Source organism: Streptococcus oralis SK304 (assembly GCF_000287715.1).
In the GTDB taxonomy this organism is placed as follows: Bacteria; Bacillota; Bacilli; order Lactobacillales; family Streptococcaceae; genus Streptococcus; species Streptococcus oralis_Y.
The window spans coordinates 632,318-743,329 of sequence record NZ_ALJN01000016.1 but is presented as its reverse complement, the minus strand read 5'-3'; the positions used below and the strand labels follow the sequence as shown (position 1 = coordinate 743,329).

The 111,012-nt window shown below is 39.8% G+C and carries 126 protein-coding genes, 1 tRNA gene, 3 pseudogenes and 2 other annotated features (2 of these 132 only partly in view); of the genes and pseudogenes, 97 read left to right on the top strand and 33 right to left on the bottom strand.

All coding sequences use genetic code 11. The features are described 5' to 3' along the window. From HMPREF1125_RS10545 to HMPREF1125_RS10470, 17 genes are all read left to right on the top strand, one after another. A protein-coding gene (locus HMPREF1125_RS10545) for a helix-turn-helix domain-containing protein (protein WP_000941148.1) crosses the window boundary here: on the top strand, window positions 1-495 show its 3' portion. Its footprint begins 42 nt before the window's first position; only the last 495 of its 537 coding nucleotides appear in the window; its start codon lies beyond the left edge, outside the window; its stop codon occupies window positions 493-495. A 190-nt stretch (window positions 496-685) separates the two neighbouring features. Further along, on the top strand, window positions 686-1,762 hold the full coding sequence (locus tag HMPREF1125_RS10540) for a replication initiator protein A (protein ID WP_000323286.1): 1,077 nt from the start codon (window positions 686-688) through the stop codon (window positions 1,760-1,762). Between the two features lie 338 nt (window positions 1,763-2,100). Then, window positions 2,101-2,418 carry a hypothetical protein gene (locus HMPREF1125_RS10535; RefSeq protein ID WP_001071833.1) on the top strand — a complete coding sequence of 106 codons (318 nt, stop codon included), beginning with the start codon at window positions 2,101-2,103 and terminating at the stop codon, window positions 2,416-2,418. 253 nt (window positions 2,419-2,671) lie between these two features. Beyond that, entirely contained in the window at window positions 2,672-5,269 is a 2,598-nt protein-coding gene (locus tag HMPREF1125_RS10530) for an SEC10/PgrA surface exclusion domain-containing protein (protein ID WP_000425692.1), read from the top strand. 143 nt (window positions 5,270-5,412) lie between these two features. After that, window positions 5,413-9,267, top strand: coding sequence for an SspB-related isopeptide-forming adhesin (locus HMPREF1125_RS10525; protein WP_000671323.1), 3,855 nt, complete (start codon window positions 5,413-5,415; stop codon window positions 9,265-9,267). Window positions 9,268-9,338: 71 nt separating this feature from the next. After that, the gene (locus HMPREF1125_RS10520) at window positions 9,339-9,761 is read left to right on the top strand and encodes a hypothetical protein (RefSeq protein ID WP_000668392.1); all 423 of its coding nucleotides are present in this window, start codon (window positions 9,339-9,341) and stop codon (window positions 9,759-9,761) included. 81 nt (window positions 9,762-9,842) lie between these two features. After that, the gene (locus tag HMPREF1125_RS10515; RefSeq protein WP_000402889.1) at window positions 9,843-10,070 is read left to right on the top strand and encodes a hypothetical protein; all 228 of its coding nucleotides are present in this window, start codon (window positions 9,843-9,845) and stop codon (window positions 10,068-10,070) included. Window positions 10,071-10,079: 9 nt separating this feature from the next. Beyond that, entirely contained in the window at window positions 10,080-10,829 is a 750-nt protein-coding gene (locus HMPREF1125_RS10510; protein WP_001046960.1) for a hypothetical protein, read from the top strand. 56 nt (window positions 10,830-10,885) lie between these two features. Then, window positions 10,886-11,260: a hypothetical protein gene (locus HMPREF1125_RS0102480; RefSeq protein WP_000719645.1), complete on the top strand. Its 375-nt coding sequence runs from the start codon at window positions 10,886-10,888 to the stop codon at window positions 11,258-11,260. Then, window positions 11,202-13,565, top strand: coding sequence for a VirB4-like conjugal transfer ATPase, CD1110 family (locus HMPREF1125_RS10505; protein WP_000051763.1), 2,364 nt, complete (start codon window positions 11,202-11,204; stop codon window positions 13,563-13,565). Before HMPREF1125_RS0102480 ends, HMPREF1125_RS10505 begins: the two co-directional genes overlap by 59 nt. 10 nt (window positions 13,566-13,575) lie before the next feature. Further along, a complete protein-coding gene (locus HMPREF1125_RS10500; protein ID WP_001070817.1) occupies window positions 13,576-16,281 on the top strand; it encodes a phage tail tip lysozyme in 2,706 nt (901 codons plus the stop codon). A gap of 12 nt (window positions 16,282-16,293) precedes the next feature. Further along, complete coding sequence (locus HMPREF1125_RS10495) at window positions 16,294-16,950, top strand: hypothetical protein (RefSeq protein ID WP_000282667.1); 657 nt, start codon at window positions 16,294-16,296, stop codon at window positions 16,948-16,950. Window positions 16,951-16,960: 10 nt separating this feature from the next. Next, entirely contained in the window at window positions 16,961-17,200 is a 240-nt protein-coding gene (locus HMPREF1125_RS10490; protein ID WP_001042322.1) for a hypothetical protein, read from the top strand. Continuing rightward, complete coding sequence (locus HMPREF1125_RS10485) at window positions 17,193-18,056, top strand: hypothetical protein (protein ID WP_000276614.1); 864 nt, start codon at window positions 17,193-17,195, stop codon at window positions 18,054-18,056. Before HMPREF1125_RS10490 ends, HMPREF1125_RS10485 begins: the two co-directional genes overlap by 8 nt. Window position 18,057: 1 nt before the next feature. Next, window positions 18,058-18,606 carry a DUF3801 domain-containing protein gene (locus tag HMPREF1125_RS10480; RefSeq protein ID WP_000434506.1) on the top strand — a complete coding sequence of 183 codons (549 nt, stop codon included), beginning with the start codon at window positions 18,058-18,060 and terminating at the stop codon, window positions 18,604-18,606. Then, window positions 18,603-20,438 (top strand): VirD4-like conjugal transfer protein, CD1115 family, encoded by a 1,836-nt coding sequence (locus HMPREF1125_RS10475; protein ID WP_000627253.1) that lies wholly within the window; start codon window positions 18,603-18,605, stop codon window positions 20,436-20,438. Before HMPREF1125_RS10480 ends, HMPREF1125_RS10475 begins: the two co-directional genes overlap by 4 nt. A gap of 17 nt (window positions 20,439-20,455) precedes the next feature. Further along, window positions 20,456-20,701: a hypothetical protein gene (locus HMPREF1125_RS10470; RefSeq protein WP_000397908.1), complete on the top strand. Its 246-nt coding sequence runs from the start codon at window positions 20,456-20,458 to the stop codon at window positions 20,699-20,701. On the opposite strand, the gene HMPREF1125_RS10465 is transcribed toward HMPREF1125_RS10470, so the two are convergent. Then, window positions 20,691-21,611 carry a hypothetical protein gene (locus HMPREF1125_RS10465; RefSeq protein ID WP_000122749.1) on the bottom strand — a complete coding sequence of 307 codons (921 nt, stop codon included), beginning with the start codon at window positions 21,609-21,611 and terminating at the stop codon, window positions 20,691-20,693. The genes HMPREF1125_RS10470 and HMPREF1125_RS10465 overlap by 11 nt on opposite strands. Window positions 21,612-21,713: 102 nt before the next feature. Between HMPREF1125_RS10465 and HMPREF1125_RS10460 the strand changes: the two genes are divergently transcribed. The 11 genes from HMPREF1125_RS10460 to HMPREF1125_RS10410 all read left to right on the top strand — a co-directional run bounded on the left by HMPREF1125_RS10460 (window position 21,714) and on the right by HMPREF1125_RS10410 (window position 34,044). Next, the gene (locus HMPREF1125_RS10460) at window positions 21,714-23,060 is read left to right on the top strand and encodes a hypothetical protein (RefSeq protein ID WP_001094628.1); all 1,347 of its coding nucleotides are present in this window, start codon (window positions 21,714-21,716) and stop codon (window positions 23,058-23,060) included. 12 nt (window positions 23,061-23,072) lie between these two features. Further along, entirely contained in the window at window positions 23,073-27,743 is a 4,671-nt protein-coding gene (locus HMPREF1125_RS10455) for a PBECR4 domain-containing protein (RefSeq protein ID WP_000244581.1), read from the top strand. A 48-nt stretch (window positions 27,744-27,791) separates the two neighbouring features. Beyond that, on the top strand, window positions 27,792-28,100 hold the full coding sequence (locus tag HMPREF1125_RS10450; protein WP_000572069.1) for a hypothetical protein: 309 nt from the start codon (window positions 27,792-27,794) through the stop codon (window positions 28,098-28,100). A 221-nt stretch (window positions 28,101-28,321) separates the two neighbouring features. Next, window positions 28,322-28,690 carry a plasmid mobilization protein gene (locus HMPREF1125_RS10445; RefSeq protein ID WP_002883238.1) on the top strand — a complete coding sequence of 123 codons (369 nt, stop codon included), beginning with the start codon at window positions 28,322-28,324 and terminating at the stop codon, window positions 28,688-28,690. Then, window positions 28,681-30,357 carry a helical hairpin domain-containing protein gene (locus HMPREF1125_RS10440; RefSeq protein WP_000261842.1) on the top strand — a complete coding sequence of 559 codons (1,677 nt, stop codon included), beginning with the start codon at window positions 28,681-28,683 and terminating at the stop codon, window positions 30,355-30,357. Before HMPREF1125_RS10445 ends, HMPREF1125_RS10440 begins: the two co-directional genes overlap by 10 nt. A gap of 90 nt (window positions 30,358-30,447) precedes the next feature. Further along, complete coding sequence (locus tag HMPREF1125_RS10435) at window positions 30,448-30,594, top strand: hypothetical protein (protein ID WP_033630738.1); 147 nt, start codon at window positions 30,448-30,450, stop codon at window positions 30,592-30,594. After that, on the top strand, window positions 30,591-31,397 hold the full coding sequence (locus HMPREF1125_RS10430) for a ParA family protein (protein ID WP_000692240.1): 807 nt from the start codon (window positions 30,591-30,593) through the stop codon (window positions 31,395-31,397). The genes HMPREF1125_RS10435 and HMPREF1125_RS10430 overlap by 4 nt, the downstream gene beginning before the upstream one ends. A 52-nt stretch (window positions 31,398-31,449) precedes the next feature. After that, window positions 31,450-31,683, top strand: coding sequence for a hypothetical protein (locus HMPREF1125_RS10425; RefSeq protein ID WP_000886109.1), 234 nt, complete (start codon window positions 31,450-31,452; stop codon window positions 31,681-31,683). Between the two features lie 153 nt (window positions 31,684-31,836). Next, window positions 31,837-33,204 carry an ISLre2 family transposase gene (locus HMPREF1125_RS10420; protein ID WP_000379874.1) on the top strand — a complete coding sequence of 456 codons (1,368 nt, stop codon included), beginning with the start codon at window positions 31,837-31,839 and terminating at the stop codon, window positions 33,202-33,204. Between the two features lie 378 nt (window positions 33,205-33,582). Then, window positions 33,583-33,930, top strand: coding sequence for a 50S ribosomal protein L19 (gene rplS / locus HMPREF1125_RS10415; RefSeq protein WP_001068669.1), 348 nt, complete (start codon window positions 33,583-33,585; stop codon window positions 33,928-33,930). A 42-nt stretch (window positions 33,931-33,972) separates the two neighbouring features. Beyond that, a tRNA-Arg gene (locus HMPREF1125_RS10410) sits at window positions 33,973-34,044 on the top strand. A gap of 15 nt (window positions 34,045-34,059) precedes the next feature. Here HMPREF1125_RS10410 and HMPREF1125_RS10405 read toward each other — a convergent pair. The 6 genes from HMPREF1125_RS10405 to HMPREF1125_RS10385 all read right to left on the bottom strand — a co-directional run bounded on the left by HMPREF1125_RS10405 (window position 34,060) and on the right by HMPREF1125_RS10385 (window position 38,434). Then, window positions 34,060-35,166 carry a site-specific integrase gene (locus tag HMPREF1125_RS10405; RefSeq protein WP_000179396.1) on the bottom strand — a complete coding sequence of 369 codons (1,107 nt, stop codon included), beginning with the start codon at window positions 35,164-35,166 and terminating at the stop codon, window positions 34,060-34,062. A gap of 120 nt (window positions 35,167-35,286) precedes the next feature. Continuing rightward, window positions 35,287-35,562, bottom strand: coding sequence for a DUF4177 domain-containing protein (locus HMPREF1125_RS10400; RefSeq protein WP_000505372.1), 276 nt, complete (start codon window positions 35,560-35,562; stop codon window positions 35,287-35,289). Window positions 35,563-35,590: 28 nt separating this feature from the next. Then, complete coding sequence (locus HMPREF1125_RS0102470) at window positions 35,591-35,968, bottom strand: ImmA/IrrE family metallo-endopeptidase (protein WP_000136517.1); 378 nt, start codon at window positions 35,966-35,968, stop codon at window positions 35,591-35,593. A 201-nt stretch (window positions 35,969-36,169) separates the two neighbouring features. Beyond that, window positions 36,170-37,285 carry a hypothetical protein gene (locus tag HMPREF1125_RS10395; RefSeq protein ID WP_000018520.1) on the bottom strand — a complete coding sequence of 372 codons (1,116 nt, stop codon included), beginning with the start codon at window positions 37,283-37,285 and terminating at the stop codon, window positions 36,170-36,172. Then, window positions 37,286-37,639 (bottom strand): helix-turn-helix domain-containing protein, encoded by a 354-nt coding sequence (locus HMPREF1125_RS10390; RefSeq protein ID WP_000484458.1) that lies wholly within the window; start codon window positions 37,637-37,639, stop codon window positions 37,286-37,288. 555 nt (window positions 37,640-38,194) lie between these two features. Then, complete coding sequence (locus HMPREF1125_RS10385) at window positions 38,195-38,434, bottom strand: hypothetical protein (RefSeq protein WP_000142895.1); 240 nt, start codon at window positions 38,432-38,434, stop codon at window positions 38,195-38,197. Between the two features lie 64 nt (window positions 38,435-38,498). Here HMPREF1125_RS10385 and HMPREF1125_RS10380 point away from each other — a divergent pair, with 64 nt between their 5' ends. Together HMPREF1125_RS10380 and HMPREF1125_RS10375 are read left to right on the top strand one after the other, a co-directional pair. Beyond that, window positions 38,499-38,690 (top strand): DNA-binding protein, encoded by a 192-nt coding sequence (locus HMPREF1125_RS10380; protein WP_001112860.1) that lies wholly within the window; start codon window positions 38,499-38,501, stop codon window positions 38,688-38,690. A gap of 22 nt (window positions 38,691-38,712) precedes the next feature. Further along, window positions 38,713-38,892: a hypothetical protein gene (locus HMPREF1125_RS10375; RefSeq protein ID WP_000390655.1), complete on the top strand. Its 180-nt coding sequence runs from the start codon at window positions 38,713-38,715 to the stop codon at window positions 38,890-38,892. Here HMPREF1125_RS10375 and HMPREF1125_RS10370 read toward each other — a convergent pair. Then, window positions 38,868-39,419 carry a hypothetical protein gene (locus HMPREF1125_RS10370; protein WP_000005510.1) on the bottom strand — a complete coding sequence of 184 codons (552 nt, stop codon included), beginning with the start codon at window positions 39,417-39,419 and terminating at the stop codon, window positions 38,868-38,870. The genes HMPREF1125_RS10375 and HMPREF1125_RS10370 overlap by 25 nt on opposite strands. Before the next feature lie 92 nt (window positions 39,420-39,511). Here HMPREF1125_RS10370 and HMPREF1125_RS12835 point away from each other — a divergent pair, with 92 nt between their 5' ends. Next, entirely contained in the window at window positions 39,512-39,658 is a 147-nt protein-coding gene (locus HMPREF1125_RS12835; RefSeq protein WP_000389582.1) for a hypothetical protein, read from the top strand. Between the two features lies 1 nt (window position 39,659). After that, window positions 39,660-39,842 carry a hypothetical protein gene (locus HMPREF1125_RS10365; protein ID WP_001247798.1) on the top strand — a complete coding sequence of 61 codons (183 nt, stop codon included), beginning with the start codon at window positions 39,660-39,662 and terminating at the stop codon, window positions 39,840-39,842. Here HMPREF1125_RS10365 and HMPREF1125_RS10360 read toward each other — a convergent pair. Further along, window positions 39,839-40,063, bottom strand: coding sequence for a DUF2188 domain-containing protein (locus tag HMPREF1125_RS10360; RefSeq protein ID WP_000517706.1), 225 nt, complete (start codon window positions 40,061-40,063; stop codon window positions 39,839-39,841). The two genes, HMPREF1125_RS10365 and HMPREF1125_RS10360, sit on opposite strands and share 4 nt — an antisense overlap. A 194-nt stretch (window positions 40,064-40,257) precedes the next feature. Here HMPREF1125_RS10360 and HMPREF1125_RS10355 point away from each other — a divergent pair, with 194 nt between their 5' ends. Then, window positions 40,258-40,446 (top strand): helix-turn-helix domain-containing protein, encoded by a 189-nt coding sequence (locus HMPREF1125_RS10355; RefSeq protein WP_000964270.1) that lies wholly within the window; start codon window positions 40,258-40,260, stop codon window positions 40,444-40,446. Between the two features lie 73 nt (window positions 40,447-40,519). Further along, the gene (locus tag HMPREF1125_RS0102465; protein ID WP_000391820.1) at window positions 40,520-40,798 is read left to right on the top strand and encodes a hypothetical protein; all 279 of its coding nucleotides are present in this window, start codon (window positions 40,520-40,522) and stop codon (window positions 40,796-40,798) included. Between the two features lie 95 nt (window positions 40,799-40,893). Here the strand turns inward: HMPREF1125_RS0102465 and yidA are convergent, their stop codons facing one another. Both yidA and HMPREF1125_RS10345 read right to left on the bottom strand, forming a co-directional pair. After that, a complete protein-coding gene (yidA, locus tag HMPREF1125_RS10350; RefSeq protein WP_000023490.1) occupies window positions 40,894-41,700 on the bottom strand; it encodes a sugar-phosphatase in 807 nt (268 codons plus the stop codon). Between the two features lie 12 nt (window positions 41,701-41,712). Continuing rightward, complete coding sequence (locus HMPREF1125_RS10345; protein ID WP_001003517.1) at window positions 41,713-43,017, bottom strand: HD domain-containing protein; 1,305 nt, start codon at window positions 43,015-43,017, stop codon at window positions 41,713-41,715. 71 nt (window positions 43,018-43,088) lie between these two features. Here HMPREF1125_RS10345 and HMPREF1125_RS10340 point away from each other — a divergent pair, with 71 nt between their 5' ends. Then, window positions 43,089-43,466 carry a DUF1934 domain-containing protein gene (locus HMPREF1125_RS10340; RefSeq protein WP_080585616.1) on the top strand — a complete coding sequence of 126 codons (378 nt, stop codon included), beginning with the start codon at window positions 43,089-43,091 and terminating at the stop codon, window positions 43,464-43,466. Window positions 43,467-43,490: 24 nt separating this feature from the next. On the opposite strand, the gene HMPREF1125_RS10335 is transcribed toward HMPREF1125_RS10340, so the two are convergent. After that, window positions 43,491-44,573, bottom strand: coding sequence for a DEAD/DEAH box helicase (locus HMPREF1125_RS10335; RefSeq protein WP_000850595.1), 1,083 nt, complete (start codon window positions 44,571-44,573; stop codon window positions 43,491-43,493). Further along, entirely contained in the window at window positions 44,570-45,547 is a 978-nt protein-coding gene (locus HMPREF1125_RS10330; RefSeq protein WP_000915913.1) for a Gfo/Idh/MocA family protein, read from the bottom strand. Before HMPREF1125_RS10330 ends, HMPREF1125_RS10335 begins: the two co-directional genes overlap by 4 nt. A 155-nt stretch (window positions 45,548-45,702) precedes the next feature. On the opposite strand from HMPREF1125_RS10330, the gene HMPREF1125_RS10325 reads away from it, so the two are divergent. The 4 genes from HMPREF1125_RS10325 to rpmA all read left to right on the top strand — a co-directional run bounded on the left by HMPREF1125_RS10325 (window position 45,703) and on the right by rpmA (window position 47,652). After that, window positions 45,703-46,389: a YoaK family protein gene (locus HMPREF1125_RS10325; RefSeq protein WP_001238354.1), complete on the top strand. Its 687-nt coding sequence runs from the start codon at window positions 45,703-45,705 to the stop codon at window positions 46,387-46,389. Window positions 46,390-46,453: 64 nt separating this feature from the next. Beyond that, window positions 46,454-46,633, top strand: a sequence feature (ribosomal protein L21 leader region). Between the two features lie 34 nt (window positions 46,634-46,667). Beyond that, the gene (gene rplU / locus HMPREF1125_RS10320; RefSeq protein ID WP_000109133.1) at window positions 46,668-46,982 is read left to right on the top strand and encodes a 50S ribosomal protein L21; all 315 of its coding nucleotides are present in this window, start codon (window positions 46,668-46,670) and stop codon (window positions 46,980-46,982) included. Between the two features lie 15 nt (window positions 46,983-46,997). Continuing rightward, on the top strand, window positions 46,998-47,342 hold the full coding sequence (locus tag HMPREF1125_RS10315) for a ribosomal-processing cysteine protease Prp (RefSeq protein ID WP_000613697.1): 345 nt from the start codon (window positions 46,998-47,000) through the stop codon (window positions 47,340-47,342). A 16-nt stretch (window positions 47,343-47,358) separates the two neighbouring features. Continuing rightward, the gene (rpmA, locus tag HMPREF1125_RS10310) at window positions 47,359-47,652 is read left to right on the top strand and encodes a 50S ribosomal protein L27 (protein ID WP_000916509.1); all 294 of its coding nucleotides are present in this window, start codon (window positions 47,359-47,361) and stop codon (window positions 47,650-47,652) included. A 128-nt stretch (window positions 47,653-47,780) separates the two neighbouring features. On the opposite strand, the pseudogene HMPREF1125_RS12830 reads toward rpmA, so the two are convergent. Continuing rightward, window positions 47,781-47,843: pseudogene (locus tag HMPREF1125_RS12830) on the bottom strand (AraC family transcriptional regulator); the annotation flags it as partial. Here HMPREF1125_RS12830 and HMPREF1125_RS10305 point away from each other — a divergent pair. The 16 genes from HMPREF1125_RS10305 to HMPREF1125_RS10230 all read left to right on the top strand — a co-directional run bounded on the left by HMPREF1125_RS10305 (window position 47,836) and on the right by HMPREF1125_RS10230 (window position 61,515). Further along, window positions 47,836-48,744, top strand: coding sequence for a LysR family transcriptional regulator (locus HMPREF1125_RS10305; protein WP_001025717.1), 909 nt, complete (start codon window positions 47,836-47,838; stop codon window positions 48,742-48,744). The pseudogene HMPREF1125_RS12830 and the gene HMPREF1125_RS10305 sit on opposite strands and share 8 nt — an antisense overlap. Further along, complete coding sequence (gene lspA, locus HMPREF1125_RS10300) at window positions 48,741-49,208, top strand: signal peptidase II (protein WP_000745670.1); 468 nt, start codon at window positions 48,741-48,743, stop codon at window positions 49,206-49,208. Before HMPREF1125_RS10305 ends, lspA begins: the two co-directional genes overlap by 4 nt. Further along, complete coding sequence (locus tag HMPREF1125_RS10295) at window positions 49,192-50,091, top strand: RluA family pseudouridine synthase (protein ID WP_000403222.1); 900 nt, start codon at window positions 49,192-49,194, stop codon at window positions 50,089-50,091. Before lspA ends, HMPREF1125_RS10295 begins: the two co-directional genes overlap by 17 nt. Window positions 50,092-50,191: 100 nt before the next feature. Beyond that, entirely contained in the window at window positions 50,192-51,301 is a 1,110-nt protein-coding gene (gene proB, locus HMPREF1125_RS10290) for a glutamate 5-kinase (protein WP_001108134.1), read from the top strand. Between the two features lie 9 nt (window positions 51,302-51,310). Next, complete coding sequence (locus HMPREF1125_RS10285) at window positions 51,311-52,573, top strand: glutamate-5-semialdehyde dehydrogenase (protein WP_000255269.1); 1,263 nt, start codon at window positions 51,311-51,313, stop codon at window positions 52,571-52,573. Between the two features lie 3 nt (window positions 52,574-52,576). Next, the gene (proC, locus tag HMPREF1125_RS10280; protein WP_000689673.1) at window positions 52,577-53,374 is read left to right on the top strand and encodes a pyrroline-5-carboxylate reductase; all 798 of its coding nucleotides are present in this window, start codon (window positions 52,577-52,579) and stop codon (window positions 53,372-53,374) included. Between the two features lie 120 nt (window positions 53,375-53,494). Beyond that, window positions 53,495-54,133, top strand: a complete 639-nt coding sequence (tmk, locus tag HMPREF1125_RS10275) for a dTMP kinase (RefSeq protein WP_000033381.1) — start codon at window positions 53,495-53,497, stop codon at window positions 54,131-54,133. Then, complete coding sequence (locus HMPREF1125_RS10270; RefSeq protein WP_000806734.1) at window positions 54,130-55,020, top strand: DNA polymerase III subunit delta'; 891 nt, start codon at window positions 54,130-54,132, stop codon at window positions 55,018-55,020. Before tmk ends, HMPREF1125_RS10270 begins: the two co-directional genes overlap by 4 nt. 145 nt (window positions 55,021-55,165) lie before the next feature. Further along, on the top strand, window positions 55,166-55,483 hold the full coding sequence (yabA, locus tag HMPREF1125_RS10265) for a DNA replication initiation control protein YabA (RefSeq protein WP_000358226.1): 318 nt from the start codon (window positions 55,166-55,168) through the stop codon (window positions 55,481-55,483). A 2-nt stretch (window positions 55,484-55,485) separates the two neighbouring features. Further along, the gene (gene rsmI / locus HMPREF1125_RS10260; RefSeq protein WP_001166891.1) at window positions 55,486-56,355 is read left to right on the top strand and encodes a 16S rRNA (cytidine(1402)-2'-O)-methyltransferase; all 870 of its coding nucleotides are present in this window, start codon (window positions 55,486-55,488) and stop codon (window positions 56,353-56,355) included. Between the two features lie 234 nt (window positions 56,356-56,589). After that, complete coding sequence (gene trmFO, locus HMPREF1125_RS10255) at window positions 56,590-57,915, top strand: methylenetetrahydrofolate--tRNA-(uracil(54)-C(5))-methyltransferase (FADH(2)-oxidizing) TrmFO (RefSeq protein WP_000083703.1); 1,326 nt, start codon at window positions 56,590-56,592, stop codon at window positions 57,913-57,915. Between the two features lie 91 nt (window positions 57,916-58,006). Further along, entirely contained in the window at window positions 58,007-58,744 is a 738-nt protein-coding gene (gene pyrH, locus HMPREF1125_RS10250; protein WP_000013002.1) for a UMP kinase, read from the top strand. A gap of 7 nt (window positions 58,745-58,751) precedes the next feature. Then, entirely contained in the window at window positions 58,752-59,309 is a 558-nt protein-coding gene (gene frr / locus HMPREF1125_RS10245) for a ribosome recycling factor (protein ID WP_001262233.1), read from the top strand. Window positions 59,310-59,369: 60 nt separating this feature from the next. After that, window positions 59,370-60,224 carry an RNA-binding virulence regulatory protein CvfB gene (cvfB, locus tag HMPREF1125_RS10240; RefSeq protein ID WP_001095474.1) on the top strand — a complete coding sequence of 285 codons (855 nt, stop codon included), beginning with the start codon at window positions 59,370-59,372 and terminating at the stop codon, window positions 60,222-60,224. A gap of 8 nt (window positions 60,225-60,232) precedes the next feature. Next, window positions 60,233-60,448 carry a YozE family protein gene (locus tag HMPREF1125_RS10235; protein ID WP_001232084.1) on the top strand — a complete coding sequence of 72 codons (216 nt, stop codon included), beginning with the start codon at window positions 60,233-60,235 and terminating at the stop codon, window positions 60,446-60,448. A gap of 80 nt (window positions 60,449-60,528) precedes the next feature. Further along, window positions 60,529-61,515, top strand: a complete 987-nt coding sequence (locus tag HMPREF1125_RS10230) for a PhoH family protein (RefSeq protein ID WP_000658175.1) — start codon at window positions 60,529-60,531, stop codon at window positions 61,513-61,515. Between the two features lie 57 nt (window positions 61,516-61,572). On the opposite strand, the gene ald is transcribed toward HMPREF1125_RS10230, so the two are convergent. Continuing rightward, complete coding sequence (gene ald / locus HMPREF1125_RS10225) at window positions 61,573-62,685, bottom strand: alanine dehydrogenase (RefSeq protein ID WP_000904718.1); 1,113 nt, start codon at window positions 62,683-62,685, stop codon at window positions 61,573-61,575. Between the two features lie 175 nt (window positions 62,686-62,860). On the opposite strand from ald, the gene HMPREF1125_RS10220 reads away from it, so the two are divergent. The 14 genes and pseudogenes from HMPREF1125_RS10220 to HMPREF1125_RS12975 all read left to right on the top strand — a co-directional run bounded on the left by HMPREF1125_RS10220 (window position 62,861) and on the right by HMPREF1125_RS12975 (window position 76,040). Next, on the top strand, window positions 62,861-63,430 hold the full coding sequence (locus tag HMPREF1125_RS10220) for a GNAT family N-acetyltransferase (RefSeq protein ID WP_000443741.1): 570 nt from the start codon (window positions 62,861-62,863) through the stop codon (window positions 63,428-63,430). Between the two features lie 66 nt (window positions 63,431-63,496). Further along, entirely contained in the window at window positions 63,497-64,147 is a 651-nt protein-coding gene (locus HMPREF1125_RS10215) for a helix-hairpin-helix domain-containing protein (RefSeq protein ID WP_000387315.1), read from the top strand. Next, window positions 64,131-66,371 (top strand): DNA internalization-related competence protein ComEC/Rec2, encoded by a 2,241-nt coding sequence (locus HMPREF1125_RS10210; RefSeq protein WP_000084752.1) that lies wholly within the window; start codon window positions 64,131-64,133, stop codon window positions 66,369-66,371. The genes HMPREF1125_RS10215 and HMPREF1125_RS10210 overlap by 17 nt, the downstream gene beginning before the upstream one ends. A 186-nt stretch (window positions 66,372-66,557) precedes the next feature. After that, entirely contained in the window at window positions 66,558-66,746 is a 189-nt protein-coding gene (locus HMPREF1125_RS10205) for a hypothetical protein (RefSeq protein ID WP_050547205.1), read from the top strand. A 32-nt stretch (window positions 66,747-66,778) separates the two neighbouring features. Beyond that, window positions 66,779-67,372: an ABC transporter ATP-binding protein gene (locus tag HMPREF1125_RS10200; protein ID WP_000956989.1), complete on the top strand. Its 594-nt coding sequence runs from the start codon at window positions 66,779-66,781 to the stop codon at window positions 67,370-67,372. Continuing rightward, on the top strand, window positions 67,369-68,553 hold the full coding sequence (locus HMPREF1125_RS10195) for a hypothetical protein (protein WP_000652068.1): 1,185 nt from the start codon (window positions 67,369-67,371) through the stop codon (window positions 68,551-68,553). The genes HMPREF1125_RS10200 and HMPREF1125_RS10195 overlap by 4 nt, the downstream gene beginning before the upstream one ends. 157 nt (window positions 68,554-68,710) lie before the next feature. Further along, window positions 68,711-68,842 (top strand) — a sequence feature (ribosomal protein L20 leader region). Between the two features lie 15 nt (window positions 68,843-68,857). Further along, the gene (infC, locus tag HMPREF1125_RS10190) at window positions 68,858-69,388 is read left to right on the top strand and encodes a translation initiation factor IF-3 (protein ID WP_000848184.1); all 531 of its coding nucleotides are present in this window, start codon (window positions 68,858-68,860) and stop codon (window positions 69,386-69,388) included. A gap of 32 nt (window positions 69,389-69,420) precedes the next feature. After that, on the top strand, window positions 69,421-69,621 hold the full coding sequence (gene rpmI / locus HMPREF1125_RS10185; protein ID WP_001125942.1) for a 50S ribosomal protein L35: 201 nt from the start codon (window positions 69,421-69,423) through the stop codon (window positions 69,619-69,621). 51 nt (window positions 69,622-69,672) lie between these two features. Then, complete coding sequence (gene rplT, locus HMPREF1125_RS10180; RefSeq protein WP_000124834.1) at window positions 69,673-70,032, top strand: 50S ribosomal protein L20; 360 nt, start codon at window positions 69,673-69,675, stop codon at window positions 70,030-70,032. Between the two features lie 57 nt (window positions 70,033-70,089). Continuing rightward, window positions 70,090-70,470 carry a VOC family protein gene (locus HMPREF1125_RS10175; protein ID WP_000157148.1) on the top strand — a complete coding sequence of 127 codons (381 nt, stop codon included), beginning with the start codon at window positions 70,090-70,092 and terminating at the stop codon, window positions 70,468-70,470. A 247-nt stretch (window positions 70,471-70,717) separates the two neighbouring features. After that, on the top strand, window positions 70,718-71,518 hold the full coding sequence (locus HMPREF1125_RS10170; protein ID WP_002883221.1) for a dihydroorotate dehydrogenase electron transfer subunit: 801 nt from the start codon (window positions 70,718-70,720) through the stop codon (window positions 71,516-71,518). Window positions 71,519-71,528: 10 nt separating this feature from the next. Next, window positions 71,529-72,467 (top strand): dihydroorotate dehydrogenase, encoded by a 939-nt coding sequence (locus HMPREF1125_RS10165; RefSeq protein ID WP_000210708.1) that lies wholly within the window; start codon window positions 71,529-71,531, stop codon window positions 72,465-72,467. A 110-nt stretch (window positions 72,468-72,577) separates the two neighbouring features. Further along, complete coding sequence (locus HMPREF1125_RS10160) at window positions 72,578-74,830, top strand: glucosaminidase domain-containing protein (protein ID WP_000832909.1); 2,253 nt, start codon at window positions 72,578-72,580, stop codon at window positions 74,828-74,830. Between the two features lie 167 nt (window positions 74,831-74,997). Next, window positions 74,998-76,040: pseudogene (locus tag HMPREF1125_RS12975) on the top strand (DNA/RNA non-specific endonuclease). 564 nt (window positions 76,041-76,604) lie between these two features. On the opposite strand, the gene HMPREF1125_RS10150 reads toward HMPREF1125_RS12975, so the two are convergent. The 15 genes from HMPREF1125_RS10150 to HMPREF1125_RS10095 form a co-directional block, all read right to left on the bottom strand. Then, entirely contained in the window at window positions 76,605-76,814 is a 210-nt protein-coding gene (locus tag HMPREF1125_RS10150) for a BOW99_gp33 family protein (protein WP_001151314.1), read from the bottom strand. A gap of 116 nt (window positions 76,815-76,930) precedes the next feature. Then, window positions 76,931-77,383: a type II toxin-antitoxin system HicB family antitoxin gene (locus HMPREF1125_RS10145; RefSeq protein WP_000961807.1), complete on the bottom strand. Its 453-nt coding sequence runs from the start codon at window positions 77,381-77,383 to the stop codon at window positions 76,931-76,933. Between the two features lie 42 nt (window positions 77,384-77,425). Then, window positions 77,426-77,605, bottom strand: coding sequence for a type II toxin-antitoxin system HicA family toxin (locus HMPREF1125_RS10140; RefSeq protein WP_001132280.1), 180 nt, complete (start codon window positions 77,603-77,605; stop codon window positions 77,426-77,428). 209 nt (window positions 77,606-77,814) lie between these two features. Next, window positions 77,815-77,943, bottom strand: a complete 129-nt coding sequence (locus tag HMPREF1125_RS12940; protein WP_000568696.1) for a hypothetical protein — start codon at window positions 77,941-77,943, stop codon at window positions 77,815-77,817. Between the two features lie 109 nt (window positions 77,944-78,052). Beyond that, window positions 78,053-78,472: a DUF1492 domain-containing protein gene (locus HMPREF1125_RS10135; RefSeq protein ID WP_000186912.1), complete on the bottom strand. Its 420-nt coding sequence runs from the start codon at window positions 78,470-78,472 to the stop codon at window positions 78,053-78,055. 470 nt (window positions 78,473-78,942) lie between these two features. Then, entirely contained in the window at window positions 78,943-79,452 is a 510-nt protein-coding gene (locus HMPREF1125_RS10130) for a hypothetical protein (RefSeq protein WP_025172361.1), read from the bottom strand. Between the two features lie 103 nt (window positions 79,453-79,555). Beyond that, window positions 79,556-80,089 carry a hypothetical protein gene (locus HMPREF1125_RS10125; RefSeq protein ID WP_000173106.1) on the bottom strand — a complete coding sequence of 178 codons (534 nt, stop codon included), beginning with the start codon at window positions 80,087-80,089 and terminating at the stop codon, window positions 79,556-79,558. 363 nt (window positions 80,090-80,452) lie between these two features. Then, the gene (locus HMPREF1125_RS10120) at window positions 80,453-81,952 is read right to left on the bottom strand and encodes a DNA primase family protein (protein WP_000792743.1); all 1,500 of its coding nucleotides are present in this window, start codon (window positions 81,950-81,952) and stop codon (window positions 80,453-80,455) included. A gap of 19 nt (window positions 81,953-81,971) precedes the next feature. Continuing rightward, window positions 81,972-82,832: a primase alpha helix C-terminal domain-containing protein gene (locus HMPREF1125_RS10115; RefSeq protein WP_000158195.1), complete on the bottom strand. Its 861-nt coding sequence runs from the start codon at window positions 82,830-82,832 to the stop codon at window positions 81,972-81,974. Next, a complete protein-coding gene (locus HMPREF1125_RS0102450; RefSeq protein WP_000492118.1) occupies window positions 82,829-83,101 on the bottom strand; it encodes a MerR family transcriptional regulator in 273 nt (90 codons plus the stop codon). Before HMPREF1125_RS0102450 ends, HMPREF1125_RS10115 begins: the two co-directional genes overlap by 4 nt. Next, complete coding sequence (locus tag HMPREF1125_RS10110) at window positions 83,089-83,436, bottom strand: hypothetical protein (RefSeq protein WP_000059975.1); 348 nt, start codon at window positions 83,434-83,436, stop codon at window positions 83,089-83,091. The genes HMPREF1125_RS0102450 and HMPREF1125_RS10110 overlap by 13 nt, the downstream gene beginning before the upstream one ends. After that, window positions 83,433-83,648, bottom strand: coding sequence for a hypothetical protein (locus HMPREF1125_RS0102445; protein WP_001003771.1), 216 nt, complete (start codon window positions 83,646-83,648; stop codon window positions 83,433-83,435). The genes HMPREF1125_RS10110 and HMPREF1125_RS0102445 overlap by 4 nt, the downstream gene beginning before the upstream one ends. Beyond that, a complete protein-coding gene (locus tag HMPREF1125_RS10105) occupies window positions 83,645-84,076 on the bottom strand; it encodes a hypothetical protein (RefSeq protein WP_002883262.1) in 432 nt (143 codons plus the stop codon). Before HMPREF1125_RS10105 ends, HMPREF1125_RS0102445 begins: the two co-directional genes overlap by 4 nt. 312 nt (window positions 84,077-84,388) lie before the next feature. Next, the gene (locus tag HMPREF1125_RS10100; protein WP_000424680.1) at window positions 84,389-85,018 is read right to left on the bottom strand and encodes a Rha family transcriptional regulator; all 630 of its coding nucleotides are present in this window, start codon (window positions 85,016-85,018) and stop codon (window positions 84,389-84,391) included. Window positions 85,019-85,080: 62 nt separating this feature from the next. After that, window positions 85,081-85,287: a helix-turn-helix transcriptional regulator gene (locus HMPREF1125_RS10095; protein WP_000277811.1), complete on the bottom strand. Its 207-nt coding sequence runs from the start codon at window positions 85,285-85,287 to the stop codon at window positions 85,081-85,083. 151 nt (window positions 85,288-85,438) lie between these two features. Here HMPREF1125_RS10095 and HMPREF1125_RS10090 point away from each other — a divergent pair, with 151 nt between their 5' ends. The 3 genes from HMPREF1125_RS10090 to HMPREF1125_RS10080 are packed head-to-tail and all read left to right on the top strand — an operon-like array spanning window position 85,439 to window position 87,126. Beyond that, on the top strand, window positions 85,439-86,068 hold the full coding sequence (locus HMPREF1125_RS10090) for a helix-turn-helix domain-containing protein (protein ID WP_000997837.1): 630 nt from the start codon (window positions 85,439-85,441) through the stop codon (window positions 86,066-86,068). 33 nt (window positions 86,069-86,101) lie between these two features. After that, window positions 86,102-86,536: a DUF4231 domain-containing protein gene (locus HMPREF1125_RS10085; protein WP_000433043.1), complete on the top strand. Its 435-nt coding sequence runs from the start codon at window positions 86,102-86,104 to the stop codon at window positions 86,534-86,536. Then, on the top strand, window positions 86,533-87,126 hold the full coding sequence (locus tag HMPREF1125_RS10080; protein WP_001272713.1) for a TIR domain-containing protein: 594 nt from the start codon (window positions 86,533-86,535) through the stop codon (window positions 87,124-87,126). The genes HMPREF1125_RS10085 and HMPREF1125_RS10080 overlap by 4 nt, the downstream gene beginning before the upstream one ends. Window positions 87,127-87,130: 4 nt before the next feature. Here HMPREF1125_RS10080 and HMPREF1125_RS10075 read toward each other — a convergent pair whose 3' ends face one another. Continuing rightward, window positions 87,131-87,319, bottom strand: a complete 189-nt coding sequence (locus tag HMPREF1125_RS10075; RefSeq protein WP_000241531.1) for a hypothetical protein — start codon at window positions 87,317-87,319, stop codon at window positions 87,131-87,133. A gap of 306 nt (window positions 87,320-87,625) precedes the next feature. On the opposite strand from HMPREF1125_RS10075, the gene HMPREF1125_RS10070 reads away from it, so the two are divergent. From HMPREF1125_RS10070 to HMPREF1125_RS10015, 13 genes and pseudogenes are all read left to right on the top strand, one after another. Continuing rightward, window positions 87,626-88,771, top strand: coding sequence for a tyrosine-type recombinase/integrase (locus tag HMPREF1125_RS10070; protein WP_001167457.1), 1,146 nt, complete (start codon window positions 87,626-87,628; stop codon window positions 88,769-88,771). 95 nt (window positions 88,772-88,866) lie between these two features. Further along, window positions 88,867-89,103: a DUF2829 domain-containing protein gene (locus tag HMPREF1125_RS10065; protein WP_000141915.1), complete on the top strand. Its 237-nt coding sequence runs from the start codon at window positions 88,867-88,869 to the stop codon at window positions 89,101-89,103. Then, window positions 89,096-89,794, top strand: a complete 699-nt coding sequence (locus HMPREF1125_RS10060; protein WP_000198463.1) for a 3-oxoacyl-ACP reductase — start codon at window positions 89,096-89,098, stop codon at window positions 89,792-89,794. Before HMPREF1125_RS10065 ends, HMPREF1125_RS10060 begins: the two co-directional genes overlap by 8 nt. Before the next feature lie 36 nt (window positions 89,795-89,830). After that, window positions 89,831-90,166, top strand: a complete 336-nt coding sequence (locus HMPREF1125_RS10055; RefSeq protein WP_000817380.1) for a hypothetical protein — start codon at window positions 89,831-89,833, stop codon at window positions 90,164-90,166. Between the two features lie 17 nt (window positions 90,167-90,183). Next, entirely contained in the window at window positions 90,184-90,606 is a 423-nt protein-coding gene (locus HMPREF1125_RS10050) for an SMI1/KNR4 family protein (RefSeq protein ID WP_000942651.1), read from the top strand. A 17-nt stretch (window positions 90,607-90,623) separates the two neighbouring features. After that, complete coding sequence (locus HMPREF1125_RS12895) at window positions 90,624-90,779, top strand: hypothetical protein (RefSeq protein WP_002883126.1); 156 nt, start codon at window positions 90,624-90,626, stop codon at window positions 90,777-90,779. Window positions 90,780-91,020: 241 nt separating this feature from the next. Beyond that, on the top strand, window positions 91,021-91,392 hold the full coding sequence (locus tag HMPREF1125_RS10045) for an Imm51 family immunity protein (RefSeq protein ID WP_000568347.1): 372 nt from the start codon (window positions 91,021-91,023) through the stop codon (window positions 91,390-91,392). A 61-nt stretch (window positions 91,393-91,453) separates the two neighbouring features. Then, entirely contained in the window at window positions 91,454-92,059 is a 606-nt protein-coding gene (locus HMPREF1125_RS10040) for a DUF6707 family protein (protein ID WP_000766555.1), read from the top strand. Window positions 92,060-92,100: 41 nt separating this feature from the next. Beyond that, window positions 92,101-93,004 (top strand): annotated as a pseudogene (locus tag HMPREF1125_RS10035) (putative PEP-binding protein). Further along, entirely contained in the window at window positions 92,946-93,386 is a 441-nt protein-coding gene (locus HMPREF1125_RS10030) for an ASCH domain-containing protein (RefSeq protein WP_000188820.1), read from the top strand. Before HMPREF1125_RS10035 ends, HMPREF1125_RS10030 begins: the two are co-directional and overlap by 59 nt. A 120-nt stretch (window positions 93,387-93,506) precedes the next feature. Further along, a complete protein-coding gene (locus HMPREF1125_RS10025) occupies window positions 93,507-96,053 on the top strand; it encodes a M1 family metallopeptidase (protein ID WP_001149144.1) in 2,547 nt (848 codons plus the stop codon). A gap of 109 nt (window positions 96,054-96,162) precedes the next feature. Beyond that, entirely contained in the window at window positions 96,163-96,837 is a 675-nt protein-coding gene (ciaR, locus tag HMPREF1125_RS10020) for a two-component system response regulator CiaR (protein ID WP_000590630.1), read from the top strand. Beyond that, on the top strand, window positions 96,827-98,164 hold the full coding sequence (locus tag HMPREF1125_RS10015) for a sensor histidine kinase (protein ID WP_000482351.1): 1,338 nt from the start codon (window positions 96,827-96,829) through the stop codon (window positions 98,162-98,164). Before ciaR ends, HMPREF1125_RS10015 begins: the two co-directional genes overlap by 11 nt. Window positions 98,165-98,227: 63 nt before the next feature. Here HMPREF1125_RS10015 and HMPREF1125_RS10010 read toward each other — a convergent pair whose 3' ends face one another. Next, window positions 98,228-98,512 (bottom strand): DUF3270 domain-containing protein, encoded by a 285-nt coding sequence (locus HMPREF1125_RS10010; RefSeq protein WP_001111512.1) that lies wholly within the window; start codon window positions 98,510-98,512, stop codon window positions 98,228-98,230. A gap of 385 nt (window positions 98,513-98,897) precedes the next feature. On the opposite strand from HMPREF1125_RS10010, the gene HMPREF1125_RS10005 reads away from it, so the two are divergent. The 11 genes from HMPREF1125_RS10005 (at window position 98,898) to HMPREF1125_RS09955 (ending at window position 108,995) form a co-directional block, all read left to right on the top strand. Then, window positions 98,898-99,953 carry an ABC transporter permease gene (locus tag HMPREF1125_RS10005; protein WP_000280285.1) on the top strand — a complete coding sequence of 352 codons (1,056 nt, stop codon included), beginning with the start codon at window positions 98,898-98,900 and terminating at the stop codon, window positions 99,951-99,953. 13 nt (window positions 99,954-99,966) lie between these two features. Then, window positions 99,967-100,647 (top strand): ABC transporter ATP-binding protein, encoded by a 681-nt coding sequence (locus HMPREF1125_RS10000; RefSeq protein ID WP_000202385.1) that lies wholly within the window; start codon window positions 99,967-99,969, stop codon window positions 100,645-100,647. Window positions 100,648-100,777: 130 nt separating this feature from the next. Continuing rightward, window positions 100,778-101,707, top strand: a complete 930-nt coding sequence (locus HMPREF1125_RS09995; protein WP_000411167.1) for a peptidase U32 family protein — start codon at window positions 100,778-100,780, stop codon at window positions 101,705-101,707. Between the two features lie 105 nt (window positions 101,708-101,812). After that, window positions 101,813-102,496: a ribose-5-phosphate isomerase RpiA gene (gene rpiA / locus HMPREF1125_RS09990; RefSeq protein WP_000429271.1), complete on the top strand. Its 684-nt coding sequence runs from the start codon at window positions 101,813-101,815 to the stop codon at window positions 102,494-102,496. Window positions 102,497-102,516: 20 nt separating this feature from the next. Continuing rightward, a complete protein-coding gene (locus HMPREF1125_RS09985; RefSeq protein WP_000033120.1) occupies window positions 102,517-103,728 on the top strand; it encodes a phosphopentomutase in 1,212 nt (403 codons plus the stop codon). A gap of 1 nt (window position 103,729) precedes the next feature. Next, complete coding sequence (locus HMPREF1125_RS09980; protein ID WP_025172360.1) at window positions 103,730-104,290, top strand: DUF1697 domain-containing protein; 561 nt, start codon at window positions 103,730-103,732, stop codon at window positions 104,288-104,290. Continuing rightward, a complete protein-coding gene (locus HMPREF1125_RS09975; protein WP_000143364.1) occupies window positions 104,287-105,096 on the top strand; it encodes a purine-nucleoside phosphorylase in 810 nt (269 codons plus the stop codon). The genes HMPREF1125_RS09980 and HMPREF1125_RS09975 overlap by 4 nt, the downstream gene beginning before the upstream one ends. Window positions 105,097-105,100: 4 nt before the next feature. Further along, window positions 105,101-106,336, top strand: a complete 1,236-nt coding sequence (locus HMPREF1125_RS09970; RefSeq protein WP_025172359.1) for a chloride channel protein — start codon at window positions 105,101-105,103, stop codon at window positions 106,334-106,336. After that, window positions 106,333-107,043 (top strand): type 1 glutamine amidotransferase, encoded by a 711-nt coding sequence (locus tag HMPREF1125_RS09965; protein ID WP_000862852.1) that lies wholly within the window; start codon window positions 106,333-106,335, stop codon window positions 107,041-107,043. Before HMPREF1125_RS09970 ends, HMPREF1125_RS09965 begins: the two co-directional genes overlap by 4 nt. A 365-nt stretch (window positions 107,044-107,408) precedes the next feature. Beyond that, window positions 107,409-108,119 carry a purine-nucleoside phosphorylase gene (deoD, locus tag HMPREF1125_RS09960; protein WP_000022089.1) on the top strand — a complete coding sequence of 237 codons (711 nt, stop codon included), beginning with the start codon at window positions 107,409-107,411 and terminating at the stop codon, window positions 108,117-108,119. Window positions 108,120-108,263: 144 nt separating this feature from the next. Further along, window positions 108,264-108,995 carry an NAD-dependent protein deacylase gene (locus tag HMPREF1125_RS09955; protein ID WP_000357675.1) on the top strand — a complete coding sequence of 244 codons (732 nt, stop codon included), beginning with the start codon at window positions 108,264-108,266 and terminating at the stop codon, window positions 108,993-108,995. Between the two features lie 200 nt (window positions 108,996-109,195). Here the strand turns inward: HMPREF1125_RS09955 and pavA are convergent, their stop codons facing one another. Next, on the bottom strand, window positions 109,196-110,851 hold the full coding sequence (gene pavA, locus HMPREF1125_RS09950; RefSeq protein ID WP_000006761.1) for an Rqc2 family fibronectin-binding protein PavA: 1,656 nt from the start codon (window positions 110,849-110,851) through the stop codon (window positions 109,196-109,198). A gap of 104 nt (window positions 110,852-110,955) precedes the next feature. On the opposite strand from pavA, the gene ybeY reads away from it, so the two are divergent. Then, window positions 110,956-111,012 carry the start of an rRNA maturation RNase YbeY gene (gene ybeY, locus HMPREF1125_RS09945; protein WP_000275174.1) on the top strand. It continues 441 nt past the right edge of the window, so the window shows 57 of its 498 coding nt (coding positions 1-57); the start codon lies at window positions 110,956-110,958; its stop codon lies off the right edge, out of view.

The following is a 111,012-nucleotide window of genomic DNA, read 5'->3' as shown; positions in this document are numbered from 1 at the left end:
AAAACAATAAAACAAGTCAGTCAAGAAACAGGAATTAAAAAAGGGTCTCTAGAAATGTACGTTTTAGGTAGAGATATTATGGGTGATGATCTTACTATTCTCGCTCGCTATTTTAAAACCAACACCTCCTATCTGTGTGGAATTTGGGATCTTATGGCCGATGAAAAACATTTTAGTCATTTCAGGAAGTTATTTAGAGATAAGAGTTATTACTATATACCAGATACTAGTGATATTTTCGAGGATTTGGATAATTGTTTCTATAATTTTTGGATACAGGCTATAGAATTTACGGTTTTAGAAAATAATTTCAAAGCTGAAAAATTTTTCAAAGCATTAATATTTAAGGAAAAGGATGATTGTGTTTTTATTACCATTTCAGATAAAGATGTTATCAAGTCTTTAGAATGTTACAACAGTATTATTCGATATCATTATCCTGAGGGTGGGGAATACACTCCGATATTATCTTTTAAAGGTAATACCATAGAATAAACCAGTATGTAGAAAGGACGTACATATGACAAGACAGGAGTTAATTCAAGAAATAATGTCTTTGAGACAGTTGACAAGCCATGAAGCAGATGTAGTTATTTCACTGTTAGAAAGACAAAAGATGATTACTTTTACGCCACAAAATCAGCTTGCGTGTAATCTGAACTCATTCCAGGTGAGGTATTGATTTATGGCATATGGAAGAAAAAGTTTAATTCAAATTCAAGCTACAGAGATTCATTATCAGCTTCCTAAAGTCTTAGTTGGAACAACTTATTATCAAAAATTATGTGCTGAAGCAAAATTTGTCTACATGTTAATCAATGATCGCTTGAAATTATCACTTCAAACCGCTAAAGATACTGGAAATTTTGTGGATAAAAATGGTGATGTATATGTCATCTATCCGAATAATGAACTATGTCAAGATACTGGTTATGGGAAGGATAAAATTATCAAGTTGAAGAAAGAATTGATTAAATATCACTTGCTTGATGAGGAACGTCAAGGCATGAAACAGCCTAATAGATTGTATCCGAAAAATGTAGTTTCAGATCCAGAATTATTGAAGATGTCTTTTGAAATAGCTCCAAGTCCTTGGGAAATCTATGAACTCGGAAATACCGAAATCAAGAACTCGGAAATACCGAAATCAAGAACTCGCCAAAGCCGAAATCAAGAACTCGGAACTGCCGAACCAAGTAATAATAATCTAATTAAGAATGATAAAAGAGATTACGATACTAATCGATACGAGGGGGAGTCATCTTTATCTGATTTATCAATTTCTGAAGCATTCAAAATGGGGCAACATGGTTTTCTTTCTCCTCAACTAGTTCAGAAACTCAGTTTATTTGGAAAAGATGCAAAAATTCTTGAAAATAAAATCTATCAATCGAAACGTCAAGTTGAGAAGAATTACAACAACCTCTTAGCTGATCAGGAAATTTATGGAGAGGTTTGGCTGCAAGATCTTGAACGTGAGCTTGATAAATTGATTTTCAAAATTAAAACAGGAGAGGCTGAAGGAAAACCAATCCAGAATGTCCCAGCCTACTTCTACAAAATGATGATTCGTTTTTGGAAGATGGCTTTACTCATTGAGAAAGAACATGGTTTTCTGGAGGTATCAGCACAAAGTGAGTACGCTAGAAAATTCCCTGATGAATGTCCTAGTCTAATCGCACACTATTATCCAGATAAACTATCGGAGACGAAGCTGAATCACTATTTAGCTGAGTTGTCTAAAGACACCGCAACATGTTAAGAGAAAGATGGTTGACTTTCTGGAATTAAGATAGTTCCATATTTGTAAAATACTTGACCTGAGCAAGTCATAAAACTACTTTTGACCTTTGAAAATTGAATACCACCACTGTCCCGATTAGCGCAGTCTAGGCATAAAAAGAAGAATAGGGGCGGTGTGTATCTAGAAAGTATATCTAGTGCTGGCTGCATTATGTAAAGTCACGGTTGACTTGTCCCGTAAGACGAAAGAGTTTGCGATTTCTAAACTATAAATCGTGCGTAAAAAACACAGTAGAGATGTACGGCATCAACTCGGCATGGCTGTAAATCAGCCTTTGATTCAAAAAGGAGGATAATATGAATCAAATAAAATCAACTAGTGAGGTTACACTCACTGACTTAAGACGACTAGGTTTGCAAGGTGATGCAACTGCACGGCTTGCAAGTGGTGAAGAAATGAAATTAACTAGTAAGCATGGTCTTATTCCTAAAAAAGGATATGTGGCAGGAAAACTTCAAACTGTTGAAATGATTGCAGAATACTCTAAAATTTATAGAGATATACGCACCATTAAACGTGGAGATATTTTAGTTGCCAGACGAATTAAACAAGGAAATAAATCAATCTTACAGCTAACCGGTAAAGGTTATCATCGACCTAGCGGTAAAATTTAACAGATAGAGTCCTCATCTATCTGTTTTGGGGAGCAAAGAACTGTTTCTTTGTTGCTGAAAGCAGATAGGTGATGTTATGAAAAGGTGAAGAAATGAGTATTATACAGATAATATTTACAGTTATTCTTTTAGCCTCAGGGATTCTAGTATTTATGACTTTTATCCCAAATAAATTGTCTGATAAAATCTCACGAGAACTAAAAGACTATTCAAATAAGCATTATTTTAAGTAATATAAAAAAGGAGAAATCAAATGGAAATGATGAATGAAGTTAAGAAATTTATGTTGGCTAGCGCAATTGCAACCGCAGCGGTTGGAGTAACGACTCAGGCTTCCGCAGAAGAAGTAAAGCCTTCAGAGCCAATTTCAGGGAGCCAACAGAAGACAGCAACTCAAAAAACAGTTACAAAAACTGATGTTGCTATCTCCCAAGCAAATGTGGAACAGGCAAGCTCAGTTGTAAAAACCCAGGAGGAGATTGTAAAAACAGCTCAAAGCGAGGTAAACGATGCAGAGAAAGTAGTAGAAGAAGCTACAGAAGCTGTTACTCAAGCGGAGAAAGCTGTCCAGGAAGCTACTCCTAAAAATATCCAGGATGCAAAAGAAGATGTATCTGCAAAAGAGGCTGCTGAGAAGAAGGCTCAAGAAGAACTGTCCTCTGCTGAAGAGGAACAAAATCTAGCTGAAAAGAATGTTACTGATCAGGAAGCAAATGTCACAGAAGCTACAAGAAAGCTTTCTGACAAAACAAAAGAAGTTACAGATGCAGAACAAATTGTAGCTGAAAAACAGGCTATTTTAGACGGAACTGGAGTTGCAGGCATTGTTGCCAACGCTGAAGCAGCTGAGCGAAACTTAGAAATGAGCGAAAAAGCTGAATCACAAGCTCGAGAGGATTTGAAACTAGCTAAAGAAGCAGATGATCAACGTGCTTCTAAACTGAAACAGGCAGAAGATGAAGTAACGACTACAGAAGCAACTAGATTAGTGAAAGCGGAGGAACTAGATCAAGCAACCACTCACGCCACTAACGTTGAAAATCAGTATCGAGTAGCTAAAGAGAATCTATCTAAGGCTCAAAGTATCCTGGATAGTTTGACAATGACCTCTATCACTTATCCTGCTGGCTATGTAGAAGCTTTAAAGGCTTACTTCAATAACCCCACTGAAGAAAATTCAAATAAGTTACAAGAAATTGCCAAGAAAGGAATGACTGCTGCTGGATTTAGTTCGCCAGATGGTGGTGAGACTTATTACGGCAATCCAACTTCTCCATTTAAGCAGAGTGAAGCAGATAAAAAGACTGTGATTACTGATGTCAATCATTTATCTGCTGAAGTTCAAGATGAACTTGCTGCTTTCAATGCGCATCTGATCAATGATTTTCGTAGATTGATGGGAACAGATGATATTCCAGTTTTAGTGAATCGGGATATGCAGAAAGTGGCACAGAAAGCAACTCAACTATCTACTAATCAGTACGGCCATGACCTAGATGCTTTGAATACTGTTGCGAAAGAAGTTGGTTTGAATCAAGGTAATCAAGGTCTGCTTGCTGAAAACATAGGCTTTCAAAATGCAGATGATGTAGTAACATTAGCTGATCTGAAACAACAGGCATACAACAACATGATTATGATGCTGTTTTATGATAAACATGCTGATTGGGGCCATGCTTTAAACTTTGCAGGACTAGATCGTAAGTCAGTCACGCTACAATATATCGGTGTAGCAACCCGAAAGACAGACCTTGGTTTGATTGCGATGCATTATGTTGGAACAGATTCTAAAACAATTGATTTGCTGAGAAATGGTTTCCATCAAAATGTTAAAATTGATACGAAGAACAATCTAGCTAGTCTTCGGGAAAGAATTCAAGTAGCTAGGAACTCTGTGGAACAGGCTCAGGATACTTATGATACTGCGAAAACGAATCATAAGAATGCACAAGCTAGAAAAGAACAAGCACAGACAGAATATACTCAAGCAGAAGATACTGCACAAAATGCGGTGACTAATCGTAAAGCCATTCAGAATATTGCTTTAAAAACTCCTGAAGCGAAAGCTAAGTTGAAACAGGCAGAAGAAAATCTTGAAAAAGCTGGTTTAGAAAATAAACAAGCGCAAGAGGCTTTGGAACAGTTGAATGCGGACGTACAAAACAAACGTGAAGTACTTGCGTTAGCTAAAGATAAACTAGCTAAAAAACAAACTGAATGGGAATCACTGAATGAAGCTTTGACTGCTGAGAAAGAGGCATTGATTGCTAAACAAGGTGAACTTACTCGAATTAAAGAACTTGTCCTCAATCGTCAAATCTTACTTTCAGAATCAACTAAAGCCTTAAAAGCATCAAAAGAGCGAGTGGAAGTTTTGAAGAATGCCCCTCAGCTCTTAGAAAAGGCTAAAGTTAATCTAGAAGCTGCTCAAGAAGTTTTGAAAGAAAAGAGATCAGTTCTTGAGTTAGCACTAGCAAAACTAGAAACTGCGAAAGCAGACCAAAGAAAGGTATTGGAAGCTCATAAAGAGTTGTTGTCGGCTTATCGTGATTATCTGGAAGCACAACTGGAAATCGAGCGTCAAGAAAAATTGGCTGCTCAGAAAGCTAGTATTGAACTAGCTGGAGGTCATCCGATTCCAGTATTTCAAAATGGTAAGATTGTGAAGTATGTGCAAGATCAAGTTGAAAAACAAGTATCAGAAGTGAAAAATCCAGTCTATCAAGCACCTGCTGCAACATACGAATTACCTAAAACAGGGGAAAAAACTTCTAGTCTTTGGTTCTTGGGGATGGTAACTATTTCACTTTTAAGTTTGTTGAAAATCAAACGAGAATCTAAAGAAAACTAAACATGCTAAAGTCATCAAGATTTCTTGGTGACTTTTTGATTGGAGAAAGAAATGAAAATTATACATTTTAGGGCGAGAGCTCCTTCAAATTATATCGAAAGCGAATAATATTGAATACTATATTAAAAGTTAAAGGAGAAATCATGAAATTCAATAATGAAACAAGAGCATTCGGATCAATCCGAAAAACAAGACGTTGGGGAACGTGTGGAGTGATTCTTGGTTTAGCTGCCTTAGGCTTGATGACTAGTCCGGTTAGAGCAGATGAACGAGTAAATCCAAATCCTGCTACAAATGCAAAACCTTTGCAAGATTCTCCAACTACGGAGTCTAAAAATGATCAAGGTAGTGCAGGGAAATCAACAGGTTCTGTTGAGGTGACTGTGGATCGTGCTAAGGTAGAGTCTGCGGTATCCACTGCAAAGAAAGCTGGTTTGACTGTTAAGGAGACTGAGGTTGATGGTGGTTTAATTGCTAATTCAGAAGAGTTAGCTAAGAAAACTGCTGAGATTGAGTCTAGTTACGGCAAGCAAGCAACTACTATTGTAGACGAGTCTGAGAAGTACAAAAAAGAAGTAGAAACTCGTAAAGAAGAAATTAAAACGATTACTACTGAGAACAAGGAAAAGCAAGACTCTTATGACAAAGCTAAAGCTCAGTATGAGAAAGACTTAGCAGATGCTACTACTAAAAACGCTCAGATTGATAAAAAAAATCAAGAAAAGAATGAGCGCTTAAAAGCTGAGAGAGAGCGTGTAGAAAAAGAGAATGAGCGTATCAAACAAGAAAACGCTCTTGCTAAGTCTACTTATGAAAAAGCAGTAGAAGAAAAAGCTAAGAAAGACGCTGCTATTGATAAGGAAAACGCAGATGCCAAGAAAGCTTACGAAGAAGCTTTAAACCAGTGGACTATTGAAAAAGGTAAGTCTGAGGCTGATTTAACAAAATACAAAGAGCAATTAGCTAAGTATGAAAAAGACTTAGCTGAGTACAATCGTAAGTTAGCTGAGCTAAGAGGTCAGAGAGTTCAAGGTAGTACAAATGGTGTTAAACTATATGGAGAATTCGACCAGTCTAAACGTGGCTCATTAGATTATTATTCTAAGTTGACTGCGGCATTTGATTCAAGTAATTCAAATCTTGAGACTGTAGAAGGTGCTTTAGGTGCGAATAAAAACACAACTCTTACTTTGGATAAAGATTTGCAACATGATCGCTTAGAGAATAAAGACTTTTATGGACATTCTGATTCTAAAGGAACTTATGGTGGTTCTGTAATTACAGGTATCAAACAAGGCTCTACCTTCACTTTACATAATGTTGGTAAAACAAAAACGGGGAAAACAATTTCTGCAAGATTTGTGGCTCGTAATAATCCTATACCAGAGCATAAAATTGCAGGCAATCCTTCAACTTATACTCGTTTGAATGTTTGGTGGAATAAAGCTAAAACTGATACGGATATTTCTTCTGTAAACTTTAATCCTTACAATTACACTAACGTTGAGTGGGATATTCATTATTATGATGAGAAAACAGGTAAACCTATCGACTTAGGTTTAGTCTCTATTTACTCTGACTTAGATTTTGGACAAGCCGTAAGACATACTTATGGAGATAATAGTACAGGTATTGTAGTCAACCCATCAGGTTCGTCAGTTAAAGAAACCACAGTTAATGGGAAAACCTATTGGGTGGGTGTAAAAGCTGATGGTGTGTATAAGCAGGATGATCCAAGTGGGTTGAACCGCTATAAGGCAGGTGATCCATACTATACCGATGTAGATGATTACAACTCTATCCCAGAGGGTTCTATTGTAAGTGTTGGTCACGGTTCTGTTCAACGCTTGACTTACTTACAACACGGAGATAAGCCTTTCAGTACCTATACAGAATCACAGTCGTCTGCGTATAGAGAGTATTGGAATAATTGGAATAAAGATCACGGTAAAGCAGCTGATTCGGATGATGAAATCTTTTCATCAGGGTTTGCGTTCCAACTATGGGGTGGTCGTTCTATCATTAATCAACTAGAGGAACCAAAACCGCCACTTAAACCAAGTGAATCTACAAAACCAAGACCTTTAGAACCTAAATATAAGGAGAAGGATAAGACTCCATTGACACCTCCTACGGAGAGACCTTTATTAGCCTCACCAAAAGATGAACCAGATACACCTCACGTTCCTATTCCGAGTGAACCTCCAAAACCAGGCTTAAAACCTGTGCCAAATGAGGTCGCACCAAGAGAAATTAAGGTTACATACACTCGCTTGAAAACTACGCCTACTGTAGAAAAGTTAGTTAAGAACTCTGCAGGTACAAATTTGAATAATTCGTCAGTACCCAAGTTATCAGAAGTTGTGTGGGAGTTGGAAACTAAACCTCTTGCTGCTAATCGTAAGAAAACTACAATTTATGAGTTAACAGATAACTTACCTCAAGGGTATCAATTTGATTTAGCAAAAACTGTAGCTCAAAACTCAGATTTTACAATAACTTATGATAAAGCTAAACATCAGTTAAAAGGGTTATTGAAGTCTGAAGGTTTAGCTAAAGTTAATTTGGATTTAACTAAAGTATTTACCGCACCTGTTCTTAAAGTGTATGGTACAGTAACGAATGATGGTGCAACCTATAAGAACAACTTCCGCCTGAATTTGAATAATGAATTTGAGTCTTATTCAAATATTGCTAAGGTAACAACCCCAGGTAAACCGAATGATCCTGACAATCCAAATAACAACTTAATCAAACCTCTCAAACACAATCATAACAAGGATGGTGTTATCATTGATGGTAAAACAGTTCTAGCTGGTTCAACGAATTACTACCATATAACCTTGGATTATGATCAGTATAAAGGGATAAAGGCAGCTCCATCTGCTATTCTAAAAGGCTTTGGTGCGATTGATGATTATCCAGAAGAGGCAGTGACTATTAATAAATCAGATATTCGTTATATTGATAGCGAAGGAAAAGAAGTTTCTGGTATTTCAGTGTATCAGTACGATTCTATTGAATCTGTTGATAATGATAAGGTTAAAGCTTTTCTAGAAAGTTCTAAAATTAAGCCTAAGGGAGCTTTCCAAGTATTTTTAGTGGATGATCCAGAAGCCTATTTTAACCAATATATCAAGGCAGGAAAATCTGTTACAATTATTGATCCAATGGTAACTAAGGAAGAATTGCGAAATACAGGAAAATCATTTGCGAATACGGCTTACCAAGTTGATTTCGGTAATGGCTATCAAACTGATACAGTTGTAAATAATGTTCCTACTGTTAAACCAACCAAAAAGAATCTTAACAAGGAAGGTGTTAACATCGATGGGAAACAGGTCTTGGCAGGCTCTGTCAACTACTACAAGGTAACGGCAGATTATAGCCAATACAAGGGCATTGAAGTAGATAAAGATCGTATTGGCAAAGGGTTCTATATCGTTGATGATTACCCAGAAGAAGCTGTTACGATCAATCAAGATGGTGTTCAAGTGACTGATTCTAAAGGTCAAGTAGTTAAGGGGTTGAGAGCTACTATATATGAAAGTCTAGACAAAGCTCCAGTAGGAGTTCAAAAATCTTTGAAAGAACAAGGATTTATCCCCAAAGGAGCGATTCAAGTATTTGAGGCGGAGAATCCAGAAGAATTCTACAAGACCTACGTGCAAACTGGAGAAGTTCTGACGATTACTAATCCAATGACTGTTAAGAAGGAATTGGGTCAAACAGGTGGTCAGTATGAGAATACAGCCTACCAAATTGATTTTGGTATGGCCTATGTGACTGAAACAGTAGTCAATAATGTTCCAAAGCCAGAACCAAAACCTGAACCAAAACCAGAGCCAAAAACTTCTGAAGAACATCCGCAACAACCAGAACGAAGCCTGCCATCTACAGGTGAGCAGGCTTCTGCAGAATTGCTGTTAGCTGGTCTGGCAATGGGGGGTGCTGCTGCAGGATTGCTCTACAGTAAGCGCAAGAAAAAAGAAGCTTAGAATACTCTAGGAATCTTTAAAATAAGCTATTTTTATGGTATAATAATGATAAATCGTGGAGGAGTAGGATTATGAAATTTGGGAGTGATTTTTCCTGGTTATGGGTAGCTATTATTAGAATTTTTACGGCTCCCTTTTATATCATTCTTTGGTGTATTAATTTCGTAAAATCAGTTTTTGGAGTTATTATATTTTGGATTGTATCTAAATGCTGTGTTGGGTTAGCCATGTTTTTGCCATTCTGGCTTTTGATTGATATTTTACATTGGGTTAGTCCTTCAGTAGGGGATGATGTTTTTCGGTGGTATGGAATTCATGTTATGGGCTTTGTTCAACGTGCTTGGATTGATGGCGCAGTTCGTGAATTTCCAATTCCTGCAGGCGGAACTAATTTCATTCCATATCCACATATTGAGGTTCCTATTATGATTGTACTTGCTCTTCTGGTAGCTACTATTCGGACGATTTATCGTGAGGAATTTGATGAACTATAAAAATAGAATCGTGCTAAGCACTGTAGGTAATCTCTACAGTGCTTTTTATTATAAAAAATGAAATTAAAAGAGGTAAAACAAATGGAAATCATTACAAAAATTATTACTGGTCTAGGTGTTGTTGGAACAATTACAGGTCTTATTTGGATTTGGAATGGTGCAATTGACTTTATTCAAGGAAGAAAGAATAAAGACAAGCAGAGACAGGATGATGGTTCTGATTCTATGGTTAATGGTGCGTATCTGGCCGTAGCTTCTGCGGGAATTGCAGCCGCAATCGTTGCAGCATTATCACAGCTAAAATTTTAGGAGTAGCCTATGAATTTAGATATTAGAGAGTTGACTAGCTCTCTTTCCAGTTACAGTTTTGATACTAACCAAGCTGTAACCATGATGGCCAATGCTGTCCGACCTATTGGGTATATCCTTTTAGGTCTTTTTTTCTGGTTTGAAATGGCATCATGGTCACAAATGGTCAAGTCGAGGGGAGGTGCACTAACGCAGAAGATTTGGCTAGAGGCATTGATGAAGTATTTATTTGCTTTCATCTTGATTTCGGCCTCATCCCAAATTTGTGATGCCATTCTGGAATTGCTTAATATTGTCGTGAAGGTAATTGCCCATGTAGTACCCTCACAACTTGATAAATATCAATATGCGCAAGGGGCGGTCAAAGGCTGGTTTGAAAAACTGATTTTTGGTCTGGTTGGCGGTTTAACTGAATTTATTGCTAATATTACGCTGGGAATCATCATCTTTTTACGATATTTAGATTTGTATATGCTCAAAGCCTTGGCTCCATTATTAGTGGCGTTCTTTATGATGGATTCCTTACGCTCTGTTACGATTAACTTCCTGAAATACTTTGCTGCTTCTGCCTTTATTGGAGTTGTTCTAATTGTGGTATCTGTTGTATATAACGGTTTAGTCACTACAGATATGTTAAAAGTTGCGGCAGGATCTAGTGGAAGTTGGGGAACAGCATTTGCTTCAATCGCTAAAGGTGTTATATACATCTTTACACTTGTTGGAACCAGTCGAAAAGCTAAGCAACTTTTAGGAGTGTAATCCATGTCTAGAAAAATTAGAATTGTTCAATGTGATTTTGTATGAAAGGAAAATAATTGAAAAAAATTGGATCAGAATTTTTAAGAGAATTTGAAACCGAGGACAGACCAATTTTATTTGGATTAACAGGTAGAATGATTGTTCTCTACGTATGTTTGATAATAGCTGTCTCAGGGACAATTACGATATATTTCTTTGGTTTACCTGATTGGTACATTTATCTTTGGGATGCTCTATTTGTAGTTCCTGGGGCAATGTACGGTACAGGCATGACCAAGCGAATGCGGATTAAAGAAAAAATCGATTTCTTTTTCCGAATCCAACAAAGAACCTATGAGACAGAATTTGGAAAGGTAGGAATGTATACGAAAGATGAGTTTATTCAAAAGCAAAAGAGAAAAACTAGAAAAAGCAGAAAAGAAAAAAATTGAGCGCTTGCGTCGTCAGATGAAACCTACGACACAAAATACTATCAATTATACACTACTACATGAAGACGGATTGATGCATATTGCACGTGAGAAGTATTCTCGGAGCTTTATGTTGGGAGATGCTTCTTACTCGACAGCTCAACCGGCTGAAAAAGAGAGCATCATCGATACAACGATGGATGCTCTTAATTCACTGGATGAGGGCAGTAACTATCAACTCTTAGTAATCAACCGTCGAGTATCGGATAACTCCTTGCAGAATATCTTGTTTGAAGAAACAAACGATGGCTATGATGACTATCGTGAGGAGTTGAATGAGATGATTAAGGAGCGATTTACAACACATGCTAACAACTTCGAGGTACATAAGTATGTGACCATTTCAACGAACGCTGATGATCGAAAACAGGCTCAGTTGTTACTGCAAGATATAGGAGTTTCCCTGGGAACGCAATTTCAGGAATCTGATATCACATTTAAGGAAATGAATGGTTTGGATCGTCTAAAGGTCTTTTCTGAACTGTTACGAGATAACCCGTATGTTAATTTTGATTACAAAGAAATTGCTTTATCTGGTCTGTCAACGAAATCATTTATTGCTCCAAACCGGATTGAATTCCAGGAAAAACGGATGGTTATAGATGATCGTTGGTGCAAGGTGCTCTATGCACGTCGCTATCCTAACTGGATGTCTGATCGGCTTATTCGTGATTTAACGACACTGGGATTTGAATTGGCTATTACTATTCATGCAGAACCCTATGAGAATGTTGAAATCTTAGAGAAGATTGACGATGCAGAAACAGATGCTGAAATTGGGAAATTACGTTCTAAACGTAAGGCTGCTCAATCTGGTATCTTTGATGATGCGGTCGTTGCTGGTCGTGACCAAGAAATCTCGGAAGCTACCAAGAAGTGGCGAGATGAGATTACTGAGTATGATCAGAAAATCTTCTCTGGCTTTATTGCAGTGTATTTTAAGGCGGATAACCAGGAGGAACTACAACGTAATGAGCAGAAGATTAAGCGTGCTGGTCGGAAGCTAGGGGTAGAATTTGAAGATCTCTATTATTACCAAGAAGAGGCTCTAAATACGGTTTTACCTATCGGTGAGTGTTTCGTAAATGTGAAGAAGAATTTCATGAGAAAGATGACTACAGCTAATATTGCTACGCAAGTCCCTTTTACTAACGTTGATTTGAAGTCTGACAGCCCACTTGCTCGCTACTATGGCAAAAATCAGTTATCAAACAATATCATTACATTGGATCGAAAACGTGATCTGAATACGGGTTCAGGTGTTGTACTTGGTTCTTCTGGTTCTGGTAAATCTACGACAATCAAGGGTGGAGAAGTTATCCCAACTTTACTGAAATATCCAGAAGATCGAGTGCTCATAGTGGATCCCGATGATGAATATTCTGATATTGGTCGAGCTTTCGGTGCTCAGATGGTGGATATTTCGATTGGTTCTAAAACACATATCAATCTTTTGGATTTACCAGACTTGGATCGTTTGGACGATGAGGATGACGATCCGATTGGAGATAAGGCAAACTTGTTAATGGGATTGTTTGAATCAATTCTATCTGAGGTGACAGATGCACAGATTGGGATTATTGACCGAGTGACAGGTTTGACCTATGAACGCTATTTGACAGATGATTTTACTCCAACGTTAAAAGAGTGGCACCAGGTCTTGAAAGAACAACCCGAACCCGAAGCACAAGACCTAGCTTTAGCAGTAGAGACCTATACAACTGGTTCTCAGGATATTTTTGCTCACAATACCAACGTGGATCTCAATCATCGCTTTGTTATCTTTAATCTGAAGAAGTTGTCGCACAAATTGAAGCCGTTCGCTTTGATTGTTGTTCAGGATTATATCTGGAAGCAAATTGTAGAGAACCAAGGGAAATGTACTACATGGGTTTACTATGATGAGATGCAGATTCTATTTAAAAATAAGGCTCAAGCAGACTTCTTTACTACGTTGTATTCACGGATTCGGAAATATGGTGCGATTCCAACAGGAATCACCCAGAACGTAGAAACACTAGCTGCTGTTGAAGAAGGTCGGAAGTTACTTTCAAATAGCGAGTTCATGATTTTGCTCAAACAAAAACCCCAGGATTTGGCTATCTTAAAAGAGATTGTCAATCTGACTGACAAACAGATTCGCTACTTGGCTCGACCAAAAGCTAAAGGTACTGGCTTAATCGTAGCCGGGCCAGTTGTAGTGCCATTTGAGAATCCAATACCTAAGAATACTAAGTTATATAACTTAGTCGCAACAGACGCTTAGGAGTCTCATTATGAATCAGGATCAAGGCAGACCAAACACAATCGGTCATAAGTTAGATCAAAAACTGGAGACGGTTCGGAAGAATTACCGAACTGTTCAACAAGATAGTGCTAAGCAAATGAAGGAGCTAAAAGAACAAACACGTTCTAAGCGCCATATAGTGAAAAAGAGTCGTAAACAATTTAGAGCTTCAAAGGCCAAGGTAAAATCTCTAAAAAAAGCATATAAAAGTTTACAGAAACAAGGAAAATCATTAACTCCAGAAGGTGCTAAAAAGTTAGCGTCACTCAAGAAAGAGCTCGATAAGGCAAAACTAGAGAAGAGAGTTGCTAAAAAAGTCTTCAAAGTTGCTCAAGAGGCTAACGGTGGTTCACGTAAGAAGAAGTTTTATAGTGCTACTAAACAGGCTTTAGAACGTTCTGCGAGTCAACAAGCTAGTTCTGCAGCGCATCAGGATGATACGCTATCAGATTTAGCACGAGCTAAATATCGGTATCAGGATATTCAGATTCAAGGGAAACGTATCAAAACGATTGGGAAATATAGCGGTAAGCTTGGTCAAGGAGTAGTTAAATCAAGTTATGGCCTAGGAAATAGATTCTATAATAAGGCTAAGGGGAGAGGTTTCACCCGAACTCCAAGAGAGTTTTCCTGGGAAGGACAGCTATCACGTCGTATCCAGGACTATAAGAAACGTTTGGCCGCTTCTAAAACTGGGAAAGCTGCCAAGAAGGCTAGGAAGGTCTACCGTGTAGGTTCTAAACCGATTAAAGCTATTATCAAAAATCCGTTTGGCTTTAAGGCTTATCTGATTGCTTTTGGTTTACTTTTATTTTTGGCTATACTTGGTATTGGTAGTTCAGGAATTACCCGTCAAGATGAGTTTGATATGAATGATACCTGGTTGTATCTTTCAAAATTGGATCGTGAAAAATCTAATGATAAGGTAGATTATTGGACAAAAATTGATGATCCGCTTTTGTACTTGAATTATAAGTATGATGATATTTCAGATAAACTTCGTATAGATGGGAACAAGTATTTTTCGCAAAATAATCGTGGGAAACTTTACTTAGATACCTTATGGAAGAATTTGAATGGGGATAAAGATAATCTTAAAACAATGGAAGATCTTTATACTAAAAATGACCTCTATAAGTTGAGTGAGGATGAGTTAGAAGAGTATAAAGAACTCTTAGAAATTGCTCGAGATAGCGGAAAATATATGTTGCTTCAAGAGTTGGATAATCCGTTTTATACGGATGATCAGCCTGAATCGCAAACTCCACTTCAAATTATTGAGCGGTTTGGGTATAAAACTAAGACGGAAATTTTTAATGGTTCTGTTCTGCAGGCCTCAGGTGGTCAGACTCTATTAGCCGTTTTAGATGGGAAAGTCGAAGTAAATGGTAATGATCTAGAAATCAGTGATGAGAATTCCAAGTTTCTGTATAAGAATGTAGATACGATTCGTTACAAAACAGGGGATCATGTCAAATCTGGAGATATCATTGGAAAGGTGGCATCTGAAGGAAATCAAACGGTCTATTATCAAAAACTAGAACCTGATCGGTCAAATAAGAAAGATAAAGATGGTAATGTTGAGAAGAGTTGGACTTATGTCAATGTCGGTTTTTACTTCCAGCGTGTAGAGTACACACAAGCAACGTCTGTTGTTAGCAGTATTGAAACATCTGGAGAGAAAGGGAAACGTGCAAGAGCTTTTGCGGATGCGATTAAAAAGAACATACCAGAAGCGACTAATGAAGGGATTGCAACTGTTTTAGGAGGATTTGATATTGAGAGCTCCATCACTTTTAAACGATATGAAACGGACTACCTAACCAACAATCAGTTTGATAAGGTTGCTAAAGAGCCTACTGCAGAAAATCTAGTTGGCAACTGGGGAGCCTTTCAAGCTATGTATCCTACCTTACCTTTAAACGAAAGAGGTTACCTGGTCAATGGATTGCACTATATCGGAATTGGGATTGGTCAATTTACTGGTCCTCGTGCTCTTGCATTGTGGAATTTTGCAAAAGCTGTGAATGGAGATATTTGGTCTGCAGAAGTTCAAACAAAATTTCTGCTAGAAGAAGATGATCCAACTAGACGGGCAGCCTTTAGAAGAATTGTGACTTCAACTGGATCCGTAGAAGCCCTTTCAGAGGACTTTTTAAATGCTTGGTTGGGAGTTCCGGGGAACAAGCTTTTAGAACGGCAATCTGCGGCTCGTCAATGGTTGAACTTCTTAAAAAATAAGGGAAGTGGTTCGACAGGTATATCTAGCCAGCAAGTTCCAGCAGAATATAAAGATAAGCTCCCTTATGGACTACCTACAGATCAAGCAATTTTAGAAGGTCAAGGTTATTCAGGTAATGCTTATGAACTAGGCAATTGTACCTGGTACGTCTATAATCGCTTTGCTCAAATTGGGATTGGAATTTATCCATATCTGGGTAATGCCAATCAGTGGGTTGACAGTGGTCAAGTTCAAGGATATGAAATTTCAACGACTCCAAAACCAGGTTCTGCAGTTGTATTCATGAATGGTGTAGCTGGAGCATCACCAATCTATGGTCACGTTGCATTCTGTGAGTACGTTAATAGCGATGGTAGTTTCTTGATTTCAGAAATGAACTTTGGTGGTTTATATGTAACGACTTGGCGTACCTTGACACCACAATCAGGCATCTATTTTGTTACCCCTAAATAAGAAAGGAAAAGAATGTATAATCAAAAGTTAATCAAAATGGTAAAGGGACTCCTTATAGGAGCCGTCGCCGTTTTATGTATTGTCCTGGGCTATTCTATTGCTCAAGTACAACAGAATTTGAGACAGAATAGTCAAGTTCAGGAAGAGGCGAAGCAAAAACCAGAAGAGAAACAACAGGAACAACTATCTCTTACTGAACAGCAGGTCGAGGACTTTCTAATTGCTTACTATACCAAAAAGGATTTAGAAGAGAATCGTCCGCGATATAAGCCTTTTATGACTGATTCTATGTATCAGGAAACTGTTCAAGAAGAACAAAAGCCAGTCAATCAGACCTATAAGGGGTATGTGGTTGACCAATCTTATGAATCAGGCTCTATCTACATTGATAAAACACATAAAGTTGCTTTAGCTCAGATTAAATATATTAGTACAACCTTAACAGAAAAAGATAATCGAGATTCTAAGGGGCTTACTGGTACCACTAAGGCTACAATTCGGTTGACCTATGTGGAGCAATCAGGGAAGCTATTGATTAATAAAATTGAGCCGATCGTCTTGACTGAAGCAAAGGGGCAAAGTATAGGAACTTATTCAGATACTAGCAGTTCAAGTTCGACTTCAGTTTCCTCTGCTGAACAAACGACCTCATCCAGTAGTAGCCGATAAGGAGAATTGAATGAACAAGAGAATAAATCAACTTGAAAATAAACTCGAAAAAATCAAGAAGGACAAGGAAAAAGCGCAACGACAAAAAGAAGAAGCGACTGACAGAATCAAGAACTACACAGTCCAGGAAAGGGATGTGGAGGCACAACTTTTCGTTGCCCTTTCGGAAGAAAGTGGGCTATCTTATCAGGAAATGAAGGATCTAATCCTTCCAGCACAATCAAGTAACCAAGGAGTGAACCATGTATAAAATTATCAATCAACTGACTAAACAAGAGGAAAAATTTGAGCATCGAGACGAGCTGTTTTCAAAGCTAGAAATCATAAACGAACGAATGAAGAGTAATAAAATGAACGGAATCTATCTACTCTATTCTCTCAATTCTGAAGGTGAAACCCTACAAGAACTTAGTCTCGAAATGCCTTTTGTTGGAATCATTGATCAGTTACTGGAAAATTTTGGTACGAGTGTTGGGAAGAAAAAAAGAGGTTTTCTTCATTTTTTGGCAAAACATAAAGAAAAGACCTCCTCATCAGCCGAACGAGAACCTCAACCAGATCCTGAATTAGAGGATCTAACGTTAAAGGAAGAGGCTGATATGGCTCGACAAAGAATTGCAGAGCTAGTGTCTCAAAAGCCTCAAGATGAGGCTGGAGAGGAAGTGACTTTGGAAGATAAAATTACCTATTCTTCTAGTGAATGGACTACAGAGAATTTCAGTAGATTGGACGAAAAAGAGGAAGGACGAGTAGAAGCTTCACAAGATATTCCTACAGAAGAAGTAGCACCTGTTGTTGAACAATTTAGTCAGAAAGAAAATACAACGATTCCCGATAAAAAGGTTGAATCTTCTTTTTCTCTTTCTCATGCGACTACAGTAAATTTGTCTTCAGAGGTTATTGATAGCTTTGAGGTTCAGACGATTACTTATAAGCAATCTATTAAAAATAAAATCAAATCTAACGAAGATTTTATCAATGGAGCAAATGAGGAAATTGCCCAGTGCCAAAATAGGATCGATGAGTTGCAACAACAGATTTTGACTAAAGAATCTCAAGCCACTCAATTGAAAGATCTTTATTTCAAAATTGAAGAGGTGAGCTAAAATGGAACAAGAACAAGTGGTAGCCCAGTTAGGACGGGCAACTCTTGTGACAGGAGAAGTAATTTTAAAAGGTCTTTTCCTGGTGTGCTCTAAAGGAATTGAAATTTATCAAGCCAGAGGGGAGAATGTAGTCTTCACTGGTGAGACAGACTGGAATAAATTCATGGCAACAGCAGATGCTAAAGAAGTCCAGCAATTATTACATAATGAAGTCAATCTCGAGGCAGTTCGAAAAGAACTTGGCCAATACGGGATTGGCTTTTCTTTTTATACACACCCTGATGGTAAGACAACTCTTGCTTTCAATGCAAAAGATAAAGGTGTTGTCGAACAAGCCTTTAAGGATGTACTAGAAGGGATCACAAGAGATCCGAAAGGATTCAATGAGCGAAACCTTAAAAATGGGAAAACGACTTCTTTTGAGGAGAAATTGCAACATTTCAAAGCAGTTGAACAAGAGAAAATTGCTTCCCTACAGGTAAATATTCATACCAAGGAATTTGTTCTTCCGGAAAATATCGAACCACAGATTGGAGGGAAAATGAAGTGATTACAGAAAAGAAGAAACGGAGACTTAGGCCGTATTTGTTGTTAGGACTAGGTCTATTCTACCTCTTTCATTGGCTCTTAAAATTGTGGCTGTTAGCACCAGATACCGATTCAGTAACGGATGTATTTGGACTTGGAAAGCTTAACTGGATGAGTGACCATCTAAGCGATAAATCTTGGATTGATTTTCAATTTACTCCTGCTTCTTTATTGGTTGGTATGGGCGGATTTCTGATTGCTTTTTTGCTGTATTTGAGGGTAACGGATACAGGTACGTACAGGTATGGGGAGGAGCATGGGTCGGCACGTTTTGCGACGAAAAACGAACTGATGCGCTTCCGAGATGAAGATCCTGAAAAGAATATAATCTTTACTCAGAATAGCCAGATGGGACTATTTAATAACCGCTTGAGCTTTGAAAATCAAATCAATAAAAATGTCTTGGTATATGGAGGTACGGGGGACTGGAAGACACGGAGTTTTGTAAAGCCAAATTTATTACAAGGGAACTCTAGCTTTGTGACAACGGATACCAAAGGACTTCTCATTCATGAGACTGGGAAATCTCTACTGGGAAAAGACTATAAGATGAAAATTTTTGATCTGATTACCTTTCTGAATTCCGATGGTTTCAACGTTTTTAGATATGTTCATAATGAAATGGATATAGACCGAGTGTCAGAGGCGATCACGGAATCTCTGAATAGAAATGGTCATGAAAGCGATCCTTTCTGGCCGGCGGCCAATAAGCTTCTGATGCGTTCTCTTATTGGCTATCTTTATTTTGATAGCCGGCTTGATCATTATATGCCAAATCTAGGTCAAGTCACGGATATGATTCGGGAATTGAGACGGAATCATCCAGAGGCGGAAAGTCCAGTTGAATTAATGTTTGAAGATTTGGAGCGGAGATTGCCGGGGAATTATGCTTGCAGGCAGTGGAGCTTGTTTAATAAAAACTTTGATGGTCAGACACGAGCTTCTGTTTATGCCATTTTTGCGACTACTTTCTCAGTGTTTGACCATGAACAGCTGAGAAAGATTATTGAAAAAGACACGCTGGAGATTGAGAAATGGAATATAGAAAAGACTGCTGTATTCATTCATATTCCAGAAGTAGACCCAGCTTATCAGTTTTTGTCTGCCCTTCTTTTTAGTACCATTTTTGATGTCTTGATAAAGACTGCAGATGCAATTTTGCTAGGTGAGCATCCAACAAAGTCTAAAAAGGATTTACTGCATGTTCAGATAGAGGCGGATGAGTTTGGACAGATTGGCAAGATTCCTAATCTGCCACCGATTATCTCTGTTATTCGGTCTCGAGAAATCTCTATTAAAATGATGGTTCAATCTCAAAGTCAGATTGAAGTATTATACGGTAAAGAGAACACGAAAACGATTATCAATAACTGTGGGGCTATTCTTTATCTGGGAACAAATGATCCGGATACTTTGAGAGCTTTATCTGAGCGATCTGGTAAGCAAACTTTGAATGATCAGAACTATAGCGAGAGTAGGGGAAGAAATGGCAGTAGTTCCAAGCAGAATTCCAAAATTGGTCGGGAATTGTTGACACCGCATGAGGTTGCTACAATTGGAACAACGGAAGCCCTACTCTTCCTATCCAAACAAAATGTTTTCAGGGATCAAAAATTTAACCTGGATACGCATCCGAGAGCCTACCTCTTAAGTAATGGCCCGAACGATGATAACTGGTATCGTTACAAGCGATATCTAAGCGATATTGATGAGTGGAAAGACCAGGTTGGGGAAGAAAATGTTATTCATATTGGGATTAAGGAAGTCGAGGAAGTTCCTCTCAAAGTGAGTTAGGAAAGAAAGGAAATCTAATGGAATTTTATGACTCTTATTGCGTTTTAATTGCTATAAATTGGGATCAGTATGTGTGGCTGCATCAGGAAGGTGAAAAAATAACCTGGCATGAAAATTTTGCTCATGCAGGTTTTTTTCGTGATTTTAATACAGCTAAAAGGGTAGCAGAAGCTCATTTATTAGAAACTTTTGGAGCCATAGGCTTCTATAAAATTGTTGGTTTTTCTACAGATGAACTTGGGTATATAGAAACTAAGAACTAGAGAGCACAATGTGCCTTAGTATTTTTTCATGCGGGATGGAAGCATTTATATAGCTGTTTTTGCATTTTTTAAATGGCCCAAGATAATAAATAGTGAGTTCTTTTGATTTTTTGGCAGCCTTTTTTAAAGTTTCTAGTCTTTGTTTGACTCCTTGTTGATTAGCTAGGCTCTCATTAATTATGAATGTTGGAGATATTCTTAAGTTATCGATTTGACATTTTTGTTTGATTCTAATTAAAAAATAAGAATCTTTTTCTTGAGCAGCTTTGACGTATCGAACTGTAGCTTTTGCATAGTAAACTTTTGTTTCATGCTCGTTGATGAGTGAGTTATTATCTAAATTTTGAAAGTACAAGTCAAGATTTAATTTGTTTCCTGAAGAATCCAAAAAGGTATATTTTTCTCCAGATTTAAACTCTTTATAAAGTTGAACTAGACGACTTAGAGATTTTACATGACTATTGAAAGTCTTTTTCGCTATGTGACTAGAAGTAGTAGATTTTTTAGACTTTATTTCAGTTGAGACTTGCTCTTCTGTTCTTAATGAATTAGTTATTGCTGTAAATGTAGCTGTAACCAAATTAATATCTACTTTAATTGCATTTTTGTCCCGTTCAAATGTATAACTTTCTTCTATGGTTGTTTCTTGAGCCCGTTTTTCATATCGATTTTGTACTACGGGGCAGTTGATTGAATGTACTTGGTCAAAGTTACTGGTTCGGAAATGTGGCTCCTTTGTATAAGGAGACTTACCAAAGTTTACTAGTGTAAGTCCAAATGGGCAATTTTTGTCACATTGGAAATTATGCTTGCTTTTCAATATTTTAGTTAAAGATAAATTGTAAGCATCCATTGGTTCAATATTGTATCCTAATTCAATACTGTAAGCTTCAGGGTATGTGTATGACATATCTTACCTCTTGTTTCTAATATTAAATTATTTCTTTAAGAGTTTATCTACCAATTATTATAACATTAAAACATATTACTTCAAAAAATGAAAGGAAAAACAATGAATACATTGCCACAAAAACAATTTAAGCGAATGAAGCGTGAAGTTGAGGAAGAGACTGCTCGAGGGATTGGTTATTTTGAGGGGATTTTAGAACATATCCCTTCTTACCCCCTATCTGAAGCAGTAAAAGAGTTGGCTTTATCTGGCTGGATTACTCCTCGTACAGATGTCATCGATGTCCAAAATATGATTGTTACAGAATCTATAAAATGGATGAACTACCAGGACTTCAAAGAAGTTGCTCCCTACTTGTTTTCTTACCCTCGAGAACAACGAGAGAAAGATTTATCGGTTCGACCAGTGAAGATCTCCAGAGAGTATTTTGAGGAATTACAGGCCAATGCAGAAGAATTATTTCATTTGAAGCAAGACTTGCTTCAGATTAATAATCAATTAGATGCTAAAATCCAGGAATTGGAGATGGATCAGCTACCAAATGGTGATCAGGTCATTGGAGTTGATCTGGAAGCTGAGGAGGTATTGTTACTACGAACTTCAGAAAATGCTCAAGTTGAGGAGTGGGAGGTTCGTAAAGATGGCTTGATTACTGATTATCGTTCCAATCTTTCAGAATCAGCTCAAATTGTAGAGGCTTTGCTTGAAATGAAGAATTCAGAGATTGATACTATTCTCTACGAGGAAGTAATCAACTATTCCAAGAGAACTTGGCCAGATTCGGAGCCAATACAACTTCCAGAAAGTATCAAGGAAATGTTGAATCAAGAAGCTAAGCTCGATCCATCATATTATCAAATAGCCCAGTTTGAAACATTAAGACAAGCCTATATCTATGGGATGATTTCACCTAGCTTTCAGGAACATTTCCCTCATTATTCAGATTTCGTTAGGAACTATGTCGAAGATAGGAAACAATATGAATTTTTCGACTATCGTACAGAAGCAGTCTCTCTAGCTCAGGAAATCTTAGTCCCCCGTTTAGACGATATTAATCGGATTTTAAGCACTAACAATCAGGAGCTGATTGTTCAAGAAGTCACTGGGTATTCTCAGGGTGAAAGCTGGGAACTGGCCTATTTGCGACATACAAATACGGAAGATAGAGAATCAGTTCAGTTCTATCTTGAAAGTGAGATTGGAGCTTGGTATAAGGGAAGTTTGACAGAATTGGCTGTCATCCGCTTTGATGATATTGATTTAGAGAAAGGTTTCAATGGCCATCAGGAAGCAGTCTATCATATCGATGAGAGCTTGTTAATTCATGATAAGCTAAAACAAGCCCAACTCCATTTTCCTAGTTTAAACCGTTTTGTAGAAGCAGAAGAGCTTGAAAAAGAGCGAACACAAGATGTATTAGAAAAAGAAGTGCCAGAATTTTCATTGTAGAGGAGACAAGAGATGGTATTAACTAAAGAAGCGGCTAAAAATCTATCTATCCTTTCTGTTGCGGAACAGCTGGGAATGGAGTTAAAGCGCACGGGGAGCTATAGCTATACATGGACAGAACACGATTCATTTGTCATCGATGCAAGGAAGAATGACTTTCATTGGAATTCTCGATCAGAATTTGGAGATGTGATTCAACTAGTTCAAACTATCCAGGGTGTTACTTACAAGGAAGCGATGCACTTCTTGGAAACAGGAGAATTTAAGAAAGTGGATTTGGCGGTTCAGATAGCCCCAAAAGAGCCCTTTCACTATAGCTTGGAAAGATATGAGCATCAGGATTTCAATGCTTCCAGAAGCTATCTGAAGACTCAGAGAGGCCTTTCAGATGACACGATTAATTTCTTTATTAGCCAGGGGAGTATGGCCGAGGCAACCCGAAAAAAAGGAGACTATTTTGAGCCTGTGATTGTCTTTAAGTATAAGGACAACACGGGCTTTTTAGCTGGCGCTAGTCTCCAGGGAATAGTAGAGAATCGAGTGCACTATCCAGAACGTGGGCGTTTAAAACAAATTATGAGAAATTCAGATGGACAACTGGGATTTTCAATCGATATTGGAACCCCTAAACGTTTGGTCTTTGCGGAAGCTCCAATTGATTTAATGAGCTACTATGAGCTCCATAAGGATACACTTCAGGATGTCCGCTTAGTGGCTATGGATGGTGTCAAAGAGGGCATCATTAGCCGACGTTTTATGGAATTGTATGCAGAGATGAACGGTAAATTCTATCAAATAGATCAGAATACTGGAAAAGCTCTAGAAACTGTCGTCAACACAACGGATTATTTCAAAGATGGTCGGCATCAAGATGTGATTACACTGGCTGTAGATAATGATGCTGCAGGACAGAATTTTATCACTCGATTGCAGGAGAAGGGGATTCCAGTTCAGATTGCGATTCCGCCTATCGTTCAGCTTAATCAGGAAAAGGAAGATTGGAATGATTTCCTGAAAAGGGGGAATGAAGTTTCTAAGGATCTGGCGCACGTTTACATAGCAGATGAAAAGTCCTGGCATTACCAGGGCTTTTTTGAGAAGGAAATAGCTCTTGCAAAAACGCAAGAGCTAACTGCAGATGATGTAAAAGCCTTTGTGTCAGACAGGCAATTGACAAAGGAAGAAGTCCATCAGGAATATACAAGAATTATCAATCAAGAGAAAGAAAGGAAACATACCATGTCTGAAGTACATGAAGCAGGGGCTGAATACGAAACTGAAAGGCCAGATAACAGTCGCTTAGCCCAAGCTAAACGAAAGCTAGAGCGCCTAGAAGCCATTCAAGATAAAGTTGATGGACTGGTTATTCAACCAGAAACTCAGGCTTTAATTGATGCTGGAGAGGTCCAGCGGTGGGCTAAGCAGCCAAATATCTACTTCGTAAAAGGGCTACGTCGAGTTGCTTTGGAATTGACCGAGGAAGGGAGATTAGAACTATCTCCTAAATATCGCCCTAATACGGATGAAGAAAAAGAGATAGTAAACAAGTTACTGTTCAATCAGAAGAAACGTGAGGATGATACTCAAAAAGCAGTCTTGACTCCAGATAATAGTAATCTATCTCCAGAAGATGCGGAATGGCTGAAGCAGAACTGGGATAATATCAGCTTTTCAGTAGAGCCTAAAAAACAGATGGTTATTGATTCAGATAAAACAGTAATCTTTGAAAAACCTTCCGATCCTGTTGGAGATACTTATGAAGCGCAGGAACAAATTCAGAGCACAGAAAAAACTCCTGAGAGTACTCAGGAGCAAAATGTGAATTCAGAGTATCAAAAAAATGAGAGGACCAATGGTAGTCAGGGGTCTTTACAGCCCAGGGCTGAAGGCAGTCCCACACCCGTACCAGAAGTTGGTACCTTTGAACGCTCTGTTACCAGTCGCCCTACGTTATCCTCTCATTTATTATATTTTAGCATAAATGAAGAGTTTCAGTCAAGTAATGATGGCCACTATCATTCTATTTCCTCGCATGAATTAGCTAAATTGAATCGTCCAATTCGTAGTCAAACTATTCAGAATGCAGCGCAGTATTATTTGGATGAATTAGCTAACTCTAAGATTTATTATGTCACCCCTGATAAGACTGTACAAGTGAATTTTGAAGAGAAGCACTTCATGCACTTAACAGGGATTAAGCCACTTGCACCAGGGCAGACACCTGAAAAAACTTTACGTGATTTTGCAGAGGGAAACGGGCACTTTGATAATATTCTTTTGGCTAATAATGATGCAGCTTTTGACAAAATCAACGTTCTGTCAGATCTTTCAGTCGCAACAGAAAGTACATCTTTCTATTTTGATGATTTAACTAATCTTAGACGTTATAATGGGCGGTTTGATAGCCTTATAAAGTCTGATGATAAAGATATTATTTTACTGTTTAAAGAGCTGGAAGAAGAAAATTATATTCCAGTATCAGTATTTCAATCCAGAGCAAGACTGGTCAAAGAACTGGAGACGGCAGATAAAACTCCTATTCTTGCAGTATTCCGTGAACGTAATGGCCATATTGAACAGCTATCGATTAACGAGGACTACATTAAGGATGGGGGCAAAGAATTGGAATCCATTATGAAAAATGGCTTGTTTGAGGAACTCCAGACTAATGAGACTGACAAGAATCACTATATGATTCGCCTCCAATGGGCAGAAAAGCATGATGGTGGCCCAATTTTACCTTTTGGCGAAGCCGAGTTGATTAATTATCAGTCTTTTGCAAAAGAGCTATATAAGCAGAATAATATCTATTACGAAAAGTATCATGCGAGTGTAAGTGATCGAATGAACCAGGTAGAAGGTGCTTCCTATAAACCTTTTACAAAGGTTAAGTTCGACTTATATAGCCCTGATGGTGAACTTATTCAGGATGGTATCCGCTACAATATCGGTGAGGAGATTAACCCAATCGCTCACAAAGAAAGACTTGGAACACGAGAAATGAGAGAGTACCCAGAATTGATGAAGATAGATGGGGCGATATTCACTCATTATCATCTGGAGAGATTGGCGAGTGAGTTAGATATTTCTCAGTTCAGTTACGCTTTGGAAGATACTCCTTACACAGATCAACTTCTATCCCAACTCCCTTATGGAGATTTGGAAAATAGTCCAATTGGATTTACAGATAGTAGTCATGATGCTCGTCTTGGATTTATCTCTTTTAATGGAATGGATGGTGTTGAGGTCGAAAATCTATCTGCTTGGTTTGAGAAGTTGGGAGTTAAGGATTCTCCAATGGAACAAGTAGCTCTTGTAGAAAAATGGCAAAAAGAAATTAAAGATCTATCAGAAAAAGTTGAACAAACCATTGAAAATATCCGAGATGAATTTGAAAAAACACAAGTCAAGAATTCGCAAAATACACCAGATAATCCATACGAAAAAATTTATCAGTATAACCAAAAAGATGAAAGGGATCGTGATTTGGATGGTGATGGTATTTCTAATTCTGATGAGATGTTGCAAGGAACAGATCCATACAATGCTGCTTCTAACCTTCATAAAAAGCAGGAAGATCGAGAAAGAAGGACAGATGCCGAAGTAGCTGCAGGTGCTATTATTATCGAAGAAGTTGCTACTAAAAATTCGGAACAAACCATTTCCCAGTTGGTCGCAAATAAAGATACAAAAGCTTTAGCTGAACACTTGAAAGAGGGAATGAAGAACTATTTGGATTCAGAACAGTTTAAATCTTTCTTGGATACGATGAGTAAGTTTCATAACTACTCCCTCAACAATATTCATTTGCTGAAGATGCAAAATCCTAATGTTTCCCGTGTTGCAAGTTTTAATAAATGGAAAACGGATTTTGAAAGAACAGTTAAAAAGGGTTCTAAAGCTCTGAAAATCTGGGTTCCGTATCAAGTGAAAACTAAGATTTCTGCTAATCAAAATGAGTTGAGTTTTTCTCCATCTGAGAATGAAATGGAAGAGAAGGAAGTCACAGTTACTCGATTCAAGTTAGGGAATGTCTTTGATATATCTCAAACAGAAGGAAAAGAATTGCCAAAAGCAATTAATGAATTGACTGATTCTGTTAAAGATTATGAAGATTTATATCGAGCAGCCAAAGCAGTTTCGATGGATAATCAGGTTTCTATCAGTTTTGAAGATATAAAAAGAGAGAGCGCAAATGGTTATTACTCTCCAGATGAAAATCGAATTGTCATTTCAAAAGGATTAAAGGGGCAAGAACATATTCTAAAAACCATTTTTCATGAAATGGCTCACTCAGATTTACACAGAGGAACTAATGCACAATATGGTGATGACCAATACCGTAAGCAAGAATTACAAGCTGAAAGTGTGGCCTATGTCTTAGCTAATCATTTTGGTTTTGATACTAGTAGCTACAGTTTTGGATATTTGGCTATTTGGGCAAAAGATAAAAATGGTTTTGAAGATATGGTAGAGCAACTGCAGGTTGTCCAGAAGGAAGCAAAAAGTTTGATTGATCGAATGGATGCTAAGTTGGAACTGGTGAAAAATAAAAGCGTAACGAAAGATAAATTTGCTGATAAACTCCAACAGGCAAAAGAAAAATCTGAGCAGTTGGGTAATCAAAAGGCGGAGGCTGTAAAGCAGGTGGAAGAAAAAAAGTTCCTGAGCAGCCCTCACTAATGGAGGCACTAACCCGTCGGAAGAAAAACAAAAAAGGAGAAACAGAAGATGATTGAAAATCTAAGACAAGAAACTTTTGATATTTTAATGGAGATATTTTTTGAGAATGAGGCTACAGATTCGCCAAAAGTGAATGAAGTCAACCAGCATATTTCTCGTAAAGAATGCCTCTACATTCTTCGTAGAGATATGCGAATCAAAACAAACTATGAGTTAGAAGAAGTAGAAATGTATCCCATTGCACTTAAAGAAATTGAAGGGATGAGTGATGAAAGATTTGAGCAACTAAAAGACGAAATTCTTAAAATGGAGCAGGTTGATACAATGGAGCTTCTATTGGAAGACTTAAAAGTTTAGTCAAACTTTTCCCCTCGTGATAGAACAACATTCCTGCTTGCAGGGATTAGGGGATTGGGGATTTCCCCAAAAATTTAAAAAGTCAAGAATGGTCAGGTTGTGCACGCTGACCATCTTTGACCTTTTTAAAAACAGCATTTGGGTACCCAAGTGCTAATCTTGCCAGAAGAAAAGGGGCTGAGCCCCTCAATCAAGAAATAGCAGAACAGAGGTGATGATTTTTGAAAAATGGAGAAAAACGAAAACGAATGATTCAGAAAAAAATTCGTTTGACGGAAGAAGAGGCACGGTTTATTTCAACTAAAGTTACGGAATCTGGAATGACAAATTTTAATGCCTTTGCCCGAATTATGTTGATTATGGGCGAGGTTAAAATCTTAAATTTTGAAGAATTTAGAGAGCTACGTAAGGAAATAAATCGGATTGGAGTCAATGTCAATCAGATTGCAAAAAAGGTAAACGAAGATGACCAGGTTAGTCTAACTGAGTTGAGTCAGATTCTTGAACTACAAAAAAATTTGAAAGATACAGTCAATCAATTTATCCAAAAACAAGAAAATCAAACAAAGGAACAAGACAGATGGTTGTAACAAAAGTCCTGCAGATAAAAGGAGTGTCTTCTTTGGACCGCTCTACAAAATACATCGAGGACGAAGCAAAAACAGTCGAGCTGAACGATATAAAAAGTTTGACCAACGCTTTACGCTATATTGAGAATCCCTCAAAAACAAGTTTACTAGAGAAAGATAAACAACTAGAATTTCCAGCAGTGGTCAAAGATGGCCGGGTGGTTAAGCAGCTTGTTTCTACTTATGGTATCACAGATGCCAGTACAGCGACAGAAGAATTTCTTTTGACAAAAAAGAATGCGGCTCAGCGAAGAGGAACAAAAGAATTATCCGATATTCAAAATCCGAATCGAGTTTTGGCTCATCATATCATCCAATCATTTTCTCCGGAAGACGATTTGAGCCCGCAAGAAATTCATGAGATTGGCCGCAAAACGATTTTAGAATTGACTGGTGGTCAACATGAATTTGTCATTGCGACTCACATGGACAAGGGGCATATTCATAATCACATCATTTTCAATTCTACAAACTCGGTTACGCTAAACAAATTTCGCTGGCAGAAAAATACTGCTAGAAGCTTATTCAATATTTCAAACAAGTATGCAGATATTGCTGGAGCTAAAATTTTAAAAGAGCGACTATGGACGAATCGAAAATCCTATCATGCTTATCGAAAGAAAAATTCTTTTCGTTATGAGATTAAATCTCGATTGGATTTTCTTTTGAAACACTCAACCTCTTTAGATGATTTTAAGGTCAAGGCACGAGCTTTAGATCTTGTAGTTGATACTTCAGGAAAGGAAATAAAGTATCGTTTGGCTGATCGAGATCAAACTAGAAATGTCCGTGATCGTACTTTGTCAAAAAAAGGAAATTATTCTTTGGATAAAATCTCTGAGAGAGTTCTTACTAACGAAGTGACCTTCTCTGTCGATGAAATTAAATCTGAATATGAAAAAATGGTAGCAGAGCGAGACGATGATTTTGAAATGAAGATCACAGTTGAAGAGTGGCAAGTGATGGAAGAAACTAAAAGTGGCATTTATCTTGAAATGGAATTTGGGATTAGGAATAAAGGAACCATTCTCATCCCTGCTCATCAAGTTGAAAAAGCTGAAGATGGTTCTTATGAAATTTTTATCCGGAAGAATGATTTCTATTATTTTGTTAATCCGGAACATGCGGATAAGAACAGGTACATGAAAGGAGAAACAGTCGCATCCCAGCTGTCTTACGATAATGGCGAAATGATTGTCCGGAAGAATCCTAAAATTTCAACTCTAGATCAACTCGTACGTGAGTATAACTATTTATCTGCTCATGGCGTGACAGAGGGGCAGCAATTTGATGACTTGCTAAATCGTTTTGAAGAAGAGCTAGAGGAGGTCGATAAGATGCTTGATAAATTAGATCGACGTTTGGGTGATCTAAATAAAATTCAGGCGGCCTTCCTTGGTCTGGAGTCAAGAGATTCCCAGGAAGTAAAATTAGCTGAATCTATCTTGAAAGACTTTAAAGTGGATCCTAGCACACGCAAAGCTGAGATTGATAAACTTGTTAAGGAGGCGACTTTTGAGCGTCAGGCTTTGTATCAACGAGTAGAAGCAATTACAAAAGATTATAAGTTACATCAAGATATTGAGAAAAATGTGGAGCAGCGTAAGGATAGAGAAACTTCATTGTAAAAAATAATTATAAATATAATTATAAACATATTGACAAATATAATTATAATGGTATAATAGAAGTATAGAAAATAACAAGGAGATAGGTAGATGGAAGAAAAATCTCATTGCAAAATTTGCGGTTGCACTTGGAACAATGCTTGCTATACTCCTGACAAAGGAGCTTGTTGGTGGATAGATGAAGAAGAAACAATGTGTAGCCATTGCTATTACGGATGGAATGGAGAAATAGAATGAAAATTATTACTTTTGCTGCTATTAAAGGCGGTGTTGGAAAAACAACTTTAACATTTAATTATGGGGAATGGTTGGCTAAGAAAGGTCATAAGGTTCTCTTTATAGACTTAGACCATCAATGTAATTTGACTCAGTGTTATAATATCTATGAGAGTAAGAATACAATTGCCAATGCTTTTAAAGGTGGCGACGTGGATATTAAACAAGTTAAGGAAAATATCAGTCTAATTCCAGGTTCAGTTCAGCTTGACACGGTGGAACGAGATCTGGAGAACAGCGATAAGAAAAATATGTTACTTTATCTTTGGCTAGAGGATAACTACGAAAAGAAGAAGTTGGATCAGTTTGACTATATCTTGATTGATTGTAGACCAGACTTTGCAACAGCTACTAAAAATGCTGTTGCGGTCAGTCACGCTATTATTAGTCCCTTGACTCCCTCGGAGTTTGGTTATAATGCCAAATTCAATCTCTCAACTCGGTTAGAAGCATTCAGAAAGGATGTGATCGACTATCGTACAAGGGAATCATATATTACTGCTGAGTTATATTTCTTAGCAAATATGATCCGACCAAACTATGGATCATCAAGAGAATTACTGGAAGCACTAGGACTTGAAGCTAAAGAAAAGGGAACAGATAACCTTCTAGGAATTGTACCAGCAAAAGAGTTATTCAATCATTCCACGATTGATAAAATCTCTATTGCAGATATGGAGAAAAATCCAGAACTTTATCAAAAACACAAAAAGTTTTTCATTGAGCTGGAGCAGACTTTTTCAAAAATTTATGATACAATATAATTATATTTATAAACACAAATACAATTATAAATATAATTAGAAGGAGATTATCATGGCATTTACCCCTAAGGAAAAAGAAATATCACAGATCATTGAAGCGAGCAGCCAACTTGATCGGACTCCAAATGAAGTCGCAGTTGAGTTTGAAAGCTTTGAACGTAAGAAACAATTTCAGTTTACTTTGAAACCAAGCAATCGGAAAAAATTGGATGAAATTGCTAAAGCAGCCGGCGCAAAGTCTGCATCAGATTACCTTGATAAACTGATTGAAAATCTATCAATATAAATATCAATATAAATATAATTGTAATTATAATTTTAATCAAAAAACCTTTCCTTATAGGGAAGGTTTTTATCTTTGCTGACAAAAAACATTTGAACTCTTGAACTAAAATCTTTATACTTTTTTATTATGATTTTAGTTGGGAGTGTTTTTAATTTGGATACAAAAATTATTGATGAAAGAGAATTTGTAGAGAAATTTAAAGAGAAAAATCTACAAGGATTTCATAAATTTGTAAGTGACTATGACAACTATATTGCTCCCACAATGAGAGCTAGAGGCTACAAATTTGTAAACTATGCTGAGAGAACCGTTACTTTTACGTTTGGCCAGGTAACTTTTTCAAGAAGGCGCTGGTATAAGAATGGGAAATGCAGGATTCCAGTAGATGAGAAGTTAGGTTTGGAGAAACGTATTGCCTATTCCAAAGAACTGCTGTATCAAATCACTAAACTAGCTACAATGTTACCGTATCGTAAAGTAGTGGAAGTTATTGAACTGATGTACCAGGTTTATATTACTAAAGACACGGTGTTAAAAGCGATTAAACTAGCAAGTCAATTGTTAAATGAAAAAGAAAATTATCGTTTCTATAGCGATGAAGTACCTGTCAAAAAAATTGAGTCTCCTGTTATTTATCTTGAAGGAGACGGTGTCTGGATAAAGGTCAGTGGACGTGAAAAAGAACAACAGAATAAAGAATTATCTCATTTTGTCATCCATACTGGAACGGAGGAGTACGGAAAGAGGAAAATTTTAAAAAATAAGGTGGAAATTGTGTCATCCAATAATCGAATAGCAAGGAAAAAAGTAGTAGATTATATTTATAATCACTTTAAAATTACATCAGATACTCTACTTGTGACAAATTCAGATATGGGTCATGGATATACTCCACATTTATTTAAAGAGATATCAAATGATTTAGGAATTAAGCATCATCAACATTTTTGGGATAGATACCATCTAAACAAAGAAATAAAAAAGTTGGTCAAGCCGTATTCAGAAGAGCTACTAGATCAATTTATGAAAGCTATAGATAGCCATTGCAAGCAGAAATTGAAAACAGCTATTGATACTCTAGAATCATTAGTCCTGCTTAATCGGAACGAAAAAAAGATTGATACCTTTACGGTTTTTAAGAATAGAATTCTTGGAAATTTTAAATATACGCAGCCACCTGAACAGAGGAATCTAGATACAGCAAGTTTAGGAATCATGGAAAGTCAGCATCGCAAAATAAGTTATCGGATGAAAAATAGAGGGATGTATTGGTCATTAAACAATGCCGATGCGATGTCCCATCTTATTTTGCTGTCTTACAATCAAGAACTCCGAGATTTATTTTTTGGTAATTGGAGAAGTGAATATGAAAAATACCACTCAGAAGGAATGAGCAGTGCAAAAGTACGAAAAAAGATTAATCAAGCTCCAAGGAGTTTAGGAACGATTGTAAATGCTTCTTGGAAGGGGCGAAAGCAGAGAGATAAACAACGTTTTGTAGGGAAAAAAATAAATAGATAGTATGCTTCAAAACGGTTTAAACTCTTGACTTACAGGAAGAAATAGTGTATAATATTCTTATAATTAAAAAGAGGCACGCAGCAACGTACCTCTCATAAAGATAAACAATTGGTGCTTGTTTATCAGTAAGATTAATACTATCAGAAATTTTAGTAGATGTCAAGGCTGAGCAAGTGAATTGTTTAGCCTTGTTTTGATATTTCCGTTTTTGATGTATTTTTTTACTACCTCAAAACACTAGACACAAACTTCTGCTATAAATTCCTTTACTTTTAGGTGGAAATTTGGTAAACTGTATCTTGTGTGTAATGGACGCACAAAAATACAGTTTATCCGCTGAGGAAGGTTCCTCAAGATTGACAAAGATAGGAGAATAAAATGAATCCATTAATCCAAAGTTTGACTGAAGGTCAACTTCGTACAGATATCCCATCATTCCGTCCTGGTGACACTGTTCGTGTACACGCGAAAGTTGTCGAAGGTAACCGTGAACGTATCCAAATTTTTGAAGGTGTTGTTATCGCACGTAAAGGTGCTGGCATCTCAGAAAACTACACAGTTCGTAAAATCTCTAACGGTGTAGGTGTTGAGCGTATCTTCCCAATCCACACTCCACGTGTTGAAAAGATCGAAGTTGTTCGTTACGGTAAAGTACGTCGTGCGAAATTGTACTACTTGCGTGCTCTTCAAGGTAAAGCAGCTCGTATCAAAGAAATCCGTCGTTAATTCGACTAAAAAACTCTGCTTATTCAGCAGAGTTTTTATCTAGCTCCCTTAGTTCAATGGATATAACAACTCCCTCCTAAGGAGTAGTTGCAGGTTCGATTCCTGCAGGGGGCATATAAACTACTGATTTTACTGGGTGTTTGAGGTGTTTCGCCCCAAATTCGCCCCTAAATTTGCAAATATCTCTCTTACTTCCGAGTTACTTTCCTCTTCTAGTTCTTTTAATTGATGAGCATAGACTTCGATGGTGATGTTCATATTCTCATGACCAAGAATTTTCGAAATAGAAAGCAATTCGACACGTTGAGAAATTAGAAAAGAAGCATAAGTATGTCTAAGCGAATGAGCATGGACATTTCTGCCAACAATTCTTCTCAATGTCTTATTGACTGCATTATTTGATATGTTGGAGAAAATCCGATTTTCTTTGTTATGGATCCAATGTTCTTTCTGGTAGTTTTTTAACAATTTAAGTGTCTCATCGTCAAGTGGTATCTTTCGGATACTGCTTTTTGTTTTTGTACTTGCAAAATCAAGATTGGTTTTATAGTTCCAGGTCTTATCTACTGAGAGAACTTTGTTATCGTAATCCACGTTATCCCAAGTAAGTCCCAGGCACTCAGCAAAACGCATTCCAGTAACTGCTATAAGATAGATCACTGCATAAGATTGAACGTCCATTTTACGCTTTGAAACAACTATAACTTTTTTGTACTCTTCAACCTCAAGAAACTTGGTTTCTTTTTCGATACCTTTATTTTGGGAAACAGCCTTGGCAAAGGTTGTAAAATCCTTTTGAATGATTTCCTCGTGAACAGCCATAGCGACGCATTGTTTGATATGGATATTTAATCTTTCAACCGTCGCTTGGGAGTGAGTCTCAGCAAACGTATTTAGGGCTTGCTGATAGATTGAACTGGTTATGTTTTTAAGTTTTTCCCCTGGGAATAGCTTTTCAATATTGCGATTGGTAACTTGATAAACTTGCCAAGTCACGGGAGAAATATTAGGTTTCTTATGAATGGTTGCCCATTGTTTAAAGTATTCGTAAAGAGTAATGTCGTCCGAAACATAAGAGGGAAGAAGTAGTTCTTTCTCTCTTTCAGCAGCTGCAATTTGTGCAGCTTTTTTTGTTGGGAATCCACCTTTTTCAGCTTTTTTGTATTTTCCGCCTGGACTTTTATAAGAAATGCGATATTCCCACTTGCCATTTTCTCTTTTTCTGTATGATGCCATTTGATTTTACCTCACTTTTTTGCTAAAATGGGTACAAGAAAACGACCTTTTGAATGGTTGTTTCTTATATTCAAGTTCCTCACACTCAGAGTCGCCAAACTTTGCGAGTGTGGGGATTTTTTATTTTAGATAATTTTTTTCGAAGACCATTGTAGCTTGTATACGATCACCACCACCTAGGCCTTTACTTCCACCGTTAGCAGTAGTAATAGTATGTAGTCGATATCCTTTAGCTACTTGTTTATTAATTACATCTTCCAGTTCTGTCAGGTTCCCTGATCCAGTACCAAAGAATTTTTCTTTTAAAGTAACTTGAAGGACGACATAGTGTAGTCCATTTGAGCCTGAAGCTGTAGAGAATGACGACTCTTGTTTAACATTATCAAAAAATCCCATAAGATTTTACTCCTTTAAAACATTAAAATTATTCAACTTGTTTATAAAATTCGGTGCGGACCATAATTTCATCAGTTACAGTCTTTAATTGATATCGCTCCATAAATCGAACACTATTAAAACTTTCAACTCCATATGTAGCTAATTCTTCGGCTACTAGATTTTGGATCATATAGCGATTAGCCTCATTCTCGCATAGTAGTGGAGCATTTCGGTACAAACTGCGGTAGTGTTCTAGATGTCCGAGTTCGTGAAAAAGAACTTTTCGTCTTTCATCTGGACTTAAATCAGCATTGATATAGACAATTCGGTTAATTTCGTCGTAGAATCCGTTTCTTTGCCATTGTTTAGTGGTAAATTCACGTAAAGTAACTTTATGGAGATCCAATAATTCTTTTTCTGTCATATTTTTCTCGCTAAATTCCTTTACTAATCAGCGTGTTTTTGTTAAAATCAAATTAAAAATAGAGAGGAGGAAGTCATATGAAACTAGTTCAAATCCTTTGGGGATATTTGCTGGCGTATTCTATTTTTTCTCTCACTCTTTTCTTTTTAGACAGAGGTATTATTTTCATTACTTTTTTGATTTTTATTCTAGTAGTAAAAATTATCCCTCATCCTGATTCTCATTTGAATCCATTTGCGTTTGGGGTGCGTTTTCGTAAGAAACACTAGGTGAGTCAACAGTGATTTCAAATGCTCTCACATTTCTTAATGATTCTAGTTCTTTGCGAGCTTTTTCTATTTCAACATCTCGCTGTACATCTTTTAGCTTAGCGTCTTTTTCCATAGTTTCAACTTCTACAGTCAGTTTGCGTTCTTCCAATCTGGCTGTTTTTCTTTGTTGCAAGTATGGGAAGAGTCCTTTCATTTTAACACCTGTGACCTCAACATCACCAAATAAGAGACTGAGACCTATTAAACCCGATTCTATCATCCAATGGTTATCAGATATGAATTGTCCGATGGATTGTAATGTTATTTCTCCAGGGCTTTCTACATTTGATGTGGCGATGATTTCTTCATCAATTTCTGGGTTCTTATATTCGTCGATAATAGAATATAAATTTTTCCACATACTGGAAGTAATAGATCCTTTGGTGTTAACTCTTAACCAGAGGTGTAATTTCCCATCTTTGAAATAAAGTGGTGAAACTAGACCATCGATATATCTAGATAAATCTGTGATATTAAAAATAGTGTGATGAACTGTCAGTGTACTGTATAGAAATTTTGAATTTACTTTTCTACGTGGGACCTCATTAATCCATATGACGTTTCGACGCTTGATATCTTCGGATTGTTCATAACCGTGATTTAAAGTTACTTGCCCATCTGACAAGTCTTTTTCATAAACATCGCTTGTGATCTGTCCAATCAAAAAATAGTTCGACTTAAATGATGGGACTACGACGTAATCTCCTATACTCATATCTTCAACAAAACTATAGAGGCGTTTAGCAGTAAACGTGATTTGGTGTTTTGAGAGTTCTTCTCCTTCATATACTCTTATTATTTGCTGCTTATAGTGTTCTATAGTTTTTTCTGTTGTGAGAAGTAAGTCAGTTGTCTGCAAATCAGCAAGAGTGACTCGGTTGTGGTGAATAGAGATGAAGTGGTTGTATTTAAAATCATCGTAATATTTCCCACCTTCAGCTCGGACCAACCAATATTTCGCACGACTATTAAACTGGTAAATTTCAATTTGATTTTTGTGAGACATTTAATCCTCCTTGCTATTCATATATCCTGAGATAATTCCTCGAATGGCTCTACGATCTTCATCGGTCAGAGGTTTCCCATCAAATAGCATAGCGTGGTCTATGATTTTATCGATGTCATCTGGTTCATTTACGTGCAAATTCCCAGCAATTGCAGGATTATCTGTACGACCAAGCAGGTAGTCGGTGGATACGTTGAAGTAGTCGGCGATTTCTTGTAATCGTTCGGAGCTGACCTTTTGTCGCTTTAAAGAATACAGAGTATTTTTACTGTATCCAAGTTTTTCTTCTACTTGATTTAGAGATAAGCCTTGTTTTTTTGCTAATTCTCTAACTTTTTCAAATGTCGGAAACATTGTTAAATCAACCTTTCTAAGAGATTGACAAAAAATATTTAAATTATTTGTTTAAAAATATTGACAAATTAAATAAATGATCTAAAATAGTTTTTGTAAGTAAGTTACAACTAAAAAAATAAATTATAAAAATGTTTTGGCGAACGGTATTTATAGTTTTATTAGTGCTTTTTATTATGCTTCATTTTAAATTATTTATTTAAAATAGTCAAGCAATAACACAAAAAATAGTTAAAAATTTAGTTGTTTCTTATTTACTTGTTCCTTGACAATTGAATAGAGCATGTGAGATAATAGAGGGGAATTAAGGATTAGTTCCATCATGGGCTATCTCACCTCCTTTCGCAGGCGGTGTAGAAGTGCCGTTCCTATTGTATCACATGCTCTATCAATTTGATAGGGCATTTTTTATTTTTGAAAAAAGGAGGAACACATAGATGGAAAGCGTTCTTGAAAGCTTGAAAAAAGAAAAAGACCACCTTGAAAAAATTATTAAGGTAGTCAGCTCTGGTGGTAAATTTCTGAGATTGCCGTATCAAAAAAAGTCACGCTCGATTAGTGAGAATCTGAAATTGATTTCTCAAAATCTTGATAAATTGAGCGAGCGAGTTCAACAAACCACGAATCGGCATTCATGATTTCAAGATGACGAAAGAAACCTGTTTTGGTTTCCAGTTCGGAATCGTGTGCATAACGTAATATTTCTCTAGCAAAGATGGTTTCAAAATCAAAATCTTTACCATCATCGTAGATGTCGCGTTTGCTTGCTATTGTCAAATATTCTTTAAAAGTCATAAGGTTAACTCCTTTCTGCTTATATTATAGCAGAAAAAGAAGAAAGAAAAAGAAAGGAGAAAATATGCCAGATATCGCAAACGGTCGCGAAAGAGTTAATGCTTTCTTGAAAGAGAAAGGCATTAAAAAAGCAACTCTAGCGGTTGCTTACGGCTTTAAGCGACAGGAAGTGACAAACATTCTAAGTGGAACGACTAAAGGTCCAAGAGCGAATAGTTTCATTCTTCAGGTTATTGAAGATTATGGGATTGAGTAAGAAAGATTTGAGGAGTAGAAAAATGGAAGAAGACATCAGAATTCACATGCCTTACGAGGCATTTAAAAACCTGCTTGTTAGAGCAGGCAGAATAAAGCGTGAAGAAGGCAAGCAGATAACTTGGACAAATAATACCGCTCCGTTTACAAAAGAGCAACGGAGGGAAATAGATGAACTCTACGAACGGTTTGCAGAAGATTGAAGGTGGAGTTTGTTAGTGATGTGTGAGTTAACAATTAGCAAACAGTCATTTAGTCTATCGAAAATATATCTAGGTTCTTCGATTACATCAGGGTCAAAAAATTGCTCTTCCATTTCTATGTCCCAAGTGTAAAATCCTTCAGGGTGTTTATAGCCAGCCTGATAACGAAGTACGTTTCTAAAAGTGATGAATTTTTTGCGTTCGTCATCATTATCTAAAAATAGATAGGTCTTATAAAAGATATCATCGAAGTTTGTGATGATATCTAAATCAATTGGATCAGCACCATCAGGCCTTGAATCTACATATGAAACTGTTTTACCGCTAATAGATGCAAAATTTTGAAAAGTTGAAATATATAAATCTCTATCCTGACTTAGTTGGGCATTTAAGAAATCAACCTTCTTTTCTTCGAGCTTATTTTTACTTTCAACCTTTTTTTGCTGGTAAGCAAAACCATGAATAATCAAATTTGTTAAAACAGTTGCACCAACAGAAATCAATGTTGTTGTAAATACTTCAGACATACAAATACCTCGTATAGTATTATTTTTATAAATTATTATATCAAAATAAGAGGAGATGACATCGGACTTAAGATTGATATTTGGAGACAATCATGGAAGATAAAATCATCGAACTTGCTGATTACTTTATCAGCGAGAATACAACGTACAGAGAAGCTAAAATAGCATGTGAGAAGCTATTGAAACAAGTCAGCCATGAGATAGAACTCAGGGCGCTGGAAAGTAGGACGAGGGTATGAAATGAGACCAAGAAAATATCCGTATAGTTTCAAACCAAATCTGATGAACATTTTAGATAGTCGTTTCTATACACGGCTAATTGTTGAAACAGAGGATGGAGCAAAAAAAATAGCAGAAGTCACACTAGATGATGTAACTTCTGCTACAGGATATGTTGTAAGTCTAAGACCAAATTATGACTAGCCTTTAGGAGGGAATGGGTCTTTACCGTGGCTGTCACGGCTTTGAATTCTCCCATCTTTGCCATGAATGATTAGTTCGGAATCTTGATTTCGTGAAATCTGTCTAGCAATATTTGTAGCTTCACTCTTTGTAGTAGTATGAACAGTTGCTCTTGAATTGCCAGCACCTTTCACGTTCCAACCACCATTTTTGGAAGGGACAACATGCTGATTTTTACCCATGATTGTATCTCCTTTCTGTTGATTTTTTGACTAAAACGGTGAGAGGTCCTAGTCGAAATATATTATATGATAAAAAGCAATACTTGTCAATATATTGTGTAAACAAGGAGGCGAAATCTAAAACAAGCACAATATATAGTGCGGTAGCATATATAAGTGCAAGAAGTATAAAACTAGATAAGGAGAAAAAGGCTATGCTTTGGGAAAAAATATCTGAAAAACTTTCAGAACGAAATTGGACAGTTTATAAACTTTGCTTAAAAGCAGGTATCGGACCTGCTGGAATCTATCGTTTAAGAGACGGAGAGGTGAAAGATTTGTATTTTGATACGGTTAAGAAAATTGCTGATGCGTTGGAAATCAGCGTAGATGAACTAAGGTAACAAAAAAAGCACCTAATGGAAGTTAGGCGCTTACTAAAATAACTAACTGAATTATATCACGAAAGGAGCAAAAATGGAAGAGTTGATCCAAGCGATTGCGAGTCAAATAGAATTCACGGTATTGCAATCAGCAGATATTGAAGAAGCTTTCCCTCTGGAATTGAAGCGAAAAGATGTGGCTAAAATGCTTGGGGTTTCTGTAGATACGTTCGATGACCGTTTTCGCTACCAGAAAGGATTTCCAAATATAAATGACAAGCGCTGGCCACGAGATGCAGTCCGTGAATGGTACAACAGCATGTTGCTGAGCAGTAACCGTATCATTGTTTTTGTACTCTCAAGATTTAAGTAACTGTACGACTGTAATTCAATTTATTATTTACTCTCGTTGTGATATGTTCATACTAAAAACCGCTCAGCTGAGCGGTTTTCATATTTTATCATACTTTACAATACCCACGTACGAATAGCATGGGCGACGCCAGATTCGTCATTTGTTTTGGTGATGTATTTGGCGATTTTTTTGAGTTCTGGATTTCCATTTTCCATAACAACGGGGTTTCCAACGGCTTCTAGCATGGCGCGGTCATTTTCTTCGTCACCGATCGCCATGGTTTCATCTTTGGTCAATCCTAGTTTTTCAGCTAAGTGAGTGATGGCTGAACCCTTGTCTACATTCTTTTTAAGGAGTTCAAGGTAGAAAGGAGCAGATTTGTTGATAGAGTAGCGTTCGTAAAATTCTGCTGGGATTTTTTCAATCGCAGCATCGAGAATTTCTGGTTCATCGATAAACATACATTTGACAATTTCCTTGCCAGCCATTTCTTCAGGAGTGCGGTAGAAGATGGGCATGCTGACGAGGGTTGATTCATGCACCGTGTATTTTCCGATATTGCGATTGGCAGTATAGATACCGTCCTTGGTAATAGCGTGCATGTGGACACCGAGCTTGCGACTGAGAAATTCCATATCTAGATAATCCTCATAGGTCAAGGATTCACTGATAATCTCATGGCCAGTAGCAGTTTCTTGGACAAGGGCACCGTTGAAGGTTACAACATAGTCTCCCTCATCTCTCAACTGCAAGTCGTCCAGAAGTTTGGCAACACCTGCGATAGGGCGGCCAGTTGCAATCACGACTTTGACACCGGCTTGTTTGGCATCTTGGATGGCGGAAAAGACTTCCGGAGTGATCTCCTTTTTACTGTTGACTAGGGTACCATCGATATCGACGGCGATTAGTTTAATACTCATAAATTTCCTTTTCTAGTTCTTATTTGGGGTAAAATGATCGTTCTCAATCAAGTGTAAAAATTGCTGGGTAATGCTTGCGAAGATGCTGTTTTGGTCCAACATTTCTTTTGGAAAATAGAAACGATTGTCCCCATGGCGGCTGCCAGCAAGGGATTGGACGATAGGGGACAAGCTAGAGAGTTCTGCCAGTTCACCATTTTTCTGTAGAATCTCAATCTGTGTCCGTGGATTTTCAGATTCGGGACGATAGATATCATAAGGGAGGTCAAAGTTCTTATGAATGGCTGTATAGTAGTCTGGATCAAAACCGATTTCTTCAACCAGTTGTCTCATGGTTGCGAGTTGGTCTTGGTCTTTTTCTGAAAAAGTAATGGATTTAAAGACCTTGCGGTTGACAAAACGTTGCGACAAGTCGGCTAGTATCTTGTCAGGACTGGTCATCCAGAGTTGGAAGTAGGTATTCATCACGCCATCATCAAGTGCTAGATAGTCAGATAGAGTAACTTTCTTTTCAAAAAAAGGTAGCAAATGAGGAGAGGTGCGTGCAAAGAAGTCCTTGTCTTCAGGATAGAGTTCCTTGGCGCGTTTGAGGAGATTTTGTAGGAGAACCTCCATGGCGCGTGTTGCTGGGTGGAAATAAACCTGCATATACATCTGGTAGCGACTGAGAACATAGTCTTCGATGGCGTGCATGCCATTGCGCTGAAAGGCGATACCATTTTCAACAGGACGAATCACTCGGAGGATGCGAGTCAGGTCAAATTCCCCATAAGATGCTCCTGTAAAATAGGAGTCGCGCAAGAGATAGTCCATGCGGTCTGCATCAATCTGACTGGAAATGAGCTGTACGACCTGCTTGTTAGGATAGGTATGGTCAATGACACTGGCTACCTTTTCCGGAAAATCGGGTGCCACTTGTAGCAGGACTTTGTGAATCTCTGTCTCAGGACTTTGGATGATTTCCTGAGTAATGGCCTCATGATCTGTATCAAAGAGATGTTCAAAAGTATGGGAGTAGGCACCATGCCCAAGGTCATGTAGGAGCGCAGCGGTCATGGTCAAGAGAGACTCAGCAGGATCCCATTCTTCAGGATATTTTTCTTCAAAAATCTCCGTGATACGTCGTGCAATCTCATAGACTCCCAAACAGTGGGAAAAGCGACTGTGCTCCCCACCATGGAAAGTATAGCTGGAAGTCCCTAATTGTTTGATACGGCGCAGACGTTGAAATTCTTTTGTATTGATCAAGTCATAGATAACCTGATTATTGACATGGATGTAGTTGTGAACAGGGTCACGGAATACTTTTTCGTTCATATGACCATTATAGCAAAAAGCAAGAGTTTTTGGTAAAATAGTAGGACAAGAGAGAAGAAAGAGGACTTGATGTGAAGATTCGGATGCAAAATAGGATTCAGTTTGATGAACAGTTGGAAGTGATTGACCAACTCTATGACGTGGAAGTGCGTGAAAAGGGAGATTATAGCTATCTGCTTTTCTACAATGAGGAAAAGGAAAAAGTGGTTCTCAAGTTTCATGAAGAAGAACTGGTGATGACCCGTTTCTCGAGTCCCAAAACCATCATGCGTTTTCTAAAGGATAGTGATAGTTTATCCTATATTCCTACACCTATGGGCATGCAGGAGTTTATCATTCAAACGAGTCACTACAAACTGGATGGGCAAAAGATTGAGCTAGCCTATCAACTACAAAACCAAGAGGGACATCCCTTCGCCAGCTATCAATTAGAAATTACCTGGGGATAAGAAAAAGGTTGGCGAATGCCAACCTTATTTGATATAGAGTTCTTGATTTTTTAGAACAATTTCACGAACACTTGCGAATTTCTTGAGTTTTTTAAGTTCTTCAGGATGGGTTACGAGAGTGATAACATAGCCCTCCTTGCCCATGCGACCTGTACGCCCCGCACGGTGAGTGTAGGTTTCCATGTCTCTAGGAACATCAAAGTTTACGACACATTCTAGGCTATCGATATCAATCCCACGTGCCAGAAGGTCAGTTGCAAGGAGCAGGGTTAGTTGCTTATCTTTAAACTTTTCTAAGATGACTTTTCGAAATTTAACATTGACATCGCTAGCGAGGGAAACGGCCAAGACATCGCGATACTGTAGTTTTTCCTCCGCACTTCCAAGATCTGATAGGCTATTAAAGAAAACTAGTCCGCGGAAATCCTCTACATGAGCCAATTTTCGAAGCATGTCCACTCGATGACGTTGGTCTACCTGCATGTAGAAGTGTTGAATGTTGTCCAACTTTTGGTCAGAAAGGTCGATGGTGCGCGTGTTTGGAGCAATCTTCTCTTGGTCAAACTTGGTTGTCGCACTCATGTAGATGAGTTGGTGGTCACGAGGTGCGTAGTAAGTGATTTTCTCGACAAAGTGAATCTGAGAATCATCGAGCAAGTGGTCAAATTCATCCAGGATGATGGTTTCCACATTCATCATCTTAATTTTTTTCAATTTAATTAATTCAAAGACACGGCCAGGAGTTCCGATGAGAATTTCTGGTCCTTTTTTTAGGCGTTCAATCTGACGTTTCTGACTCGAGCCTGATAAGAAGAGCTGAGCAGTCAAGCCGATAGCTTCAGCCCACGTTTTACATACGTCAAAAATCTGTCCAGCAAGTTCTGTATTTGGTGCTAGAATCAAGAGTTGTTGGGCTTTTTTCTTTTGTAGTCTGAGAAGACTAGGTAAGAGATAAGCGAGGGTCTTACCAGTTCCTGTTGGGCTCACTCCTAGGAGGTTTTCTCCAGCAAGTATAGGCTCAAATAGTTGAGTTTGAATGGGGGTGAATTCTTGGAAACCGAGTTGGCCACTCAGTTCTTGCCATTCAGTCGGTAGTTTGGTTTTCATTTTTCTGCCTCAAATCTAATGCCAGCAGTCTGGCGCATGGTATATAGTAGGTCATGAACAGAACCAGCATCATCCAGCCAGTTCTGGTAGAGCGTCTGGTCTGGTTGCTGGATCATCTGTGCAAATGCAGCGACTTCCTCAGTCATCGTATGAGGAGCCTGTTGGATAGGAAGTTGAACTTGATTTCCTTGGTGGTCGGTAAAAATAGCTGAGCGGACATGTTCAATCGTGTTAAGGGTCAAGGTTCCATCTGCTGTGTAGATCTCGCAAGGAAGATTGGAAGTGATGTTTTTCCCAGCCTTGAAATGAACTTGAAAGTCAGGGTAGAAGAGGATACCGTCTCCATTTAGGTCAATGCTATTGACAAGCTGTTGAGCCTGATAGGTCGCGTCTTGAGCCTTTCCAAAGAGGCGAACAGCAGCATAGAGAGGATAAATCCCCAAATCCATAAGGGCTCCACCAGCAAAACGATCTGAAAAAACATTTGGCGTCTCACCAGCCAACAAGTCAGGCATCTTGGAAGAATACTTGGCATAGTTGAAATCTGCTCCCAATACTTGCTTGTCTGCCAAAAAATTCTTGATAGTGGTAAAAGCTTCCTCGTGGTAATTACGAGCTGCCTCAAAGATAAAACAGTGATTTTTCTCAGCTGTCTGTCTCAAATCCAGCCACTCTTGTGGCTGAGTGACAGCTGGCTTTTCAAGAATAACATGTTTACCCGCAGACAAGGCAGCCTTGGCTTGAATAAAATGCAAGGAGTTTGGACTGGCGATATAGACTACATCAAAGGAAGACTTAAAGAAGTCTTCTAATTGATCAAAGAGTTGGATATTCTGATAGCGAGAAGCAAAGGTTGCAGCAGTTTCTCGTTTTCTAGAATAGACTGCGACCAGCTGGTATTCTCCGCTAGCATGGGCAACTTCTATGAAATGATGACTGATAGCCCCTGTTCCGATGACACCTAATTTAAGCATAGATACTCCTTTTCCGACTTCAAATCCTTCCTTCATTATAACATAGAAAAGAAGGACTATCCAACAGATGGTAAAAATTTTCAAATGGACTACGAATTTCTTGGAGAAAGTGGTACAATATTTAGATAAGTAGATGAAATGAGAAGGGGGAGAAAATGAGATTATTACCAATAAGAAAAATATCACGTCAGTCTAAAAGGCTAGCGCTTTTTTTGACTTTTTGTGCAGGATATGTAGATGCCTATACCTTTATTGTGCGAGGAAATACCCTTGTGGCAGGACAGACTGGGAATGTGGTTTTTCTATCAGTAGGACTCATTCAACACAATGTGTCAGATGCCAGTGCCAAAGTAATGACCTTGCTAGCTTTTATGATGGGGGTCCTTTTATTAACTATTTATAAGGAAAAATTGAGAATTGTTAAAAAGCCAATTTTGTCCGTAATTCCACTTGCAGTCCTGTCCCTAATTATAGGGTTTGTGCCGCAAACTGTAGAGAATATCTATCTCGTACCGCCATTGGCCTTTTGTATGGGATTGGTGACAACTGCTTTTGGAGAAGTGTCAGGGATTGCCTATAATAATGCTTTTATGACAGGGAATATCAAACGAACCATGTTGGCTTTTGGAGACTATTTCCGGACCAAGCATACGCCTTTCCTACGAGAGGGCTTGATTTTTGTTAGTTTACTTAGCAGTTTTGTCTTCGGAGTTATTTTTTCAGCTTATTTGACGATTTACTATCAGGAGAAGACAATTCTAGGTATTCCTCTTATGATGAGTATCTTTTACTTCAGCATGCTTTTTGCTTCTTGGAGAAAAAAAGGGAAAGAAAAAGCTTAATTTTAATTGATTTTACTTGTAAGAAAAAAGAAGATATGCTATAATCGAAGAGTTGACTATGCACAATCCTGTGCAACCGCACGAACATCGTTGCTCGTTGTATAACAAATTTAAACTTTGTGATTATCGCCTTGCCTAACACAAGTTATGCCTTCGGCTCAATTTCTAGTTTTTTCTTTGTTATACTTAGAGCCTTTCTTTTAAGTGGTTCGTCCCACGATGCTAGGCGAGTCTTCACAAAAATACGGGGAAACCCTAAAAATCATAGGAGGTGCATAATGAGCACATACGCAATTATCAAATCTGGCGGAAAACAAGTTAAAGTTGAAGTTGGTCAAGCAGTTTACGTTGAAAAATTGAACGTTGAAGCTGGTCAAGAAGTTACTTTTAACGAAGTTGTTCTTGTTGTTGGTGAAAACACTGTTGTCGGAACTCCACTTGTTGCTGGAGCTACTGTAGTTGGAACTGTTGAAAAACAAGGAAAACAAAAGAAAGTTGTTACTTACAAGTACAAACCTAAAAAAGGTAGCCACCGTAAACAAGGTCACCGTCAACCATATACAAAAGTTGTCATCAACGCGATCAACGCTTAATTTTAAGGAGAACACATGATACAAGCAGTCTTTGAGAGAGCCGAAGATGGCGAGCTGAGGAGTGCGGAAATTACTGGACACGCCGAAAGTGGCGAATACGGCTTAGATGTCGTGTGTGCATCGGTTTCTACGCTTGCCATTAACTTTATCAATTCTATTGAGAAATTTGCAGGCTATGAACCAATCTTAGAATTAAACGAAGATGAAGGTGGCTATCTAAAGGTTGAAATACCAGCGGATCTTCCTTCACACCAGAGAGAAATGACCCAGTTATTCTTCGAATCATTTTTCTTAGGTATGGCAAACTTATCGGAGAACTCTTCTGAGTTCGTCCAAACCAGAGTTATCACAGAAAACTAACACGGAGGAAAACATTATGTTAAAAATGACTCTTAACAACTTGCAACTCTTCGCCCACAAAAAAGGTGGAGGTTCTACATCAAACGGACGTGATTCACAAGCGAAACGTCTTGGAGCTAAAGCAGCTGACGGACAAACTGTAACAGGTGGATCAATCCTTTACCGTCAACGTGGTACACACATCTACCCAGGTGTAAACGTTGGACGTGGTGGGGACGATACTTTGTTCGCTAAAGTTGAAGGCGTAGTACGCTTTGAACGTAAAGGACGCGATAAAAAACAAGTTTCTGTTTACCCAATCGCAAAATAATCGCTCTAAGTAGCATTAAATAAGGCTTTCCGAGTTTTCGGAGAGCCTATTTTTTTGTTTTGGTACCCATATTGAATTTAATAGAGAATAGTTAGATTTAAACTTGCGATGGACACTTTTTTCTTTTATGGAAAAATTCTGAAATATGGTATAATGAACAGATAGAGAAGTTGGGGGTAAAAGATGAACATTCAACAATTACGTTATGTTGTTGCTATTGCTAATAGTGGTACTTTCCGTGAAGCTGCTGAAAAGATGTATGTTAGTCAGCCCAGTCTGTCTATTTCTGTGCGCGATTTGGAAAAAGAGTTAGGCTTTAAAATTTTCCGTCGGACGAGTTCGGGAACGTTTTTGACCCGTCGAGGTATGGAATTTTATGAGAAAGCGCAAGAATTGGTCAAAGGATTTGATGTTTTTCAAAATCAATATGCCAATCCTGAGGAAGAAAAGGATGAATTTTCCATTGCCAGTCAGCACTATGACTTCTTGCCACCAACGATTACGGCCTTTTCAGAACGTTATCCTGATTATAAGAACTTTCGTATTTTTGAGTCTACTACAGTTCAAATATTAGACGAAGTAGCCCAAGGGCATAGTGAGATTGGGATTATCTACCTCAACAACCAAAATAAAAAGGGCATCATGCAACGGGTTGAAAAGCTTGGTTTAGAAGTTATTGAACTAATTCCTTTCCAGACTCACATTTATCTTCGTGAAGGACATCCTTTAGCACAGAAAGAGGAATTGGTCATGGAGGACTTAGCTGATTTACCAACAGTTCGCTTTACTCAGGAAAAGGACGAGTACCTATACTATTCAGAGAACTTTGTCGACACCAGCGCGAGCTCGCAGATGTTTAATGTGACCGACCGTGCTACTTTGAATGGTATTTTGGAGAGGACGGATGCTTATGCGACTGGATCTGGATTTTTAGATAGTGACAGTGTCAATGGGATTACAGTCATTCGTCTCAAGGATAATCTAGATAACCGCATGGTCTATGTCAAACGGGAAGAAGTGGAGCTTAGTCAAGCTGGGACTCTTTTCGTAGAAGTCATGCAAGAATATTTTGATCAAAAGAGGAAATCATGAAAAAAAGAGGAATAGTGGCAGTCATTATACTGCTTTTGATTGGGCTGGATCAGTGGGTTAAAGCCTATGTTCTCCAGCAGATTCCACTGGGTGAAGTGCGTTCTTGGATACCCAATCTTGTTAGCTTGACCTATCTGCAAAATAGAGGAGCAGCCTTCTCCATGCTGCAAGATCAGCAGTGGTTATTTGCTGTTATCACACTGGTCGTCATGGTAGGTGCCATTTGGTATCTACATAAACACATGGAGGATTCTCTCTGGTTAGTTTTTGGACTGACCCTGATAATAGCGGGAGGTCTGGGCAACTTTATCGACAGAATGAGTCAAGGTTTTGTGGTGGATATGTTTCACCTAGACTTTATCAACTTTGCGATTTTCAATGTGGCTGATAGCTATTTGACAGTTGGTGTCATTGTTCTATTGATTGCAATGCTTAAAGAGGAAGTAAATGGAAATAAAAATTGAAACTGGTGGGCAACGCCTAGACAAGGCTCTGTCGGATCTGACAGAATTGTCACGCAGCCTCGCTAATGAACAAATCAAGGCTGGACAAGTTTTGGTTAATGGGCAAGCCAAGAAAGCCAAATACACTGTCCAAGAGGGGGATATCGTCACCTACCATGTGCCAGAACCAGAGGTTTTAGAGTATGTGGCTGAAGATATTCCGCTAGACATCATCTACCAAGATGAGGATGTGGTTGTTGTCAACAAACCTCAAGGTATGGTGGTCCATCCGAGTGCCGGTCATACTAGCGGAACCTTGGTCAATGCCCTCATGTACCATATCAAAGACTTGTCAGGTATCAATGGGGTTCTCCGACCGGGAATTGTTCACCGTATTGACAAGGACACGTCTGGTCTCCTCATGATTGCTAAAAATGATGAGGCCCACTTAGCACTTGCCCAAGAACTCAAGGATAAGAAGTCTCTCCGCAAATACTGGGCGATTGTTCATGGCAATCTTCCCAATGATCGTGGTGTCATTGAAGCACCGATTGGTCGGAGCGAAAAAGACCGTAAGAAACAGGCAGTGACTGCTAAAGGAAAGCCGGCAGTGACGCGTTTTCATGTCTTGGAACGTTTTGGTGATTATAGTTTGTTAGAGTTGCAACTAGAGACAGGACGTACCCACCAAATCCGTGTCCATATGGCTTATATCGGTCATCCAGTCGCTGGTGATGAGGTCTATGGTCCTCGTAAGACACTTAAGGGACAGGGACAATTCCTCCATGCTAAAACTCTAGGTTTTACCCATCCGAGAACAGGTGAGACCTTGGAATTCACAGCAGATATTCCAGAGATTTTTAAAGAAACGCTGGAAAGATTGCGTCAAACTGAGAATAGATAAAAGAGTTGAGATAGCTGTCTCAACCTTTTTCATTTCAAGTCTTTTCTATTTTAAAGCATTCATGTTATAATGGATAAATATGAAGAATCGGAGTGAGAATATGAACTACAAACGAATCGTCTTTAAGGTGGGGACTTCGTCCTTGACAAATGAAGACGGGAGTTTATCAAGAAGTAAAGTAAAGGCAATTACCCAGCAATTGGCTATGCTGCATGAGGCTGGACATGAGTTGATTTTGGTTTCTTCTGGGGCAGTAGCAGCTGGCTTTGGAGCTTTGGGCTTTAAAAAACGTCCGACCAAGATTGCAGATAAGCAGGCTTCGGCTGCAGTAGGACAAGGTTTACTCCTAGAAGAATACACGACTAACCTCCTCATGCGCCAAATCGTCTCCGCGCAAATCTTGCTGACACAGGATGATTTTGTAGATAAACGTCGTTATAAGAACGCCCACCAGGCTTTGTCTGTATTGCTTCATCGTGGGGCAATCCCCATCATCAACGAGAATGACAGTGTCGTTATTGATGAGCTCAAGGTTGGGGACAATGATACTCTGAGTGCTCAGGTAGCGGCTATGGTGCAGGCAGATCTCTTGGTTCTCTTGACGGATGTAGACGGTCTCTATACTGGAAATCCCAACTCAGATCCAAGAGCCAAACGTCTTGAGAAAATCGAGACTATCAATCGTGAGATTATTGATATGGCTGGTGGAGCAGGTTCATCTAATGGTACAGGTGGGATGCTGACTAAGATCAAGGCAGCTACGATCGCAACGGAGTCGGGTGTGCCAGTCTATATCTGCTCGTCTATGAAATCAGATGCCTTGATTGAGGCGGCGGAGGAGACCAAGGACGGTTCCTTCTTTGTTGCGCAAGAGAAGGGCCTTCGTACTCAGAAACAATGGCTGGCCTTCTATGCTCAGAGTCAAGGTTCTATTTGGGTTGATAAAGGGGCTGCAGAAGCACTTTCAAAAAACGGGAAAAGTCTCCTTTTATCAGGTGTGGTAGAAGTGGAAGGGAATTTCTCTTACCATGATATTGTCACAGTAGCAGATAAAGAAACTGGTCAATCTCTTGGAAAGGGACGTGTCCAATTTGGTGTCTCAGCCCTAGAAGATATGCTCCGTTCTCAAAAAGCTAAAGGAGTCTTGATTCACCGTGATGACTGGATTTCCATCACTCCGGAAATCCAGCTGCTCTTTACAGAATTTTAGAGGTGAACGATGGTAAGTACACAAGAACAATTTGAACAAGTACAGGCTGTTAAAAAGTCAATCAACACTGCCAGTGAAGCAGTGAAAAATCAAGCCTTGCTAGCCATGGCAGATCATTTATTGGCAGCTACTGAGGAGATTTTAGTGGCAAATGCCCTCGATATGGAAGTGGCCAAGGGGAAAATCTCAGATGTTATGCTAGACCGTCTTTATTTGGATGAAGGACGTATAGAAGCTATGGCAAGAGGGATTCGTGAAGTGGTTGCTTTACCAGATCCCGTCGGTGAAGTCCTAGAAATCAATCATCTTGAAAATGGCTTAGTTATCACCAAAAAACGTGTGGCTATGGGTGTTATCGGTATTATCTATGAAAGCCGTCCAAATGTGACGTCTGACGCTGCTGCCTTGGCTCTTAAGAGTGGGAATGCGGTTGTTCTTCGTAGTGGAAAAGATGCCTATCAAACAGCTCATGCTATTGTCACAGCCTTGAAGAAGGGCTTGGAGACGACTACTATTCACCCAGATGTTATTCAACTGGTGGAAGATACTAGTCGTGAAAGTAGCTATGCCATGATGAAGGCCAAGGGTTATCTAGACCTTCTTATTCCTCGTGGAGGAGCTGGCTTGATCAATGCGGTAGTTGAAAATGCTATCGTACCCGTTATCGAGACAGGAACTGGGATTGTCCATGTCTATGTGGATAAGGATGCCGATGAAGACAAGGCTTTATCTATCATCAATAATGCCAAAACCAGTCGTCCTTCTGTCTGCAATGCCATGGAGGTTCTTCTTGTTTATGAAGATAAGGCAGCAAGCTTCCTTCCTCGCTTGGAGCAAGTTTTGGTTACAAGTCGGAAAGAAGATGGCCTGGAACCGATTCAATTCCGCTTGGATAGTAAAGCAAGTCAGTTTGTTTCAGGTCAAGCAGCTGAGGCCCAAGACTTTGACACCGAGTTTTTAGACTATGTCCTAGCTGTTAAGGTTGTGAGCAGTTTAGAAGAAGCAGTCGCGCATATTGAAGCCCACAGTACCCATCATTCGGATGCCATTGTGACAGAAAATGCTGAAGCTGCAGCCTACTTTACAAATCAAGTAGACTCTGCAGCGGTTTATGTCAATGCTTCAACGCGTTTCACAGATGGAGGCCAATTTGGTCTTGGATGTGAAATGGGGATTTCTACTCAGAAATTGCACGCACGTGGTCCAATGGGCTTGAAGGAATTAACCAGCTACAAGTACGTGGTTACTGGTGACGGACAGATAAGGGAGTAAGAGATGAAGATTGGATTTATCGGTTTGGGAAATATGGGAGCTAGTTTGGCCAAGGCTGTTCTGCAGGCCAAGACGGGTGCTCAGATTCTCCTTGCCAATCGCAGTCAAGCGAAAGTAGATGCTTTCATTGCCAACTTCGGTGGTCAGGCTTCTAGTAATGAAGAAATTTTTGCAGAAGCAGATGTGATTTTTCTAGGAGTAAAGCCTGCTCAGTTCTCAGACTTACTTTCTCAATATCAGACCATCCTTGAAAAGAGAGAGAGTCTTCTTTTGATTTCCATGGCAGCTGGATTGACCTTGGAAAAACTGGCTAGACTTCTGCCAAGTCACCACCGAATCATTCGCATCATGCCTAATACACCAGTTGCTATCGGACAAGGAGTGATTAGTTACGCCATGTCAGAAAACTGTCGTGCTGAGGACGGTGAACTCTTTTGTCAATTATTGGCTAAGGCCGGTCTCTTAGTTGAGCTGGGAGATGGCTTAATCGATGCGGCGACAGGTCTCGCAGGTTGTGGACCAGCTTTTGTCTATCTCTTTATCGAGGCTTTGGCAGATGCGGGTGTACAGACAGGATTGCCACGAGAAACGGCCTTGAAAATGGCAGCCCAAACAGTAGTCGGCGCTGGGCAAATGGTTCTCGAAAGCCAGCAACATCCTGGAGTTTTGAAAGACCAAGTTTGTAGTCCAAGTGGTTCGACTATCGCGGGTGTAGCAAGTCTGGAAGAACATGCCTTTAGAGGCACCGTCATGGACGCAGTTCATCAATCCTATAAACGAACACAAGAACTAGGTAAATAAGAGGTTGGATGACTCCCAGCCTCTTTTATGGTTGATTGAATGGAGAAGACACAAAAAGATTGTCACAAAAACCTATTTTTTTGATAGAATAGAAGGTAGAAAAAAAGAAATGAGTTAGACATGTCAAAAGGATTTTTAGTCTCTCTTGAGGGACCAGAGGGAGCAGGAAAGACCAGCGTTTTAGAGGCTCTGCTCCCAATTTTAGAGGAAAAAGGAGTAGAGGTGCTGACGACCCGTGAGCCAGGTGGAGTCTTGATTGGGGAGAAGATTCGTCAAGTGATTTTGGATCCAAGTCATACTCAGATGGATCCTAAAACAGAGCTTCTTCTCTATATCGCCAGTCGTAGACAGCACTTGGTGGAAAAAGTTCTACCTGCACTTGAAGCCGGCAAGTTGGTCATTATGGACCGCTTTATCGATAGTTCTGTTGCTTATCAGGGTTTTGGCCGTGGCTTGGATATTGATGCCATTAATTGGCTCAATCACTTTGCGACAGATGGCCTCAAACCTGATTTGACACTCTATTTTGACATTGAGGTGGAAGAAGGACTGGCTCGTATTGCTGCTAATAGTGACCGCGAGGTCAATCGTTTGGACTTAGAAGGCTTAGACCTGCACAAGAAAGTCCGTCAAGGCTACCTTTCTCTTCTGGGCAAAGAAGGAAATCGCATTGTCAAGATTGATGCGAGTCTTCCCTTGGAGCAAGTTGTGGATACAACCAAGGCGGTCTTGTTTGACAGAATGGGCTTGGCTAAATGAAACAAGATCAACTAAAGGCTTGGCAACCAGAGCAACTTGACCGCTTTGTCCATATTCTAGAACAAGACCAGCTCAATCACGCCTATCTCTTTTCAGGTTTCTTTGGAAGTTTGGAAATGGCGCAGTTTTTGGCTAAGAGCCTCTTTTGTAGGGATAAAGTAGGCGTTCTACCATGCGAGAAATGCCGAAACTGCAAGCTGATTGAGCAGGAAGAATTTCCCGATGTTACTTTGATTAAGCCAGTCAATCAGGTTATCAAGACAGAACGCATTCGGGAATTGGTGGCTCAGTTTTCCCAAGCAGGGATTGAAAGCCAGCAACAGGTCTTTATCATCGAGCAGGCGGAGAAAATGCATCCCAACGCAGCCAATTCTCTGCTTAAGGTCATCGAAGAACCTCAGAGTGAAGTTTATATTTTCTTCTTAACCAGCGATGAGGAAAAAATCTTGCCGACAATCCGTAGTCGGACCCAGATTTTTCACTTTAAAAAGCAAGAAGAAAAGCTCATCCATCAATTAGAACAAGCAGGTCTCGTTAAGAAAAAAGCGACTCTTTTAGCTCAGTTTAGTCAATCGCGTGCTGAAGCTGAAAAGTTGGTCAATCAGGCTAGTTTTTGGACCTTGGTGGATGAGAGCGAACGCCTGCTGACTTGGTTAGTAGCTAAGAAAAAAGAGAGTTATTTGCAGGTAGCCAAATTAACCAGCTTGGCAGATGACAAGGAAAAACAAGATCAGGTCTTGCGAATCCTCGAAGTTCTTTGTGGACAGGAACTCTTACAAGCAAGGATTCGACAGATTCTACAAGATTTACTAGAAGCTAGAAAAATGTGGCAAGCCAATGTCAGCTTTCAAAATGCCATGGAATATTTGGTCTTGAAAGAAATATAAACTCATACTCTTTGAAAATCAAATTCAAACCACGTCAACGTCGCCTTGCCGTACTCAAGTACAGCCTGCGGCTAGTTTCCTAGTTTGCTCTTTGATTTTCATTGAGTATTAAAAATGAACGATATAGAAAGGAAAGGGCTGGTTTATGGACAAAAAAGAATTATTTGACGCGCTGGATGATTTTTCCCAACAGTTATTAGTAACCTTAGCCGATGTGGAAGCTATCAAGAAAAATCTCAAGAACCTGGTAGAGGAAAATACAGCTCTTCGTTTGGAAAATTCTAAGTTGCGCGAACGCTTAGGTGAAGTGGAAGCAGATGCTCCCGTCAAGGCCAAGCATGTTCGTGAAAGCGTCCGTCGGATCTATAAAGACGGATTTCACGTATGTAATGATTTTTATGGGCAACGCCGAGAGCAGGACGAGGAATGTATGTTCTGTGACGAGTTGTTGTACAGGGAGTAGGCATGCAGATTCAAAAAAGTTTTAAGGGGCAATCTCCCTATGGCAAGCTGTATCTAGTGGCAACGCCGATTGGCAATCTGGATGACATGACTTTTCGAGCTATCCAGACCTTGAAAGAGGTGGACTGGATTGCTGCTGAGGACACGCGCAATACGGGTCTCTTGCTCAAGCATTTTGATATTTCCACTAAGCAGATCAGTTTTCACGAGCACAATGCCAAGGAAAAAATTCCTGACTTGATTAGTTTCCTGAAAGCAGGACAGAGTATTGCTCAGGTCTCCGATGCGGGTCTGCCTAGCATCTCGGACCCTGGTCATGATTTGGTCAAGGCAGCCATCGAGGAAGAGATTGCAGTTGTCACAGTTCCGGGTGCTAGTGCAGGAATTTCTGCTTTGATTGCCAGTGGCCTAGCACCACAACCACATATCTTTTACGGTTTCTTACCGAGAAAATCAGGCCAGCAAAAGCAATTTTTCGACTTGAAAAAAGATTATCCAGAAACTCATATTTTCTATGAATCGCCCCACCGTGTAGCGGATACGCTGGAAAATATGCTAGCAGTTTACGGCGACCGATCGGTGGTCTTGGTTAGAGAATTGACTAAAATCTATGAAGAATACCAACGAGGAAAGATCTCTGAATTGCTAGAAAGTATCGCTGAAACGCCACTCAAGGGTGAATGCCTTCTCATCGTTGAAGGCGCCAGTCAGGATATGGAGGAAAAGGATGAGGAGGACTTGTTCTTAGAAATCCAATCTCGTATCCAGCAAGGCATGAAGAAAAATCAAGCTATTAAGGAAGTTGCGAAACTCTACCAGTGGAATAAAAGCCAACTCTACAGTGCCTACCACGACTGGGAAGAAAATGACTAAACAGGGAAGTTTGCCTTCTTCCCTTTTTTTGTTATACTAGTAAAAGAAAAATTAGAAAGATTTGTGGGAGTGAAAAAGTCCGAGGGACTTTTTCAGCCTGAACCAAGAAATTCAAGAGCGAAGTAAGTCCTGTGGACTTTTTCAGTCTGAGCCTAGAAACTCGTAATCTCGTAAGTTTAGTTGGCTTTTTCAATGTGAATCTTGTCTTCACACTCCCAAAGAGGTATTAGTGTCGTGTCTCAATCTTATATCAATGTTATCGGTGCAGGTTTGGCAGGGTCTGAAGCTGCTTACCAAATCGCAGAACGTGGTATTCCAGTTAAACTTTATGAAATGCGTGGTGTCAAGTCAACACCTCAGCACAAAACAGACAATTTTGCTGAGTTGGTTTGTTCCAATTCTTTGCGTGGCGATGCCCTGACAAATGCGGTTGGGCTCCTCAAGGAAGAAATGCGTCGCTTGGGTTCGGTCATCTTGGAATCTGCCGAGGCTACACGTGTTCCTGCAGGCGGAGCCCTTGCGGTGGACCGTGATGGTTTCTCCCAGATGGTGACTGAGAAAGTGGCCAACCATCCCTTGATTGAGGTGGTTCGCGATGAAATTACAGAACTGCCAACTGATGTTATTACAGTTGTGGCTACTGGTCCTTTGACTAGCGATGCTCTAGCTGAAAAGATTCATGCCCTTAATGACGGTGATGGTTTCTATTTCTACGATGCGGCAGCACCTATTATCGATGTCAACACCATCGATATGAGTAAGATCTATCTCAAATCTCGTTATGACAAGGGAGAGGCGGCCTACCTCAATGCCCCTATGACCAAGCAAGAGTTTATGGATTTCCATGAAGCCTTGGTCAATGCCGAGGAAGCTCCGCTCAATTCTTTTGAAAAAGAAAAGTACTTTGAAGGTTGTATGCCGATCGAAGTCATGGCCAAGCGTGGCATTAAAACCATGCTTTATGGTCCTATGAAACCAGTCGGTCTTGAGTATCCAGACGACTACACAGGACCTCGTGATGGCGAATTTAAAACACCTTATGCGGTTGTCCAGCTTCGTCAGGATAATGCGGCTGGTAGTCTCTACAATATCGTTGGATTCCAAACCCACCTCAAATGGGGGGAGCAAAAGCGTGTTTTCCAAATGATTCCCGGTCTTGAAAATGCGGAGTTTGTCCGTTATGGGGTCATGCACAGAAATTCTTACATGGATTCCCCAAACTTGCTAGAACAAACCTATCGTTCTAAGAAACAGCCAAATCTCTTCTTTGCTGGTCAGATGACGGGTGTGGAAGGCTATGTCGAATCAGCAGCTTCAGGCTTGGTTGCGGGTATTAACGCGGCTCGACTCTTCAAGGGAGAAAGTGAGGCTATTTTCCCAGAGACCACAGCGATTGGAAGTCTGGCTCATTACATCACTCATGCAGATAGCAAACATTTCCAACCCATGAATGTCAATTTCGGGATTATCAAGGAGTTAGAAGGCGAGCGTATCCGTGATAAGAAGGCTCGTTATGAAAAAATTGCAGAGCGTGCCCTTACCGACTTAGAGGAATTTTAACCGTCTAATTTTTTTGAAAGAATTGCTCATGATACTATAAAAATCTTAGAAATTGTGATAAAATAGGTAGGATAAAAAAAGGAGAGTAAAAATGGCGAACCCCAAGTATAATCGTATTTTAATCAAGTTATCAGGTGAAGCCCTTGCCGGTGAACGTGGCGTAGGGATTGATATCCAAACAGTTCAAACAATCGCAAAAGAGATTGAAGAAGTTCATAGCTTAGGTATCGAAATTGCCCTTGTTATTGGTGGAGGAAATCTCTGGCGTGGAGAACCTGCTGCAGAAGCAGGAATGGACCGTGTTCAGGCAGATTACACTGGAATGCTTGGGACCGTTATGAATGCTCTTGTGATGGCAGATTCATTGCAACAAGTTGGTGTCGATACGCGAGTGCAAACTGCCATTGCTATGCAACAAGTGGCAGAACCTTACGTACGTGGACGTGCCCTTCGTCATCTTGAAAAAGGCCGTATCGTTATCTTTGGTGCCGGGATTGGTTCACCGTACTTCTCAACAGATACAACAGCAGCCCTTCGTGCAGCTGAAATTGAAGCAGATGCCATCCTTATGGCTAAAAATGGCGTAGACGGTGTTTACAATGCCGATCCTAAGAAAGACAAGACAGCCGTTAAGTTTGAAGAATTGACCCACCGTGATGTTATCAACAAAGGTCTTCGTATCATGGACTCAACTGCTTCAACCCTCTCAATGGATAACGACATTGACTTGGTGGTCTTTAACATGAACCAACCAGGCAACATCAAACGTGTCGTATTTGGTGAAAATATCGGAACAACAGTTTCAAACAATATCGAAGAAAAGGAATAAGAAAATTATGGCTAACGCAATTGTAGAAAAAGCTAAAGAGAGAATGACCCAGTCTCACCAATCACTTGCTCGTGAATTTGGTGGTATCCGTGCCGGTCGTGCCAACGCAAGCTTGCTAGACCGTATCCACGTAGAATACTATGGAGTCGAAACTCCTCTTAACCAAATCGCTTCAATTACCATTCCAGAAGCGCGTGTCTTGTTGGTAACACCATTTGACAAGTCTTCATTGAAAGACATCGAACGTGCCTTGAACGCTTCTGATCTTGGTATTACACCAGCTAATGACGGTTCTGTGATTCGCTTGGTTATCCCAGCTCTTACAGAAGAAACTCGTCGTGACCTTGCCAAAGAAGTGAAGAAGGTCGGTGAGAATGCTAAAGTGGCTATCCGTAACATCCGTCGCGACGCTATGGATGAAGCCAAGAAACAAGAAAAAGCTAAAGAAATCACTGAAGATGAATTGAAGACTCTTGAAAAAGATATTCAAAAAGTAACAGACGATGCTGTTAAACACATCGACGACATGACTGCCAATAAAGAAAAAGAAATCTTGGAAGTCTAAGAAATAAACAGAAAAACTCAGTTGGCATTGCTGGCTGAGTTTTATTCGAAAGAAGGAAATATGAATACAAATCTTGCAAGTTTAATCGTTGGACTTATCATCGATGAAAATGACCGTTTTTACTTTGTGCAAAAGGATGGTCAAACCTATGCACTTGCCAAGGAAGAAGGTCAACATACAGTAGGGGATACGGTCAAAGGTTTTGCCTACACGGATATGAAGCAAAAACTACGTCTGACAACTTTAGAAGTGACTGCCACTCAGGACCAATTTGGTTGGGGAACGGTAACAGAAGTTCGTAAGGACTTGGGTGTTTTTGTCGATACCGGTCTACCTGATAAAGAAATCGTTGTGTCACTCGATATCCTCCCTGAGCTCAAGGAACTATGGCCTAAGAAGGGCGACAAACTCTACATCCGCCTTGAAGTGGACAATAAAGACCGTATCTGGGGACTCTTGGCTTATCAAGAAGACTTCCAACGTTTGGCTCGTCCTGCCTACAACAACATGCAGAACCAAAATTGGCCAGCCATTGTTTACCGTCTCAAGCTGTCAGGAACTTTTGTTTACCTGCCAGAGAATAACATGCTTGGTTTCATTCACCCAAGTGAGCGCTACGCAGAGCCACGCTTGGGGCAAGTTTTAGATGCGCGTGTGATTGGTTTCCGTGAAGTGGATCGTACTTTGAATCTATCCCTCAAACCACGTTCCTTTGAGATGTTGGAAAATGATGCTCAGATGATTTTGACCTACTTGGAAAGCAATGGCGGTTTCATGACCTTGAATGATAAGTCAGCGCCAGATGATATCAAGGCTACCTTTGGTATTTCTAAAGGTCAATTTAAAAAAGCGCTCGGTGGTTTGATGAAGGCTGGTAAAATCAAGCAAGATCAGTTTGGGACAGAGTTGGTTTAGGGAGACATATGAGAAAATCATTTTACACTTGGCTCATGACCGAGCGCAATCCTAAAAGTAACAGTCCCAAAGCCATCTTGGCAGACCTCGCTTTTGAAGAGTCAGCCTTCCCAAAACACACAGATGATTTTGATGAGGTGAGTCGCTTTTTGGAGGAACATGCCAGTTTCTCTTTTAACCTAGGAGATTTTGACGCTATCTGGCAAGAATACTTAGAACACTAGAGACAATGAGATGAGGCTAGTATTTTATTGTTCTCTTTGCTATAATAAAAAGAAATAAACGGATTAGAGAGGTTCTTTATTTGAAGGAACATTCAATAGACATTCAACTGAGTCATCCAGATGACTTGTTTCATCTTTTTGGATCCAACGAGCGCCATCTTCGTTTGATGGAAGAAGAGCTCGATGTGGTGATTCATGCCCGTACGGAGATTGTCCAGGTTTTGGGAGAAGAAGCTGCATGCGAGGAAGCCCGTCAGGTTATCCAAGCCTTGATGGTCTTGGTGAATCGAGGAATGACGGTTGGCACGCCAGATGTGGTGACGGCTATTACCATGGTCAAAAATGATGAAATTGATAAGTTTGTCGCCCTTTACGAAGAAGAAATTATCAAGGACAATACTGGGAAACCGATCCGTGTCAAAACCTTAGGTCAAAAACTTTATGTGGACAGTGTCAAACAGCATGATGTGACCTTTGGAATCGGACCAGCAGGGACAGGGAAGACCTTTCTTGCAGTGACTTTGGCAGTAACTGCCCTTAAACGTGGGCAGGTCAAGCGAATTATCCTAACTCGTCCAGCAGTGGAAGCTGGTGAGAGTCTTGGATTTCTTCCGGGTGATCTCAAGGAAAAGGTGGACCCTTACCTTCGACCTGTTTACGATGCCTTGTATCAGATTTTAGGAAAAGACCAGACGACTCGTCTTATGGAGCGTGAAATTATCGAGATTGCGCCCCTTGCCTACATGCGTGGACGGACCTTGGACGATGCTTTTGTTATTCTCGATGAGGCACAAAATACGACCATCATGCAGATGAAGATGTTCCTGACTCGTTTAGGATTTAATTCTAAGATGATTGTCAATGGAGATATCAGTCAGATTGACCTGCCGCGTAATGTCAAGTCCGGTTTGATTGATGCCCAAGAAAAGCTTAAGAATATTCACCAAATCGACTTTGTTCATTTTTCAGCTAAGGATGTGGTTCGTCATCCAGTTGTCTCTCAGATTATCCGAGCTTATGAACCAGCTCCACTTAAAAATGAAGAAAAGAAGGAAGAGACAGAATAACAAAAGAAGAGCAGTTCCATTTGAACTGCTCTTCTTCTTTTTAATGAGTGTCTAGATTTAAACAAGTTCGTCGATAGACGTATGATCTTTATCGAGGCCTTGAGCAACTGGGAGGCTGGTCAAGTAACCTTGATAAGTGGTCACACCTTGACGCAAGCCCTCATCTTCAGCAATTGCTTGTGCGAATCCTTTGCCAGCCAGAGCTTCGATATAAGGAAGAGTGACATTTGTTAGGGCGATAGTAGAAGTACGGGCAACCGCACCAGGGATATTGGCAACGGCATAGTGGAGAACACCGTGTTTTTCATAAACAGGCTCATCGTGCGTTGTCACACGGTCAGCTGTTTCGATAACGCCACCTTGGTCAACAGCAACGTCAACGATGACAGATCCTGGACGCATTTGTTTGACCATCTCATCTGTCACTAATTTCGGTGCTTTGGCACCAGGGATGAGAACCGCTCCAATTACCACATCAGCATCTCTCACACTGGCTTCAATGTTGAAAGAATTTGACATAAGAGTTTGGATTTGGTTACCAAAGACTTCTTCTAGAACTGAGAGACGTTTAGCACTGATATCTAAAATAGTCACTTGGGCACCAACTCCAAGGGCGATACGGGCAGCATGTGTACCGACGACACCGCCACCGATGATGGTTACTTTTCCTTTTGGAACACCTGGTACACCACCTAGTAGGACACCAGAGCCACCAGCTTGCTTAGTAAGGAAGTGGGCTCCGATTTGAACCGCCATACGACCTGCAACTTCACTCATAGGAACGAGGAGTGGTAGTTGTCCTTGATTGTCACGAACAGTCTCATAGGCAATTCCTGTTGTTTTGGCTGCTAGCATAGCATCTGCCAATTCTGGAGCGGCGGCCATGTGCAAGTAAGTGAAGAGGAGAAGATCATCGCGCAAGTATCCGTATTCAGAAGCTAGTGGTTCTTTTACTTTCACGACTAATTCGGCAGCCCAGGCTTCAGCAGCAGTAGCGACAATCTCAGCTCCTTGCTTTTGATAGTCTTCATCAGTAAATCCTGAACCGAGACCAGCATTTGTTTCGATGAGGACACGATGTCCACGGCTGACTAAACTATGGACGCCAGCAGGAGTTAGGGCAACGCGGTTTTCGTTATTTTTAATTTCTTTTGGAATTCCGATTAACATAGAGATAACCTACCTTTCAATTGACGGGATTATTTAGTTGTCACATTCCATTTCATAAATCAAAAATGTGATGGTTTTATTGTATATGAAACCGCTTCAAAAATCAAGAAAAACTTGTTATCAAAATTTATTTATGCTAGACTAGTGGGAATCAAGTTTTAATGGAGGGAAAAGTATGGAATCAATATTTGTGAAATTTGCCCAGTATCCGTCTATAGAAACAGAGCGTTTGTTGCTCCGACCTGTAACCTTGGATGATGCGGATGCTATGTTTCAGTATGCCTCAGACAGAGAAAATACGCGCTACACTTTTCCAACCAATCAAAGCTTGGAAGAAACCAAGAATAACATCGCTCAGTTCTACTTGGCCAATCCCTTGGGACGATGGGGAATCGAACTAAAAAGCAATGGTCAGTTTATCGGTACCATTGACCTGCACAAGATTGATCCTGTTCTTAAGAAAGCAGCTATTGGCTACATTATCAATAAAAAATATTGGAATCAAGGATTGACGACAGAGGCCAATCGTGCCGTGATTGAACTGGCTTTTGAGAAGATTGGAATGAACAAGTTGACCGCCCTACACGATAAAGACAATCCTGCATCAGGAAAGGTCATGGAGAAATCAGGTATGCGTTTTTCCCACGAAGAAGCTTATGCTTGTATGGACCAGCATGAAAAAGGACGAATCGTTACAAGAGTTCATTATGTCTTGACCAAGGAAGATTATTTTGCAAATAAATAAGCAGTTGAAAAGAAATTTTCGACTGTTTTTTCTTACTCTTACGAATAACATAAGAGAGGAGAAAATATGGAAGCAATTATCGAGAAAATCAAAGAGTATAAAATCATTGTCATCTGTGCAGGTTTGGGTCTGGCCTTAGGCGGCTTTTTCTTGTTAAAACCAACTTCACAAACACCTGTGAAAGAAACAAATTTACAGGCAGAAGTTGCATCTGTTTCAAAGGATTCAACTTCTGAAAAAGAAGTGAAGAAGGAAGAAAAGGAAGAGTCTCCTGAACAAGATTTAATCACAGTAGATGTCAAAGGTGCTGTTAAATCACCAGGGATTTATGACTTGCCAGTAGGTAGTCGTGTTCATGATGCCGTTCAGAAAGCTGGTGGCTTGACAGAGCAAGCAGATAGCAAGTCGCTCAATCTAGCTCAGAAAGTTAGTGACGAGGCTCTGGTCTACGTCCCGAGTAAGGGGGAAGAAGCAGCTAGTCAGCAGGCTGCCTCTGGAACGACTCCTTCGTCAAGTAAAGAAAAGAAGATCAACCTAAATAAAGCTAGTCTGGAAGAGCTCAAGCAGGTCAAGGGACTGGGTGGTAAACGAGCCCAGGATATTATCGACCATCGTGAGGCAAATGGTAAATTTAAGTCAGTAGATGAACTCAAGAAAGTCTCTGGCATTGGCGCTAAGACCATAGAAAAGCTAAAAGATTATGTCACAGTGGATTAAGAATTTCCCTATCCCCCTAATCTATCTGAGTTTTCTGTTACTCTGGCTTTACTATGCAATTTTTGGAGCGTCCTATCTCGCACTGCTAGGTTTTGTTTTTTTGCTCGTCTGTCTCTTTTTCCAATTTCCTTGGAAATCGGCTGGTAAAGTTCTAGCGATTTGTGGAGTTTTTGGATTTTGGTTTCTGTTTCAAACTTGGCAACAGACACAAGCTAGTCAAAAGTTAGTGGATTCTGTTGAGAAGGTACGGATTTTACCAGATACTATCAAAGTCAATGGAGATAGTCTGTCCTTTCGGGGCAAGGCTGACGGTCGTACCTTCCAAGTTTACTATAAACTCCAGTCCGAGGAGGAGAAAGAGCACTTTCAAGCCTTGACAGACCTTCATGAGGTTGAACTAGAAGGAAAACTTTCCGAGCCAGAAGGCCAGAGAAATTTTGGTGGATTTGACTACCGAGCCTATCTGAAGACTCAGGGGATTTACCAAACTTTGACTATCAAGAGTATCCAGTCAATGAAAAAGGTTAGCAGTTGGGATATAGGTGAAAACCTATCGAGTCTACGTAGAAAGGCTATTGTTTGGATCAAGACGCACTTTCCCGACCCTATGCGCAACTATATGACAGGGCTGTTGCTAGGACATCTGGATACGGACTTCGAGGAGATGAATGAGCTCTATTCTAGTCTAGGAATTATCCACCTTTTTGCCTTGTCAGGTATGCAGGTAGGATTTTTTATGGATGGGTTTAAGAAGCTCCTTTTGCGATTGGGCTTGACTCAAGAAAAGTTGAAGTGGCTGACCTATCCCTTTTCCCTTATCTATGCAGGTTTGACAGGATTCTCAGCTTCGGTCATTCGCAGTCTCTTACAAAAGTTACTAGCCCAACATGGCTACAAGGGCTTGGACAATTTTGCCTTAACGGTCCTTGTCCTCTTTATCATTATGCCCAACTTTTTCTTGACAGCAGGAGGAGTCTTGTCCTGTGCCTACGCTTTTATCTTGACCATGACCAGTAAAGAAGGGGAGGGGCTCAAGGCTGTTGCTAGAGAAAGTCTAGTCATTTCCTTGGGAATATTGCCTATTTTGTCCTTTTATTTTGCAGAATTTCAGCCTTGGTCAATTATTTTAACCTTTGTCTTTTCCTTTCTTTTTGATTTGGTTTTCTTACCACATTTGTCTATCTTATTCATTCTGTCTTTTGTTTACCCAGTCACTCAGTTTAACTTTGTCTTTGAGTGCTTGGAGAACATCATTCGCTTGGTATCGCAGCTGGCAAGTAGACCTCTAGTTTTTGGACAACCCAATGCAGGACTGTTGATTCTACTGTTGATTTCCCTGGCAATACTGTATGATTTTAGGAAAAACATCAAAAAGGTAGCAGGATTCAGTCTCTTTATCGTAGGACTCTTTTTCTTGACCAAGCATCCGCTGGAAAATGAAATTACCATGCTGGATGTAGGGCAGGGAGAAAGCATTTTTCTAAGGGATGTAACTGGTAAAACCATACTCATAGATGTAGGAGGAAAGGCAGAATCCGACAAAAAAATCCAAGCTTGGCAGCAAAAGTCGACGACCAGCAATGCCCAGAGAACCTTGATTCCCTATCTTAAAAGTCGTGGAGTAGACAAGATTGACCAGCTGATTTTGACCAATACAGAGAAGGAGCATGTTGGAGATTTGCTGGAGGTGACCAAGGCTTTCCATGTCGGGGAGATTTTAGTGTCAAAAAGAAGTTTGACACAGAAGGAATTTGTAGCAGAACTAGAAGAAATCCAAACCAAGGTACGCAGTGTGACAGCAGGGGAGAATTTTCCGATTTTTGGCAGTTACTTAGAAGTCCTATCTCCAAGGAAGATTGGAGATGGAAGTCATGATGATTCTCTCCTTCTTTATGGGAAACTCTTGGATAAGCATTTTCTCTTTACTGGAAACTTGGAGGAAAAAGGAGAGAAGGACTTGCTGAAGCATTATCCTGACCTAGATGTGGATGTCTTGAAAGCAGGCCAGCATGGTGCTAGAACCTCATCAAATCCAGTTTTTCTAGAAAAACTCAAACCAGAGCTCACTCTCATCTCGGTTGGTAAGACCAATCGTGCCAAACTCCCCCATCAGGAAACCTTGACACGACTAGAAACTATCAAGAGTAAGATTTACCGAACTGACCAGAACGGAGCTATTCGCTTTAAAGGATGGAATAGTTGGCGAATTGAAAGCGTTCGTTAGGAAGAAAAATGTTATATATTAGTTAAATAAACTAAAAATCTGTTGCATAATACTGAGAAAAACGATAAAATGAAAGTGCTTTCAATAGTAGTGATATAAATGCAATGTAAACATGAAGAATCAGCAAAAGTCGTTTTATTAGCTAGTTTGTTATCTATTGGTCTTTTTCAGTCCAGTGTATCTGCTGTGAGAGTCACTAAGAGTTATTGGTATGATTGGAATACCGTGTGGGAATATAGTACCAACTATCACGACCATCAATATGCTTGGATTCCGTCATGGTCTCGTTATGAAGGCTATTCTGAGTATAAAATTGGTTCTGGCTGGAATTACGATCGTTATGAAGTCATAAACTACTACAGCGGAAACTATTAATCGTTAAAAATTGAGAAAAAGGAGGGCTGGATATGTTAACTCTTACTCATGTTACCTTAAAAACGCGACAAGTCATCTTGCAAGATGCGGATTTTACCTTTAAAAAGGGTAGGATTTATGGCCTTCTTGCTATCAATGGCTCGGGAAAGACGACCCTGTTCCGAGCTATGAGCAAGCTACTTCCCCTTAGTAGTGGACATATCGCAGCCCCTCCTTCTTTGTTTTATTATGAGAGCGTTGAATGGCTGGATGGAAACCTAAGTGGGATGGACTACCTTCGTCTCATAAAAAACATCTGGAAGTCAGACCTAAACTTGGGGGACGAAATCGCCTATTGGGAAATGTCTGACTATATCAACCTTCCCATCCGCAAGTATTCCTTAGGGATGAAGCAACGCTTGGTGATTGCTATGTATTTCCTCAGTCAGGCGAAATGCTGGCTCATGGATGAGGTAACAAATGGTTTAGACGAATATTATCGACAGAAGTTTTTTGATAGGCTGGCACAAATCAATAGACAAGAACAGCTGGTTCTTTTGAGTTCCCACTACAAAGAGGAGTTGGTGGAGATTTGCGATAGCATGGTAACCATTCGTCAGGGCCAGATAGAAGAGGTTCCGTTATGAAAGATATTAGCCTATTTTTGTTAAAGAAAGTTTTCAAAAGTCGCTTAAACTGGGTTATCTTAGCTTTATTTGTATCTGGACTCGGTGTTACCTTTTATTTTAATAGTCAGACTGCAAACTCCGTCAGCTTGGAGAGAGAGTTGGAAACTAGTCTTGTAAACCGTGAGAGAGTCATCAATGGATATGAAGAGAAACTCTCCCAAATATCTGACACCAGCTCGGAGGAATACCAGATTGCTGAAAGTAATTTAGAATTGCAAAAAAATCTTTTGACTCAAAAGAAAGAAATTCTGGCTTTGTTAAAAGAAGGACGCTGGAAAGAAGCCTACTATTTGCAGTGGCAAGCTGAGGAAAAGAGTTATGAAATTGTATCAAAGGAACCGACTTCTAACTCTGACTTTAAAATGGCGGTTGACCGCGAACGAAAGACTTACCAAGCCCTATATCCCTTGAACATAAAAGCCCACAATTTAGTTTATCCGACCCACGGGATTGATCAGATTGTCTGGATTTTAGAGCTTATCATCCCAAGCTTGTTTGTGGTTGCTATTATTTTTATGCTAACGCAACTGTTCGCAGAAAGATATCAAAATAATCTCGATACAGCTCAATTATATCCTTTTTCAAAAGTGACATTTGCCATGTCCTCTCTTGGAGTTGGAGTGGGTTATGTAACTGTGCTGTTTATCGGAATCAGCGGATTTTCTTTTCTAGTGGGAAGTCTGATAAGTGGTTTTGGACAGTTAGATTATCCCTACCCGATATATAGCTTAACGAATCAAGAGGTAACCATTGGAAAAATACAAGATGTATTATTTCCTAGCTTGCTCTTGGCTTTCTTAGCCTTTATCGTCATTGTGGAAGTAGTGTACTTGATTGCTTACTTTTTCAAGCAAAAAATGCCTGTCCTCTTTCTTTCACTTATTGGGATTGTTGGCTTATTGTTTGGTATTCAAACAATTCAGCCTCTTCAGAGTATTGCGCATCTGATTCCCTTTACATACTTGCGTTCAGTAGAGATTTTATCTGGAAGATTACCTAAGCAGATTAATAATGTAGATCTAAATTGGAGCATGGGGCTGATCTTACTTCCTTGCCTGATTATCCTTTTGTTAGTGGGTATTCTATTTATCGAAAGATGGGGAAGTTCACGTAAAAAGAAAAGTTTTAATAGGTCTTAGCATTCCTATACGGAAGGTGAGGAAAAAACTAACAGAGGGAGGAAACCGACTAGGTTCTCTCTTTTTGATGCGGACATCAAGAAGAAAACTGAAAGTTTTTCGAAAAAATGACTTTTTATCTTGACAAGGGATAGAAAACTTGGTATCATATAAAAGTTGAGAAAAGCAGAAGTGAGAGCTTCTCGCCTTGTGACATTGAGTTGCCTGGCCCTACGGATGAAAAGTTTCTAAGAAACGCTATCATAACGTGCGGGCTTGTATCATTACGAGTCCGCTCTTGTTTTTCTCTAATAATAAAAAAGAGGTGAAAACCATAGCAAAGCAAGACTTATTCATCAATGATGAAATTCGTGTACGTGAAGTTCGCTTGATCGGTCTTGAGGGAGAACAGCTAGGCATTAAGCCACTCAGCGAAGCGCAAGCATTGGCTGATAGTGCAAATGTTGACTTAGTATTGATTCAACCCCAAGCAAAACCGCCTGTTGCTAAAATTATGGACTACGGTAAGTTCAAATTTGAGTATCAGAAAAAGCAAAAAGAACAACGTAAAAAACAAAGTGTTGTTACTGTGAAAGAAGTTCGTCTGAGTCCAACTATTGACAAGGGTGACTTTGACACAAAACTTCGCAATGCACGCAAGTTCCTTGAAAAAGGAAATAAAGTTAAGGTATCCATTCGCTTTAAAGGGCGTATGATCACCCATAAAGAGATTGGTGCAAAAGTTTTAGCCGAGTTTGCTGAAGCAACACAAGATATTGCGATCATCGAACAACGAGCTAAGATGGATGGACGCCAAATGTTCATGCAGTTGGCGCCAGCAACTGACAAAAAATAAGTGTCAGAAAGTTAAATAAAGGAGAAAAAATCATGCCAAAACAAAAAACACACCGCGCATCAGCTAAACGTTTCAAACGTACAGGTTCTGGTGGACTTAAACGTTTCCGTGCTTACACTTCTCACCGTTTCCACGGAAAAACTAAGAAACAACGTCGTCATCTTCGTAAAGCATCTATGGTGCATTCAGGAGATTTCAAACGTATCAAAGCAATGCTTACTCGCTTGAAATAATAGCCTAACAGTAAGTAAACAATTCTAGGAAATATTTGGAGGAAATAAAACATGGCACGTGTTAAAGGTGGCGTTGTATCACGCAAACGTCGTAAACGTATTCTTAAATTAGCAAAAGGTTACTATGGAGCTAAACACATCTTGTTCCGTACTGCAAAAGAACAAGTAATGAACTCTTACTACTATGCATACCGTGACCGTCGTCAAAAGAAACGTGACTTCCGCAAATTGTGGATCACTCGTATCAACGCGGCAGCTCGTATGAACGGACTTTCATACTCACAATTGATGCATGGTTTGAAATTGGCTGAGATTGAAGTAAACCGTAAAATGCTTGCTGACTTGGCTGTTAACGATGCAGCAGCTTTCACAGCTCTTGCAGATGCAGCTAAAGCAAAACTTGGTAAATAATAATTGATAAGACTGGAACAGGATTGTCCCAGTCTTTTTAAAAATAAAGGAGAATATATGGCTTCAAAAATGCTACACACTTGCTTGCGAGTAGAAAACCTTGAAAAATCAATTGCATTCTATCAAGATGCTTTTGGTTTTAAAGAATTGCGTCGCAGAGATTTTCCAGACCATGCCTTCACGATTGTCTATCTAGGACTTGACGGTGATGACTACGAGTTGGAATTGACCTATAACTATGACCACGGCCCTTATGTGGTTGGAGATGGCTTTGCCCATATCGCCCTCAGTACACCTGACCTTGAGGCACTTCATCAAGAACATAGTGCGAAAGGCTATGAGGTTACAGAGTCAAAAGGCCTACCTGGAACCCCACCAAACTATTACTTTGTCAAGGATCCTGATGGCTACAAGGTCGAAGTCATTCGTGAAAAATAATCGAGTGAAGTCAAGTAGAATGTTCGTTTTCTGCTTGACTTTTTTTCTTTGAAAGAGTATACTAATACAAATTTAACCTTTAAGGGGAGTCCAGAGAGACTCACAAGGTGTCAGATAAAAGGGATAAGGGGACTCTCTGTGGAGACTTTTTAAGTGTGCGCATGAGTTCTAGCCTAACCTAACTGAGACCTTGCTATAGCAAGGTCTTTTCTTTATCTGGTCCCCTTAAATTTAAGGAGGAAAAGTCATGAATCCCACATGTAAGAAGCGTATGGGTGCGATTCGTATGGAAAGCATGAAGGTGGTCGCACAGGAGGAAATCGCGCCAGCAATCTTTGAATTAGTCCTAGAAGGAGAAATGGTTGAAGCCATGCGAGCAGGTCAATTTCTCCATCTGCGTGTGCCTGATGATGCCCATCTCTTGCGTCGTCCTATTTCAATTTCATCTATTGACAAGGCTAAGAAGCAGTGTCATCTCATTTATCGGATTGAGGGAGCTGGGACAGCTATTTTTTCAACATTAAGTCAGGGAGATACTCTTGATGTGATGGGACCTCAGGGGAATGGTTTTGACTTGTCTGATTTAGGCAATCAGAGCCAAGTTCTCCTCGTTGGTGGTGGGATTGGTGTTCCACCCTTGCTTGAGGTAGCCAAGGAATTGCATGCGCGTGGGGTGACAGTAGTGACAGTCCTCGGTTTTGCCAGCAAGGATGCTGTTATTCTCGAAACCGAATTGGCCCAATATGGTCAGGTCTTTGTTACGACAGATGATGGTTCTTATGGCATTAAGGGAAATGTATCTGTTGTCATCAATGATTTAGACAGTAAATTTGATGCTGTTTACTCATGTGGGGCGCCTGGAATGATGAAGTATATCAATCAAAGATTTTATGATCATCCAAGAGCCTACCTATCTCTGGAATCCCGTATGGCTTGTGGGATGGGGGCTTGCTATGCCTGTGTTCTAAAGGTGCCAGATAGTGAGACTGTCAGCCAACGCGTCTGTGAAGATGGCCCTGTTTTCCGCACAGGAACAGTTGTATTATAAGGAGAAAATCATGACTACAAATCGTTTACAAGTTTCTCTACCGGGTTTGGATTTGAAAAATCCAATTATTCCAGCATCAGGCTGTTTTGGTTTTGGTCAGGAATATTCCAAGTACTATGATTTGGACCTTTTAGGCTCTATTATGATCAAGGCAACGACTCTAGAACCCCGTTTTGGCAATCCAACTCCTAGGGTGGCAGAAACGCCTGCAGGTATGCTCAATGCAATCGGTTTGCAAAATCCAGGTTTAGAAGCTGTTTTAGCTGAAAAGTTGCCTTGGCTGGAAAGAGAATATCCAACACTTCCTATCATCGCCAATGTAGCAGGCTTTTCAAAACAAGAGTACGCTGCCGTTTCTCAGGGGATTTCCAAGGCAGCCAATGTAAAAGCGATCGAGCTCAATATCTCTTGTCCGAATGTGGATCATGGCAATCATGGACTTTTGATTGGGCAAGATCCTGACTTGGCTTATGAAGTGGTAAAAGCAGCTGTAGAGGCCTCTGATGTGCCAGTTTATGTCAAACTAACCCCTAGTGTAACGGATGTTGTCACCATCGCCAAAGCCGCAGAAGATGCAGGAGCAAGTGGCTTAACCATGATCAATACTCTAGTCGGTATGCGCTTTGACCTCAAAACAAGAAAACCAATCCTAGCCAATGGAACAGGTGGAATGTCTGGACCAGCAGTCTTTCCAGTAGCCCTCAAACTCATCCGCCAAGTCGCCCAAACAACCGACCTTCCCATCATTGGAATGGGGGGAGTGGATTCTGCTGAAGCAGCGCTAGAAATGTATCTGGCTGGTGCCTCTGCCATCGGAGTTGGAACAGCCAACTTTACCAATCCTTATGCCTGTCCTGATATCATCGAAAATTTACAAAAAGTTATGGACAAATATGGCATTAGTAGTTTGGAAGATCTCCGTAAGGAAGTCAAAGCCAGTCTGAGATAAGCTAGGTCTTCCTTATTGTCAACAAGAAATAGAATCTTCATCAATTTGTAATATTTCCGTCGGTTAACTATGTTACAATAGGGTTTAGAAAACGTTATTGGAGCATTTAAATGAAACGATGGAAAGTGGCCCTAGTAAGTGCTGGTTTATTGGGGTGTTTTTTTACTGTAGTGGAGACAGCAAAAGCAGAAGAGGGAACTTGGCAAGGAAAGACCTACCTCAAAGCTGATGGAAAACCAGTAACCAACCAATGGATCTTTGACCAAACGTATCAGAATTGGTTTTATCTTAAGGCTGATGGACAACGTGCAGAAAACGGCTGGCTGACTGTTGATGGTAAGGATTACTATTTTAACGAAGCTGGGAAATTAGCTACGAAAACGTGGATTGGCCAGTACTATGTGACTGAAAGTGGTGCTAAAGCTAAGGAACAGTGGGTATTTAATCAGGAACAAGAATCCTGGTATTATCTCAAGTCTGATGGTCAGAAAGCTCAAAATGAGTGGATTCAACAAGGTCAGGAAAAATATTACCTTAAAGCAGATGGAAAAATGGCCAAAGATGAGTGGATCACTCAAGGGGAGAACCAATACTACATCAATTCACAAGGTAAAATGCTGAAAAGTACTTGGCTTGGTAAGAACTATTTGTCAGAAAATGGTAATAAAGTCAAACAAGGTTGGATTTATGATGATAACTATAGCAGTTGGTTCTACATTCAACAAGATGGTACCTATGCTGAAAATGGCTGGCAAACTATAGATGGGAAGGACTACCATTTCAAATCAGGCGGTTATCTTTCTACTGAACGTTGGATTGACCGCTTCTATGTTGCTAAAAGTGGAGCTAAATTGAAATCGGAATGGCTCTTTGATAAGAATTATGATTCTTGGTTTTACTTGAAAGCTGATGGTAGCTATGCCGAAAAAGGCTGGGAAACGATTAAAGGTAAAGATTACCATTTCAAATTTGGAGGCTATCTTTCTACTGAACGTTGGATTGACCGCTTCTATGTTGCTAAGAGTGGAGCTAAACTGAAATCGGAATGGCTCTTTGACAAGAATTATAACTCATGGTTTTACTTGAAAGCTGACGGAACCTATGCTGAAAAAGGTTGGCAAATCATCAAAGGTAAGGATTACCATTTCAAATCCGGTGGCTACCTCTCCACAGAAACGTGGATTGACCGCAGCTATGTGACGAGTAGTGGAGCAAAAGCTGGTAAAGGTTGGCTCTTTGACAAGAATTATAACTCATGGTTCTATATTAACTCTGATGGAAATTATGCCAATAAAGAATGGATCTGGGATAATGGTTACTACTATCTCAAATCTGGCGGTTATATGGCTGCGAGTGAGTGGGTATGGTACAAGAATAACTGGTTCTACCTCAAGTCAAATGGAAAGATGGCTGAGAAAGAATTAATCTACGATTCATCCGACCAATCATGGTATTACCTTAAATCAGGCGGTTATATTGCAAAAAATGAAACTGTGGATGGTCATACCTTGGATGCTTCTGGTAGATGGCATGTTGCGGATAAAACCAAATATTACAAAGTTAAACCCATCACAGCCTATGTCTATAGTGCATCTGGAGAAATCTTGAGTTACATTAACCAAGGAAGCATTGTTTCACTGGATAGCTCGACGCGAAAAGGCGGCCGACTTGCAGTTTCGATTTCTGGCTTGTCTGGCTATATGAATCAAAGTGATTTGACAGCAGTAGATGAAGGTAGCGAGTTTATCCCTCATTATACTAGTGATGGGAAATTCCTCTACCATGAACTCTCTCCTTATACGAGTATCAAAGTAGCTCCACACACTTCTGCTATGGTTATTGGCAAGAAGTACTACTCAACTGATGGAGAGCATTTTGATGGCTTTACCATTAAAAATCCTTTCCTTTATAAAAACTTGAGAGAACCAAGTAATTATAGTGCAGCTGAGTTGGATAAACTGTATTCGATGATGAACTTGCAGGATAGTCCTCTTGCAGGTAAAGGAGCGACTTTCAAAGAAGCTGAGGAACGCTACGGTGTCAATGCCCTTTACTTGATGGCACATAGTGCCCTTGAAAGTGCTTGGGGTCGCAGTCAAATTGCCAGAGATAAGAACAACTTCTTTGGTATTGCTGCTTATGATACTAGCCCATATCTCTCAGCCAAGAGCTTTGATAATGTGGATAAAGGAATCCTTGGAGCGGCCAAGTGGATCCGTGAGAATTACATTGACTACGGCAGAGACCACCTTGGAAATAAAGCAACCGGGATGAATGTTCGCTATGCTTCTGATCCATACTGGGGTGAGAAGATAGCCAGCATCATGATGACTATCAACAGCAAACTTGGTTGGAAAGACTAATCAAAAGAAATCAGCGGTAACTACTGAAAAGTAGTTATCGTTTTTGTTTTGGACATTGGAGGAGAAATAGTATAATAACAGTCTCTTTATTCTTGAACAATTAACAAAATGATAGTAAAATGTAATAGGAGATATTAATCTAATTACTATATAAAAAGGAGAATTTTATGAAAAAGTTACTATCCTTCTCAATTGCCTTGCTTTCAATCACAACACTAGTTGCTTGTTCTGGACATAAGGCGGAATCAAAGGTCCCAGAAGAAAAAATTGAACAGAAGCAAATCAAGTTTGATGAGAAGTTGTTTAAAGAAGCTGGACTCTTGCCTTTTAAAAATGAAAAGCAGCTAGAACTTGGGGAATTGGATTCTAAATCACGCGCAACGGGTGCTCATATTCAACTTAAGGACAGCGATGAGCCAACTGAGAAGAGAGAGCCTAAGATAAGTTATAACCCGGTTGGTTGGCATAACTATAATTTTTACTATGGAGATGGTTCTAAAAAGGCATGGTTAATGAATCGAGGTCATTTGATTGGGTACCAGTTTAGTGGATTGAATGATGAAAAGAAAAACTTGGTTCCTATGACTAACTGGCTCAATGCTGGAACATATTATGGAACAGATAACACTAATCAAGAAAGCATGCTTTACTATGAAAATCGATTGGACTCCTGGTTGGCCAATCACCCAAACTACTATCTTGATTATAAGGTGACCCCAATCTATCAAAAGGACGAATTGATTCCAAGACAGATTGAGTTGCAGTATGTGGGAATTGATGAAAACGGCAAACTCTTGGAGATCAAGTTAGGTGGTAGTAAGGAAAAGGTTGATCAGTATTCTGTGACACATGTTATTCTAGACAATGTTTCAGCTAATGCGGAAATCAATTATTTGGATGGTACTGCCAAAAATACAGTTGAAAACGAAGAAGAAAAAGCTAAGAAAGAAGCTGAAGAAAAGGCTAAGAAAGAGGCTGAGGAAAAAGCCAAGAAAGAGGCTGAGGAAAAAGAAGCAGCTGAAAAGAAAGCGAAAGAGGAAGAAGAAAAAAAAGCACGTCAGGCTGCACAAGAAAAGGAAGAAAGTCAGAAATCAAACTCGCAATCAACAAATTCAGGTGGCTACTCAGAGATAGAAAAGGGAGATGGCACAGACCAAATGGTAAATTTGCTTCTAAGAAAGAAATCAGAGAAGCTGGATTGCAGTGGTAGGAAGAGTTTAGTAGATATACAGTCAAAAAGCCGTTGTAAAACGGTTTTTTGTTATAATTAAATTAAGAATGTAGCATTAAAGGAGAATAACATGACTTTTGAAGAAATCCTGAAAAGTGTCTAGGAATGGCTTTAAATAGGAGTTTATAGGCTTTATTTTTGTGGACTTTTTGAAAAAAACATAGTCACAAATGACCTTTAATATTCTCCCAAAGTCCACAAAAAGGGGAGTAAAAAAAGACCTAAAATAGGTCAATAATTTACGAGTTCAGCAGGCAAGAACTAGCGTAGTCATCAGCTACGCTTTTTTAGTTGTTTTTGCTTATCTGATAGGCTTATTATACCAAAAAAAGGGAGTGTGTGACCTCACGGTCTAACTCTCCCTAATCGGCTAGACTATGCAAGCCTCCAGCTGTGAATATATTATACCATGTTTATCACGCGCATTGGTTGTTTTAGCTAGCGAAAAGGTGAGATAGATAAAAGCGCGTGGTTATCAATTTTGTTGACCTTAACAATACGATTTCAAGCAAATATCAAGTGGAAATGTACAGTATTTTGATGTTATAACTCTCCTTTTTCTATCTTTTCTCTAATTATGCCAGCCCAAATATTATAAAAAGGATGTCCTGCTGGAATAACAGGGGGATTTTTAGTAAATTCTTCTTGTGTTAAGGTTGTTTCTTTGTCTAATATTGTACCGTCTGCTAGTTTGGTACCTTTAGGGACAATATGGGATATTGTTGGGTTCCATTTTCCTTTAACTTTTGCCATGTTAAATACTCCTTTATGGTAAAAACAGAACCGTCCCACCTCCTACCGCAGAACGAACTGTTTCAAGGGGAGATGGAAAAGCTCTGTTTATAAGTCAATTATATCATAGTTAATTATTAAGCATGGATTTTTTTATCAGCAATAGCGTCTGTTAGGGTCTGTGAGAAGTTCAACCCTAGGTCACGCCCTAATGTATCCGCCCAACGTGGAATGGTTAGGGTTTTTTTAACAGGCTCTTGACTGCCTAGATATTCTGCAACGTCAACCATAACCATAGAGATAAAAGATTTACTAGGATTATAGACTAGATCTATGTCCTCGTCATTCTGGAAAGGGTTGTTAGAAGCCAAAGATAAAGCGTTAATAGGAGTAGGGGTAGGAATTTCTCGCCCATTCTCGATATAATCAGCTAGGTTAATACCGAGCCAATCGCTGGCCATTGCCATAGCGTCTGCCATATCCTCCCCTTGAGTTGCTGAATGTTCAAAATCTGGGAAAGTTACAAAGTAAGGGGCGTTAGCTCCGTCTGTATCGTCATAATAAAATAAAGCTGGATAAGTGACAAGCATAGTTTACCTCCAAAATCAAAGACAAGCGGGGGACTGCCTTTATTACAGTCCTGCTTGCTTTCTTATCCCTCTTTCAGTGTACTTATTAAGTTCACCATGAGGGACTGTGATAGGTCTTTCCCCTTCCTTCTCCATTTTAACATGGGAGCCTTTACCGCCTTTGGTTTTTATCCAACCATGAGCCGTAAGGAGTTTGACCATCTCTTTTTGTGTCATAGGCATAGCGCTTTTACCTCCTGACAGTATTATTATAACACGTATTACACGTACTGTAAAGGGATAATACTTATTATCTATCAAATCACAAAAGCCCCCAGATTCGTTTCTAAGGTCTTTTAGTTTATCCGTAATGAATTTTAGTCGTCCAGTCCGAAACAAAGTGAAGCAGGGGCAAATATGAAGCCTCAGCCTACATTTGCCAACATTTGCGCTTATAATTCTTGTAGTAAAGTTAAATCTAAACCGTCAAGGTCAACATCTATTTCAAAATCCATGTTTAAATCTATTTCCATATCCTCTAATTGGATATTCTCTAAATCAATCAAAAAATCTTCAATCATGTCATTCTCCCTCACTTAATTCTCAACATTTTTCAACAAAACACCACCTCGATAGCCTTTAGCAAAGTCTAGCAGTATTTCGGCCTTGATACGCTCATATTCAGCCTTATCAATCCCCATTTACCATACCTGCTAAGTGTTCTATAGCTTCCTGCTTTACTCGATATACTGAGGTGGCAGACTTTCCTATTTCTTCGGCCACTTCCAAAGCTACGAGATTATTCAAGTAAAAAAGTCTTAGAACAGCACGCTCAAGCGGATTGGCTAGCTTATCAATCAGCCTAGATATTTCCATTCTCTCTTCAGTAAGTCGCTCAATTCTCTGTAAAGTGTCCTCTTTTAGTTTTAGAACGCTTATAAGGTTATTCTCTGCTGTATTTACCCTGCTTGTTTGTACTCTAGTAGTGCTCAGTTCTTGCTTTTTGATAATACCACTTTCTAAAGCTGCAAGCTCCAAATATAAGCCTTCTATTTCTTTATTGATCCACTTAATGCCCTCTAGTTTTTCTTTTACCTGATCTGGTGTCATGCCTTGGCCTCCTGTATGGTATAATTTTATTGTGTTAATTATAGCTGAGGCGGAGCGCCTTGGCTTTTTTGCATTTTCTCGGCGTTCGCTCGGAGTTCAATTATTCCCTAGGAAGTAATTTCCCGCGAGAAAAAATGTACAGTGACGGCGTGAAGGTCATAGAAGCGCGTGGATAGGGGGGCTACCCCACCATGGTTATAAAAGGATAGTTGAGAGATAGCTTTGGAGGTAAAAAATTAAGCGAATTTCTTGATAGCACTACATTCCCTAACACTTATAAACATTTCAAAAAGGGAATTTTTCGTACAGAAGAGGGCAGCGTTCTTATATCCGAACAATACCTACCCCCGTCTAAAAATAAAGGGGGTATCTCTGCCTCCTGTCTTGCCTTCATGCCTGCTTAGTATCTTGTAATTGAACTGTTGTAACTGTGATCTTTATTTAGATTTGTTTGGAAATGTTTCAAAACACTACTTCAGATTGCTCAATCCATTCAGCCAAAAACTATCTCCTTTCTTGGTGTAGTTCACAAACTTTTGATAATGCTTATAATACTTGTTACGTTTCATATACTTTGGTCTTTTAGGAAAACTATCAAACATATATCCGCCACGTTTTGGGCTCCAACCTGGTTCCACCTTTCTAGCTTCCCTCAGTGCTCTCTCCCAATAGTATTGGCAATCTGTCTTACTTCGGTTCAGTGTTGATTTGTGTATTTTCTGGCATGATCCACAACCATATAGCAAAAGTCTCTTATAGAGTTTTCTGCATCGATTACCACAAATAGGACAGACAAAGAAGTAGCGATTTCCTCCCTTGGTTCCTGGTATACTTGCTAAATCAAAATGATTACTTCCAAAGATGATATACAGGTTATCTAGGTCTATCTCTAGTTTTCTACCGTCCAACTCAGCTATACCGTGACTGATATTCTTGTCTTTCATTGGCTTTATAAATGTCTCTATGGTTATTGATTTTATAACTTCCATTCGTTCAAAAATACCCCTATATAGAAAAACCCAAATTGATTGGGTTCAGTAGCAATGAAACCACAAAAAGAGGCTAGCGCCTCTCTTGATAGTTCTAGCTTTCTGCCTCTGCCACATAATCAGCAAGGCCTTTATATTCGCCTTCTACGTCCAACTTTTGGAGTAGGTTAATACTTTCATCGCCCAGCATTTCCAACGTACCAAAAGCAGTCATAGAGTCCATAGGGATAGGCTTATCAGAAAGCAAGCGATCAGCATAGTCTAATAGCTCCAGCTCGTAGTCTGTTACCTTTTCCAGCAAACTATCAAAGTTCTCTGACTCTTTGAGTTGAAGCACGCGCTCCTGTTTGTAACGTTCTTCAAATGCTTCATCCCCCTCTGGGTGCTTGTAGTATTCTTTGAAACTGTCACAAATACGCTTGAAGGTATTGTTTAGCTTGTGATCTTCCACATACTCAGCTACTAGTGTGCCTTTATCCTTGTAGGTCAATGAGATTACAGGCTGGCAATATGTCCCAGTCATATATCCTAGTAGCGCGTGCCCTGCGACCATAGCAGTATCTAGGTCTTTAAATTCGTAAGTGAAAGTGAATGCTTTTGCTTTATCTGAAAAGGTTTTTAATGTCATGTTGTTTTTCTCCTATTCTTATTTTAAGGTAAATTATGTAAATTTTTGCGATTTGTTACCTTCTTTAGTGATTTTGTTACCTTCTAGGTAACATAGTTCAGCCTTACTGCCACAAGGGATTAGACCATTTTGTTACCATGTTACCTTCTTTTGAAGTCATTGCCCTTATATATATAAATACTATTTTTTCCCTATATAGAGAGTTAAAAAGAAGGTAACAAGGTAACATTTTTCCAAAAAAGTCAATATTATCAAGGGTTCAACTACGTTACCTTCTTTCTAAACAAGGTAACAAGAAGGTAACATTTTGGGGTAAAAACCTAGATATACCAAGGGTTTAGGGCATAAAAAGAAGGTAACATTTTAGTCTTTAACGACAGCATGATTAGTTTTAGCTAGTTTTGTTCTTTCAAACTCTAGCGGATCCAGTTTGTCGTAATCTTCAACCTTGACCCTCGCCCTCTTAAGTTGGTACTTATTAGGCGTCAACTGTTGTAAGTGCCTGATAGTTTCTTTACCTGCTCCGTAAACATTGGGCTTGGGTATTCCCATGTCCTCAGCATAATGCTTCAGTGATCTTGTAACGATAAAAACAGGTACTACGTCCAGCTCATGCCAACCTTTTTCCATGTATTCATGTTTAACCCATGAAAGCAAGTAGTCATTATCCTCTTGGTATTCTTCTAGAAGGCCTTTAACTGCTTTAGGTTCGATAAAGTGAGTAAATGGCTTTTGGTTGATGGCTTTGTACAGGGCATACTCTAGGACTTCCTTGTTTGCTAAAAACTCATTTTTTATCCAAGGTTTTTCCTTCTCCCCGTTAAAGTCAGCATTGAAAGGTACGATCATAATTCTACGATACCAGCCTTTTGTCTTGTTGCCACCGTTGGGGATATAATTTCCTGAAAAGATATTGAATAACTTAAAAGTAGCTTCAAAAGCTGGCCGACCTTTTGGATTGACTAGCACGGTGTCCCCGCTAGTGATACTCATTAAATCAGACGGATTTTTCAAATATTCATTAGGTGCTTCATCTCCAATATTACAAACTTTGCCTACCAAGGTCTCCAAGTTATGCTTTTCTCCGAACTGTGCAGGCTTTAAGGCTGATATATTACTTTCCCCTATCAGATTGATAAGGAAGCGCTGAAACGTCCCCTTACCGTTGTTACCGTCCCCGTAGAAGATAGCAAACTTATTTCGGGTGTGGTTAGGATTGATAGCTTCTAGGATAATCTGCCAAAACAGTGTTACCAGTTCACTATCATTACAAGCGATTGAGTTTAGCCAATCGTCAAAAGTTTTGCCCTCTCGATCTGTTGGGACTCGTTTAGGCGCGTGGTAAGCTGTGCTGATTTTGCTTGTAATGATATAATCAGGGCTAAATGGTAGTAGCTCCTTAGTTCTGAGATCAATAATACCATTCTTTACAGGTACAAGGTCAGCACTTTCTAAAGGCTTCTTTATCTTGGTCAATGTCCTAACCATTAACTTAATCTGTGGCCACTCTCTGGGCTTAATTCTCACGTCAAAAGTCTTACAGAATAGGTTAAACAGGTCATTACTAGCGGTATAGATACCCTCGTCTAAATCATAGATATAGAGTAGGCTATAATCAGCTATGCTGCTCTTACTGATAAAAGTAAACGTGACAATATCGCTTAAAATTTTAGCGACTGTGAAGGTTTGGGGCATAGCGACCTTTTCAGTAACGTCCCCTGTGGACTCGTTTACTTTTGTTTCAGTATGTTCTGCCCGCCATTCTTCACCAGCCTGAAAGATACGATTTTCAAGCTCCTTCATCGTTCTAGGTGGTTGTTCTTGCTCTCTCACCTCTAAGATTTCACTTTCCAGGTTTTTCAATTTTTCCTTTTCTATGGTTCTACCCTCTCTTTCTGTATTCTGCCCGTGCTATGCTTTCAAAAGTCCTATCTAGCTCCTTCTCTGGCAGGGGGTTAGCAGTTACGCTATTGGCTAGTTTTGTCAGCTCGTAGGCGGTCTCTAGGTCACAATCAACCCACTTGTTAAAGAGTAGCCCCACAAAGCGCGTGAGTGCCACGTTACGCCCTCCCTCGTCTCCAAAACCATTAAAAAGCGTGTCAATGATCCTCATAGTCATTGACCTCTGGCCACTTGCTCTAGGTTTGTAAAGCTCAGTAGTTTCTTGCTTCGCTCTTGGTTCAACCTTGGGGACTGGATAATCTAGGCCATGCTCGACAATTTTTTGATAACTTGCTGGGTCTCCTGTTGTGATTGGTAGCCCCTGGAGTTGTGACCAGTTTAGACTGGCCATGTCAAAGGGTAGTCCTATCTTGTCAGCAATCTCCTTCACTACCTGCTTATAGGTTGCCTCATTCATCACGTTGTCAGGCTTCACCACAAGGCGAAAACGGGGCTTTTCTATGCTATGTTTGATAGTCGGGTACAAGATGTAGGAGTAGCCAAACAAGGCGCTAGAAACGGCTTCTATGAAGTCCTCAGACGTTCCCTGTATATCGTCATAATCAAGAAAAATCAAATCCCGATAGATTAGACTGGAGTTGTTTCGCTTGTAACTGCCATTCTTTTCTGGTGTCACTTTCCCGCTGATACAGTAAGGCGCTTGTGTACGCTTAAATTCTTCAATGTTTGCCCCTTCAGGGACTACAAAAGGCTTAAAGCGTTCAATATACTGGAATGGCTCAATCTTATCAAATGGATAGACAAGATTACCCTGAAAGCCTCTAGCCTCGTAAATTGTCATCTTTCAGCTCCTAGAAATATTAGAATATCATCGATTCTATAAAAGACTTTGCGTGTATCCTCGATAGGAGGAGTGCACCTTTTTAGCCCAGCGCGTTCCCAACGTTTTAAGGTGTTGTAATCTATCTCTAACTCTTCCTTGAGTTGTTTAGGTGTCATTAGCCCTGTTATACGTTGTTTAGGCTTTAAATAGTCTTTTAGAAAGTTTTCTACCAGTTTTAAGATGCCACGTTTTAGACTGTTTTCACTTTCTTTGCTTAAACTGAACATTGTTCATCAGCTCCCTTCAGCAGTTGCTTGTAACTCTCTAAATCGGCATTTAAAAGGACGGTTAGGCGCTTCTGTTCCTCTTGTACCTGGTTATAGAATGCCTTTGCTCCGTCCAGTAACTCCTCTTTGTTAGCTGGGATAAAGTAGCCTCTGAAAGCTCCGTGACGTACCCCGATGATAGGAACACCGTAGCGCGTGATCAGACGGCTGATAATATCCTGGACGGTTCTTTCTGCTAGTTTGGTGATTAGGCTGATTTCTGCCCCTGTTATGGAGTTCTCAGCCCCTACCTTAATTAGTCTTAATACTCGCTTGTCATTCATTGTTAGACTCATTCAATTCCTCCCCATACGTCTACCCCTGCAAGCTGGATATATCGCCCATATTCAGGGTTTAAATCCTCGCTAGGTATTTCTATCGTCTGTTTGCTTTCTCGCTCAATTTGAGCGCTTTTTTTGCGGTCTCGGTGGTTTAGATAAAGTAGTAAGCCAATCAGTACCACGGAAAAGATAACCGCCTGTGTATTGGTTAAATCTAGCTCGTTCATTTCAATAGCCCTCTTTTTCGTAGATCAGCAACTACTAAACTACGTAAATACGTCCAAGTTGAAGCAGTTGTGTGATTGATCCCATTACTTAAATTGTTTTCTTTTATTGCTTGATCTAAGAAACTGAATAGCAACCAGTCAGGAGCTTCACCATGCCTTTCTGTGCATTCATCGTCATATTTTTTTAATTCTCCAAGTAGGTTCTCAACATTCCTATTAAAGAAAACCTCATGGCTTGCCTCTTGCTTTTTATATGCTTCAGATAATTTGTAAAACTGAATCCATAACTGACTGATTGCTGATCTACAATCTTCAGCAATTTCTGTTGCTCCATGGTGTTTCTTGGATAAATGCCACTCTGATAAAATATCTAGCTTTTCCTCTACAAGTCCCAGCTCTTTTTCAAAATCTCCAAAGTATGTATCCATGTTTTTTACCTCTGTTTCTATATTTGTGTAATTGCCCTGATGGGCTTGTTCCTGTTTCGACAGCTTTTTAATGTCTTTCCTGTAATTGCTCATATCCTCACGCTCAGAGTCGCCAAATTGAAAGCGTGAGAAAGTACCAGTTTTAAGAGTTAGCGCTCTCCGTATGGTCAAAATGTCCTAGATATGCTATAATCTAGTTATAAATCTTTACTAAAACCCTTTTAATAATAGCTTGCCTGCTTTGTTAAATTCGTTTTAGTGTTAGTGTGAAAGGCTTTGCTGATTGGTCTCGGTAAGCCTTTTTTGTTGCAATCACGCGCATTTAGTGCGTGGTTTTTTATTTCTGAATACCAGGGACTTGATTTCCTGATAACTCATATTCAAGCCAATCATGGCTATTACCATGTCCTCAAATGCCTGGTACTGTTCCAGCTCCTCACTGGTCAAGCTATCAATACCGTTATAGCCCCCACGTTCCGCCATTAACTGTTTAGCGTTCCTGTCAGTTACTGCCTTTAGTAGCAGATTGTTCATGGTGCTATGCGCGTGCTTTGGTGCTTGTTCCCAGTTCTCAATACTGTCATGCAGCGTTTTTCTTTTTGGCTTTTCTAACGCCCTCTGCATACGAAACTTAGAAAGTTCCTCACGCATTTCAAAGAATGCTTTGACTAGGTTCATTTTGAACCGCCGTACAGGTTCGGTATTCTTTAGATAAGTGATCAGCAAGGTTGCCTGTTGTTCATTTAGGCGATAGATTTTCATTGGTCGCCCTCGCCCATCTAATTTACGCATTTCAAATGCGATAATTCCGTAGCTTTCAAAATCAGCTTTATGCTTTCTTAAAAGTTCTTGTATTGTGTGATGAGTAACCTCAGCACATTCGGCGATGATCTCGCTTGTAGTATACGGCTCTTTCTTGCCGTCCATGTAGACTAGTTCCATGTTTTTGATCCTTTCTTTAGAGCTAAACCAAAGGTAGCATGCAACATTATATAACCTTCTTTCTAAAAAAATATATCTTCAAGTTTTATGTCGGGGAACAATGATAACAGTAGATTTTTAAAAACTAGTTTTTCAGAATCTTTAAAAGTCACATATCCTTTTTCCTTGTTCATATAACTTTGCTTGCTAATTCCAAGTGCTTCACCCATTTGTTTTTGGGTCATTCCTAACATGTTGCGATAACCTCTGACCTTATTAGGTTTGTACATAACAATCTCCTTTCTTATAACCTTATGCAACCAATTTTAGTCTATTTCAAATTGAATGTCAACACTTTTGTATAACTTTTTAAAACATTTTGTGGATTTTTAGCTTTCTGTTTGATACAATATGTCTGAAGCAAACAGGAGGCTTTGATTAATGAATGATATTGAAGATAAAAAAGTAATTGGATCTCGTATAAAATCCATACGGCAAGAAAAAGGGATGACTTTAGAGGAGTTCGGGAAGCTCTTTGGAGCAGGAAAAGGTCTAGTTTCTCGATGGGAAAACGGGCTTTCTATCCCGAATCCTGAGCGTCTAAAGTCTATAGCCAAGATTGGAGATATGACTGTAAGTCAATTATTACATGGGGAACGCGGAGGAAGTCATTATAACTGGGAAGCTGTAGAAGAACTTTTTAAAAAAATTTTTAATGGTGCCTCTATTGATAAACCAGCCTTACAAAGAACTCAAGCAGTTGTTGACAAGGCTTTCTTCTTAAATTTTGGTATAGAAGATATAGTTAATATCTATTTGTTCCAAAAAAACACCTCTAAACCTTTGGAAAGTCTTGAAGACTTGCAAGATTATTTTGAGAAAACAGTGGATGGATTATCAACTTATTTAGAAGGATCTACTGGTACAGAATTAATGGATTTAGAAATGCAGATAGCATTTTTAAACAGTTATGCATATAAAATCAAAAAGTACCTTGAAACCGGTGAATGGGCTTCTGATATCATTTCTAATCTTAAGGAAAAATCTAGAAAAATAAGAAAAGATGATTAGTTTCCTAACTTCAGTATATAGAAAGGAAAATAGATGGAACCTGCTGAATATCTAAAATCTAGACTGGATAATCAAATTGATTGGTATGACACAAAAAGTCAACACCATCAAAAATGGTTTAAAATTTTAAAGTATACAGAAGTGCTGATGGGATTCTTAATTCCTCTATTAGCAATTTGCAAGCCAATAAAATTTGAACTTTGGTCTGCTGTATTTGCTGGTTCAATGTTGCTTTGTGAAAGTTTTATATCTATATCGAAGCATCATGATAATTGGATTGATTACCGTAGAACAACCGAATCTTTAAAACATGAAAAATATATGTTTTTAACAGGTACGGGGGTTTATAAAAACGAAAAAGATGGCTTCGCCTTGCTTGTTGAACGTTGTGAAACTATTATCTCTAGCGAAAATATAAATTGGGCTAACTTGCAAACGGACACTATTCAACGAAAGGAAAAACAATGAGCGCGCATAAATGTTTTATATCTTTTAAAACTCATGATATGGAGTTCAAAAAATATATACAGGAAAATTTAGACGTGGATATGATTGACAAGTCTCTAAACGAACCGATTGATTCGCAAGATGAAGACTACATCATGCGAAGAATACGAGAAGATTATCTAAAAGATTCTACAGTTACTATTCATCTTATCGGTTCCGAAAGTTCCGAGAATAACTATTGCCAAAATCAAAATTACATCAAAAGAGAATTGCAAGCCTCGCTATCGAATACTTCAGCAGGTAAAAGAAATGGACTTTTAGGAGTAGTTTTACCTTCGATGTATGATCGTATTTATAGAGGAGAACAGGCGTGTTTTACTTGTTTTAAAAATCATGATGTAGTCAAAATAAATGAAGACACTACTGTTAAAGAGTTTAGTTATAATTTTTATCTCCCTCTTGACAACGACAAACATGCATGGAGCGAAGAAGATCGGTATTGTATATTAGTTAAATGGGATGATTTTAAAAAGAACCCAAATAGATATATTGATCAAGCTTTTGATAAAAGGTCGTCTGATATTGTCAAAAAAATAAAGGTTAGACCTTAAAGATCTAACCTCGAATAATTTCATAAGTTTTCTCAAAAATATCTGGTTTAACAGGATATTTTTCACCATCTACGCCTGTGACAATCCAATCTCCCGGAGAAGCCTTCATGACTCCTTCTAAAGTGTCGATATACATTTCTGTATCAATTTGAATAGCATCTACTATTACAGGAAGCTTACGAACTTTAACCATGCTTTCTCCTCCTGAGTTTTTCATTATTATAGCATAAAAATCAGTATTTCCAAAATGGGAACAACTGAGAATCTCAATTAGTATGGGGCTTAAATTTTGATTTTGCAATTTCTTCATTTTCGCTCGGAGTTCAACGCTATATTAGCCCCATATCCGCCTTATTTCCTACTCTGGCACAATTTTACCGTCTGACTTCCTAAAATCAAATATAGGGCAAAAGGTGAAGCCCTAGCATGATTTAAACAACAATCTAAAACCTTTTTAATAATAGCTTGCCTGCTGATGTTTTTTAGAAAGGTTTAAAACATGCAAATAACTGAAGTCAAAAAGAAAAACGGTACAATGGTATACCGAGCTAATGTATATCTAGGAGTTGACCAGGTAACAGGAAAGAAAGCCAAAACAAGTGTAACGGGTAGGACAAGAAAAGAGGTCAAGCAGAAAGCAAAGCACGCGCAAGATGATTTTATATCAAACGGTTGTACAGTGACAAAAGTAGTACCTGTAAAGAATTATCAAGAGTTAGCTGATCTATGGCTAGACAGCTACCAGCTTACAGTAAAACCTCAGACTTTTTTAGACACTAAGAGAATGCTGTACAATCATCTTATACCTGTCTTTGGTACTCTCAAACTGACCAAGCTATCTGTTAGCTATATACAAAGCTTTATTAACGATTTATCGACTCAGCTAGTTCACTATGCCGTGGTTCATTCAATAAATAGGCGTGTCTTACAGTATGGGGTATCTCTCCAGCTCTTGCCATTCAATCCAGCTAGGGATATTATTCTCCCTAAAAAGCCTAAACGTGAGAATAAAGCAATCAAGTTCATAGCTTCAGATGACTTAAAGGCTTTGTTGCTCCATATGGAAAAACTGGCGTTTAAGAAATATAGATATTATTTTGATTATGTTCTGTATAGTGTCTTACTTGCTACTGGTTGTCGTTTCGGTGAAGTAGTAGCCCTGGAATGGTCGGATATCGATTTTGAGAATGGAACTATAAGCATTAACAAGAATTACAGTAGATTATTAAAGTTAATAGGTACACCAAAAAGTAAAGCTGGAGTTAGGACAATCAGCATAGACAAGAAAACGGTCAACATGTTACGTCTTTACCAGAATAGACAACGCCAATTATATTTGGAGTCCGGGGCGCGTGTTTCGTCTGTGGTGTTTGCAACACCTACGAGAGAGTACCAGAACCTGGCAACCAGACAAGAGGCTTTAGATAGACGCTGTAATGAGATTTCTATCCCTCGCTTTACTTTTCACGCTTTCCGCCATACTCACGCTAGTTTATTGCTAAATGCTGGTATCAGCTATAAAGAATTACAATATCGTTTAGGTCATGCTACTTTAGCTATGACCATGGATATATACAGCCACCTATCTGCGAATAAAGAAAAAGAGGCGGTTTCATATTTTGAAAAAGCTATGAATAGCTTGTAAGTCCACAAAAAGGTGAACAAATTTATATTTTAGAACTCATAGGCTGGCTAAAAAGCCTATTAAATCAACGTTTATAAACAACAAAGGAGAAAAACATGACTTTTGAAGAAATCCTACCTGGATTAAAGGCTAAGAAAAAATATGTACGAACTGGTTGGGGAGGGGCTGAAAACTATGTCCAACTTTTTGACACCATCGAGCAAAACGGGGTTGCACTTGAAGTGACGCCTTATTTCCTAATCAACGTGTCTGGAGAAGGGGAAGGTTTTTCCATGTGGAGTCCGACATCTTGTGATGTTTTGGCGACGGATTGGGTAGAAGTGCATGACTAGACGCGTATTGATTACCGGAGTGAGTTCAGGGATTGGTCTGGCTCAAGCTCGACTCTTTTTAGAGAATGGCTATCAAGTTTATGGTGTGGATCAAGGAGAAAATCCAGTTTTAGATGGTGATTTCCACTTTTTACAGAGAGATTTAACTCTTGATTTGGAGCCAATTTTTGACTGGTGCCCTCAGGTGGATATTTTGTGTAATACTGCTGGAATCTTGGATGATTACAGACCCCTATTGGAACAATCAGCGCAGGAAATTCAAGAGATTTTTGAAATCAACTATGTGACTCCTGTTGAGCTGACTCGCTATTATTTGACGCAAATGCTGGAAAATAAAAAAGGAGTCATTATCAATATGTGTTCTATTGCATCAAGTCTAGCTGGTGGTGGTGGTCACGTCTATACCTCATCTAAGCATGCCTTAGCTGGCTTTACCAAGCAGTTGGCTCTAGACTATGCTGAAGCTGGGATTCAGGTCTTCGGCATTGCTCCTGGCGCTGTCAAGACTGGTATGACCGCAGCTGACTTTGAGCCAGGTGGCTTGGCTGACTGGGTAGCTAGTGAGACGCCCATCAAACGCTGGATTGAGCCAGAGGAAATAGCAGATGTCACACTTTTCCTAGCAAGTGGGAAAGCAAGCGCCATGCAGGGACAAATTCTCACTATTGATGGTGGATGGAGCTTGAAGTAGCATAGTTGATATTCAGTGAATATGTGGAGGTAAGCCATGAAAAGAGATGAGTTTGGATTTGTCTTGCACAATCTCTACTATCAGTTTTTAACAGAGTGGAAAGAAATTGCTCCCTATGAAATTGGAGATTCAGGTATCTGTTTGTATGCTAAAGAGGATCTTCAAGAGCGTAATGAGACTTATCAGATTGAGGAAGTAGAGTCCGATTACTTTATGATTGCACAGGAAGGAGATTTGGCCTACTTTATCAAGAAAAATGCTGATGATTGCATTTATGAAAATGATTTGGGTGCTTTGGGCTCTTTAGAAATGCAAAAAGTTGCTGCAACTGTCTATGACTTTATTGACAAGGTCTTAGAAGAAAGATTGTAAAAATCGGAGGGATAATTATGCTGAGAGCAACAGATGCGAATGAGGCAATTACAAGAGAAGACCTTTTACAATTTGAGGAGAACCTTGGAAAGAAATTGCCGGAAGCCATGTTAAACTTTTATCTCAAGTACAATGGTGGTCAATCTTGTGTGTCTGGTGTTCATGATGACAAACATCTCTTTCCTTTCAATGCTTTTTATTCATTAGAGGAGATTGAGAAGGCCCTCAACTGGTTTGACGATGAGGTTGTTCCTGCCGGATTCCAGGCTAAAGACCTCCTTCATTTTGCCTATGATCCTGGGTCTGGAAACTATGCTCTGTCTCTAAGGGAAGAAGATTATGGCAAGGTTTACTACTATGTTTTAGAAGAAAGAGCTGAGATTTTTGGTCAATGGCTTTCATTTGAGGCTTTTCTGACTAGTTTTGTGGAAGGTGAGTAGAAATAAAAGGAGCAATCATGCGTAAACACCAATTCTTTTCACTAGCAGATATTTTAGAGCAAGTTAAGTTAGAACAATGTACTCAAGATGACTTTTGCCTCTATGGCAATGATGAAGGGAATTTGGATCTCGATAGCCTTTATTTTGGTGTCGGATTATCCAGTTGTAGTTGATGATAAAGATGTTTACCCTGTGGAAGTAGTAGAGAGAAATCTTAATCTGGTATATTATGGTGAGCATCTGATAGATGTCCTTCTAGTGCATTGGATGAAAAGCCAGACGCAAGCCCTGAATACTTGGTCGATGCCTTAATTTATTATAATCAACATGATACTTTTATTCCCTTTGCCTAGTAACTAAGCTGGATTTGCATAGTTCTATTAAACATAAGCGAATACAGTAAGGAGTCAAGAAATGATAGATTACAAAATGGTAAATAAAAAAATTTCACCTTTTAAATTTTTAGTCCATGATGAAGAGACACAAAGTGTTCGAGGGTCGCTCATTTATTATCCTGGTGGAGAATACAGACAGGAAGTATTCGACACTCGGGAAGATGAGGGATTCGAAGGAAATGGATACGATTGGGCATCTCTTGCTTTGATATTTTTAGAGGAAAAAATGCCTGAATTAAGCGAATCTATTGACTTTGATCCAGAAGGAAGTATGTTTTGTGCCTATTCTTCCAATATTGATGCCTTAGCAACATTTGCTTTAGGTTTTAAGGAGTTTTGCGACGATTCTGAGTCTATGATAGACTTGTTTAGTCGAGCAGAGTTAGATTAGCTGATTAGAAAAGCTTTAACTACTAGATATTTGACTAGGGAAAAGACACAAAGGAGTTAAGATGAAGCTGATAGAAGTATTTGAGCTAGTGGAAAATCATTCTGATTTAAAACCCTATGTAGAAAAAATATTAAAAAAGTATAAGAAGACCAACTGTTCCTATCTTGAGTCTCTTAATCACCTTGCTTATTTACTCTATCTATATGGTCAAAAAGAACTAGCTAAAAAGTTGTTAGATATTTTGCTACAAATTCCCTTTGAAGGAGATTATAATAGTTGGACCTTTGTTGAGAGTTCGATAGTCTTATTGGCCTATATGGAAAAGCAGACGGAAAATCAGGTATCCATCTATCAAAATCTCCTTTTAAGTCCACTAGATTCTGGGGAAGAATCAACTAGAAAAATAAGAAGGAGAGTACATCAGAGATTTTTGAATGGTGATACTTTGGAACAAAAGCTTGCAAAAATCGAGCAAGCTTCAAGTCCTGAATCAGAAATGGGACGCCGTCTGCTGTACCTGACAGATTTATTGAAGATTCACCTTTTTATTGCTGAGTCAACTTGTGAAGAGACAGATATCCAGTCTAAAATAGAAGAACAAATCGAAAGATTACAAAGCTTTATCAAGGAGCAAGGTATTGTTAGCCTTTTCCCTTTTAAGGGATGAGGAAGTGTGGCTAAATTTGAAGGATGGAAAGAGGGGAAGAAATGAAAAACCAGCTAGCCCTTAGTGGCGAGAAAATCGCTGAAAAAGTTTATCCTCAACTATTTCACCACATTGGCATGATTCGTGGGGAATACTTGTTGAGAGAGCTCAACCAAAACATCCTGTTACCAAGTTGTCAGCAATTTGTAAAAGATTATCTAGACACTATTTGCTCCTTGTATTCAGATGAAGAGGTATGGTATCGTTTTTCAGAATTAACGAATACAGAAGCCAATTGATTAGTGGGAACTAAAGAGTTTTTGGATGAAAATCATCCCTTGTTTGGATACAGAGGAACTAGGCGTTTACTGGCGTGTCCGGATGAATTTCAGGCTGAGGCAAATGTCGTTACAGAAGTTTATCAAACCAATCCCAATCTGTCTGTTATTTTTCCTTTTGTCAATGATGCCGACCAATTAAAACAAGCTATTAGAGTATTGCGTGAGTATGGTTTTACCGGGAAAATCGGCACAATGATTGAATTACCGTCAGCTTATTTTGACTTGGACAGGATACTGGAAACTGGTATTTCAAAGATTATAGTTGGAATGAATGATTTGACTTCTTTTGTTTTTGCGACTGTGAGAAACAGTCAATGGCATGATATGGAAAGTCCAATAATGTTAGATATGCTAAGACAGATGCAGGATAAAGCAAGGATGAAAAAGATTGACTTTGCTGTAGCAGGCTATCTGAATGTTTCTTTCATAGAAAAAATGAATCAGTTGGGTATCAAGTGCATTATCCACTACAGTTCTATTCCAGAGATTTTTAATTTAGAGATTGATCATCCAGACCATCTCAAACGTATAAAAGAAGTAAGTAAAAAATTACAAAGGAGCAACCTATGACACCGCAAGAAATGTGGAATGCCTACAAGCAAATCAACCCTTCTATCGGAGATGAGATCGATGCTTGGTCTTTTGGAGTAGAAGCTGATTTGTTGGCAAATTTGGTTTTAAAAGGTGAAAAGACGGCAACCGCATCAGCCTATGATCTGTATGCAGTTGATGACGAACCCCTTCCGCGAGAAGGAACTTTTGATATCATTTTAGATAGCCAAGATCGAGCTGTCTGCATTGTCGAAATTACAAAGGTTTCTGTCGAATCCTTTAATCAAGTTTCTGCTGAACATGCCTTTAAGGAAGGGGAAGGTGACAAATCCCTAGCCTATTGGCGTCAGGTTCATGAGGACTGTTTCGCCGAGTGGCTGAGAGAGGCAGGACTAACTTTTACACCTGACAGCAAGGTTGTTTTAGAAGAATTTCGCAAGGTTTATCCACAGTAAACTTTAGTAGAAAGAAAGTTTTGGAAATCACCGTCCAATCCTTTTTTCTTAAGCAAAACATGATATAATAAGTTTGTTTGAATAAGAGAAAAACTCTTAAACTTAGAATAGGAGAAAACTATGCAAGCAGTTGAACATTTTATTACGCAATTTGTTCCTGAACATTATGATTTATTTTTAGACTTGAGTCGTGAGACCAAAACGTTTTCTGGTAAGGTGACCATTACTGGTCAAGCACAGAGTGACCGTATTTCCCTTCACCAAAAAGACTTGGAAATCGCTTCTGTAGAAGTTGCGGGTCAAGCTCGTCCATTTACAGTTGATCATGAAAATGAAGCCCTTCATATCGAACTGGATGAGGCAGGTCAAGTTGAATTAGTCATTGCTTTTTCAGGAAAGATTACAGATAACATGACAGGTATTTACCCTTCTTACTACACAGTGGATGGTGTCAAGAAGGAAGTCTTGTCTACCCAGTTTGAAAGCCATTTTGCGCGCGAAGCCTTCCCATGTGTGGACGAGCCTGAAGCAAAAGCAACTTTTGACCTCGCTCTTCGTTTTGACCAAGTAGAAGGTGAAGTTGCCTTGTCAAACATGCCTGAGATTGATGTTGAAAACCGCAAGGAAACAGGCATTTGGAAGTTCGAGACAACACCTCGCATGTCTTCCTACTTGTTAGCCTTTGTAGCAGGTGATTTGCAAGGGGTGACCGCTAAAACTAAAAACGGTACCCTCGTAGGTGTCTACTCAACCAAAGCTCACCCATTATCTAACCTTGATTTCTCACTAGATATTGCCGTTCGCTCAATCGAGTTTTACGAAGATTACTTCGGAGTTAAATACCCAATCCCTCAATCTCTTCATATCGCCCTCCCTGACTTCTCAGCAGGTGCTATGGAAAACTGGGGTCTGGTAACCTACCGTGAAGTTTACTTGGTTGTGGATGAGAACTCAACCTTTGCTAGCCGTCAACAAGTTGCCCTAGTTGTAGCACATGAGTTGGCTCACCAATGGTTTGGTAACCTCGTTACTATGAAATGGTGGGATGACCTTTGGCTTAATGAAAGCTTCGCTAACATGATGGAATACGTCTGTGTGGATGCCATCGAACCAAGTTGGAATATCTTTGAAGATTTCCAAACAGGTGGTGTTCCAGCGGCGCTTAAACGCGATGCGACTGATGGCGTTCAGTCTGTTCACGTTGAAGTCAAACACCCAGATGAAATCAATACCCTCTTTGATGGCGCTATCGTCTATGCCAAAGGAAGCCGTCTCATGCACATGCTTCGTCGTTGGCTCGGTGATGCTGATTTTGCTAAAGGTTTGCATGCCTACTTTGAAAAGCACCAATATGGAAATACCGTCGGTCGTGACCTTTGGAATGCCCTTGGACAAGCGTCAGGCCGTGATGTCGCAGCCTTCATGGATTCTTGGTTGGAGCAACCTGGTTATCCAGTTCTCACTGTCAAAGTTGAAAATGATGTCTTGAAGATTTCACAAAAACAATTCTTTATCGGTGAGCACGAAGACAAGAACCGCCTCTGGGTGGTGCCACTCAACAGCAACTGGAAAGGTTTGCCAGATACACTCGAAACTGAAAGTATTGAAATCCCTGGCTACGCCGCTCTTCTTGCTGAAAATAAAGGAGCTCTTCGTCTCAACACTGAAAATACAGCCCACTACATTACCGACTATCAAGGAGACTTGTTAGATGCCGTTCTTGCTGATCTAGAGACACTTGATAACACAAGCAAACTACAAATCGTTCAAGAACGTCGTTTGTTGGCTGAGGCAGGTCATATTTCTTATGCAGACTTGCTCCCAGTCCTTGATAAACTAGCTAAGGAAGAGTCTTACTTGGTGGTTTCAGCTGTATCTCAAGTGATTGCTGCCCTTGAGCGCTTTATCGATGAAGGAACAGAAACTGAGAAAGCCTTTAACACACTCGTTGCTAAATTGGCTCGTCACAACTATGACCGTCTTGGTTTTGAAGCCAAAGATGGTGAATCAGATGAAGACGAATTGGTTCGTCAGTTGACCATTTCCATGATGATTCGGTCAAATGATGCAGAAGCTAGTCAAGTCGCTAGCCAAATCTTTGCAGCTCACAAGGATAATCTTGCAGGACTTCCAGCAGCAATCCGTGCACAAGTTCTCATCAATGAAATGAAACACCATGAGACCAAGGACTTGGTCGCAACTTATCTGGACCTCTACACTCATACGACGGATGCGGTCTTCAAACGTCAGTTGGCTGCGGCTCTTGCCTACAGTACAGATGCTGACAATATCCAAACCTTGATTAGTTCGTGGAAGGATAAATTTGTGGTGAAACCACAAGACTTGTCTGCTTGGTATTACCAGTTCCTAGATCATCAAACAACTCAAGAAACTGTTTGGGTATGGGCGCGTGAAAACTGGGATTGGATTAAGGCGGCTCTTGGTGGAGACATGAGCTTTGATAGCTTTGTTATCCTTCCTGCTCATGTGTTTAAGACAGAGCAACGCTTGGTAGAATACAAGGCCTTCTTTGAACCACAACTCTCTGACCTAGCTCTTAGCCGTAACATCCGCATGGGGATCAAGGATATCGCAGCGCGTGTTGACTTGATTAAGCGTGAGAAAGCAGCAGTCGAAACTGTTGTAGCTCAATATGCTAAAGCTTAATTCGTTCGAAATGTAAACAAAAACTCAACTTTCTATCTGAAAAGAAGAGAGAGTTGAGTTTTTTTTAAGGCAATTTTGGTATAATAATCATAACAAGGAGGAGTTTCTGATGATAAAAATCTTATTAGTAGAAGATGACCTGGGCCTGTCAAACTCAGTATTTGACTTTTTAGATGATTTTGCAGATGTCATGCAGGTTTTTGATGGAGAAGAAGGTCTCTACGAAGCTGAAAGTGGCGTTTATGACTTGATTTTGCTTGACCTGATGTTGCCTGAAAAAAATGGCTTCCAAGTTTTGAAAGAATTGCGCGAAAAAGGAATTACGACACCAGTCCTTATCATGACTGCTAAGGAAAGTTTGGATGACAAGGGACATGGTTTTGAGTTGGGAGCGGATGACTACCTCACCAAACCTTTCTATCTAGAAGAACTCAAAATGCGGATCCAAGCCCTTCTCAAACGTTCAGGCAAGTTTAATGAAAACACCCTGACCTATGGAGATATTGTCGTCAACCTTTCAACGAATGAAGTAAAAGTGGAAGACACGCCTGTGGAACTACTCGGAAAAGAGTTTGAGTTATTGGTTTATTTCCTTCAAAATCAAAATGTTATTCTTCCTAAGACGCAAATTTTTGACCGCCTATGGGGATTTGATAGCGATACGACGATTTCCGTTGTAGAAGTTTATGTCTCAAAAGTTCGTAAGAAATTGAAGGGAACAGCCTTTGCTGAAAACCTTCAAACCTTGCGTAGTGTCGGGTATATTTTAAAAGATGTTCAATAAACTAAAAAAAACATGGTATGCAGATGATTTCAGCTATTTCATTCGAAACTTTGGAGTGTTCACCCTGATCTTCTCTGCTATGACCTTGATTATCCTCCAGGTCATGCACTCGAGTCTCTACACTTCTGTAGATGAAAAACTCCAAGCCCTTAGTAGCAGTCCCCAAGCGGTTATCCAGTTAGCCCTTAATCGGGCAACTGAAGAAGTCAAAGATATTCAACCAGCAACAGCGGATGCCAGCAAGGCTGAAATCAAGCCCAATGTCAGCTCCAATACGGAAGTCTTGCTCTTTGACAAGGATTTTAACCAACTCTTACTAGGGAACCGTTTTTTAGGTTTGGATAAGATCAAGCTGGACAAAAAGGAGTTGAATCATATTCGCCAAATCCAAGTTGTCAATAGCTACGGTCAGGAAGAAACCTATCGGATGATTTTGATGGAAACCAACTCTTCCTCCGTATCAAGTAACGTCAAATATGCGGCGGTTTTAATCAATACCAGCCAGCTCGAGCAAATCAGCCAAAACCACGAGCATTTAATTGTTGTAGTCATGGCTAGTTTCTGGCTCCTGTCTTTAATTGCCAGTGTTTATCTGGCACGCGTCAGTGTTAAACCCTTGCTGGAAAGCATGCAAAAGCAGAAGTCCTTTGTTGAAAATGCAAGCCACGAACTGAGAACACCTTTGGCCGTTTTACAAAATCGTTTAGAGACTCTCTTTCGAAAACCAGAAGCGACGATCATGGAATCCAGCGAAAGCATTGCTTCTAGTCTTGAAGAAGTTCGCAACATGCGTTTCCTCACGACAAATCTTCTCAATCTTGCACGTCGAGATGATGGAATCAAACCAGAAATAGCAGAAGTTTCTCCACAATTCTTTAAAACAACCTTTGCTAACTATGAGTTGATTGCTTCTGAAAATGATCGTGTTTTTGAATATGAAAATCGGATTTATCGTCCCTTCATGACCGATCAGTTGCTCCTAAAACAGCTCATGACTATCTTGTTTGATAATGCTATCAAGTATACTGAAGAAGATGGAAAAATTGAGTTTGTGGTCCATGCTACGGATCGCCACCTCTATCTATCAGTAACAGATAACGGAATTGGGATCTCAGCTGCCGATAAGAAGAAAATCTTTGACCGCTTTTATCGTGTAGACAAGGCGAGAACCCGTCAGAAAGGTGGTTTTGGTCTAGGACTATCTTTGGCCAAGCAGATCGTAGATGCCTTACGAGGAACGATTACCGTTAAAGATAACAAACCTAGAGGAACGATTTTTGAAGTTAAAATTGCTATCCAATCTCCTCCCAAACGTAAGAATAAATAAAAAGACAGTTTTAAAACTGTCTTTTTTGTTAACTAGAAAAGAGGTTGGTAGTGGTACCAACCTTTATTTTGAAATTTTTCGTTTAATAATCTTTCGTTGGAGTTGGAGGAGTGTCAAGCTTGCCCCCATAGCAGCAACAAATGATAAAGCTGAGTTCAATTTTAAGGCTAAAAAGATAAAACTAAAAAACACCATAAAAATACAAAAACAAGCAATATTTACAAAAAATAAAATCTCTTTTAAATTGGAGCTAACAGGTGCTTCCAGTGTATAGTCTTGATAAAGCGGAGTTTGATTCGATTCGGGAGTTTGTTCAAACTCATAAGCTTCTAATTTTCTTGCGGGCATGATTCTCTCCTTAACAGTACCTAACTATTTTATCATTTTTTATGCAGAGAATTATTACAGAATTGTTACAAAACTACTAAAGTCTCTTATCATCTTCTAAGTCACTCTTCTTGACACCCACTGGGGAAAGTGATAGCATGGATGTTACACTTAAAACAGATGATCCGACCTTCTCTATTATAAATATACTGAGAAAGGAAGAGATAACTTATATAAATTGATAGCAAGCTGAGGCTTTTTCCTAAGATGATTTGTTAAGTTGCTACTTGGATACTTTTGTAGAGTATTGGTAGGAGTTGTTTTGAATGGATGATAAGACAGAAATTCTGTCTATTGGACTGGGTGGCCTTCTTGCTACCTATGGGGAAAGTTAAAGGAGATAAGCATGTATCTTGCTATCAAAGAAATAGTACGAAACAAACTTCGATATAGTTTGATTCTAACTACCATTTTTCTTATCGCTTTTATGGTCTTTTTTATGACCAGTCTAGCTCTTGGTCTTGTGCGGAACAACCGGGCCGCTATTGATAATTGGCAAGCGACGGGTGTCGTTTTATCCGACTACGCAAATGATAATTTGACGGCATCCTTTATTCCTGAAAAGGACTACAAGGATAAAAATTCTGAAGAGGCCGCTCCATTGGGCTATATGTTTGCTGTGACCAATCTAGTCAATGGTAGTGAAAAGGTCAATGTTTCCATTTTTGCTCAAGACTGGGACGCTTTTATCTCACCTAGTTTGACGGAGGGTCGTTATCCTGAAGGAGATGATGAGGTTGTCGTGGATCAGTCTTTTGAGAACTATGGGATGAAGCTAGGCGATGCCATTCAGCTTAATGGAAGTGAGGCAAGTTACAAGATTGTAGGCCTGACTCAAGGAAATAAATTTTTCACTGAGCCTGTTGTCTTTACGAGTCTGACAACTTATTGGACCTTACAAGGAACTTTGAAAGCCAATCGTTCCATCTCTGCCTTGGTATTGAAAAATGATATAGAAGTGGTTGGGGATGGTCTGAAACAGATTTCCATTCCAAAAATGATATCGAAAATTCCTGGTTACACACCTCAGGTTAATGTATTTTCAGGGATGATTCTTGCTATGATTGTCATTACAGGCTTGATTGTGGGGATTTTTGTTTATATCATTACCATCCAAAAACTAGGACTTTATGGAATAATGCGGGCTCAGGGAATTCAGATCAAAACCATTGTATGGTCTCTTTTCTGTCAAATCTTCCTCCTAGCTGGTATGGGGATTGGATTAGCCTTGCTTGCTATTGGTGGAGTGATTTTAGTCTTACCAGCTACCTTCTTTTTCTACCCAAGTTGGATGGCCTACTCTGTCCTAAGCTTGGTAATTTCCTTGATGGCCCTTCTAGGTGGTGTCATTTCACTTCCACGCTTGCTAAAGGTGGACCCGATTACTGCGATTGCAGAGTGATAAGGAGAATAGTATGACATCATTGATTGAAATGACTCAAGTGACAAAAACATACGGGGAAGGAAAGATGAAAGTCGTTGCCCTGCATGAGACGAATTTTCAGCTAAATGCGGGAGAGTTCGTAGCTATTGTTGGGCCTTCTGGCTCTGGAAAGACGACCTTTCTAACAACTCTAGGACAACTTCAGGAAGCATCGAGTGGAAAGATTCTAGTCAAGGGGAAGGAAACAGGTAGTTTGACGGAGAAGGAGAAAACAGACCTCCGTTTTAGAGAGTTTGGCTTTATTCTACAAGCTTCAAACTTAATTCCATTTCTAACGGTCAAGGAACAGCTGGATTTGATTGACAGACTAGATAAGGGAAAAAATAGCAAAAGTGACCGAAAAGAGCTGTTTGACTTGTTGGATTTGGAAAAAGTACAAGATCATTATCCCAAGGCTCTATCGGGTGGCGAACGTCAACGTGCGGCGATTGCTAGAGCGCTTTATAATAATCCGAGCATCGTTCTTGCAGATGAGCCGACAGCCAGTCTAGATACCCAGCGTGCTTACCAAGTAACAGAAATGTTGGCTGCTATTGCCCACGAACAAGGTAGAGGAGTTGTCATGATTACACATGATACACGCCTTCTTGATAAGGTCGACCGTATCTATGTTATGAACGATGGCCACCTAGTTGAAGAAACACATGCATAAAATAAAATAGAGTGAATGGTACAAGTTACTGTTCACTTTTTTGATTGGGAAAGATAGAAATCAGTTTAACTTTTTGTGAAACTCTCAGTATTAATAGCTGATTTTTGAGAAATGTGGTATAATTTTTCTTATGGAAAAGATTATTATTACAGCAACTGCTGAAAGTATTGAACAAGTTGAACAACTACTCGAAGCTGGCGTAGATCGTATCTATGTTGGTGAGAAAGATTTTGGACTTCGTCTGCCAACCACCTTTTGTTATGAAGACTTACGAACCATCGCTAAGTTGGTTCATGAAGCTGGTAAGGAATTGATTGTTGCAGTCAATGCCCTCATGCACCAAGATATGATGGACCGAATCAAGCCTTTCCTAGACTTCTTGGAAGAAATCAAGACAGACTATATCACTGTTGGAGATGCAGGTGTTTTTTACGTAGTCAATCGCGATGGCTATTCCTTTAAGACCATCTACGATGCTTCAACCATGGTGACAAGTAGCCGTCAGATTAACTTCTGGGGCCAAAAGGCTGGCGCATCTGAGGCGGTTTTGGCGCGTGAAATTCCATCGGCTGAACTCTTCAAAATGCCAGAGATTTTGGAAATTCCTGCTGAAGTCTTGGTTTATGGAGCTAGTGTTATTCACCATTCTAAGCGTCCGCTTTTACAAAACTACTATAACTTCACGCATATCGATGACGAAAAGACGCGTAAACGTGACCTCTTCTTAGCAGAACCAAGTGACCCAGAAAGCCATTATTCTATCTTTGAAGACAATCATGGTACCCACATTTTTGCAAATAACGACCTTGATTTGATGACTAAATTGACAGAATTGGTAGAGCATGGTTTTACCCACTGGAAGCTAGAGGGGCTCTACACACCCGGTCAGAATTTTGTAGAAATTGCCAAACTCTTTGTCCAAGCACGCAGCTTGATTCAAGAGGGCAAATTCAGCCATGACCAAGCCTTCTTGTTAGATGAGGAAGTGCGCAAGTTACACCCTAAAAACCGTTTCCTCGATACGGGATTCTATGATTACGATCCTGACATGGTTAAATAGGACATAAAAACCCGAAATAAAAATGTTCGGGTTTTTCAAGTGTATTCATGAAATAAAAACGGATACATGTTATAATAAAAATAGCTCTTTAATGGAGGTGTTTGAGTGGAAAATCTGAAGAAAATGGCAGGTATCAAGGCTGCTGAGTTTGTCAAGGATGGCATGGTAGTCGGACTTGGAACGGGCTCTACTGCCTACTATTTCGTAGAAGAAATCGGTCGTCGCATTAAGGAAGAAGGTTTGCAGATTACTGCTGTGACGACTTCCAGTGTGACCAGTAAACAGGCCGAAGGTCTTAATATCCCGCTCAAGTCGATTGATCAAGTGGACTTTGTCGATGTGACAGTCGATGGAGCGGATGAAGTAGATAGCCAGTTTAACGGGATCAAAGGCGGTGGTGGTGCCCTTCTCATGGAGAAGGTTGTCGCAACGCCCTCAAAAGAATACATTTGGGTGGTGGATGAAAGCAAACTGGTAGAGAAACTAGGTGCTTTTAAATTGCCAGTAGAAGTGGTTCAGTATGGCGCAGAACAGGTCTTTCGTCGGTTTGAGCGAGCTGGCTACAAACCAAGTTTCCGTGAAAAAAACGGCCAACGTTTTGTAACCGATATGCAGAACTTTATCATTGACCTAGCCTTGGATGTCATTGAAAATCCAATTGCCTTCGGGCAAGAATTGGACCATGTCGTTGGTGTCGTAGAGCATGGCTTGTTCAACCAAATGGTGGATAAGGTCATCGTAGCGGGACGAAATGGCGTTCAGATTTTAACTTCAACAAAAGGAAAATAGAAAATAAAAGGAGACACACTATGTCAAAATTTAATCGTATTCACTTGGTGGTACTGGATTCTGTAGGAATCGGTGCTGCGCCAGATGCCAATAACTTTGTCAATGCAGGGGTTCCAGATGGAGCTTCTGACACACTAGGACACATTTCAAAAACAGTTGGTTTGAATGTGCCAAACATGGCTAAAATCGGTCTAGGAAATATTCCTCGCGAAACACCGCTGAAGACTGTACCAGCTGAAAGCAATCCAACAGGTTATGCAACAAAATTGGAAGAAGTTTCCCTTGGTAAGGATACCATGACTGGTCACTGGGAAATCATGGGACTCAATATTACCGAGCCTTTCGATACTTTCTGGAACGGATTCCCAGAAGAAATCTTGACAAAAATCGAAGAATTCTCAGGACGCAAGGTCATTCGTGAAGCCAACAAACCTTACTCAGGTACAGCTGTTATCGATGACTTTGGACCTCGTCAGATGGAAACTGGGGAGTTGATTATCTATACTTCAGCTGACCCTGTTTTACAAATTGCTGCCCACGAAGACATCATTCCTTTGGATGAATTATACCGTATCTGTGAATACGCTCGTTCGATTACCCTTGAGCGTCCTGCCCTTCTAGGTCGTATCATTGCCCGTCCATATGTTGGTGAGCCAGGTAACTTCACTCGTACGGCAAATCGTCGTGACTTGGCCGTTTCTCCATTTGCACCAACTGTTTTGGATAAATTGAATGAGGCTGGTATCGATACTTATGCTGTTGGTAAAATCAACGATATCTTTAACGGTGCAGGAATCAATCATGACATGGGTCATAACAAGTCAAACAGTCACGGAATTGATACATTATTGAAGACCATGGGACTTGCTGAGTTTGAAAAAGGATTCTCCTTCACAAACTTGGTTGACTTTGATGCCCTTTACGGCCACCGCCGCAATGCTCATGGTTACCGGGATTGCTTGCATGAGTTTGATGAACGCTTGCCTGAAATTATCGCAGCCATGAGAGAGAATGACCTTCTCTTGATTACAGCGGACCATGGAAATGACCCAACCTATGCAGGAACAGACCATACTCGTGAATATATCCCACTTTTAGCTTACAGCCCTAGCTTTAAAGGAAATGGTGTCATTCCGGTTGGGAATTTTGCAGATATCTCAGCGACAGTTGCGGATAACTTTGGTGTTGAAACTGCCATGATTGGGGAAAGTTTCTTAGATAAATTGGTATAAGATGACGCGACACGCTTTACTGGTAAGGGGCATTAATGTCGGTGGGAAAAATAAGGTTGTCATGGCGCAACTTCGTCAAGAATTGACAGAGTTGGGACTGGAAAAGGTTGAAACCTACATCAACAGTGGCAATATTCTCTTTACTTCGAGAGCCCCCAAAGCCCAATTGGTTGAAAAGTTAGAGGCTTTCTTTGCAGTCCATTATCCATTTATTCAGAGCTTTTCTTTGCTGAGTCAGGAAGACTATGAAGCAGAGCTGAAGAATCTGCCAGATTGGTGGACCAAAGATTTGGCACGAAAAGATGTCCTCTTTTACACGGAGGGCTTGGATGTGGCTCAAGTCATTGAGACAGTTGAAAGTTTGGAACTGAAAGATGAAGTGGTTCATTTTGGAAGACTTGGGATTTTCTGGGGGAAATTCTCTGAGGAATCCTACTATGCAACTGCCTATCATAAGTACTTGCTCAAGATGCCTTTTTATCGCCATATCACCATTCGCAATGCCAAAACCTTTGACAAAGTCGGTCAAATGCTAAAAAATAATAAAGGAGACACACAATGACATTTTTAGATAAGATTAAGGAAACAGCTGCTTTCTTGAAAGGCAAGGGAATCCAAGCACCTGAGTTCGGTCTAATCCTTGGATCAGGTCTTGGAGAATTGGCGGAAGAGATCGAAAATCCAGTTGTAGTAGACTATGCTGAGATTCCAAACTGGGGCCGCTCTACAGTAGTTGGTCACGCTGGTAAATTGGTATATGGTGAACTCGCAGGGCGCAAGGTCTTGGCTCTTCAAGGTCGCTTCCATTTCTACGAAGGCAATCCTCTTGAGGTCGTGACTTTCCCAGTTCGTGTGATGAAAGTCCTCGACTGTGAAGGTGTCATTGTTACCAATGCTGCAGGAGGTATCGGATACGGTCCTGGTACTTTGATGGCTATTTCAGACCATATCAACATGACAGGCCAAAATCCATTGATGGGTGAAAACTTAGATGACTTTGGTCCACGTTTTCCTGATATGTCTAAAGCCTACACACCAGAATACCGTGCTACTGCCCATGAAGTGGCTAAGAAACTTGGTATCAAGCTTGATGAAGGTGTCTATATCGGTGTAACTGGTCCGACTTATGAAACACCTGCAGAGATTCGTGCCTATAAGACATTGGGAGCAGATGCAGTTGGTATGTCTACTGTTCCTGAAGTTATTGTGGCAGCTCACTCAGGTTTGAAAGTTCTCGGTATTTCATGTATTACTAACCATGCTGCTGGTTTCCAAGAAGAACTCAACCACGAGGAAGTTGTGGAAGTGACCGAACGTATCAAAGGCGACTTCAAAGGCTTGCTTAAAGCGATTCTTGCTGAACTCTAATCCTATGAAAGCACGACTCCAAAGCCTGCCCTACGGACTGAGGCTACTTCTAGCCACTCTATCATTGGGAATAGGGACGGGTCTGGTTGGAATTGCTTGCCATTATTTACTAGAAAGTGTGCAATGGCTGGCCTTTGGCCAAACTAGTTCGGATTTGCTCCAGCGATTTCAAGAAGCTGGGGGTCTCCGTAGATTCCTCGTTCTGTGTGTGACAGGGGTCTTGGCAGCTGGCTTCTGGTATGTCCTACAAAGGCACAATAAGATTTTGTCTATTCGTCAGCAAATTATATTAGGTGGAGACAGGGAGCCAGCGCTCTTAGCCCACCTCTTACATGCAGGTATGCAGGTTGCGATTGTCGGAGCAGGCGCATCGGTCGGAAAAGAGGGAGCACCACGTGAGGTCGGGGCTCTTCTAGCTGGTCGCTTGTCGAAGGGATTCTCTCTAACTCTCAAAGAACGAAAGGTGTTGGTTGCCTGTGGAGCAGGAGCTGGTCTAGCTGCGGTCTATCAGGTTCCCTTTGCTAGTAGCTTGTTTGTCTTTGAGACCTTAGGACTTGCCTATAGTTGGCAGAACTTTTTGCTGGTTTTGGCTAGTACTTATCTGGCAACCTGGGTGGCTCAGCCCATTGTTGGTCAGGATGCTATTTATCACCTATCTGCGGTCTCATGGTCGGTCAGCGGTTTCTTGCAGGCGATTCTGATTGCTTCATTGGTTACTCCACTTGCGCTGGGCTTCCGATTTTTAGCTAAACAGGCGGGCCACAAGCGACGGAAGAATGGGACAATTCTTTGGACTCTTCCTCTAGCCTTTCTCGTGCTGGGGAGCCTGGCAGTCTTTTTCCCTATCTTTATGGGAAATGGCCAGGTACTAGCCCAAGCCTTGTTGTCTAGCCAGCCAATTCCCTATCTTCCATTGACTCTTGCAGTAAAGGGGCTTCTAGTTTATCTCCTCTTGCGTAATGGTGCCTATGGGGGAACCTTGACGCCATCATTTGCCTTGGGGATTGGATCTGGCTATTTAGTGACTTTGCTTTTGACAGTAGTTGGCATTCATCTGGATCCAGCTCTAGGAATGCTACTAGGAGCAACAGTCTTTTTAGGGACGACCTTACAAGCTCCTCTGACGGCCATTGCACTGAGCCTTGGATTTACTGGCCAGGATTGGAGTTTGACAATACCGCTTGTACTAGCGGCAGGAATGTCTTACGTAATTCGAAAGAGATGGGAGAAGAAACAATGAAGGTACATTTTGTACTGCATGAAACATTTGAGGTTCCGGGAGCTTATCTAAAATGGGCTCTGGCACGAGGGCATCACATTACATCAACAAAGGTTTACGAAAAAGAACCTCTTCCTGAAACAATTGACGGAATTGATTTTCTGATTGTTATGGGTGGCCCTCAATCACCTGATGAGGATAGAGAAAACTTCCCATACTATGATCCTAAGGCCGAGATTGCTTTTATGAAAGAAGCGATTGCTGCAGATATTTATATTGTTGGTGTCTGTCTTGGTGCGCAGCTCCTGTCTGTTGCCTATGGTGCGAAGTATGAACATAGTCCAGAGCGCGAGATAGGCGTTTATCCTGTGACATTGACGATGGAAGGTCTAACAGATCCTCATGTCAGCTTGTTCGGAGAAACCTTAGAAACCGGCCACTGGCACGGTGATATGCCAGGGCTGACAGAGGATGCTGTTGTTCTTGCGACGAGTCAAGGCTGCCCACGCCAAATTATTCGCTTTAGTCCGAAGCATTATGCATTTCAGGCTCATTTGGAATTTGATCCCGAAGCAGTAGAACTCTTAATTACTGCGGATGGTGAGGAGCAATTAAGAGAGCAAAGTGAAAAGTTACCTTTTGTTCAAACACCAGAAGAATTACGTGGAAACGATTACTCTGAAATGAATGTAAAACTGTATGCATTTTTAGATTCGTTGGTAAACTAGGAACTACAGAAAGGCAGGATTCCAGCTTTGGAAGAGAACTTGGAATCATCTTACTATGAAATCAAAAGGTGTAGTAAGTATTTAATACTACCCCTCTTTAAACTTTATATAATATATAAAAAGAAAGGTAGAGCGTGTGTTCTGATTTGAACACGAGCGGAAAACTTTTCTAAAAACATAGAGAGGGTAGTTTGGTTTTGAATTGAACCCGTGCTATTCTCCTATTTGTCATCAAAATTAAGAAAGAAAGGAATTGAACCCACCCTAAAAGCAGTGGGAAAAAGATAGTTGGTCTAGCGAGCATCGCTCACTGCACCCAACTCCTATTTTCCCTTCGCTTTTTGACGGGTTTGGTATCTTATATTATGTCTATCCATATTGCTGCTCAGCAGGGTGAAATTGCTGATAAAATTCTTCTTCCTGGGGATCCTCTTCGTGCTAAGTTTATTGCGGAGAATTTCCTTGAAGATGCTGTTTGTTTTAACGAAGTGCGTAACATGTTTGGTTACACTGGTAATTACAAGGGTCACCGTGTATCTGTCATGGGAACTGGGATGGGAATGCCGTCCATTTCGATTTATGCGCGTGAGTTGATTGTGGACTACGGTGTGAAAAAATTGATCCGTGTGGGAACTGCGGGTTCGTTAAATGAGGATGTTCACGTTCGTGAATTGGTTTTGGCACAAGCAGCTGCAACCAACTCAAACATCATCCGTAACGACTGGCCACAGTATGATTTCCCACAAATCGCTAGCTTTGATTTGCTAGACAAGGCCTACCATATCGCCAAAGATCTCGGTATGACCACCCACGTTGGGAACGTCTTGTCATCAGATGTCTTTTACTCAAACTACTTTGAAAAGAACATCGAGCTTGGTAAATGGGGAGTTAAAGCTGTGGAAATGGAAGCAGCAGCTCTTTACTATCTTGCTGCCCAACATCACGTTGATGCACTTGCTATCATGACCATTTCTGATAGCTTGGTCAATCCAGATGAAGATACCACTGCAGAAGAACGCCAAAATACCTTCACTGATATGATGAAGGTTGGATTGGAAACCTTGATTGCAGAGTAATCAGAGAATAGCTTTTCAATTACATTAGTTACAAGAACTGTTGTAAGTGATTTATTTTCAATATCTAAGCAATGATAAAGAAAGAGTTGAAAATCCAACTATTGATTTTCAACTTTTTTAGAACCCAGCTTAAGGAGAGATGTGATGGATAAAATAGAACTATTACAAGATTTGATTGATAAAAGCCACAGAATAGTCTTTTTCGGAGGGGCAGGAGTGTCAACCGAGTCTAATATCCCAGATTTTCGTAGTTCAGATGGTGTTTATAGTCAACAGTTAGGCCGTCATTTTACGGCAGAGCAACTCGTTTCTCGGACTATGTTTGAGCGCTATCCAGAAGATTTTTTTGACTTCTATAAAAAATACCTGATTTATCCAGAAGCCAAGCCTAATGCTGCTCACACTTATCTGGCTGCTTTGGAAAAGACAGGTAAGCTAAAGGCTGTTGTGACACAAAATATCGATAGTCTTCATGAAATGGCTGGCTCCCAAAAGGTCTTTAAATTGCATGGGAGTGCGGACCGCAATTACTGCCTAGGTTGTCAACGTTTCTATGACTTAACTGCTTTTCTGGCCCTCGAGGGACTGGTTCCCCACTGCTTAGATTGTGGTAAGGTGGTCAAGCCTGACGTGACCTTGTATGAAGAATCGCTTGACATGGATGTCTTTAGCCAGGCTGCACAAACTATTCGGCAAGCTGACTTGCTGATTATTGGTGGGACTTCCTTGGTTGTTTATCCTGCAGCTAGCCTAGTAAACTATTTTTCTGGAACAAATCTGGTCCTTATCAATAAAACCAGTATTCCACAAGACAGCCAAGCTACATTGGTCATTGAAGGCAAGATTGGGGAAGTCTTTTCGAAATTGAGACAATAAAAGAATTTTAGAAGATAGCAACAAAACCTTGTTACTTGAAAGAGAAAACTATCTCATTTATTGACCAAAATCTCGCTCTTTAAGAGTTACTAAAAACTGGCTGAGAAAATCAAAACACCTTCACTGATATGATGAAGGTCGGCTTGGAAACCTTGATTGCAGACTAAATTTGTAATAGAAAATCCTGATTTCATTTGAAATCAGGATTTTTTCATGGATGCGATTTTTTCTGGGTCTGGTGTGACACGGAGGGTCTTTTGTCCAGTATAAGTAACAAAACCGGGTTTGCCACCTGTTGGTTTGTTGAGTTTTTTGACTTCTATCATATCAACCTGCACCAGATTTGACAGACGTCCCTTGGAGAAGTAGGCAGCTAGCTCCGCCGCGTCCGTCTTAACTTCGTCAGAAGGATTAAGATTTCCTGAGATAACGACGTGGCTTCCTGGAATGTCCTTGGCGTGGAACCAAAGTTCTTCCTTGCGAGCCATTTTAAAGGTTAGTTCTTCATTTTGCAAGTTGTTTCGACCGACATAGATGATGGTTTTGCCATCGCTTGCTAGATACTGTTCTGGTTTTTTGCGTTTGTGGATTTTCTCACGTTGGCGTCTTCTAATGAAGCCTGTTTGGATCAATTCTTCACGGATTTCAGCGATTTCTTCCAGTCCAGCTTGGTTGAGCACAGTCTCCACACTTTCCAGATAGAGAATGGTAGCCTTGGTTTCTTCGATCAGTTCCGTCAGGTATTTAACAGCTTCTTTGAGTTTCTGGTAGCGTTTAAAGTATCGCTGGGCATTCTGGCTGGGTGTTAGGGCCTTATCAAGAGCAATGGTGATAGGCTGGTTGGTGTAGTAGTTGTCCAAGGTAACCTGATCTTGGTCATTGGGAACTTGGTGGAGGAAGGTTGTCAGCAATTCTCCTTTTTGACGAAACTCCTCAGCATTGTCTGTTGCCAGTAATTCTTTTTCCTGTTTTTTGAGTTTGTGGCGATTTTTCTGAAGCTCGTTTTCAACGCGGCGAATGAGTTCACTGGCTTGCTGTTTGACGCGATCGCGCTCTGCCTTGTCTTTGTAGTAGGTATCCAGAAGATCAGAAAGACTGGCAAAAGGCTCTCCTACACGATTCGCAAAAGGAACTGGGCTGAAAGAAGTTTCTGTCAAAAATGGTTTGCTTACTTGACTGAAAAAGTTACGGAAAGTGGAAAGTTTTTCACTAACCAGTATGCTTTCCAGTTCGTTTGCCGTATCTCGCCCCAAACCTTGAAAGAGGCTTTGAAGATTTTTTGCAGTTAGTTCTTGGGTTTGCAAGATTTCAAAGAGCTTTTCATCCTTGACAGTAAAAGGATTGAGAGATTCCGTGCTTGGTGGAGCGATATAGCTTGACCCTGGGAGCAAGGTGCGGTAGCTGTTTTGTGAAAAACCAACGTGTTTGATGACTTCGAGGATTTTATGGCTACTTTTATCTACGAGGAGAATATTGCTGTGTTTGCCCATAATCTCGATAATCAGGGTAGCCTGGATATGATCCCCAATTTCGTTTTTATTAGAAACCGTGATCTCCACAATGCGGTCATTTTCCACTTGCTCAATCGACTCAATCATAGCACCCTGCAAATACTTTCTCAAAACCATGATAAAAGTAGAAGGTTGGGCTGGATTTTCAAAGGTCGTTCGGGTCAGCTGAATGCGTCCAAAAACGGGATGAGCAGAGAGGAGCAGGCGATGGCTTTGGCGATTGCTACGGATTTGCAAGACCAACTCTTGTTCAAAAGGTTGATTGATCTTCTGAATGCGACCATTGACCAACTCGCTTCGCAGTTCCTCAACCATGTGGTGTAAAAAAAATCCGTCAAATGACATCGTTCTCTCCTTGTGATTGTATTCCATAGTATTATATCAAAAAGGTAGAATAAAATCATGGAAATATGGTATAATAAAGCCAAGTAAAGAGAATCGAGAAGTACATGTATATTGAAATGGTAGATGAAACTGGTCAAGTTTCACAAGAAATCTTGCAACAA

What these genes read in the sequence shown, in the direction of transcription:
- HMPREF1125_RS10215 (WP_000387315.1), top strand. Translation starts at nt 63,497, where the DNA reads ATGGAAGCAATTATCGAGAAAATCAAAGAGTATAAAATCATTGTCATC.
- HMPREF1125_RS10090 (WP_000997837.1), top strand. Translation starts at nt 85,439, where the DNA reads ATGAATGATATTGAAGATAAAAAAGTAATTGGATCTCGTATAAAATCC.
- HMPREF1125_RS10140 (WP_001132280.1), bottom strand. Translation starts at nt 77,605, where the DNA reads ATGCCTATGACACAAAAAGAGATGGTCAAACTCCTTACGGCTCATGGT.
- ciaR (WP_000590630.1), top strand. Translation starts at nt 96,163, where the DNA reads ATGATAAAAATCTTATTAGTAGAAGATGACCTGGGCCTGTCAAACTCA.
- HMPREF1125_RS10495 (WP_000282667.1), top strand. Translation starts at nt 16,294, where the DNA reads ATGTATAATCAAAAGTTAATCAAAATGGTAAAGGGACTCCTTATAGGA.
- proC (WP_000689673.1), top strand. Translation starts at nt 52,577, where the DNA reads ATGAAGATTGGATTTATCGGTTTGGGAAATATGGGAGCTAGTTTGGCC.
- HMPREF1125_RS12940 (WP_000568696.1), bottom strand. Translation starts at nt 77,943, where the DNA reads ATGATTGAAGATTTTTTGATTGATTTAGAGAATATCCAATTAGAGGAT.
- HMPREF1125_RS09975 (WP_000143364.1), top strand. Translation starts at nt 104,287, where the DNA reads ATGACATTTTTAGATAAGATTAAGGAAACAGCTGCTTTCTTGAAAGGC.
- HMPREF1125_RS10115 (WP_000158195.1), bottom strand. Translation starts at nt 82,832, where the DNA reads ATGACAATTTACGAGGCTAGAGGCTTTCAGGGTAATCTTGTCTATCCA.
- HMPREF1125_RS10470 (WP_000397908.1), top strand. Translation starts at nt 20,456, where the DNA reads ATGGAATTTTATGACTCTTATTGCGTTTTAATTGCTATAAATTGGGAT.
- HMPREF1125_RS10370 (WP_000005510.1), bottom strand. Translation starts at nt 39,419, where the DNA reads ATGTCTGAAGTATTTACAACAACATTGATTTCTGTTGGTGCAACTGTT.
- tmk (WP_000033381.1), top strand. Translation starts at nt 53,495, where the DNA reads ATGTCAAAAGGATTTTTAGTCTCTCTTGAGGGACCAGAGGGAGCAGGA.
- pavA (WP_000006761.1), bottom strand. Translation starts at nt 110,851, where the DNA reads ATGTCATTTGACGGATTTTTTTTACACCACATGGTTGAGGAACTGCGA.
- HMPREF1125_RS10385 (WP_000142895.1), bottom strand. Translation starts at nt 38,434, where the DNA reads ATGACTTTTAAAGAATATTTGACAATAGCAAGCAAACGCGACATCTAC.
- HMPREF1125_RS10490 (WP_001042322.1), top strand. Translation starts at nt 16,961, where the DNA reads ATGAACAAGAGAATAAATCAACTTGAAAATAAACTCGAAAAAATCAAG.
- proB (WP_001108134.1), top strand. Translation starts at nt 50,192, where the DNA reads ATGAACTACAAACGAATCGTCTTTAAGGTGGGGACTTCGTCCTTGACA.
- HMPREF1125_RS10480 (WP_000434506.1), top strand. Translation starts at nt 18,058, where the DNA reads ATGGAACAAGAACAAGTGGTAGCCCAGTTAGGACGGGCAACTCTTGTG.
- HMPREF1125_RS10455 (WP_000244581.1), top strand. Translation starts at nt 23,073, where the DNA reads ATGGTATTAACTAAAGAAGCGGCTAAAAATCTATCTATCCTTTCTGTT.
- HMPREF1125_RS10305 (WP_001025717.1), top strand. Translation starts at nt 47,836, where the DNA reads ATGAACATTCAACAATTACGTTATGTTGTTGCTATTGCTAATAGTGGT.
- rplT (WP_000124834.1), top strand. Translation starts at nt 69,673, where the DNA reads ATGGCACGTGTTAAAGGTGGCGTTGTATCACGCAAACGTCGTAAACGT.
- HMPREF1125_RS10165 (WP_000210708.1), top strand. Translation starts at nt 71,529, where the DNA reads ATGACTACAAATCGTTTACAAGTTTCTCTACCGGGTTTGGATTTGAAA.
- HMPREF1125_RS10325 (WP_001238354.1), top strand. Translation starts at nt 45,703, where the DNA reads ATGAGATTATTACCAATAAGAAAAATATCACGTCAGTCTAAAAGGCTA.
- HMPREF1125_RS10005 (WP_000280285.1), top strand. Translation starts at nt 98,898, where the DNA reads ATGTATCTTGCTATCAAAGAAATAGTACGAAACAAACTTCGATATAGT.
- HMPREF1125_RS10335 (WP_000850595.1), bottom strand. Translation starts at nt 44,573, where the DNA reads ATGAAAACCAAACTACCGACTGAATGGCAAGAACTGAGTGGCCAACTC.
- HMPREF1125_RS10525 (WP_000671323.1), top strand. Translation starts at nt 5,413, where the DNA reads ATGAAATTCAATAATGAAACAAGAGCATTCGGATCAATCCGAAAAACA.
- HMPREF1125_RS10040 (WP_000766555.1), top strand. Translation starts at nt 91,454, where the DNA reads ATGAAGCTGATAGAAGTATTTGAGCTAGTGGAAAATCATTCTGATTTA.
- HMPREF1125_RS10065 (WP_000141915.1), top strand. Translation starts at nt 88,867, where the DNA reads ATGACTTTTGAAGAAATCCTACCTGGATTAAAGGCTAAGAAAAAATAT.
- rplU (WP_000109133.1), top strand. Translation starts at nt 46,668, where the DNA reads ATGAGCACATACGCAATTATCAAATCTGGCGGAAAACAAGTTAAAGTT.
- HMPREF1125_RS10520 (WP_000668392.1), top strand. Translation starts at nt 9,339, where the DNA reads ATGAAATTTGGGAGTGATTTTTCCTGGTTATGGGTAGCTATTATTAGA.
- yabA (WP_000358226.1), top strand. Translation starts at nt 55,166, where the DNA reads ATGGACAAAAAAGAATTATTTGACGCGCTGGATGATTTTTCCCAACAG.
- HMPREF1125_RS09985 (WP_000033120.1), top strand. Translation starts at nt 102,517, where the DNA reads ATGTCAAAATTTAATCGTATTCACTTGGTGGTACTGGATTCTGTAGGA.
- HMPREF1125_RS0102470 (WP_000136517.1), bottom strand. Translation starts at nt 35,968, where the DNA reads ATGACAGAAAAAGAATTATTGGATCTCCATAAAGTTACTTTACGTGAA.
- HMPREF1125_RS10315 (WP_000613697.1), top strand. Translation starts at nt 46,998, where the DNA reads ATGATACAAGCAGTCTTTGAGAGAGCCGAAGATGGCGAGCTGAGGAGT.
- HMPREF1125_RS10530 (WP_000425692.1), top strand. Translation starts at nt 2,672, where the DNA reads ATGGAAATGATGAATGAAGTTAAGAAATTTATGTTGGCTAGCGCAATT.
- HMPREF1125_RS10145 (WP_000961807.1), bottom strand. Translation starts at nt 77,383, where the DNA reads ATGCTTGTCACTTATCCAGCTTTATTTTATTATGACGATACAGACGGA.
- HMPREF1125_RS10070 (WP_001167457.1), top strand. Translation starts at nt 87,626, where the DNA reads ATGCAAATAACTGAAGTCAAAAAGAAAAACGGTACAATGGTATACCGA.
- HMPREF1125_RS10360 (WP_000517706.1), bottom strand. Translation starts at nt 40,063, where the DNA reads ATGGGTAAAAATCAGCATGTTGTCCCTTCCAAAAATGGTGGTTGGAAC.
- HMPREF1125_RS10015 (WP_000482351.1), top strand. Translation starts at nt 96,827, where the DNA reads ATGTTCAATAAACTAAAAAAAACATGGTATGCAGATGATTTCAGCTAT.
- HMPREF1125_RS10160 (WP_000832909.1), top strand. Translation starts at nt 72,578, where the DNA reads ATGAAACGATGGAAAGTGGCCCTAGTAAGTGCTGGTTTATTGGGGTGT.
- HMPREF1125_RS10100 (WP_000424680.1), bottom strand. Translation starts at nt 85,018, where the DNA reads ATGGAACTAGTCTACATGGACGGCAAGAAAGAGCCGTATACTACAAGC.
- pyrH (WP_000013002.1), top strand. Translation starts at nt 58,007, where the DNA reads ATGGCGAACCCCAAGTATAATCGTATTTTAATCAAGTTATCAGGTGAA.
- HMPREF1125_RS10365 (WP_001247798.1), top strand. Translation starts at nt 39,660, where the DNA reads ATGAGACCAAGAAAATATCCGTATAGTTTCAAACCAAATCTGATGAAC.
- yidA (WP_000023490.1), bottom strand. Translation starts at nt 41,700, where the DNA reads ATGAGTATTAAACTAATCGCCGTCGATATCGATGGTACCCTAGTCAAC.
- HMPREF1125_RS12895 (WP_002883126.1), top strand. Translation starts at nt 90,624, where the DNA reads ATGCGTAAACACCAATTCTTTTCACTAGCAGATATTTTAGAGCAAGTT.
- HMPREF1125_RS10515 (WP_000402889.1), top strand. Translation starts at nt 9,843, where the DNA reads ATGGAAATCATTACAAAAATTATTACTGGTCTAGGTGTTGTTGGAACA.
- HMPREF1125_RS10505 (WP_000051763.1), top strand. Translation starts at nt 11,202, where the DNA reads ATGAGTTTATTCAAAAGCAAAAGAGAAAAACTAGAAAAAGCAGAAAAG.
- HMPREF1125_RS10395 (WP_000018520.1), bottom strand. Translation starts at nt 37,285, where the DNA reads ATGTCTCACAAAAATCAAATTGAAATTTACCAGTTTAATAGTCGTGCG.
- HMPREF1125_RS10220 (WP_000443741.1), top strand. Translation starts at nt 62,861, where the DNA reads ATGGAATCAATATTTGTGAAATTTGCCCAGTATCCGTCTATAGAAACA.
- HMPREF1125_RS10135 (WP_000186912.1), bottom strand. Translation starts at nt 78,472, where the DNA reads ATGACACCAGATCAGGTAAAAGAAAAACTAGAGGGCATTAAGTGGATC.
- HMPREF1125_RS10170 (WP_002883221.1), top strand. Translation starts at nt 70,718, where the DNA reads ATGAATCCCACATGTAAGAAGCGTATGGGTGCGATTCGTATGGAAAGC.
- HMPREF1125_RS09965 (WP_000862852.1), top strand. Translation starts at nt 106,333, where the DNA reads ATGAAGGTACATTTTGTACTGCATGAAACATTTGAGGTTCCGGGAGCT.
- HMPREF1125_RS10030 (WP_000188820.1), top strand. Translation starts at nt 92,946, where the DNA reads ATGACACCGCAAGAAATGTGGAATGCCTACAAGCAAATCAACCCTTCT.
- HMPREF1125_RS10210 (WP_000084752.1), top strand. Translation starts at nt 64,131, where the DNA reads ATGTCACAGTGGATTAAGAATTTCCCTATCCCCCTAATCTATCTGAGT.
- HMPREF1125_RS10025 (WP_001149144.1), top strand. Translation starts at nt 93,507, where the DNA reads ATGCAAGCAGTTGAACATTTTATTACGCAATTTGTTCCTGAACATTAT.
- rpmA (WP_000916509.1), top strand. Translation starts at nt 47,359, where the DNA reads ATGTTAAAAATGACTCTTAACAACTTGCAACTCTTCGCCCACAAAAAA.
- ald (WP_000904718.1), bottom strand. Translation starts at nt 62,685, where the DNA reads ATGTTAATCGGAATTCCAAAAGAAATTAAAAATAACGAAAACCGCGTT.
- HMPREF1125_RS10080 (WP_001272713.1), top strand. Translation starts at nt 86,533, where the DNA reads ATGAGCGCGCATAAATGTTTTATATCTTTTAAAACTCATGATATGGAG.
- HMPREF1125_RS10045 (WP_000568347.1), top strand. Translation starts at nt 91,021, where the DNA reads ATGATAGATTACAAAATGGTAAATAAAAAAATTTCACCTTTTAAATTT.
- HMPREF1125_RS10400 (WP_000505372.1), bottom strand. Translation starts at nt 35,562, where the DNA reads ATGGGATTTTTTGATAATGTTAAACAAGAGTCGTCATTCTCTACAGCT.
- HMPREF1125_RS10510 (WP_001046960.1), top strand. Translation starts at nt 10,080, where the DNA reads ATGAATTTAGATATTAGAGAGTTGACTAGCTCTCTTTCCAGTTACAGT.
- HMPREF1125_RS10375 (WP_000390655.1), top strand. Translation starts at nt 38,713, where the DNA reads ATGGAAGAAGACATCAGAATTCACATGCCTTACGAGGCATTTAAAAAC.
- HMPREF1125_RS10330 (WP_000915913.1), bottom strand. Translation starts at nt 45,547, where the DNA reads ATGCTTAAATTAGGTGTCATCGGAACAGGGGCTATCAGTCATCATTTC.
- HMPREF1125_RS10050 (WP_000942651.1), top strand. Translation starts at nt 90,184, where the DNA reads ATGCTGAGAGCAACAGATGCGAATGAGGCAATTACAAGAGAAGACCTT.
- HMPREF1125_RS10150 (WP_001151314.1), bottom strand. Translation starts at nt 76,814, where the DNA reads ATGGCAAAAGTTAAAGGAAAATGGAACCCAACAATATCCCATATTGTC.
- HMPREF1125_RS09955 (WP_000357675.1), top strand. Translation starts at nt 108,264, where the DNA reads ATGGATAAAATAGAACTATTACAAGATTTGATTGATAAAAGCCACAGA.
- HMPREF1125_RS10270 (WP_000806734.1), top strand. Translation starts at nt 54,130, where the DNA reads ATGAAACAAGATCAACTAAAGGCTTGGCAACCAGAGCAACTTGACCGC.
- HMPREF1125_RS10435 (WP_033630738.1), top strand. Translation starts at nt 30,448, where the DNA reads ATGGAAGAAAAATCTCATTGCAAAATTTGCGGTTGCACTTGGAACAAT.
- rpmI (WP_001125942.1), top strand. Translation starts at nt 69,421, where the DNA reads ATGCCAAAACAAAAAACACACCGCGCATCAGCTAAACGTTTCAAACGT.
- HMPREF1125_RS10125 (WP_000173106.1), bottom strand. Translation starts at nt 80,089, where the DNA reads ATGACATTAAAAACCTTTTCAGATAAAGCAAAAGCATTCACTTTCACT.
- HMPREF1125_RS10345 (WP_001003517.1), bottom strand. Translation starts at nt 43,017, where the DNA reads ATGAACGAAAAAGTATTCCGTGACCCTGTTCACAACTACATCCATGTC.
- HMPREF1125_RS10450 (WP_000572069.1), top strand. Translation starts at nt 27,792, where the DNA reads ATGATTGAAAATCTAAGACAAGAAACTTTTGATATTTTAATGGAGATA.
- HMPREF1125_RS10500 (WP_001070817.1), top strand. Translation starts at nt 13,576, where the DNA reads ATGAATCAGGATCAAGGCAGACCAAACACAATCGGTCATAAGTTAGAT.
- HMPREF1125_RS10000 (WP_000202385.1), top strand. Translation starts at nt 99,967, where the DNA reads ATGACATCATTGATTGAAATGACTCAAGTGACAAAAACATACGGGGAA.
- HMPREF1125_RS10460 (WP_001094628.1), top strand. Translation starts at nt 21,714, where the DNA reads ATGAATACATTGCCACAAAAACAATTTAAGCGAATGAAGCGTGAAGTT.
- HMPREF1125_RS10430 (WP_000692240.1), top strand. Translation starts at nt 30,591, where the DNA reads ATGAAAATTATTACTTTTGCTGCTATTAAAGGCGGTGTTGGAAAAACA.
- HMPREF1125_RS10010 (WP_001111512.1), bottom strand. Translation starts at nt 98,512, where the DNA reads ATGCCCGCAAGAAAATTAGAAGCTTATGAGTTTGAACAAACTCCCGAA.
- HMPREF1125_RS10175 (WP_000157148.1), top strand. Translation starts at nt 70,090, where the DNA reads ATGGCTTCAAAAATGCTACACACTTGCTTGCGAGTAGAAAACCTTGAA.
- HMPREF1125_RS10295 (WP_000403222.1), top strand. Translation starts at nt 49,192, where the DNA reads ATGGAAATAAAAATTGAAACTGGTGGGCAACGCCTAGACAAGGCTCTG.
- HMPREF1125_RS0102450 (WP_000492118.1), bottom strand. Translation starts at nt 83,101, where the DNA reads ATGTTCAGTTTAAGCAAAGAAAGTGAAAACAGTCTAAAACGTGGCATC.
- HMPREF1125_RS09995 (WP_000411167.1), top strand. Translation starts at nt 100,778, where the DNA reads ATGGAAAAGATTATTATTACAGCAACTGCTGAAAGTATTGAACAAGTT.
- HMPREF1125_RS10440 (WP_000261842.1), top strand. Translation starts at nt 28,681, where the DNA reads ATGGTTGTAACAAAAGTCCTGCAGATAAAAGGAGTGTCTTCTTTGGAC.
- HMPREF1125_RS10110 (WP_000059975.1), bottom strand. Translation starts at nt 83,436, where the DNA reads ATGAGTCTAACAATGAATGACAAGCGAGTATTAAGACTAATTAAGGTA.
- HMPREF1125_RS10380 (WP_001112860.1), top strand. Translation starts at nt 38,499, where the DNA reads ATGCCAGATATCGCAAACGGTCGCGAAAGAGTTAATGCTTTCTTGAAA.
- deoD (WP_000022089.1), top strand. Translation starts at nt 107,409, where the DNA reads ATGTCTATCCATATTGCTGCTCAGCAGGGTGAAATTGCTGATAAAATT.
- HMPREF1125_RS10540 (WP_000323286.1), top strand. Translation starts at nt 686, where the DNA reads ATGGCATATGGAAGAAAAAGTTTAATTCAAATTCAAGCTACAGAGATT.
- HMPREF1125_RS10355 (WP_000964270.1), top strand. Translation starts at nt 40,258, where the DNA reads ATGCTTTGGGAAAAAATATCTGAAAAACTTTCAGAACGAAATTGGACA.
- HMPREF1125_RS10485 (WP_000276614.1), top strand. Translation starts at nt 17,193, where the DNA reads ATGTATAAAATTATCAATCAACTGACTAAACAAGAGGAAAAATTTGAG.
- HMPREF1125_RS0102445 (WP_001003771.1), bottom strand. Translation starts at nt 83,648, where the DNA reads ATGAACGAGCTAGATTTAACCAATACACAGGCGGTTATCTTTTCCGTG.
- rsmI (WP_001166891.1), top strand. Translation starts at nt 55,486, where the DNA reads ATGCAGATTCAAAAAAGTTTTAAGGGGCAATCTCCCTATGGCAAGCTG.
- HMPREF1125_RS10055 (WP_000817380.1), top strand. Translation starts at nt 89,831, where the DNA reads ATGAAAAGAGATGAGTTTGGATTTGTCTTGCACAATCTCTACTATCAG.
- HMPREF1125_RS09980 (WP_025172360.1), top strand. Translation starts at nt 103,730, where the DNA reads ATGACGCGACACGCTTTACTGGTAAGGGGCATTAATGTCGGTGGGAAA.
- cvfB (WP_001095474.1), top strand. Translation starts at nt 59,370, where the DNA reads ATGAATACAAATCTTGCAAGTTTAATCGTTGGACTTATCATCGATGAA.
- HMPREF1125_RS10095 (WP_000277811.1), bottom strand. Translation starts at nt 85,287, where the DNA reads ATGTACAAACCTAATAAGGTCAGAGGTTATCGCAACATGTTAGGAATG.
- HMPREF1125_RS09970 (WP_025172359.1), top strand. Translation starts at nt 105,101, where the DNA reads ATGAAAGCACGACTCCAAAGCCTGCCCTACGGACTGAGGCTACTTCTA.
- HMPREF1125_RS10060 (WP_000198463.1), top strand. Translation starts at nt 89,096, where the DNA reads ATGACTAGACGCGTATTGATTACCGGAGTGAGTTCAGGGATTGGTCTG.
- HMPREF1125_RS0102465 (WP_000391820.1), top strand. Translation starts at nt 40,520, where the DNA reads ATGGAAGAGTTGATCCAAGCGATTGCGAGTCAAATAGAATTCACGGTA.
- HMPREF1125_RS10085 (WP_000433043.1), top strand. Translation starts at nt 86,102, where the DNA reads ATGGAACCTGCTGAATATCTAAAATCTAGACTGGATAATCAAATTGAT.
- HMPREF1125_RS10405 (WP_000179396.1), bottom strand. Translation starts at nt 35,166, where the DNA reads ATGGCATCATACAGAAAAAGAGAAAATGGCAAGTGGGAATATCGCATT.
- frr (WP_001262233.1), top strand. Translation starts at nt 58,752, where the DNA reads ATGGCTAACGCAATTGTAGAAAAAGCTAAAGAGAGAATGACCCAGTCT.
- rplS (WP_001068669.1), top strand. Translation starts at nt 33,583, where the DNA reads ATGAATCCATTAATCCAAAGTTTGACTGAAGGTCAACTTCGTACAGAT.
- lspA (WP_000745670.1), top strand. Translation starts at nt 48,741, where the DNA reads ATGAAAAAAAGAGGAATAGTGGCAGTCATTATACTGCTTTTGATTGGG.
- HMPREF1125_RS10535 (WP_001071833.1), top strand. Translation starts at nt 2,101, where the DNA reads ATGAATCAAATAAAATCAACTAGTGAGGTTACACTCACTGACTTAAGA.
- HMPREF1125_RS10075 (WP_000241531.1), bottom strand. Translation starts at nt 87,319, where the DNA reads ATGGTTAAAGTTCGTAAGCTTCCTGTAATAGTAGATGCTATTCAAATT.
- HMPREF1125_RS10235 (WP_001232084.1), top strand. Translation starts at nt 60,233, where the DNA reads ATGAGAAAATCATTTTACACTTGGCTCATGACCGAGCGCAATCCTAAA.
- HMPREF1125_RS10425 (WP_000886109.1), top strand. Translation starts at nt 31,450, where the DNA reads ATGGCATTTACCCCTAAGGAAAAAGAAATATCACAGATCATTGAAGCG.
- HMPREF1125_RS10200 (WP_000956989.1), top strand. Translation starts at nt 66,779, where the DNA reads ATGTTAACTCTTACTCATGTTACCTTAAAAACGCGACAAGTCATCTTG.
- HMPREF1125_RS10105 (WP_002883262.1), bottom strand. Translation starts at nt 84,076, where the DNA reads ATGGATACATACTTTGGAGATTTTGAAAAAGAGCTGGGACTTGTAGAG.
- HMPREF1125_RS10285 (WP_000255269.1), top strand. Translation starts at nt 51,311, where the DNA reads ATGGTAAGTACACAAGAACAATTTGAACAAGTACAGGCTGTTAAAAAG.
- HMPREF1125_RS10195 (WP_000652068.1), top strand. Translation starts at nt 67,369, where the DNA reads ATGAAAGATATTAGCCTATTTTTGTTAAAGAAAGTTTTCAAAAGTCGC.
- HMPREF1125_RS12835 (WP_000389582.1), top strand. Translation starts at nt 39,512, where the DNA reads ATGGAAGATAAAATCATCGAACTTGCTGATTACTTTATCAGCGAGAAT.
- HMPREF1125_RS10465 (WP_000122749.1), bottom strand. Translation starts at nt 21,611, where the DNA reads ATGTCATACACATACCCTGAAGCTTACAGTATTGAATTAGGATACAAT.
- HMPREF1125_RS10390 (WP_000484458.1), bottom strand. Translation starts at nt 37,639, where the DNA reads ATGTTTCCGACATTTGAAAAAGTTAGAGAATTAGCAAAAAAACAAGGC.